Raw genomic sequence first — 115,343 nt, 5'->3', positions numbered from 1 at the left:
GGAATGACCTGTCCCAATGCTCCGTCAGAAGCGAAGGCTTTTGTAATTGTTCGTGAAACCATTTGCGGCTGCTGCTGGGTAAATGATGGGCCTAGTATACCCAATCCATCTGCAGTTCAAAATTGAAAAGGAGGCATGCAAGCCCCCTTGGTCTGATGACGTAATGAAGAGAAAGTCAGTATTTATTGAGATAACGGGTCAGCCACCCCGGAGCATTCGGTTCACTCTGTTGTTTTAACTGTTCCGCTGCCTGAGTGGGTGATACTTTGCTCTGCCAGAGTTCATCAAGTTCATGAAGGTCGATGACTGAATCTCCGACGAGCTCTGAAACTCGCTGTTCATAGAGTTTGCGCGCGAGTAGTTCTTTGTCCATAGCACTCTCCTGAAGCTGAATTGAAAAAGTCCAACAAAGCCAGAACAACCTTTGAGCGATCCAGACTGACTTCTTTTGTTGAAACCTAGCTCAGAATAGATTAATAATGTCGGATAGATTGCGTACAACCTCAATAAACGCACCAATTTAAATCCTCACATTCGTAAAATTAGACGCACATCAATATGTTGCACTATTACCTGATATTATCCCTGAATTCAGTATTACGAAGAGGTACAGTTTATATTTCACGGAAGCGGTAAATCATGGAAAAGAAAACCTTATTGACGCATTGTAATGATGCTCCTGGACTGATCTCTAAAATCACCAACATCTGTTACAAGCATCAGCTCAACATTATTCACAACAACGAATTTGTGGATAACACCAGCGGCCATTTCTTTATGCGTACCGAGCTGGAGGGTTATTTTAACGATGAAACTTTTCTGGCCGATCTGGATCAAGCCCTGCCAACAGGCGCCAAACGAAAACTCGTTGGTTCATCACGCAAACGCATCGTGATTCTGGTGACCAAAGAAGCGCATTGTCTGGGCGATATTCTGATGAAGAATTTTGACGGCAGTCTGGATGTAGACATTGCTGCGGTGATCGGTAACTACGATATCCTGCAGGGACTGACTGAGAAATTTGACATCCCTTACCACAGTGTGTCACATGATGGCCTGAGCCGTGAAGAACACGAAGCAAAAATGCTGGAAGCCATCGATCAGTACGATGCCGACTATCTGGTATTGGCAAAATATATGCGCGTACTGACGCCGACCTTTGTTGAGAAGTACCACCATAAGATCATCAACATTCACCACAGCTTCTTGCCAGCCTTTATCGGCGCGAAACCTTATCAGCAGGCTTATGACCGCGGGGTCAAAATCATTGGTGCAACGGCGCACTTTGTTACTAACGACCTGGATGAAGGACCTATCATTAAACAGGATGTAATTCCTGTAGACCACAACTTCAGTGCCGCCGACATGGCTCAAGCTGGACGAGATGTTGAGAAAAACGTGCTGTCCAAAGCCTTGAACAAAGTCATCAATGACCATGTCTTTGTCTACGGCAACAAGACCGTCATTCTCTAACGGTTATTCCCGGCGCTTCTCTCATAAGGGAAGCGCCTTTCAATTTAGTAACGATCGCCCTTCGAATAATCGACTTGGTAACCTAGGTCATCCAGCAACCCTAATGTCACCGGACCAATTTTGGCACCGTTTGCCATCAGCTCTTCTGTCATATCCGGTACTGGCTGACCGTTCTGGTTGTATCGCGGTTTGTCTTCAGCCCACTTTGAATCATACAAATGCCCTCCGTCGTCACTGATGGGTAACTCGCTATAATTAACAGAATACTGCTGATTGAACTGTTTAACCGCCTGACTGTCACGAACCAGAAAGACTTTTCCGAACTGTTTGTCGTGACGCGTGTAGTCCATCGAATACGCCCCGACACCAAATACATGCCCCATTTCATGCAGAATATTGGCTCTGAACTCGATGTTGTCGAACTCGGGTTCATAGGTGTGACTGCCGATAAAAACCGATCCTTGGGTTGGGATCAGTCGCCAGTTCACATCGATTTCAGACTCAGGCCCTGCCATTCCATTAGCGTCCGCTAGTGGAACCACATAGACGTTGATACCAAGCGAGTGATGTTCAACACCATCAACAGCGGTAAGCACTTGCAGCCAGCGTTCTGCTGCAACCTCGTATGGTGAGATGTAGTTTGACGTCCACACAACTTGTTCACCATTGTGAAGGGTCAGGCGATTACAAAAAGTTAAATTGAGATCAATGTGCCCGTTAGACACTTGTCGCTGTTGGCTGGGTTTGCAGCGTGGGTTTTCTGTATCAAACTCGGTGGCTGATACCGAGAGCGCGAAGCATATGAAAACAAGCCCTGATCCGATGTGGAGTGTTGATTTGATCATCACGTGTCAGTTCCTAAAAGACGATGTTGACTTATTGAGTCTAGTCTTAAACAACTGGGTTATCGGTAAGGGCTTGTCGCTATATTGTGATCACCGAGCCGATTCGGGTCATGCTCTTCCAGACGGTTAACTCAATGCCATGCAGAAGTTTATGCCGACTGTTCAGAGGCCACAATGCGCTTCAAACTGTGTGGGTGCAGCTTGATACAAATATTGTCATGCTTAAAGGCGACCGTCGGGTTGGCCAGCCGTTCCCCTTCCCCCTTTGGGCTGGAAAGCTTCATGCTGATGTTAAGGGTATCCAGTTGTTCGAGGCTTTCAGCCAGCGCAGGGAAGATATCTACCAAATGCAGCAAGAACGCTTCCGCTGTCGTTGCCGATGACGGAACAACAAACTCGACATGTTCCCAATCTTCCACTGGGTGAGACTTACCGATGGCAGGGTAAGGCAGCTCCAGACACTCAATCGACCACCCATGACTTTTTACTGGTTGATTGAACGCAAGCACAACAATAGGTCGACCGTTAATTTGCGCTTCAGAAATCACCTGACCGTAGGGTAACCATGCCTGATGCGCTGCTTTCGCCACCTCAGAATCATTGATTCTCAAGGCAATGTGGTCCGCTTGATAACTGGATAAATCCATAGATAACTTGCTGCATAAAGCCTGAATATTATCCAGAAAATCATCAATTTTATTCAGCATCAAAGAAGGCACTAATCCTTTTTCTATCAGGGTTTGTTGCATTTTTTCCGGCTCGTTTTGGTCATCAAACACCAAATAGTAGCAGGATTTAGTCAGAATCAGAAAAAATACAAACTTTCCCCCTAGGTCAGCGGCGCTAAAGTTGCTATTATGTGCGCCAATTTACTAGATTAAATCCAATTCCAAGAATTGAAGCCAAGTTTTGAAGGAAATGCGTGTGAATATCCAAGCACTGATCAACGACAAAGTATCTCAGGCTCTCGAAGCCGCTGGCGCACCTGCAGGCAGTCCTGCGGCTGTTCGCCAATCAGCAAAACCACAGTTTGGTGACTACCAAGCGAATGGTGTAATGGGCGTTGCTAAGAAGTTGGGCACTAATCCACGAGAATTCGCGCAAAAAGTTCTGGATGTTTTGGACCTAGATGGAATTGCAAGCAAAACTGAAATTGCTGGTCCCGGTTTTATCAACATCTTCCTAAGCGAAGAGTTTCTAGCACAGCAAGCCGACCAAGCTCTTGCTGATGCTCGCCTAGGTGTAGCGACACAAGCGCAACAAACGATCGTTGCAGACTACTCAGCACCAAACGTTGCAAAAGAGATGCACGTTGGTCACCTTCGTTCAACCATCATCGGTGATGCGGTTGTTCGTACTCTAGAGTTCCTTGGCCACAAGGTTGTTCGTGCTAACCACATCGGTGACTGGGGTACTCAGTTCGGTATGCTTATCGCAAACCTAGAGCGCGTTCAAAAAGAATCTGGCGAAGTGTCTATGGAGCTTTCTGACCTGGAAGCCTTCTACCGTGAATCTAAAAAACTGTACGATGAAGACGAAGAATTCGCAGTACGCGCTCGTAACTACGTAGTTAAACTACAGAGTGGTGATGAGTTCTGCGCTGAGATGTGGAAGAAACTAGTTGATATCACTATGATTCAAAACCAGCGTAACTACGACCGTCTAAACGTATCGCTTACTCGCGAAGATGTGATGGGCGAAAGTATGTATAACGACATGCTTCCAGCTATCGTAAAAGATCTTCAAGAAAAAGGCCTAGCAGTTGAGGATGACGGCGCGCAGGTGGTATTCCTTGATGAATACAAAAACAAAGATGGTGAGCCAATGGGCGTTATCATCCAAAAACGCGACGGTGGTTTCCTATACACCACCACTGATATCGCATGTGCTAAGTACCGTTATGAGCAACTAGGCGCGGATCGTGTACTTTACTTCATCGACTCACGTCAGCACCAGCACCTACAGCAGGCATGGACTATCGTTCGTAAAGCAGGCTACGTACCAGAGTCAACAACTCTTGAGCACCATGCGTTCGGCATGATGCTAGGTAAAGATGGCCGTCCATTTAAGACACGTGCAGGCGGTACGGTTCGTCTTGCTGATCTACTGGATGAAGCGGTAGAACGTGCTAACGCGCTTATCGAATCTAAGAATCCAGAGCTTGCGAGCGAAGAGAAAGCAAACATTGCTAACACTGTTGCGATGGCAGCGGTTAAGTATGCCGATCTTTCTAAGCACCGTACCACTGACTACGTGTTCGACTGGGACAATATGCTAGCGTTCGAAGGCAACACTGCGCCATACATGCAGTACGCATACACTCGCGTGGCATCAATATTTGCTAAAGCTGGCGTTTCTATGGATGAGCTTGCTGGCGACATCAAGATCACTGATGAAAAAGAGAAAGCACTAGTCGCTAAGCTTCTACAATTTGAAGAAGCGGTTGAGTCAGTGGCTCGTGAAGGTCAGCCTCACATCATGTGTAGCTACCTGTTTGAACTAGCAGGTCAATTCTCTAGCTTCTACGAAGCGTGCCCAATCCTAATCGCTGAAGACGAAGCTGTGAAGCAAAGCCGTCTACGTCTTGCTGCACTAACGGCTAAGACCATCAAACAAGGTCTGGATCTGCTAGGCATTGATACGCTAGAACGTATGTAATGCCCCACTAAAGGCATGACGGTAAAAAGGTTGGCGTGAAAACGTCAACCTTTTATTTTATCTGCAGTCCGACTACAAATCCCGCATGTTAAGATATACTGAATCCACTTTATCGACCACGGAATGAGAACATGAGTTTCGAATTACATCCACAGTTGGCAAAAGACACAACGGTACTGGGTCACTTCCCGCTTTGCATTGCGCTATTGAGCAAAGACAGCGCCGTTCCCTGGGTCATTCTGGTACCCAAACGCGAAAATCTTAAAGAACTGCACCATTTGCCAATGCAGGAGCAACAGCAGTTTTTACTTGAATCTCAGGCGGTCAGCCAGGCGCTTGAAGCCACTTTCCAGCCGGATAAACTCAACTTGGGTGCCTTAGGCAATATGGTGCCGCAACTTCATATCCATCATATCGCCCGTTTTAAGGACGACATTGCCTGGCCTGGGCCTGTGTGGGGAAACACCAAAGGCGAGCAACGCAGCGATGAGGAACAAGCTGAGCTCATGACCCGTATCGGCAATGTACTCTCCCTGAGTAGCCTGTTTCAGCGCAGTTAATCTCCCCGCCCGCTGATGTTAAGTGCTGGCGATAAGTTGTTTAGGTTAAGTCAACATCAATAAAAATAGCCGCTTCATTGAAGCGGCTATTGTAGTCTGTCTTCCAGTTATTACATTCTGACCGTCACTGACAAAGCATCGGTTCGGTTAAGCGAATATCGCACCCGAGTCACCTGCTGGGATTGGTTCGTATCCAACATTCGGGAGATCGTGCCTTTGCGAATCCATACCGCCAGCATTGCATCAACACCATCTTCACTTAGGGCAAACTTTTTCGCCAGGTCGTGCCGACTCGCACCAGGGTTATGTTCAATATAGTGTTTTAGCTCTGACAATATCATGCCACCTGGACCTCTGGTTCAATTTGCTTTCTCCCCTGACGCTGCAGTAGTTTGAACATCAGAATGCCAGCACCCAGTATCACCGCAATCCAAAGTGCACTTGATGCCGGATGAGCTGCAAAGTGTGTGATCTGGTAGTACAGAGTCGCGCCACCATAAGCCAGGCCCATGGTCCAGAGTGCGATAAAGCGTGCGTACTTTTGACCAAACTCTTTTACGTATGCCCCCATCGCTGCGACACAAGGTGTATAAAGCAGAATAAAGATAAGGTAGGCAAATGCCGCATTGCCACTCACAAAATAGCCTTTCAGATTACCAAAAATAGAGCTATCCACTTCCTGTTCTTCCGCTACCGCATTGCTGTCAGACAAGTCACCAACATCCACTCCCAAAGGATCAGAGTAGCTGAGTGCCGCCAAATTAGCAGGAATAGACGCCACAGCTTCTTGCAAGCTGCCGATCAAGTCGTATTCAGTCTCTTCCCCCTCCTCTGAGGTATAAAGACTGTTCAGTGTGCCAACAACCGCTTCTTTGGCAAAAATACCGGTAATAATACCCACAGTCGCAGGCCAGTTGTCTTGCTGCACTCCCATAGGCGCAAACACGGGCGTCACTACTTGTGCCGCTTTAGACAGTACCGAATTTTCGCTGTCTTCATTGCCAAATGAACCATCAGTACCCACAGAGTTAAGGAAGCTCAGAATAGTCACCACTACCACTATGGTTTTACCCGCCCCCAAAACAAAACGTTTCAGCTTCTGCCAGGTTTTGATCATCACATTCTGGAATGTAGGCAGTTCATAGTCCGGCATTTCCATTACCAGGCTGTCGCTCGATCCCGGATAGACAGTGTGCTTCAACACAAGGCCTGTAAACACCGCAGCGATGATGCCCAATACATAAAGAGCAAACACCACATTCTGTCCACTTTGCGGGAAAAAAGCCGCCGCGAACAACGCGTATACAGGCAGGCGCGCACCACACGACATAAATGGTGCCATTGAGGCTGCAAGTTTACGCTCTCGCTCCTGATCCAGAGTACGCGTGGCCATAATAGAAGGTACGTTACAGCCGAAACCCAATACTAGTGGCACAAACGCCTTACCTGGAAGACCAATTTTCTGCATTACTTTATCTAAAACGAAGGCTGCTCGGGACATATAGCCAGAGCTTTCCAAAACGGCCAAAAACAGATAAAGCGCCGCAATTACAGGAATAAAGGTAGCAACCGTTTGAATACCACCTCCAACACCGTCTGCAATCAATGTCACCAACCAGACGGGCAAATGATCGTCAAGAAGATAATGTCCCCCATCAACCAGGAGTGCCCCTACACCGATATCAAAAAAGTCGATGAATGCGCTACCAATGTTAATCGAGAACATGAACATCAGGTACATCACCACAAAGAAGAACGGTACGCCGACCCACTTGTTAAGAATCAAGGCATCTACTTTCTCAGTGAAGCTACGGCTTAACTTTCCTTCACTACGACGCAGTTTCTTGCACTGTTCATGTAAAAAAGTGTACTTGGTATCAGCTACTTGTAGGTCGATATCAAGCTCAGTTTGCTGACCTGCCAGCGCGATGGTATCTCGTTGTTCCGATGTCAGAGCATTCAGCACCATGACGTCATTTTCCAATGCCCTGATCGACAGAGCTCTTGGATTCACTGACTCTCCGGCAAAGACGGTTTCAACTTTAGCGATGGCCTGTTCCATCTCAACACCATAATCAATGTTCAGAGCATCCAGAGTAAGCCCCTGGACAACAGTCTTATGCAGACGCTCTTTCAGGTTACGAACCTGGTCTTTATCGGTCGCCGAAAGGGTCATGACCGGACACCCTAGTGCCTTTTCCAACCCTGCTATATCCAACTTCACGCGCTCTCGTTTCAGCGCATCCATTTTATTTAGGACCACAACCATCGGGCGACCAAGCTCACGCAACTGAAGCGTCATGTATAGGCTGCGCTCCAGACTTGTCGCATCGACAACGTTAATGATCAGATCGGCCGGATGGGTCAAAACCGCTCGCGAAGCAATGGACTCATCAATACTGTTGCCGTCATTGCCACTATCCAGAGCGTAAATGCCCGGTAAGTCCGTTAGTTGGAATTCATCACCCGCGTGCTGATATTGCCCGGTTTTCTTTTCAACCGTGACGCCCGCCCAGTTTCCCACTTGCTGTTTAGCCCCCGTCAGGCCATTAAATAATGTGGTTTTACCGCTGTTGGGGTTACCAACGGTAAGGATTGTGTAGTTCATTACAACGACTCCACTTCAATGGATTGGGCAATGGTGTTGCGTACCGCTAAACTCACTCCACGAACTTCAATTTGCAGTGGGTCACCCATTGGTGCGCGGCGGATCACTTTAACTTCGGTATTTGGTAATAGTCCCATTACCATCAGCTTTTTTCGTACGTCGTTTGATAGCCCAGTGAGCGCAGTGATTTTGCCACAGCCCCCAATATTCAAATCAGCAAGTTTCATTAGATTCACCCAAACTATGATTGGTAATGAGAAATATTAACATTAACACTAATTTTAAAGGTGAAAACTAAGATCCCGCTTTGCGCCAAATCAATTTTGCTCAATATGCAACTGTAATATTTGTCAAAATGTGTCCGTCAATTACGTCAATTTGTCGGCAACAAACCGCTTTCTGTAACACACCAATCACGTACCAAAAAACTAAAATAAGATAAAATCAATATAATTCAATTAGTTAAACATCAAGGTAAATAATGTCGCAAAAGTCATGATAACTTGCCGTTTTTTTTATACGTGAACTAAGTGGAAATACTTATAGTGAACACCAACAGAGCAAACCTGCTCCTGTTAATCGAAATTCCAGAGGTGATGTGGAAAACCACATCACTCCGGCAGCAAGCGAAGGTGTCATTGGCACCCGCGGTATGGTCCCCCGGCTATGCCGCGAATTTTTTTTCTCTCCTCTCTCTCAAAGTCGTTCCAACCTGCTACTTTTCTGATTTGTAAACCATTATTCTAATCACCATAATCATTACTATGTGTTTGAATGGAAGTGAATACTATGGTTAAACTGAATGGTGATGTTGGAGAAAGCTTTGGACCTTGGCAAATGGGACAAGACGAACTGCTCATTCCAGTATTGGACATGGCCAATATCGCTTGCGGTTTTCATGCTTCGGATCCAGATGTGATGGTCAGAACTATCGATCTTTGCCTGCAATACGAGGTGACAATTGGTGCTCATCCTGGATACGCCGATAAAGAGGGATTTGGGCGACGCTCGATTCCCATGGCCAGAGACGCCCTCATTCACTCGGTTCTGTACCAAATTGGTGCACTGCAATCACTAGCTGGGTATCGCGGCGGTACTGTGAGTTACTTCAAACCACATGGTGCGCTTTATAACGACATGCTGGTATCACAAGAGGTATTGAGTGCGATGTTCACAGTGTCTGCAGTGTCGGGACTGCCTGTAATGATGCTAGCAACTGCTGACGCTGAGCAGCATCTTGAACACGCCAATAAAATGGGAGCTTCTCTTCTATTTGAAGCCTTCGCCGATAGACGCTACCTCAGTTCTGGCCTACTGGCTCCACGTAGCCTGTCTGGCTCTGTCCTCCACGAAGAACACACGATCCTGTCACAGGCAAAGACCATTATAAAAAGCCAGCCTCTGAAGACACTGGATGAAGGAGAGGTGCAACTGACTGCCGACACTCTCTGTGTTCATGGCGATAATCTGGCATCAATCAGTGTAGCAAAAGCGATCAAAGCACTGCTACAAAATGAGGAGTGATACATGACCAAACCACGTTCAATTACTCCGGTCTCAGAATCGGCATTGATGGTCTATTTCGCCGATACCGTGGACATTTCACTTCCGATCTCGATTGGTCAATATGCCACGCAATTAGAGCAGACATTTGGCGATGCGCTGTTAAACTGTACGCCGTCCTATACCTCTTTGTTGATTGAGTATCACCCTTTAAAGGTGTCAGAACTGCAGATCGTCCAATGGTTTCGCACCACAGACATCACTGAGGTTGTGGACAGAGATACCTCCTCTTTAGTCACGTTGCCCGCTTATTATTCCCATGAAGTGGGGCCAGAGTTGGTGTCCATGTCACAAACTTTGTCTATCCCAATTGAGCGCATCATCGAACTCCATTCCCAAACCACTTACACGGTCTGTGCCATCGGATTCGCCCCCGGATTTGCTTTTTTGGCTGAGGTCCCTGCAGAGATTCAAGTCCCACGACTGGTAACTCCGAGAGCTAAGGTACCTAAAGGCAGTGTAGGCATTGCCAATCATCAGACTGCAGTGTATCCCAGCGCTACACCTGGAGGATGGCAGATTATCGCAAACTGCCCCATTTCCTTTTATGACCCATTGGCCCCGCAAAATTCACTCCTCAAAGTGGGCGATAAGGTGAAGTTTGAACCCATCGATAAAAAAGAATACTTTGAGCTAGGGGGACAGATATGCCAGAACTGGTCATAGTAAATCAGAACCATCATGTCACTTTTCAGGACATAGGCCGCTATCATTGTGCGCGCTACGGCTTGAGCCAGGGAGGAGCCGCCGACCTTTTGGCGCATTGCTGGGGACAAAAACTACTTGGCAATTCGGTTCATGCTACCAGCCTGGAAATTCTGTTAGGAAGAGTGAAATTGCGCGCCAATGGCGATTTGATGCTGGTGTTGACAGGAGCAGATTGCAACGCTTTCAACGCCACAACTGGCAGCCACATCGCCCCCTGGCAACCGTTCTCGCTAACCAATGGCGAGGAGATCCACTTAAGAATCCCTAAATCTGGCCTGCGTAGTTACCTTAGCGTGGCTGGAGGGTTCGACGTAGTACCGTTTATGGGAAGTACCTCTACCGTAGAGCGAAATCACATTGGCGGGCCACATCAGGGGCTGGCATTGCAACTTGGTGACCGTCTCGCTATCAGCCCAGAGCCAAACAACTCTTTGGCCGTCATGCCCACTTCCGCGATTCCCATTTATGCCCATCATCAAGAGCTTCGTCTGATCCCTGCTTTTCAATACTCAAAGTTACCGCAGCACCTCATTGACAAAGTCTTAGCCACCACTTACCGAGTCACCCCCAATAGCAACAGAATGGGAGTAAGGTTAGAATCGCTGGAACACGATGAACGCCCGGACGAAGCACAGCCTTTGGGATCATTGATCTCGGAAGGGATAGTTTGTGGCGCAGTGCAGCTCCCCCCAGATGGCGATCCCATCATCATGCTACAGGATCGACAGACTTTGGGCGGCTACAACAAGTTGGGCACAATAGCATTTCGCGATCTACCTACTCTCGGGCAAATGCGTCCAGGAGACACTTTACGATTTGTGCTTACCGACCTGGAAATCGAACGTGTGAAACAGCGGGCGTTTTACCACTATTTCGGTCTCTGATCGCCGAACCATTACCTCAGGCCCGGCAGGAACTCAGGCCTGAGAGAATCGATGGTTATGCGTCAGCGCCATCCATTATGGCAAACTTTGATGGAGGTAAGCCAAAATAGAGCTTGAAACGCTGAGAGAAGTACGAGGGATCATTAAACCCGCACGCAAACGCTACCTCTGCCACTTTCTCTCCCTGAAGCAACATCTCACAGGCCTTTTCCATTCTGACGTCGGTGAGATAATCAGTAAAGGTGATACTAAACAAAGATTTAAAACGACGCTGAAAGCTACGTTCAGAGATAAACAGTGATCGGGACACTACCGCAGTGCTGAAGTCTGGGTCACTGTATTGTTCGGCTACCAATTGGGTGACTTGATGTTTCCAGCTTTCATATTTTTCCCTTCTGGTTTCGGTCACCGCAGGAACCGTTAACGTTTCGTTCTTGCGGTTGTCTGATGAAGGTAATACTGTTGTCGGTTCGTCGATCGCACCGGACAAGATCCAGCGAATCACAATTCGATTTTGGCCCGAACGCTCAACCGGCCTTAACTCACCACCTGAATTATGAATATGATAGGGCAGGCTGCTGGGACTAAAATCCAACTGATTGACCGCAGTTTCACCCGTCAGGTCATTGTGACTGTCACTCATGTTTGGTAACGGTAAACCGCTGTCTTCAAATGTAACGGATAATTTGGTGCCGTCATCATCAAGGGTAATACTCAGAGATTGTCCCCGAACCAGACGCCTCATTGCATTGGCTAAAATCGTGTTAAAGATAATATCCAGATTACAAGCATCAACAATAACGTGGTCATGCTGAGCCTGCATGTTAAGCTCAACATGAATCCCATAACTATCCAGCTCTTTTTTCCACGCTGACAAAGTAAACTTCAAAACGTTGGCAACCGGACAGATACTCGATCTCTGCCCTGACTCATCAAAGATAGCTCGGACCTTATTCAGACTGTCAGTCTTCTCGGCTGATCTAACCATAACACTGGCGTTTTCAAGGCGAAATTGGTGTGAATGACTAAGAGCTTGCTCGGTCAGTTCCCGCAATACCGATTGACGTATTTTGAACGCCTTTCTCAACTGCTGGTTATTCCCCACCAATACGCGACTTTGATGCTGTAACTGTTCCGTTTTGAGTGCTACTTGAGTTTTCAATACCGCGTTCATGGCTTGAATTCTTCGTGACCGCCAATAAATGAAGCTCGCCGTTGAGACAACAAACACCATCAGCAGCAATGCATAAAACCAACGGGTCATATACCATGGTGTCAGAACCTTAAACTCAAAGACTCGATAAACACCATTGCTCTGCTGACCAGAGACGGCTATTTCAAGGCGATGCTCACCCGGATTAGGCTTATCAATATTGAGCTGCCGCCCGGTCAATCCTTTCCACTCAGAACCATTACTTCGATAAATGAGCGTGCTGCCCTGAATTGCGGGCCACAAGCTGAGCTGTAGTGAAATGGAGTCACCATATTCTATTTTTGGCATACGCTCAGTTAGATCAGCCAGTCGAACGGCAGAATTATTCACAGCCACCTTAGAAACGAGTACCGATGCCTGTGGTAATTGCAGGTTCTGCAAATAACGAGCATCGAATTCGACAATGCCATAGCGAGAACCTAAAATCACATCCCCGCTCACCGGGCTGTAGCTGCAACTTCCATTAATAAACTCATTGTTAATAACACCATAGGGAGCACTGATATGCTGAACAATATTCCCTTGTTGCTGGTAGGCGGTGATGCCAACCGAAGTCACTAACCAGGTCGCATCCTCACTGCGAGTAATGCATATCGGCCGAATGTTATCCTGATACAAGGGCAGAGCTTGAAAAGACAGATCATTGAGCGATAGTGAAAATGCTCCGTAACCACTGGCCACCCAAACCCCGTTGTTGGACGATGAAATCTCTATAACACTTCCGAAGGGCTCACTCTGACGAACAAATCGACTTTGACCTTGTTCAATGAGATAAAGACCGTGATCGGTACCGACCACCGTCAATCGTTCGCTCACCACATCAATTTCGGTTATTTTTGCAGGTAAGTGTTCACTTATGGCCCAGTCTACCCCAAAGTCTTTTACTGTCTGAGTCTCAATATTCATGGTCATGAGACGAGAACCGTTGCTTAACCAGAGGGTTGCATCTGTACCGACCGCTATGTGGTCAACGTGAGTAGGAAGGCGGTCTACCTCCTGACGAAGTGTCGTGACCCGATAGCGAGCTAAATCCAGTTGCAATAATCCTCTGTCCGTTGCAAGCCAAAGTAACTTTTCGTGCTGAGCAAGCGACGATACTTTCCCCCAAAAAACCAAAGTCGACACACCTGCCCCATCAACCGAGTACAAGGCGGTTGGAGTAATAACCCAGTAGCCACCAAGAGGGTTAGCGACTACCTCAAGTTTCGCCTCCAGACGGTTAATGTCGTCTTCCACCGACACAGACGAACGGCGGAACAATTCGTTATACTCAGAGAAGTAACGCACCCCATTGTCTGTGGCTATCCACATACCGGACATCTCATCTGCAACAAGAGAGTAGATTTTCTCTCCCGCTAACCCAAAATCATCATTCTCGTTAAAGGCCGCTTTATCAATATGCTGTGTTGCTTTATCTACTAGAAACAAACCGTGCTCAGTGCCAACCCAATAGTGTTTACTCGATTGCTCTAACGTGAGTACGTGGGAGTGTTCGGCTTGATAGTACCGGCCTTGTTCAGAAACAAAAGAATAGGTTTCAACGCCGTCGGTATAACCAATTAACAGGGTTTGGTCATCGGTGGAGTAAAACAGTCGGGTTACTTGTCCTGTGTGCTGGGTGACGACTTGAGCCAGTCTGACACCATCCCATTTAAACAAACCAATGCTTGTCCCCAACCACCACTCTCCGTCAACTTCAATTGCCGCTCGTATGTTTATTGCCGCACCACTATAAAAACGTTCGAACTCCGATTGTTCGAGTTTAAGTACCTGTCCCAGTTGTTCGTCAAAGGCATAGAAATAGTCCTGGTCAGTAAACCAGATTTTATTCTCATGACTATCTATTTTCTGGATATCTCGTGTAATTTCAGCCTGATACACTAGCTTTGATTTACCTAATGCTTGCCTGGAATACACTTTATTGGCTTTGGCGTACCAGAATTTCCCCTGAGTAAATGTAACCAACTGACTGTCAAATGGGGCGTCATTCAGTTCGGTAAAGTTGTGGCCATCGAAGAAGCGGACTCGGTTATGAACATCAATCGACCACAAACCTCCCTCCTCTCCTGAGAAAAGTTGCTTTGCTGCCAGAAACTGTCCTTCGGACTGCAGTTTTAAAGGATAAAAGATGGGGGGTAACTCAGAAGCCAAACCGGGGAGTGAGAAGATGGCCAAAGCAGACAACAGGCATACCTTATAAATTAAGGCAACTATGCCCCTCAAGAAAGTGTAAGTCAGGCGGCACTCTCTTCGATAATGAAGCGTCAGTTTTGTAATAGGATCCTGATGGCAGTGACTCAATGTAAAACCAGTTAATTTGCATCGATAATTATGTACAATTTAATGGATTTACCCGGGCATAGAAAGGAAATTGTGTGACTCAACGCATGTAAATGGCGAGTTGATCACACGCTTTCCGATGGATTTATCAAAAAGCGCACAATTTCCCTAAGCTGACAACGATGCCATCAGATTTATCTGGCATAGCTCACTTACTGAGCAAGACACGCGGTGAAACTGCCAGATATGGACTGCAGGAATGTAAAATAACTGCCGGGCTGAATGTCGATATCCGTACCTAGTGGGTCAAGTGTCCCAATCGAAGTACCCGTGCCTCTTGTTACCGATTCAATCACCGCTGGAGTGTATTGAGGTTCTGCAAACACACATTTGACCTGCTGCTCTCGAAGAGTGGTTTTGATAGAAATCAGTGTTTTTGCACCGGGCTTACGCTCTGGGCTGACGGTAAAGTGCCCCAAATTACTCAGGCCAAAATGGCGTTCAAAATAACCATAGGCATCATGAAAAACATAATACCCCTCTGACGTTATTGGCTTCAGTTCAGCCTTAATCGTAGCTAACGTGCTATCCAGCTTCGACTCAAACTCAGTTAATTTATCGGCATATGCCGCTTTATTGGCTGGATCCAACTCACTCAATTTGTATGAGATCGCTCTGGCGACCTGACGAGTCTGCTCTGGACCAAGCCAGATGTGAGGATCATAACTGCCGTGATTGTGACCTTCATGGCCATGATCATGACCGTCTTCTTCACCATACTCACGCAGATCCAGACCTTCAATCTGTTGAACGGTCAGGACGTTAGGATTACCTTCTAACGGCTTTTCCAGAAAACTCTCCAAATCATGCCCAAACCAGATGATCAACTCACTGCTGCGCAATTTCTTTATGTCGGATGGCTTCAGCGCGTAGTCGTGAGGCGAAGCGTTTGCATTCAACAATGATGAGGTACTTTGTCCTTCAAGGATCAGTTCATTAGAGATCATTTCAAACGGTTTTATACTGTTTAATACTTCAAAGGCTTGCGATTTCATTGGAAGCAGTGTACTAAGTGCCAGAATTGGAATGTAACGACGCATATGACCTCAAATTGTTTACTAGCGAGTGATGGCCTGAGATGTTACATTATAACAATAAGCAATTGCAAATGAGTTCTATTCATGACCGAATTGATCAAACTTGACAGTGTCTCTGTCGAGTTCAGCAAACGCCGTGTGCTCGATAACATCAGCCTGACGATAAATAAAGGGCAGATCCTTACCCTTATCGGCCCGAACGGTGCCGGAAAATCGACGTTAGTCAAAGTGTTACTTGGACTGCAAAAGCGCTTTCAGGGACAAATCAAGCGTTCAAAAAGCCTGAAGATAGGTTATGTCCCGCAAAAATTAAAACTGAACGATACATTACCGTTAAATGTGGAACGCTTTCTGGCACTTGCTGGTAAATACAGTGCTCAGGAACGGCAGGATGCACTTAAGTTAGTCGGCGCTGAACATCTGATGAAAAGTAACATGCATCAGCTTTCCGGGGGTGAGAATCAGCGAGTTCTGTTAGCCCGGGCATTGCTACAGCGACCCGATTTATTGGTTCTTGATGAGCCGGCACAAGGGGTTGATGTTCAGGGTCAAATCGATCTGTATGAACTGATTGATACCTTGCGTCATCGCTTCGGTTGTGCCGTGTTTATGGTATCTCACGATCTTCACTTAGTGATGGCAAAATCAGATGATGTTATTTGTCTTCATCATCATATTTGCTGTCAGGGCAGTCCGCAGACCATTACTCAACATCCGTCTTATATCGCCCTGTTTGGCAGTGCTACCAAAGAGACTCTTGCATTTTACCAACACCAGCACAGCCATCATCATCATGATTTGTCTGGTGAACCGGTTAACGGAGACGCCGCGCAATGCGCTCACCACGACCATGGACATGCCCATCATGATTGAATTTTTGCTTCCTTCTTTTGTCGCTGGTATCGGAATCGCGCTGATTGCCGGACCACTTGGTTCATTCGTCGTCTGGCGCCGCATGGCCTACTTTGGTGATACGCTCGCCCACGCTTCGTTGATGGGACTGGCTCTGGGCTTTCTGTTTGATATCAACCTCTATCTGGCACTGGTGATTTGCTGTATGGCACTGGCGGTTGTGCTCGTTACCTTGCAGAAACAGAAATTGGTAGCGACCGATACATTGCTGGGCATCCTTGCCCACAGTGCTTTATCTCTTGGTTTGGTGGCAGTGAGTTTTCTCGATAATATCCGTGTTGACTTAATGAGCTACCTGTTTGGTGATTTATTGGCGGTCTCTCCGACTGACCTGATCTATATCTATGCCGGGGTGGCTTTGATAGGCGCATTACTGTTCATATTCTGGCGCCCCCTGCTATCGACCACAGTAAATGAAGATCTCGCAGCGGTAGAAGGGGTAAATGTCGACTTAATGCGCCTCATCATAATGCTCATGGTTGGCCTGGTCATTGCTATCGGTATGAAGTTTGTCGGAGCTCTGATCATGACTTCACTGTTGATCATTCCTGCCGCCACAGCACGTAAATTTACTGTCACACCAGAGCAAATGGCACTGACGGCGTCAGGAATCGGCATAGTCGCCGTCTTCTGTGGGCTGAGTTTATCCTGGTTTTACGATACGCCAGCGGGACCTTCTGTGGTCATCAGCGCCGCTGCATTCTTCCTGCTCGCACAATTAGTCCCATCTCGAGATTAACAATACGCAAAAAAAAGCTCCAGCCTAAGGCTGGAGCTTTTTTCATTAGTAAGTAATTACCAACCAGTAATTTCTCGTAGACCTTTACCGATGTCAGCAAGGCTTTTCACTGTTTTCACCCCAGCGGCTTCAAGCGCTGCAAACTTGTCTTCAGCCGTACCTTTACCACCAGAGATAATCGCGCCAGCGTGACCCATACGCTTACCTGGAGGCGCGGTTACACCTGCAATGTAAGAAACGACCGGCTTAGTGACGTTGTCTTTAATAAACGCCGCAGCTTCTTCTTCCGCTGTACCGCCGATCTCACCGATCATTACAATCGCTTCTGTCTCAGGATCCTGCTCGAACAGCTTCAGAATATCAATAAAGTTAGAGCCCGGGATTGGGTCACCACCAATACCAACACACGTAGACTGACCAAAGCCTTCGTCTGTCGTTTGCTTAACCGCTTCGTATGTCAGAGTCCCTGAACGAGATACGATACCCACTTTACCTTTCTTGTGGATATGACCTGGCATGATACCGATCTTACACTCATCAGGAGTGATAACACCTGGACAGTTTGGACCGATCATCACCACACCTGCTTCATCCAGACGCACTTTAACGTCCAGAAGATCCAGCGTGGGAATACCTTCTGTAATAGTAACGATTAGCTTGATACCTGCATCAATCGCTTCAAGAATCGCATCTTTACAGAACGGTGCTGGTACATAGATAACCGATGCTGTAGCACCCGTTACTTCGACCGCTTCGCGTACCGTATTAAATACCGGTAAACCTAGGTGCGTTTGACCGCCTTTACCTGGAGAAACACCGCCGACCATCTGTGTGCCGTAAGCGATAGCTTGCTCGGAGTGGAACGTACCTTGACCACCAGTGAAGCCTTGGCAGATAACTTTTGTATCTTTATTAATTAGTACAGACATTATTTGCCCTCCGCTGCAGCAACTACTTTTTCCGCTGCTTCTGTTAGCGAGCTTGCAGCAATGATATTCAGACCGCTTTCCGCGAGTTTTTGCGAGCCTAGAGGTGCATTGTTACCTTCTAGACGAACCACAACTGGCACTTCTACACCAACTTCTTCAACCGCACCAATGATGCCATCAGCAATAAGATCACAACGCACGATACCACCGAAGATATTAACCAGTACGGCTTTCACGTTGCTATCCGATAGAATGATCTTAAACGCTTCTGTTACACGCTCTTTGGTTGCGCCGCCACCTACATCAAGGAAGTTTGCTGGCTGGCCGCCGTGAAGGTTGACGATATCCATCGTCCCCATCGCCAGACCGGCACCATTAACCATACAGCCGATGTTGCCATCAAGTGCTACGTAGTTCAGCTCCCACTGTGCAGCATGCGCTTCACGCTCATCTTCTTGCGACGGATCATGCATTTCACGAAGTTTAGGCTGGCGGTAGAGTGCGTTTGAATCGATGTTAATTTTACCATCAAGACATAAAAGATTGCCTTCGCCTGTAATCACTAGCGGGTTGATCTCTAGTAGAGCAAGGTCATACTGAGCAAACATGTTGCCTAGACCCATGAAGATTTTTACAAACTGCTTAATTTGATCGCCTTCAAGACCTAGCTTGAACGCCAGCTCACGGCCTTGGTATGCCTGTGGGCCAACTAGCGGGTCGATTGCTGCTTTATGAATCAGTTCAGGCGTTTCTTCCGCTACTTTTTCAATCTCAACACCACCTTCTGTTGATGCCATAAACACGATGCGACGTGTTGCGCGGTCAACAACTGCACCAAGGTACAGCTCATTGGCGATGTTAGATGCTTCCTCAACCAGGATCTTTGTAACGGGTTGACCATTCGCGTCAGTTTGGTAAGTCACCAGGTTTTTACCTAGCCACTTCTGAGCAAATTCTTTTACACCATCTTTGGTGTCGTGAAGTTCCACGCCGCCCGCTTTACCGCGGCCACCAGCGTGAACCTGACATTTAACTACTTTCTTTTCAGTACTGATACGACCAGCGGCTTCGAACGCTTCTTGTGGGGTGTCACATGCGTAGCCTTCTGGTACAGGCAATCCGAATTCTGCAAACAGCTGTTTGGCTTGATATTCATGCAAATTCATTGTGCGATTCCATTTGTTATATCCCTGAGGGATTTTTTATTTCCATATACCGAATGTCGGTAATACGTCTGTAGGAGTACTCGTTAGAGTCGCCTCTTAGGGCTTACTAAGGAGCTAGACGTTGAGCTAGTCTAGCTCCATTTATTTTGGACGTCTATGCATCCAAAATAAAAAATAACGCTTGATTACACATCCAGTAGCAAGCGTGCAGGATCTTCCAGTAGTTCCTTGATAGTCACCAAGAAGCCAACAGACTCACGGCCATCAATCAGACGGTGGTCATAAGAAAGAGCCAGATACATCATTGGCAAGATTTCCACTTTGCCATCTACCGCCATTGGACGTTCCTGGATCTTGTGCATACCCAAGATAGCCGCTTGCGGTGGGTTGATGATAGGTGTAGACATTAGTGAGCCGAACACGCCACCATTAGTGATAGTGAAGTTGCCCCCCGTCAATTCTTCAACGGTGAGTTTGCCATCACGACCTTTGATCGCTAATTCCTTAATGCCTTTTTCGATATCTGCAAAGCCTAACGTATCGCAATCTTTAAGGACTGGTGTCACCAGACCGCGAGGCGTAGACACCGCCATGCTGATGTCGAAATAGTTGTGATAAACGATATCATCGCCATCGATTGACGCGTTCACTTCTGGATAACGCTTCAGTGCTTCTGTCACCGCTTTCACATAGAACGACATGAAGCCCAAACGTGTACCGTGACGCTCTTCGAACTGGTCTTTGTATTGCTTACGAAGGTCCATGATAGGTTTCATGTTCACTTCATTGAACGTTGTCAGCATCGCTGTACTGTTCTTCGCTTCCAGCAGACGTTCAGCTACACGCTTACGTAAGCGAGTCATAGGTACACGTTTTTGGCTACGAGCCAGGACAGGCGCTACCGGAGCTTCAACCTCTGTCTTAGGTGCTTCTTTCGCAGCTGCAAGGTGCGCTTCAATATCTTCACGAGTGATGCGACCACCTACGCCAGTGCCTTTGACATCAGCGGCTGTCAGATCGTTTTCAGCCAGCAAGCGACGAACCGCCGGACTCAACGCATCGTTAGACTCTTCGGTTAGAGAAGCCTTGTGACGCTTGTCAGGAGAGGCTTGTGTAGAATCTGTGGTATCCGTTGTAGGTTCGCCCGCTACCGCACCAGGTTTCAGCTTGGCAATCAACTGCTTAGAGAGTACTGTTGTTCCCTCTTCCTCGATGATTTCTTCAAGTACACCTTCTTCTGGAGCCGGTACTTCTAACACAACTTTGTCTGTTTCTATGTCCACGATAACTTCATCACGCGCTACCGCTTCGCCTGGTTTCTTGTGCCAAGTTGCAACTGTCGCATCTGCAACTGATTCAGGTAAGTCTGGAACCAGAATTTCAATTGTCATATCTGTTTCTTCCTTTTACTTCTAGTTCTTAATCTAGGGTCAACGCGTCAGAAATTAACGCTTTCTGTTGTTTCAAGTGTACCGACATGTAGCCGACCGCAGGTGAAGCTGAGGCAGGACGACCTGCGTATTTCAAATCTGTTCCGGCAGGGATAGCTGCGCGGAAGTTGTGCTGACTTGAATACCATGCACCTTGGTTTTGAGGCTCTTCCTGGCACCACACAAAGTCTTGTACATTGATATACGGAGCAATCTTCGCCTTCACATCCTCTAGCGGGAATGGATAGAGTTGCTCAATACGTACAATCGCTACGTCATCCTGGTCGTTGTTACGACGCTGTTCCAACAGGTCGAAATAGACCTTGCCGGAACAGAACACAACACGTTTGACGTTTTCAGGCTTCATCTCGTCAATCTCACCGATTGCAGGCTCAAATGTGCCTTCGGTCAGATCTTCGATGCTAGACACACACAGAGGGTGCCTTAGAAGCGACTTTGGTGACATCACGATAAGTGGGCGACGCATTGGGCGAACGACCTGCCTACGAATCATGTGATAAACCTGAGCTGGCGTTGAAGGAATAACAACCTGCATATTCTGCTCAGCGCAAAGTTGTAGGTAACGCTCCAGACGGGCAGAAGAGTGCTCTGGACCCTGACCTTCGTAGCCATGTGGTAGCAACATAGTCAGGCCGCATAGACGCCCCCACTTTTGCTCACCTGAAGAAATAAACTGATCGATAACGACTTGTGCGCCGTTGGCAAAGTCACCGAACTGGGCTTCCCAAATTGTCAGCCCACTAGGCTCTGCAGTTGCGTAGCCATACTCAAATGCCAGTACCGCTTCTTCGGACAATACAGAGTCAAATACCTGGAATGGTCCCTGTTTGTCATGAATGTTGCACAACGGAATGTACGTACTCGCGTCTTCCTGATTGTGCAGTACCGAATGGCGGTGGAAGAAGGTACCACGGCCAGAATCCTGACCTGATATACGAATGCGCTTGCCGTCATCAAGCAAGGTGGCATAAGCCAGCGTTTCAGCCATACCCCAGTCGATCATCTTCTCACCACTCATCATGGCTGCACGATCGTTGTATAGCTTGTTAACTCGACTTTGAAGCTTGTGACTGTCCGGATATTGGCCCAGTCTTTGACCCAGACCTACCAAACGCTCATGTTCGACCTGACTCGCCCACTCTTCGTCCCAGTCACGACCTAGATAAGGTGACCAGTCAACAGAGTGCAGGGCCATTGGTCGCCACTCTTTACACACAACCTCACCGCGATCCAATGCATCACGGTATTCGTTGATCATTTGGGTAGCCGTTTCAATGTCGCTTTCTTCACGTTCAATCAGAACATCAGCATACAGTTTACGCGGTGTCGGATGCTTCTTGATTTTCTGGTACATCAAAGGCTGAGTTGCGTTAGGCTCGTCCGCCTCGTTGTGACCATGACGACGATAGCACACCAAGTCGATCACTACGTCTTTGCCGAACTCGTTACGGAAGTCCAGGGCAATTTGAGTGACAAACGCGACCGCTTCTGGGTCATCCGAATTCACATGGAAAATCGGTGCCTGAACCATCTTCGCGATGTCGGTACAGTACATGGTTGAACGCGTATCGCGTGGGTTCGATGTTGTGAAACCGACCTGGTTATTCACCACGATACGAACCGTACCTCCGACTTTGAAGCCACGCGCCTGAGACATGTTGAAGGTCTCAGCTACTACCCCTTGACCCGCAATCGCCGAGTCACCGTGGATGGTAATAGGCAACACCATACTTCCGTCTTTATCGCCCAAACGATCCTGACGAGCACGTACTGACCCGATAACCACAGGGTTGACGATTTCCAGGTGAGACGGGTTGAATGCCAATGCTAAATGCACGTCTCCACCCGGCGTTGCGAAATCTGCAGAGAAGCCCTGATGATATTTTACATCGCCCGTTCCCCATGTTTCGTCGTGTTTACCCGCAAACTCGTCAAACAAATCCTGTGGCTTCTTACCCAGAACGTTAACCAGCATGTTTAAACGACCACGGTGCGCCATACCGATAACCACTTCACGCATGCCTTTACTACCAGCATGACGAATCAGTTCTTTGGTCATCGGAATCAGAGCGTCACCACCTTCTAGCGAGAAGCGCTTAGCGCCAGGGAATTTAGCGCCCAAATAACGCTCTAGCCCTTCTGCAGCTGTCAGTTCTTCTAAAAAAGTGTGTTTGTGTTCGATATCAAAGGAGGGTTGACCTACCACCGACTCAAGACGTTGCTGAATCCAACGCTTCTGAGCTGTGTTGGTCATGTGCATGTATTCTGCACCAACGGAGCCACAATAGGTTTTTTGCAGCGCCTTATGAAGATCACGAAGTGTCATGCTTTCTTGCCCAATGGCAAAAGAACCGACATTGAACGTCTCATCCAAATCGTCTTCGGTTAGTGAATGGAATTCAGGCTCCAATTCATCAACGGTCGGACGTTTCCAAAGACCCAGAGGGTCCAGGTTTGCAGCCTGATGTCCGCGGAAGCGGTAAGCATTGATAAGCTGCAACACTTTTACTTGTTTAGCATCGACCTCGGGGTCACTTACTTGAACACTTGAATGCTTTGTTTCTTGAGCGAGTCGTCGGAAGTAATCACGGACACGTGAGTGCGGCTGTTCTGCCACATCAGGCTGCGTTGGCAACCCATCAAATACACGTCTCCACTCCTCACTTACCTGATCGGGATCACTTAGATACAGTTCGTAGAGATCCTCTACGTACGTTGCATTGGCGCCTGCCAAGTGTGAAGACTCGAGCCATGCCTTCATCACACCATTGTGCATATTTTCCCTTAACCAGTAGTTTTCACGTATGCATCGGTCTACGCCGAGCTATTAGTAGCCGGCTCGCCCTGCTGGTTGAGCCGGCAATTTTTTATCTATTACACCGAACGATTCACAAGCATTGACTTAATGTGGCCAATCGCTTTCGTCGGGTTGAGTCCTTTAGGACATACACTGACACAGTTCATGATGCCGTGACAACGGAAAACGCTAAATGCATCATCAAGATTTGATAAGCGTTCATCCGTTGCGGTATCACGACTGTCAATCAGCCAGCGATACGCGGCAAGAAGACCTGCTGGTCCGATGAATTTATCCGGATTCCACCAGAAAGACGGACATGATGTGGTACAACAAGCGCACATAATGCACTCGTATAGGCCATCCAGATGCGCGCGTTCTTCCGGCATTTGCAGATTTTCACGCGAAGGTGGCAAATTGCCATCCGAAATAAGAAACGGCTTAACTTTCGCGTAGTTATCATAAAACTGAGTCATGTCGACAATCAAGTCTCGAACCACCGGAAGGCCCGGTAGCGGACGAATAATTATCTTATCACCTTCAAGAGCAGATAATGGTGTAATACAGGCCAGACCATTCTTACCATTCATGTTCAATCCATCAGAGCCGCAAACCCCCTCGCGGCATGATCGACGGAAAGCGATCGTCGGATCTTGCTCTTTCAGCAGGATAAGCGCATCCAGCACCATCATGTCTGAGCCTTCTTCCACCTCCAGGATGTAATCCTTCATGTAAGGTTTGTTATCAACATCTGGGTTGTAGCGATAAAGAGAGAAATTAAGTTTCATAGTCGTGTCCTCCCTTTAGTACGTACGTGCTTTTGGTGGGAAAGCTTCACGGTGAACCGGTGTCATGTTGACATCACGTTTCGCCATTTGTTCAGTTTCCGGGTTATAGATTGAGTGGCATAGCCAGTTATCATCGTCACGCTCAGGGAAATCAAATCGAGCATGAGCTCCGCGACTTTCAGTACGGTAATTCGCGGCTACTGCTGTTGAGAACGCCGTTTCCATCAGATTGTCTAGTTCCAGACACTCAACACGCTGGGTATTGAACTCTGTCGACTTATCTGCCAAATGGGCTTCTTTAAGGCGTTCACGAATGACTTTAAGCTCTTCCAGACCGGTTGCCATCGCATCACCTTCACGGAATACAGAGAAGCTGTTCTGCATACAGGTTTGCAGGTCCTTGCGGATTTGCACCGGATCTTCACCTGATGTGCTGTTTTCCCAGCGCATAGTACGTGCCAGTGACGCTTCAATATCCGACTCAGTTGCTGGACGAGCTTCTGTTTGCGCGGCCAAGGTTTCACCAAGGTGAAGACCTGTTGCTCGGCCAAATACCACCAGGTCAAGCAGTGAATTACCACCAAGACGGTTCGCACCGTGAACTGATACAGAAGCGATTTCACCACATGCAAATAGGCCTTGAACTTCTAGATCGTTCCCAGAAGCATCCTGTTTAATCGCCTGACCAGACACCTGAGTTGGAACACCACCCATCATGTAGTGGCAGGTAGGGATAACTGGGATTGGCTCTTTAACCGGATCAACGTGTGCAAACGTGCGAGAAAGTTCGCAAATACCCGGTAGGCGTGATTCAAGCACGTCTTTACCCAGGTGATCCAGCTTCAGCTTGATATGTGGACCCCACGGACCGTCACAGCCACGACCTTCACGAATTTCAATCATCATAGAACGCGCAACAACGTCACGACCAGCAAGGTCTTTCGCGTTAGGCGCATAACGTTCCATGAAACGTTCACCGTCTTTATTCAGTAGGTAACCACCCTCACCACGACAACCTTCTGTAACCAGAACACCCGCGCCTGCTATGCCTGTCGGGTGGAACTGCCACATTTCCATGTCTTGCATTGGAACGCCAGCACGCAGTGCCATACCTACACCATCACCAGTATTGATGTGTGCATTGGTGGTCGATGCGTAGATACGACCTGCACCGCCTGTCGCCAGGATGGTTGCTTTCGATTTGAAGTAACAAATCTCACCAGTTTCCATACAAAGCGCAGTACAACCTAAGATCGCGCCATCCTGGTTTTTAACCAGATCAAGTGCATACCACTCGGAGAAGATGGTGGTCTTATGTTTAATGTTTTGTTGATACAGAGTATGAAGCAGAGCGTGACCGGTACGGTCAGCGGCCGCTGCTGTACGCGCAGCCTGCTCACCACCAAACTCTTTAGACTGGCCACCGAAAGGACGTTGATAAATTGTACCGTTGTCAAAACGAGAAAAAGGTAGACCCATTTTCTCTAGTTCAATGACAGACTTAGGACCATTCTTACACATGTATTCGATCGCATTCTGGTCACCGATGTAATCAGAACCCTTTACAGTGTCATACATATGCCACTGCCAATCATCTTTATGCGAGTTACCCAACGCTACTGTGATACCACCCTGAGCAGAAACAGTATGTGAACGAGTAGGAAAAACCTTAGACAACAAAGCACATGACAGGCCTTGTTCCGAAATTTGTAGTGCAGCACGCATACCTGCACCACCAGCGCCGATTACTACGGCATCAAACTCACGAACTGGAATAGACACTTACGCACCCCACAGAATAAAGAAACCAGAGAAGAAATAGCCAAGAAGCACTGCGATAAATGTCAACTGCAGCGCACCACGAAGCTTGGCAAATTTGATGTAGTCTGTAAGAACTTGCCATAGACCGATCCAGGCATGGATAAGCACTGAAGCTAATGCCAGCATGGTGAAGACTTTAGTGAATGTGCCACCAAAGAAGTTGGTCCATGATACGTAGGAAATATCCCCTGCGAAGGCGCAGAAGCTCACGAGATAAATCGTGTATAGCGTCATAATGATGGCAGTTGCACGAATCAGTAGAAAATCGTGAACACCATTACGACCAAATGTTGAAACGTTGTTTACCATACCAATACTCCAGCCAGCAGAGACAGGATACCTGTCACAATGAAGGCAACCTTGGCACTCTTCGCGCCCGATTCGAGCTCTTCAAAGTAACCTAGGTCCATAATTAAATGACGTACACCACCGACGATGTGGTACGCCAACGCTGTCAAAATGCCCCATAAAATGAACTTCACAAAAAAACCGTCGACGATGTCGACAGCCTCTGCGAACCCAATTGGGGACGAGAGTGACTTGGCTAGTAACCAAAGGAGAATACCGATCGATACAAACGTAATCACACCTGACACACGGTGCAGGATGGATGCGATTGCAGTGATCGGAAAGCGAATTGTCTGCAAATCTAAATTAACAGGTCTGGACTTTCTTTCTTTCACGGGCTTGCTCACTCAGCTCCATTGAGCATTTATTGTTATGAATAATTTTTGGTCTGTAAGCCTCAAAAGTTAACATAAAGTTAACAATATTTTCGTGTTACAAGGGAGAAGATTGTAACAATAATGTTAACAAACAAGGGCCCAAATCGACCTCACTTCGGTTTGTACCCTTGAATTTATAAGGTTTTGACCAACAATTTCACCGCAACTATACGGTTGGCAACATTCTAATACAATTGATGTAACAAAATATGCTACACAGAACAGATTTTTAACCATTTTTCTATAAAAAATCATAACAAGTGCACACAAAACCGTATAAAAATTGACTTTGAGCACGAAGCAAAGTAAAAAATTGGCACACAAACATCCTGGACGGATTAAATAATAAACAAAGGAGATTGTTATGGCAGATAAGAAAGCGACCCTTCATATTGAAGGTCAAGCGCCAATCGAGCTGCCGATTATGGAAGGGTCTATGGGACCTGAAGTAGTCGACGTTCGTAAACTCGGAGCCAATGGTTACTTCACATTTGACCCGGGGTTTCTTGCCACTGCATCCTGTGAATCTCAAATCACTTACATCGACGGCGGAAAAGGTGTGCTGTTACACCGCGGTTTCCCAATCGATCAATTAGCGAATAACGCAGACTACCTTGAAGTGTGCTACATTCTTCTCGTTGGTGAAACCCCGACACGCGAAGAATACGAAAACTTCAAACAAATCGTCACACGCCATACTATGGTGCACGAGCAAATTGCGAGCTTCTTCCACGGTTTCCGTCGCGACGCTCACCCAATGGCCGTTATGTGTGGTGTTGTCGGCGCTCTGGCCGCCTTCTACCACGATTCTCTGGATATCAACAACGACACACACCGTGAAATTGCGGCGTATCGTCTGATTTCGAAAATGCCGACTCTAGCGGCAATGTGTTACAAGTATTCTGTTGGTCAACCTTTCATTTACCCTCGTAATGATCTGACCTACGCAGAAAACTTCTTACACATGATGTTTGCAAACCCATGTGAAGAATACGAAGTCAACCCAATCGTTGCACGTGCAATGGATAAGATCTTCACACTACACGCAGACCACGAACAGAATGCATCGACCTCTACGGTTCGACTTGCTGGTTCATCGGGCGCTAACCCATTTGCCTGTATCGCAGCGGGCATCGCTTCTCTATGGGGCCCTGCACACGGCGGCGCAAACGAAGCCTGTTTGCATATGTTAGAAGAGATTGGCTCTGTCGATAAGATCCCAGAGTACATCGAGCGTGCGAAAGACAAAGATGACCCGTTCCGCCTAATGGGCTTTGGTCACCGTGTTTACAAAAACTATGACCCGCGAGCCACGGTTATGCGCGAAGCGTGTCACGACGTACTTAAAGAGCTTAACATTGAAGATCCGCTGTTGGATGTGGCGATGGAGCTTGAGCGTATTGCTCTTTCTGATGAGTACTTCGTTGAGAAGAAGCTGTATCCAAACGTAGACTTCTACTCAGGTATCATCCTTAAAGCGATCGGTATCCCTGTGTCTATGTTTACCGTTATCTTCGCTATGTCTCGTACCGTGGGCTGGATTGCACACTGGAACGAAATGCACAGCGATCCAGATAACCGTATCGGTCGTCCGCGTCAGCTATACACTGGTAAAGAGATGCGTGACTTCAAACCGCTACACGAACGCGAATAACGATAAACACAACATCACAAAGCAAAAGAGCAGCCTGGGCTGCTCTTTTTTTCATCACGACACTCGTATTTAAATGGACTAAACCGGATTATCAATATCCTTAAATTCCACATCTAGACCGTGGGCCTCAGCCAGCCATTCGCCCAGTGCTTTAATGCCATAACGCTCCGTAGCATGATGTCCGGCTGCAAAGTAGTGAATACCCATTTCACGAGCGGTATAGGTAGTGCGCTCAGACACCTCGCCCGAAATAAACGCATCTAGCCCTTTTGAAGCGGCTAATTCAATATAATCCTGACCACCACCAGTACACCAACCCACTGTTTCAATCAGCTTATCGGCATTTTCTGGTGCAATATGTAAAGGTTCGCGATCTAGAGCCTTGGCGATCTTATGCGCAAATTCTGTCCCTGTCACAGGCTTTAACAATTTGCCGAACATCGCAACAGATTGTGGATGCCCCTCCAGGCCGTCAATCACTTCAATGTCCAGAAGCTCGGCCAGTTTCGCGTTGTTGCCCAGCTCTGGATGAATATCAAGGGGAAGATGATAACCAAACAGGTTTAAATCGTTTTTAATCAGGGTACGAATACGCTTACCTTTCATCCCTCGAATCGGCTCAGGCTCACCTTTCCAGAAGTAACCATGATGGACTAATACGGCATCCGCTCTGACACTCACAGCGTAATCAATAAGCGCTTGTGATGCGGTGACACCGGTAATCACTTTTTTGATGTCACTCGCACCTTCGACTTGAAGTCCATTTGGACTGTAATCTTTAATCAGTTGCGGTGAGAGTTTTTCATTGAGGATAGCTTCAAGCTTTAGGTTATTCATGGCACTTCCTGAGCAAATTCTTGATTTCCGTGGTTATAGCAATTTACTCTAGCAATGTCGAAAGGAAAACGTAAAGAATACACTATGCAAACCATCAAGGATTTTATTACTTGGATAAGCGAAAGCCAGAGCCTCGTCACGGGGCATACGAGCGTCGCTAAAGGTTTCCCCAAGGCATCCAGTCGCTCAAGCTCACAGGACTATTCTGAGTACCTAGGCAACCCTAGGCTTGGCTTTCTTTATCAGGAGCTGTGTCGACGTTTGTTCGAGCAAAGCGATAGCCATAGCGTCTTTGCTGAAGAGATACAACTGCAACATGATGGACGCACCTTGGGTGCTATCGACTTCCTTATCGAAAAGCCAGACCAGCAACAGCTCGAACACTGGGAGGTAGCGATTAAGTTCTATTTGCTGAAAGATGGGCTTTGGTATGGGCCGAATGCAAAAGATAGGCTAGATAAGAAAGTGAACCGCATGCTTGAGCATCAGCTAAAGATGTCTGATACCCCCGCGTTCAAGGCTCAGTTCCCTGATATCGTCAGCCCTTCCCAACATCTGTTGATGCAAGGCCGACTGTATATCAACCCGTTTGACCAAGAAAAAACGCCCACCCACTGCTTAGGCCTAGATATCAATCCACAGCGCATTACTGGTTATTGGTGCTATCAGTCCCAGTTTCATCGCATCACAGAGCCCCTCTATCCACTCACCAAGCCCCTATGGGCGATTGGCCATATCGGGGACACGCGTGGCGCCTACAGCCCCGTGACGGCGCTACCATCTCATTTTATCCATTGCCAGTCTCAAAGTGGACAGTTTTGGTTTGTCGTTCCTGACGACTGGCCACAAAGCAGCATGTAGCAGGCAATAAAAAAGGTGTCCATTGGACACCTTTATAGTCAGAATAATCCGTTAAGGGCGATACACCTTCACATTGCTGTAACCCTGTTCCTGCAGATACAGTGCCTGCAAACGGCTCATCACACCTCGGTCACAGTACAAAAGGTAAGTCTTTGACTGATCCAAGTCGCCAAACTTAGTACCCAGCTTAAAGAAAGGCAGGTGCTTCACTTCAACACCGTCAATTTCTAGCGGGCTCTCTTCCTCTTCCTCGGCACTGCGGATATCCAAGACAATCGCATGCTCTTCAACAGCTTCAACCTGCTCTACGTCTGGTGCCTGCTCCTGACTCTCTTTCTCGATGTCACGAATGTCCATCATGCGAGAATCACGAACGACCTGCTCCAGAATGGAGAAATCAAACTTTTCTTCTTCCGCTTCTAGCTTGGCCTTGACAGCCTTAACCGTTGGCTTGCGAGAAATCACACCGCAATACTCTGGCATGGTTTTGGCGAAATCTTCAGTACCGATTTCGCGGGCAAGATCAATAATGTCTTCTTTGTCCCAGTTGATAAGAGGACGTAGGATCAGTGTATCCGTTACACCGTCGATATGGCGAAGGTTGGTTAATGTCTGACTGGACACCTGGCCTAGCGCTTCACCTGTCACTAGCGCTTCAATGCCGAACTTTTCAGCAAGCATACCACCAGCGCGCATAAACATGCGCTTAAGGATAACGCCCATTTGGCCGTCTTCAACTTTCTCAAGGATCTCAGCAACAACCGGTTCAAAGTCTACCGAGATAAACTTCACCTTGGCCGAAGAGCCGTACTTGTTCCAAAGATAGTGAGCAACCTGCTTGACCCCAATCTCATGAGCCGGGCCACCAAGATTAAAGAAACAGTAATGCGTTTTTGAACCGCGTTTAATGTGAAGGTAGCTCGACACACCAGAGTCGAAACCGCCAGAGATGAGGCTCAGTACATCTTCTTGCGTCCCCAGAGGGAAACCACCCAAACCTTTGTGACGCGCAATGACTTGATTAAGCTTGTCATTGGCCACTTCAATGTTCACGGTAACGTCTGGGTTAGACAGCTTCACGCGTGCGCTTTCTACCGCCTGATTCAGACCACCACCCACATAACGTTCCAGCTCAATCGAGGTAAAATCATGCTTACCGCGACGTTTGGCACGCACAACAAAGGTCTTGTTTTCGATGCGGCTACGGTTAAGATCCAGAACTTGCTCGTATATATCATGCATGTCTTCAAAGTCAGACTGCTGAACTTCAAGCACATGATGAATGCCCGGAGTGTGACTCAGAATCTCCAACACTTCGCTGTAAAACTCATCGGAGTTAGCATTCACTTCAATGTGATCACGACGGTTATACACCGCTACCGATTCTGTGCGGCGCTGGATAATGATTCGCAGGTTGCACTCTAGGATTTTTGTAAAGCGCTTACGCACTGATTCACTTTTAACAAAAATCTCTGGATGGGGCTTTACGATAAATCTCATAGTCTTTTCACATCTCGTTGCAATGCTGTCTGAGCGCGACAGTATAGGGAAACTAATATCAACTGTAGTACAAAATCGCTCGAATCCGAGTGGCCATTGGTCGACTCGACTGAGCGATGTTTCATCAGGGGCGCAAGTATATACTCAACCTAAAGAAGATGCGAGTGCTGACCCGGGGTAAGCGATTGACGTCTGCGGTTGGGAGTTAAAAAAACGCCACAGCAATGCTATGGCGCTTAATTTGTTATTTGCTGAAGAAGGGTTACACCTATTGCCCGTCTGCGGACACTTCATCGGTATAGACGGGTTCACCCTGCATAATACTGATTTCAACCCGGCGATTACGCGCGCGCTGACGGTCGGTGTCATTCGGTCCCAACGGTTCTGTATCTGCAACCCCCAGAACCCTCAGTCGCTGATGAGAAAAGCCTTTAACTTTTTCCATCTCCTGAGCCACAGACACCGCTCTTTGGGACGACAGGTCCCAGTTAGAACGATACAATTCCGAGTCCAGAGGCAAATTATCGGTATGCCCTGATACCCGTACTTGTCCTGGAATATCTTTCACCAGATCAGCAACCTGGCGTACCAAAGGTCGGAACTTAGGCTGTAGGAAAGCAGAGCCTTCCGGGAATGCCCCTTTTTCCTGAATTCGAATGACCAATTGCTGACCAAGATTTTCAACTTCAACGGCCCCTTGCTGAATTTCCTGTTGCAGTGCTTTCTTGATGATTTCTTCCAGCTTTTCCAGATTTTCGTTGACTTGTTCACTGTCTGACGACGCAGTGCCTATCTGGTTCTTTTGCGAACGGTCTGCCGTTTGACCGCCAGTGATCTTGCCATCATCACGCTGATTGCCTCCAGCACGGTCTGAGTCACCTTCATGAAACTCCAGCGTTTGCTGAGTGATATCAATGGTCTGTTGCATAATGACATCGATGGGCGTGGGCTCAGGGCGTCCAGGGCGGAACTCCTGCGCAATGATACTGGTTCCCTTAGGAATATCCTTTACTTCAAGTCGGTTCTGAACACCAAATGCAAACTTCATCGAACCGGCTATCTGCTTGAACTTAAGTACGTCCATCTCGGAAAACGACAACAGCAATACGAAAAAGCACATTAGCAGCGACATCAAGTCTGCGAAGGTTCCCATCCACTGAGGAAGACCCGGAGGTGGACAGTCACATTTTTGTTCTTCTTCCACAGCGCCTCCTAAACCCAGCGATACACAATGCTAGCCATACTACTCACCATCGAGATCGAAAGCACGTTTACTCTCATTGAGATAGTTCTTCAGGTAACCATCAATGACACGCGGGTTCTGACCATCCTGAATCGCTAATACACCATCCATGATCAAACGACGGTTCAGTTTCTCCTGCTCACGTCGCAGAGTCAGCTTATCGGCAATCGGGAAGAACAGCATATTGGATAAGATTGCACCGTACAGCGTGGTTAAAAGTGCGACTGCCATGGCCGGACCAATGGATTTTGGGTCATCCATGTTGGAAAGCATGGCTACCAGGCCAATCAGGGTACCGATCATCCCCATCGCTGGCGATACGTCTCCGAACGCTTTAAATACACCAGCCCCTTTAACATGACGCTCATCAGTTAGAGCAATGTCTTTTTGCATCGCATTGCGAACCACCTCAGCATCATGGCCATCCACCAGCAAATCAATGCCTTTCTGCATGAAGCTGTTTTGAATGTCCATTTCTTCTAAAGCAAGAAAACCACCTTTACGCGCCGCATCTGCCATTTCAACGATTTTTGCAATCAAATCTTCAGGTTCATCAGCTTTGAACATGAACGCCTTTCCGGCAATTTTGGTTGCACTGAAAAACTGTCCGAGTGTGAACTTCATTAACACTACAAACGTCGAGCCACCGATAACGATGAACACCGAAGTTGTATCGTAGTACGTCATGATACTGCCACCCAGTATCATTGCCATTATGATTGAAGCAGCCCCACCTATGAGGCCTATCAGCGTTGCTAAATCCACTCAACACTCCGTATTTGAATTGACGTCTTAACTACTGCTCGACGAATCGTCAGATCCGCACGAGTCTATCGCGTTATATTCAGGTTATCGACCACCTGACCATATCTTTAAGTAATTTATGACCATAAAATCACAAAATTGGTATTAAGCACCGCAATGTGGCGAAGACGCTCTCTGAACACATTTAAAAACAAGGCGTTCCTAAGATGAGATACCAATCAGGTTGACTACTTTTTTATCAGAGTCGCTTCGCCAGAAGCATCTTGGTTACATTTTTGGTACCATTAGTTTGACCATCGGTTAAGGCTCATGTAACGTTCGATCATTTCTGACAAAACAAGCAAATTATGGCGACCAAAAAACCAGAGAACATGTCGTTTGAAGCGACAGTGGATGAGCTTGATACGCTTGTCGAACAATTGGAAAACGGCGACCTTGCACTGGACGAGGCGTTGAAAAAATTTGAACGTGGCATTGCACTCGCTCGTGCAGGCCAACAGAAGCTGACAGAAGCAGAACAAAAAGTCAGTATCCTTCTTGCTAAGGACGACAACGCAGAACTACAAGACTTCTCGCAGCAGCCTGAATAATATCAAAAGTGAGTAACCCAATGATTGAGGCTTTAAAGTCTTATCAAAAGCGCAACAACGAGCAACTGGACGCTTGGCTAGACCTTTATCCATTCCAACAACAGCGGCTAACGGAAGCCATGCGCTACGCTCTACTGCTTGGTGGCAAGCGTGCTCGCCCATTCTTAGTCTACGCAACCGGACATATTTTCGATTGCACACTAGAACAGCTCGACACCCCTGCCGCCGCTATTGAATGCATCCATGCCTATTCGCTGATCCACGACGATTTGCCAGCCATGGATGACGACGAGTTACGCCGTGGTAAAGCCACCTGCCACATTGAGTTTGATGAAGCCACCGCCATTCTGACAGGCGATGCGCTACAAACGCTGGCATTCACCATCTTATCGGAAGGCAAATTAGCACCTTTTGCTGAATGTCAACGTATTAAAATGGTGCAGAAGCTGGCACATGCCTCCGGAGCCGCTGGCATGTGTATTGGCCAGGCCCTCGACCTCGAAGCGGAAAACCGCAATGTCGGCTTGCAGGAATTGGAGCAAATCCACCGCCATAAAACCGGTGCACTGATACGTTGTGCGGTACAACTCGGCGCGCTGGCTGCTGGTGACAAAGGGGTAGCTCAACTGCCTCATCTGGAAAAGTATGCCGATGCCATTGGCCTTGCGTTCCAGGTTCAGGATGACATTCTAGATATCATCAGTGATACCGAAACGTTAGGAAAGCCTCAGGGTTCTGATGTTGAACTTAACAAGAGTACCTATCCGGCTCTGCTCGGATTGGAAGGCGCTCAACAAAAAGCAAAACAGCTTTTTGAAGAAGCCCTTTGTGCTTTGGATGCGATCCCCTACAATACTCAATTACTCGAAGATTTCGCCCGATATGTCATCGAGCGCAACAACTAAACAATATAAAAGCGCTGTAGAACTATGACACTTGATATTTCAAAGTATCCAACACTGACCTTAGCAAATACGCCGGAAGAGCTTCGACTCATGCCGAAAGAATCGCTTCCAAAGCTGTGTGAAGAGCTAAGGACGTATTTGTTAAATTCAGTGAGCCAGTCGAGTGGACACCTGGCTTCTGGACTTGGCACCGTAGAACTGACGGTAGCCCTGCACTATGTGTATAACACGCCGTTCGACCAACTGATCTGGGATGTTGGCCATCAGGCTTATCCTCACAAAATTCTGACTGGTCGTCGCGAACAGATGCCCAGCATTCGTCAGAAGGATGGTCTCCATCCCTTCCCGTGGCGCGAGGAGAGCGAGTACGACGTATTATCAGTCGGTCACTCTTCCACTTCCATCAGTGCCGGACTCGGCCTTGCCATCTCTGCAGCCAAAGAGGGCAGAGATCGCAAGGTGGTCAGTGTGATCGGCGATGGTGCTATCACCGCCGGTATGGCCTTTGAGGCACTCAACCACGCCGGAGATGTTCACCCGGACATGCTGGTTATTCTGAACGATAATGAAATGTCGATTTCAGAAAACGTGGGAGCTCTGAACAACCACCTGGCACAAGTGCTTTCTGGCAGCCTATACACGTCAATTCGTGAAGGAGGCAAAAAAGCGCTGTCTGGTCTTCCTCCGATCAAGGAACTGGTTAAACGTACCGAGGAGCACCTCAAGGGTATGATTGTACCGGGAACTTTGTTTGAGGAGCTGGGCTTTAACTACATCGGTCCTGTCGATGGACACGATGTCAACGAACTGGTGAAAACGCTTAAGAACATGCGTGAGCTGAAAGGGCCGCAGTTCCTGCATATCATGACCAAAAAAGGCAAAGGTTATGAGCCAGCAGAGAAAGACCCTATCGGTTACCATGGCGTGCCGAAATTTGATCCTTCACATTCAAGTCTGCCAAAAAGTAGCTCCAGCCAACCGACCTACTCGAAGATTTTTGGTGACTTCCTGTGTGATATGGCGGCAAAAGACCCTTCGCTTATGGCCATTACCCCGGCGATGCGTGAAGGCTCAGGAATGGTTCGCTTCTCGAAAGAGTTTCCTGACCAGTATTTTGACGTTGCCATCGCCGAGCAGCATGCCGTCACTCTGGCTACAGGTATGGCCATTGCAGGCAATCGTCCCATCGTAGCGATTTATTCCACGTTCCTGCAACGTGGTTACGACCAACTGATTCACGATGTTGCCATCATGGATCTACCCGTCATGTTCGCCATTGACCGTGCTGGTCTTGTCGGTGCTGACGGACAGACGCACCAGGGGGCATTTGACCTCAGCTTCATGCGCTGCATTCCAAATATGGTGATCATGGCACCGAGTGATGAGAATGAATGTCGTCAAATGCTGTACACCGGTCACATGCACAATGGACCTAGTGCGGTTCGCTACCCTCGTGGCAGCGGCAATGGTACGGTAGCAGAATCTGAGTTCACCGCTCTGGAGTTGGGTAAGGGTCGAATAGTGCGCCAGGGCGAACGCGTAGCTATTTTGTCTTTTGGCACCTTCCTTGACAATGCTTTGATTGCGGCCGAAAGCCTGAATGCAACGGTGGCGGATATGCGCTTTGTTAAACCTTTGGATAAAGCGTTAATCAAAGAGCTATGCGACAACCATGAAGTCATTGTCACTGTCGAAGAAAATGCCATTGCAGGGGGCGCAGGTGCTGGCGTTATCGAATATATGATGAGTGAGAAGCTCATGAAGCCAGTGCTCAACTTGGGGCTTCCTGATCACTTTATTGCTCAAGGCACACAAGATGAACTGCACGTCGAGCTCGGCTTAGACGCAGCCGGCATTGAGCAATCCATTCGCGAATACCTTGCGAAGTAACGGTTTTAAAACCCAAAAGGCGACCTATGGTCGCCTTTTTTATTGCCGCAATGAGATAAAAAAACCGCCAAATAATGTGGCGGTTTGATGGTTAGTTTCAGTGGTTAGGCGTTCGCTTCGCGCTCTTCAATAAACGCAATCGCCATCTTAATTCGGGCAATCACACGCTCTTTGCCCACCAACTCCATTACCGCGTCGACAGAAGGTGACTGACCACCGCCAGTAACCGCTACGCGCAGTGGCATACCGATTTTACCCATGCCAATCTCAAGCTCTTCACAAACGGCTGCGATAACTTGCTCTTTAATGTTAACCGTCGTCCACTCTTCCAGTGCTTCAACCTTGGCCAAGGCCGCCTCTAAAGGTCCTTTAGCAACGCCACGAAGATGTTTCTTAGCAGCGCCTGCTTCAAACTCAGAGAAGTCTTCGTAGAAATAGCGGATTTGCTGAGCAAGTTCAACCAGAGTATTACAACGCTCGCCTACCAGCTTAATGACTTCCGTGATGGCCGGGCCATTCGCCGTGCTCAGCTTCTGCTCATTCAGGTGCCATTGCAGATGCTCTGCTACATACTCTGGCTCTGACGTCTTAATGTAATGGTTATTCAGCCACAACAACTTGTCAGTATTAAACGCAGAGGCTGATTTAGAGATGGCATTTAGCGAAAACAGGTCAATCATTTCCTGCTTAGAGAAAATCTCCTGATCGCCGTGAGACCAACCAAGGCGAACAAGGTAGTTGTTCAATGCATTTGGCAGGTAACCTTCATCTCGGTACTGCATCACTGAGACGGCACCATGGCGCTTCGACAGTTTTGCACCGTCGTCACCAAGAATCATTGCACAGTGGGCGAATGTTGGCACTGGCGCACCCAAAGCTTCATAGATGTTGATCTGACGAGGCGTGTTGTTGATATGGTCTTCACCACGAACAACATGTGTGATACCCATATCCCAGTCGTCAACGACTACTACGAAGTTGTAAGTTGGTGCACCATCGGTACGACGAATGATCAGATCGTCCATCTGGCTGTTGGCGATTTCGATACGACCACGAATTTGGTCATCGAATACCACACTGCCTTCTTTTGGATTACGGAAACGAATAACGCATGGGTCACCGTCTTTCGCTGCAGCGTTTGCGGCAACAATTTTCGGGTGGTTCGCATCATAGCGTGGAATTTCTTTGTTTGCTTCCTGCTCGGCACGAATCTCTTCTAACAGCTCTTTTGGTGCAAAACATTTATAGGCTTTGTCTTCTGCAAGTAGCTTGTCAACCATCTCATTGTAACGGTCAAAACGCTTAGACTGAAAGTAAGGGCCTTCATCCCACTCAAGTCCCATCCATTGCATACCTTCAAGAATCGCATCCACTGCTTCTTGCGAGTTACGCTCAAGATCGGTGTCTTCAATTCGAAGAACAAACTCGCCGCCTTGGTTTTTAGCAAATAACCAAGAATACAGTGCAGTGCGTGCACCACCGACGTGAAGATAGCCTGTAGGGCTTGGAGCAAAACGTGTTTTAACCGTCATCGAATGTACCTTGTTGTCAACTGCGCACGATGCTTTTCATCGTACGTTGCAAATTTTGGGCGCTATTTTATCACCTTAAGCTAAATCTACAATCAATAGCTTGACCTTCCCCTTGTGGTAAGGTTTATCGTAAGAGATAACAACGAATATCTGAGGTGGTTTATGGACCAATATACCCTTAATTTATCTGGTTTATCCTGCATGGGCTGTGTGAATAAACTGAAAAAAGCGCTAGAGGCTAGCCCACAGAATATCGAGATTGTTCACCTAACCAAAGAGCAACTGGTCGTCTCCAGCGAGGCACCGGTAAACGATGTCATCTCAGTGGTTGAATCTTTAGGCTATCGCGCATCACTTAATTTAGATTTTCAGCTTACAGGACTAAATTGTGGAAAGTGTGTCGCAAAACTTCGTGAACACCTGAGCTCTTTAGCTGATACTGACATTCTGGAACTCTCAAAAAATCATCTCTCAGTCCAGTCTTCATGTGATTCAGACATCATCATTGAACACATCAGACAAATTGGTTTTGATGCTAAGCTCATTGCGCCATCTGCCTCGACAGAACCTAAAGCGGACGAACCAGACCGAGAGCCAGTTGCCCCCTCTTCTATTGAACCTACTCAGCCTAAACAAACGCCAGAAGGTCAGCAGCACTTGCATTACCTTATTCAAGGCATGACCTGCGCGAGCTGCGTTTCTTCTGTAGAAAAAGCGCTGACTTCTGTAGACGGCGTAACCAGCGCTCGTGTCAATCTGGCCGAACAAAGCGCCATGGTCAGCACCGATGAGCTCATTGAAAAAATAAGTCCGCGATTGCTTACTGCTATTTCCCAAGCCGGTTATCAAGGGGAGCTGGTTCAGGATCTCGCCTCCAGTCAAGCGCAGCAGCAAAAAGCGTTACTGGATCATCAGGCCGTACAAAAAAAGAACACCATCGTCGCTTTGGCGGTAGGTGCTCCTCTCATGCTTTGGGGATTACTTGGCGGCAACATGATGATTCGCAATCCTATGGACCAGATGACCTGGGGACTCATTGGTATTCTTTGCTTGTGGCTGCTGGCTACCTCCGGGCGTGATTTCTATGTCAACGCCTATAAAGCACTGCAGCACAAACGGGCCACAATGGATACATTGGTCGCTCTGGGAACAGGCGCTGCCTGGTTCTACTCTATGTTAGTCGTAGTTAAACCCGGATGGTTCCCTCATCAGTCACGCCACGTTTATTTTGAAGCCAGTGCAATGATCGTTGGACTGATCTCGCTTGGTCATTACATTGAAGCGAAAGCCAAATCAAAAACCAACCAATCGCTGCAGGCCTTAATGAACCTTCAGCCTCAGCACGCTACTGCCATCATCGATGGAAAAGACACACGGCTTGCGGTGGCCGATATTGCTCTAGGTATGCGACTGCGTATCAAACCCGGAGAAAAAGTGCCTGTGGACGGCCTTGTCACTGACGGACACAGTTACGTTGACGAATCGATGTTAACCGGAGAGCCGGTGGCTGTCCTCAAAGGGGAACAGGATCGCGTATCTGCAGGTACGATGAATACCGACGGCAGTCTGGTCATCGAAGCGACTGGAGTAGGCTCCAACACCATGTTGTCACGTATAATTAACCTGGTTCGTGAAGCCCAGAGCAGCAAACCCGCTATTGCGAAACTGGCTGACTCTATCTCTGCAATATTTGTTCCCGTTGTTGTTGTAATTGCCATTCTGGCCGCAGCAGTGTGGTTCTTTGTTGGCCCAGAACCAAAAGCCAGTTACATGCTGGTTGTCACTACGACCGTTCTGATCATCGCTTGTCCGTGTGCGTTGGGGTTGGCAACACCACTATCGATTACGGTCGGGATTGGCAAAGCAGCGCAAGCAGGGGTTCTCATTAAAGATGCCGATGCGTTACAAAAACTCAGCAAAGTAAATGCAGTTGTGTTTGACAAAACAGGCACACTAACACTTGGAGAACCAAAGGTTCAGAGGGTGTTTACCACTGGCCTCTCTGAATCCGAATTGGCTCATATGGTACTTCCTTTAGAAAAACGCTCGGAACATCCTCTGGCTAAAGCCGTCACACAGTATTGGACACATCACGACAATGGCACAGAGCCTGAGAAGTTTGTAAACCTTCGAGGCAAGGGGGTTGAGGGTGTTGTTGCAGGCCAGAATATTCTGATATCTTCATTAAATTACGTTCAATCTCTCGGTATTGACACCACCCCTATTAATGGTGCACTTAAACAAGCAGTACAGTTAGCCGCGACACCTGTGATTGTCATTATAGAGAAGGTGGCCGTCGCCGTTATCGCCGTGGCGGATGAGATAAAGCCTGAAGCCTTTGCCGCTGTGAGTGCACTAAAAAAACAAGGCATTCATACTGTAATGCTGACTGGTGATCACTACCATGTTGCCAATAACATCGGTCAAAAAGTCGGCATTGATGAAGTCATCTCACAGGTTCTTCCTGATGAAAAAGCTTCCCATATACTATCCTTAAAGGATAAATATACACATGTTGCTATGGTTGGGGACGGCATCAATGACGCGCCTGCACTTGCAACAGCAGACGTAGGTATCGCGATGGGCTCGGGCAGCGATGTCGCCATAGAAAGTGCACCTATGACTCTGCTAAATAGTAATCCCGCCACTGTGTCTTATGCGATCTCTCTTTCGAAAGCGACCGTAAAGAACATTAAACAGAATCTGTTTGGCGCTTTTATTTATAATTCTCTCGGGATACCCATCGCTGCTGGTGTGCTCTATCCTATATTCGGTTTTCTGCTCAGCCCTGTATTTGCAGGTGCAGCAATGGCCTTGTCATCTATTACCGTTGTCAGCAACGCAAATAGACTCAGAAACTTTCAATACAAAGGGTGATTCCAGCTATGATTTAGCTGGATAACGTTCAAAGAGGAACTACTATGTCAAACTCAAAACGTACCTTAAGGCTAACAGCATTGTCTTTTGCTATGGTCACAGGCTCGGCATTTGCCACTGATATTTTGACCTATAAATCACCCTATTGTGGTTGCTGCAAAGACTGGGTAAAACATATGGAAGAGGCCGGTTTTAATGTCACTGTGGAAGAGCACACCAACATGAATCCCATCAAGCAGAAGCTGGGAGTCTCTCCTGAGCTCGCTTCATGTCATACCGCTGTCGTTGGAGAGTATGTGTTCGAAGGTCATATCCCGGCGGAAGATATCAAAGCCTTCCTGGAAAATCCCCCTAAGAATGCCAAAGGCTTAGCCGTACCAGGAATGCCTGTTGGCTCCCCGGGCATGGAATATGGAGACAAAAAAGACCCTTACCATGTTTACGTGTATAACGAGAAAGGTCAGGTGTATAGCTTCCGCTCATACAATATGTAGGCCCCATTTTCGACTCTTAGCATACAGCGCCATCGTTCTTAACGATGGCGCTTTAATTTTTAAAAGTTGTAAATACCGCCAATCAGGAACGCACTGTTTTCAACTCCACGACGATAATAGGGTGCTCTGAAGCTGCCCTGACTCTTGTATTCAAAGTAAGGTTGAAACGCGTACTTTGTCAGGGTCAGTCTGAATTCATGATCCATCGAGTTATCCGTATATGGGTAGTATGGGTAATATGCCCCACCCATGTGATAGACGTTATTGTAGTGAAGCTTCACTGGATGTGTTTTAAATTGATAGGCAATTTTATTATCGAAGCGATAGTCAATATCCGGCTTGTAGCCCCAACGGTCATGCTGCGCATAAACTTCAACTCGGGTGCGGTGACTGAGTGATATGCCTTCATCAAAGTCATAACCAATCTTGAATAACGGGCGATACTGCATGGTCTCTCCAACCTGCATCAAGTGCTCGTAACCTGCACCTAACCAGAAATTTCTGGATAGCTGAAACTTCTGTTCTACACCTAACGTCACCAGTGGCGCTCTGGCACTATGCCCATAATAAATGTCATTGTGATGATGGTGATGATCGCTGTGTGGTGTGCTGCCAATCGCGATATCTTCAATTTTGAACCTTAACGTCGTATCCGTGTCGAAGGTGTGTCCCGCTTCCATTTTAGCGGTCGTTTTCGAGTCATACAGATAACTGCTATTAAACTGAACGTTACCTTCTATGTATGAAGAAGCGCATAGGGCTGATTGACTGGCAATTATAAGAGTGAAAGCAATAAGGTGGCGCACTGGTGTTCCCTAAATAGTGAATTTGAGGGACAGTGTGTCGCTGAAGAGATAGAAGCGCAAAAACCAACATTGTTAAGGTTATGTCATTCCAAAAAATTGCTGAATTCAATTAAATCAACATGTTAAAAACGTTGCTTCATGGTATGTCATGTTACTGTATGCGCTTTACGTCCGCTAAAACTTCACCTTAACGAAATGGAATAAAAAACAACCATCCTTAGATTAAATCTTCAACATCTAATAATTTGCAAGGTTTCGCAAAGTTTTATCAAAAGTTCTCTTGCTTTGCGTGATAGCTAAAAACGTCCAGAACTGTGGTAAGCGCGCGCCGTTGTACCCCAACCGAAGCAAGGCCCCTTACGGAGCCTTGGATTATGGAAATATGAACATAAGAAATCTTAGAAGCCGTATGACGCGCCGAACACAACAGCATTGTTGACGGCGCTGCTACCGTCAGCATTTTTCAGACCATGGGCCTGACTACGGAACTCAAAATATGGCTGAACACCATCGCGTGTCCATGTGGCACGCAACTCATGGTCCATCGTGTTTACTTTATCATCGCCCTTGGCGTCTTTGTCGCCTGCAACTACGTAAACGTTGTTATAGGAAAGAGCAACGGGTTGATCGGCAAACTGATACGCAATTTTGTTATCCAGGCGAACATCAGTGTCTGACTTGCGCTGCTGGCCATCAAGTTGATTGTTGATGTGCATACGAGTACGGTTACTTAAAGAGAGACCGTTGTCAAAGTTGTAGCCAATTTTGATAAGTGGACGATATTGAATTGTCTCGCCCCCTTGAATTAGATGGTGATAACCAGCGGCTAGCCAAAGGTTGTCCGTCGCTTTGAAAACTTGCTCCACACCTAAGGTTGTTGCGGGCAGAGGACGGGCATCATCCTGAACTTTACCAAGAGGAATGGCGTCAAACTCAACCAAAAGCGTCGTATTAGAGTCAAACGTATGGCCCGCTTCCAGAGTGGAGGTCGCTTTAGAGCCTTGAAGGTATGTATCGTGAAACTGAACATTACCTGTTACGTAAGATGAACCTGCAAATGCGCTGGTAGAGGCAACTGCAAGAGCAGTTAGAGCGAGAATTTTTTTCATTGTAAACACCTATTTAGTTTGAACTGGCTGGCTTATGTTGCCGCCTTGTTTCGATGCCATTTGGCTTGAGGTCAATATAGCCCCAATTAATTCGCGCCAACAATTAAATCACCCTCTTTAGTGACCTAGATCACCACCAGAAAAACAAAACAAATATAAAACCCTAAAAAACAACAAGTTAAACACAAGTAAAAATATAAATCTAATTTCATAAAACACAAAAAGCAAACTAAGATCACAATAAGGCAGGCCAAAATGACGCAAAAACACGGAATATGACGTCAATTATGCAGTTTCAGTCAGCAGGACTATATCCATTTTGTGACCTTACGCATCCAATTTAGAAAAATCACCTGGCTTAGTTCGGTTTTATGCACCCATATTGCACAAAGAAAATTAACTTTCAGCCAACCAAACAGGCATCGCAATGCTTGCTAACTTCAGTCCTCATTGGGGAATTCACCGAATATTTCTCTTTGTTTACCTTACTGCTACTCTATGACTATGCCCGAAATTGGATAACAGCATGACAAAACTACCAATCATCAGTTCTAACCTACGCCTTCTGCGGCTTTTTAACTTAGTATCATTAGTTTTGGGGTGTACTCTGAGTGCAGGCGCACTCGCAGAGCCTGTGATGTGGAAAGCTAAAAAAGGCCAAACCACATTATTCATTTATGGAACCATTCACGTAGGATCACAGCAGGTCACTCCGTTGGTCCCAAAGGTAGTCGATGCACTTGCTCAAAGCGATAGCCTTATCGTGGAAGCGCTTCTTAATGAGAACATCACTCTGAAACAACAGAAACAAGTTACCGTGAAGCAAGCATTGGACCCCGTTCAATCTAGTGAATTAAAAACCATTGCCACGCAATCGAAACTAAACTACAACGCTTTACTGGCTCTCGCCCCGTGGCAAGCAGCCTTAACCTTACAGCAGGTTTCGTTTCGCCAGCTCAATTATCTATCCGACTATGGTGTTGATCGACAGCTAATGGATTGGGCAGACTCAAATCATCTGCCACAAAATGGCCTGGAGACACTTCAGTTTCAAATCGACCTTATAGCAGGTCAGCCCGACCACGGCGTAGATATGTTGCTTCAGACGATCGCAGAATGGCCCTACAACGCCAACAACATTCAATGTCTGATGACTGCCTGGCAAGCAGGTGATATCAATAAACTGGAATCGATGATGATTTCCGGCTCCTACAACGAAGATTTTTATCAAAATTTTCTAGTCAAAAGAAACCGAAATTGGGTGGAACAGCTTTCTACCGGGGAGGCGTATAAAACAGGCACCTTCTTTGTTGCTGTTGGTGCATTGCATTTAGCGGGAAACGAGAGTGTACCTCACCTGCTAGAACAACGTGGTTTTAGAGTTGAACAGGTAACTGAATCAGAGATTGCTGAGTGCTCGTTGAAAACGAACGATTGACGTCTCAAATTTGAGACAGATTAAGGCCACTTTTTCTGTAGTCCACACGACTTGGGTACCTTTCACCTACATTTACATTCTTTTCAATGCGGATGAAAGAAATAAGTCGAATTATTCCTTTCTTTTTAACCACCTAGAGATGGAATCATATAGATTATGTTAGAAACAAAGTAAGCAAAATTACCTTTTATTACCTATTGTTCATTCAAACCAGCTCTACAAATTTGAATAAAATAATAATTATAATCAATGTGTTATTAATTTGCGCATGCAAATAAGTTCGACTTTTTTGGAATTAAAAATTTTTTAGTTTTACCGTTTATTTTTGATCTTTATTCAATTACGACCATAGTATTCAATATCTCGCGTCGAGATATTAAATAGATAGAGGACTAAAAATGAAAACGCTGGCCCTAATTGGAATTTTAACGACCATTCTGGTATCTCCTATGACTTACGCCTCCAACGGTAATGGAAGTGGTGGAGGTAAAGTGTTCGGAAACGCAGTGCAATGTCAATTGCGCTCAGGAAAGGTCGAGTATATTCCCCGCACCATGTGTGAGGTTTATAGAGGAACCGTGATTCAATCTTGAGATTCACTTCTAGATTTAAACTCTTCGACGATTGGGCAGTACGTCGAATTATCCCCAGGGCAATTGTCTACTAATTGTTGAAGGTGGGCTTTGACTACAGACAGTCTATCTATTTGTTCTTGGATTTCACAAACCTTTCTATGGGCTTTTTCCTTGATTTCACTCGCCGTCATGGTTGGTTTATAGGCCAACTCAACCAGTTCTTTGCATTCTTCGATTGAAAACCCGACTTTACGTGCATTTGAAACCAGAGTGAGCTGTTCAAGCACCTCTTTAGAGTAGATGCGATACCCATTAATGTCTCGGGCAGGACTCAAAATCACGCCTTTATCTTCGTAGTAACGTATCGCTTTCGTTGTCAGTTTTGTTTGTGCCGCAGCTTCTCGTATATTAATCATCGCCATCTAAATGTATCCATGCTGATAAAAGAGTGCCAGCCACGCTCCCACTCAGCACGAATGCGAATTGAGTTTGGAGAGTCCTCACACTGACCTTTGTATTTTGTACCTTCAATTCCTTTTTTAAAAGCACTTTCTGGAGAACAGTATACTTCCCTCCCAGACGCATAACCGGCCATAAAGGCACTCTCATCATAGTTCTCACGCTGACTTTGGGAGAGCACTTTCTCGCTATTGCTCTCATAGCCTAACTCCCCAAGACGATACCCTTTTGCGCGCCAATAGTCTTGACTGTTCATTGGAGTATTCGAACACGCACTGATCATGAGGGTGATATAAAACAGCTTCAGCTTCACTTAAACCTCCACGCATTAAGATCAAAAAAGGCCGAACGAGTTCGGCCTTATAATTGATTAATCGACTTTATTTGACCGCGAAAGGCAGTGCTAACACCAATTTAAAGTCTTTCTCATCTTGGAACGCATTTGAGTATGGGCCCCAGTTTGGAGCGTCACTATCATTGTAGTATTGAGTGAAATAAAAGCTCACAGAGCCACCTTCTAGAGGGCCTGCTTGAATGCCATAATTAGCAAACGCGCTGTATGCATACTCTTTCAGCTCTTTGTATCCCTCAGCTTTTGCTCCCATACCCGCAGCACCACTAATACCTACAGATAGACCACTTGCACCAATATCGGCCATATCACGTGAAGCCGATAGGAAACCTGCAAACTCGCCATCATGGTTGAAATCTGAGCGGTTATTCCACCAGATTTCATACGCACCATTTGAGCCGCCATATTGTTCAGTCAGGCGATAGGATATATTACCAACCTGTCCACGCTTCTCCGTGCTATCTGCTTTAGTGTATGTCGCTTCAGCTCTAAATGAATATGGACCACTTCCAAAACTTGACAAAAATGCCGCTTGAAGTGCTGTGCTATCAAATTGATTTTTATCATCTACAACATAAAGTTGCGGAGACCAATAAATACCACCATCAGTCGTTCCTTTCACTTTCGCGTGGTAGTTTTTACGATCGCCATCGGTCAATCCACCGTAGGCTAAATCTAGAGAAATTCCGTTTGCGAAGTTATACACGCCACCAACGGAATAAATAGCACCAACATCTTTACCTTTTGCCGTGCCATCACTACCAGTGCCAGCCCATGCAGCACCATCTCTGAATTCGTATAGATTTTGGAACCAAGGCGCTTTATATCGATCGGCATACACAGCACCTAGCTTAAAGTCACCAATGTTAAAACCAACTTCACCGCCTCTATATGTACCCGGAGCAAAAGACCAGTTAACCCCCAAAGAGCTTGGTACGCTTGGTTGGAAATAACCTACTCTCGCGTTAGTGCTCTCACCAAATTTAAACTTTAAATTTGCCGTGGAGTAAGATACGCCGTTTTTTGTCTCAAAATTAGTACACGAATTACCAGCGTCGTAAGGCTTGCTACAATCTACAAAGTTCATTTCATGATCGAAAGCTGCGTTTTGCCACATATCAAACGTCGAGAAAATGACAATATCAGTACCCACAATGTCATTGTAGTAGCCCGAGTTAAAGCCTAAGTTCACAAAGATAGAACCGTGGTCTAGGTTAGGGGCATACCCCGTTTCCTCACCATTAACGATATCTTTTCTGTCGCGAGCACGCATAAAGAAGTTTACGTTTCCGCTGATGGTAGAGTCATCGAAAAATGTTGAAACTTCTTCAACATATTCCTGTGTTACGGTTTCACTTTCAGCCCAAACCGTCGGCGCACTGAGTACACCTACTAAAGCGGTCGCCACTGCTGATACTTTAAACATTTTTTCCATGGAAGTAACTCCTAAAAATGGATATAGCTGTTGTCGATATTTCACCCTTAAGTTGGCCGCCGAAGAGTGGAATATTTCCTTTTTTATTTTTAACCAAAACTTTTGGTTAATTTTCCTGTCTACACCGTGTGTATCCATATCCATAAGACTAACTTCGCGAAGAAAATTATCAATTTCATTCTTTATTTTGCGAAAAAAAATAGGAGGCACCACAAATTTACGGTGCAGTTATTGATGAAGATCTTACTTTTAGATACAACGTTAAGAAATTTCTTTACAGCGTTTAATATCAACAAGTTATAACGACAAAACATACAGCAAATGTGAGGTGACTCGCATTAATTTTTATTTAAAATAATTAAATAATTCACCTGGCGAGGTGCTATTGATTTTATTTTTATTTTTATACCTGCCAATTATTTTTGAAGTAACTCGCAAAAAAAAAGAGCTCCAACTATGGAGCTCTTTTAGAATATAAATAAATCATCAGGACATTAATGCTATTAGATCATCTTCTGTCTTAATTTCAATACCCAGTTCTTGCGCTTTCGCCAATTTCGAGCCCGCATTTTCACCGGCAAATAATATGTCGGTCTTTTTAGATACGCTTCCTGTCACTTTCGCTCCCAATGCCTGCAGAGCTGCTTTTGCATCATTGCGATTTAACTGTGACAAAGAACCGGTAAGCACGACCGTTTTGCCAGCCAAAGGCTGTGGCATATCGTCATCCAACTCTTCAATGGCAGCCCAATGCACACCCGCCACAAGCAATGCGCTTATCACTTGCTGGTTGGACTCTTCTGCGAAAAAGAAGCGGATGTGTTTTGCAACAATTTCACCAACATCCTGAACGTCAATCAGCTGCTCATGCGTCGCACTCATGATGGCATCCAGAGTCTTAAAATGTGAGGCCAGATTCGCTGCCGTCGCCTCACCTACTTCTCTGATACCTAATGAATACAGAAAACGCGCCAGGGTCGTTTCTTTCGAGGCATTGAGCGCATTGACCACATTTTGCGCCGATTTGGGTCCCATCCGCTCAAGAATAGTCAGCTGACCGGCTGACAACTTAAACAGGTCGGCTGGCGTTTCTACCATTTCCTTATCCACCAGCTGCTCTATAACCTTCTCACCCAGCCCATCAACATCCAGTGCTTTACGAGAGACAAAGTGTTTAAGCGCCTCTTTACGTTGCGCCTGACACACTAAGCCGCCGGTACAACGAGCTACAGCTTCCCCTTCGATACGTTCAATCAGTGACGAACACACTGGACATTCGGTTGGGAAAACAATCTCACTCGCCTCATCTGGGCGACGCTCCGGCACATAGGAAACAATCTGCGGAATCACGTCACCCGCTCGGCGAATGATCACACTGTCGCCAATCTTGACACCCAAGCGAGCAATCTCGTCTGCATTATGCAGCGTTGCATTACTGACAGTAACTCCACCAACGAAAACGGGCTCCAGTTTTGCCACTGGTGTAATTGCACCAGTTCGACCCACCTGGAAATCAACCGCATTCAGGACCGTAATTTCTTCTTGAGCCGGGAACTTATACGCAATGGCCCACCTAGGCGCTCTGGCGACAAAACCGAGTTGTTCCTGCAGTGCAATGTCATCGACTTTAATAACCACGCCATCAATCTCATATTCGAGAGCGTCGCGCTTTTCCTGTATCTGTTTATGGTAAGCCTTGACCTCAGCAATACTATCAACACGGCGTGTTTCCGGCCCCATAGGGAAACCCAGTGATTTGAGTTTCAGAAAGCGCTCATAGTGACTGGCTGGTAACTCCGCTCCCTCAACCACGCCCAGACTGTAAGCATAAAAACTCAAGGGTCTGGTCGCTGTAATGCGAGAGTCCAGTTGACGTAAGCTTCCTGCCGCCGCGTTTCTTGGGTTCACGAACACCTTTTCGCCCTTTTTCGCAGCCAGCTCATTGAGTCTCTCGAATCCGGCTTTCGGCATGAACACTTCGCCACGCACCTCCATTCGGGCAGGGATATCAGGGCCTTGCAACCTGAGCGGAATCGCACTGATGGTTCTTACGTTTTCGGTAATGTTTTCCCCTGTGGTGCCATCTCCGCGAGTAGCTGCCTGGACAAGAACGCCATTTTCATACAATAGGCTGACCGCCAGACCGTCAAGTTTCACTTCACAGCAATAGGCGCCAACATCAAGACGATTGAGCCGGTCTGAGATTCGCTTGTTAAAACCGTCAAGATCTTCGTCAGAGAAAGCATTATCGAGCGACAGCATAGGGATCTCATGTCTTACCTGAGTAAAGCTATCTAGGGGCAATCCCCCTACGCGCTGACTTGGTGAATCCACCGTTACCCACTCCGGATGCTCTGCTTCAATTGCGAGCAGTTCCTGCATCATTCGATCATACTCAGCATCAGGGATTTCTGGGCTGTCTTCTACGTAATATTTTACCCCATGATAATGGAGCTGTTCTTTGAGTTCATTTAATCGTTGTTGAGACATGGTGTACCTTAGTCATACAGATAAAAAAGGCTCCAATGGAGCCTTTTCTCTAGGTCTGGGCGTCAATTACGCACTGGCTTTAGCTGCGTTAAAGTCTTGAATTTGTTTGCGATAGGCATCCAGCCTGTTCGGTGTCATCAGGTTGCGTTTGTCATCAAGAACATTGCCCCCCAAGTCATCCGCTATTTGCTGTGCGGTACGAAGCATCAACTTAAAGTTTTGCTCTGCTTCACCAAAACACGGCAACGTCATAAAGAAGGAAATCCCTTTGGTGGTGAAAGTGGCAGGATCATCATGTTGTAAGGTTCCAGGTTGCATCATGTTGGCAACACTGAACAGCACTTTTCCGGTTCCGGACAAGTCAGCATGTCGGTGGAAAATATCCATCTCACCGTAAATCAAACCATTTTGGCGCATGCTATCAAAAAGCTGAGTCCCCACGAAGTCCTCCGCCCCTGCACTGTGCACATTTAATACGATGACCTGCATTTCCGGCTCTGCTGGTTCACTACTTTGTACTGCTTGTACTTTTTCTTCAGTCGCTGTGTTTAATTTTGAATCTGCCACGGTCTGTAGCGGCTCATCCTCAGCGTCATCTTCTAGCACATTAAGGTCGATTTTCGGTTCCAGCTTTTCAAATTCGTCATTGTCAGAAGTTGCCGTGAAAGATGGGATGTCATCTTCGACATCCTTCTGCTGAGCTTGCTCCGTAGTCTCGGGGGCTGCTTCGTCTTCAGAGCGTTGAAATTCTGCTGCAGGGACGGACTCCGGCTCGCTGTCCGTACTGTCTGTTTTCGTTAATACATCATCCAGAGGATCGTAAGCAGGCTGTTGATTCAAACCAAAGTCGGGCTCACTGCGTGTTTTACGGATAATCTCGAAGTCATCCTCAGGCGCAACGTATTCCTCGTCCTGATGCGCTTTTTCGTCTAGCTTTCCTAACGGCCTGTCACCGAATTTTTTCTGTCCTTCTTTTTTGCTAGACCATAAGCCATGAAACAGCAGCGCCGCGATAGCTAAGGCACCGACAATAATGAGTACGAATCGCAATTCCTGCATTGTTTGCTCTCAATGTTAAAAAATAGTCCTTAAAGAGATGCATTCACATCTCAACTCACCCTACTTTACCAAAACTCCATAGACTATTAGAACACCTTAGTATAAGAAGTTTGTGATTTCCTTAAGTCTTTTTTGATATAGTCGAGCTAAAACCTATATAGCAAACTGTGAAAAGGACGCCTATTTTGAACAAAGCTAAGACAGGACTGGGGTATTTTCACCAGGGTTTCCAAATTGCGTTTACCCCTGGCATTCGCCGCTATGTGCTGCTCCCTTTGCTGGCCAATATTCTGTTGGTCGGCTCTGCAATGTACTATCTGTTTTCCAACCTAAACGCCTGGATAGAGGGTTGGCTTGGCTACCTTCCAGAATTTCTATCCTGGTTGAGCTATATACTATGGCCTCTGTTGGCGATCACCATCATGGCCACCTTTTCGTATTTTTTTAGTACCTTAGCTAACTTTATTGCCGCCCCATTTAATGGTCTTTTGGCCGAAAAAGTGGAAGAGATGCTCACTGGGAAAAAAGTCAGTGATGAAGGGCTAATGAGCGTGATAAAAGATGTCCCAAGAATTATGGCGCGGGAATGGCGCAAACTGCTTTATACCTTACCCAAAGCTATCGGCCTATTCCTACTGCTGCTTATTCCGGCACTTGGACAAACCGTAGGGCCGTTCCTGTGGTTTATCTTTACTGCCTGGATGTTAGCGATCCAATACTGTGATTATCCGTTTGATAACCACAAAGTACCATTCAATGACATGCGTTTGGCGTTAAAGCAGAAACAAGGTAAAGCCTATGGCTTTGGCATGTTAGTCTCTCTGTTTACCGCCGTGCCTATTTTAAACCTGTTCATTGTTCCAGTATCGGTGTGCGGCGCCACTGCCATGTGGGTACAGGAGTTTCGCGAACAACACGGGTAAGTTACCGACAAAATCTGGCATGAGTATCCGAGCCTCTGACAAGCTTACTGTTTTTTCCCCGTTATCGAACCCTTCCCCCTTATAATTCATAAAGGGGGAACCAAGAGGGTGGCACTAACTTACGGTTTAAGCGCCTGTCTGTTAAACGTATTGTGCCCACACTTAGGGCAATCAGAAATCGTTGTTGGATGATTATACTCGGTCTTGTGGCCACACTCTTCACAGACCAGCACACCCAAACCAATCATCTCACCCGAGGTGTATACTCCTTGATGCTCAAGATCCTGAAACAGCTCCACCCACTCAACTTTCGTTCTGTCAGTGATCTCCAACAGCCCTTGCCAAACAGAGTTAGCGATCATCAGGTAAAACGGACCGCTTTTGCTCTCCTCGTAATTGTCTGCAAACTCCTTCAAGTCTGACTTCACATACGCCGAAATGAGAGCCATTTCGTCTTTTGTCATATCGTTCGCAGCTTCTACCACCTGCCCCGACTTTTCGAGAATATGTTGTAACTCCTCAGGGCTGTGTTTTAGGTTATCCACCACATCTTCGATCATTTCTTCATAACTGGTTTTACGCTTAGGCATACATCCCCCTGTTTATCCAAAGTAGATGCGTCAACTTCATCTACGAAGGGTATATTGACTATTGTTGACCGAGCTTCCTTTAGGTATTCTATGACGATCTATTAGTCTCTGTTAGAACAGAACTCACAAATTCCAAGATAACCGGAAATCATCGATGCAAGAACAATACAACCCGCAAGATATTGAACGTAAAGTTCAACAGCACTGGGACAACAATGAAACCTTTGTTGTAAGTGAAGACCCAAATAAAGAAAAATTCTACTGTCTGTCTATGTTCCCTTACCCAAGTGGACGACTGCATATGGGTCACGTGCGCAACTACACTATCGGTGATGTGGTATCACGCTTCCAACGCCTACAGGGAAAAAACGTAATGCAACCAATTGGTTGGGACGCTTTTGGCCTGCCTGCAGAAAACGCGGCGGTAAAAAACAATACGGCACCGGCACCATGGACGTACGAAAACATTGAGTACATGAAGAACCAGCTAAAGCTGTTGGGCTTTGGTTACGACTGGAACCGCGAATTCGCAACATGTACACCCGAGTACTACCGTTGGGAGCAAGAGTTCTTCACTAAGCTTTATCAAAAAGGTCTTGTGTACAAGAAAACGTCTTCGGTTAACTGGTGTCCAAACGACATGACGGTTCTTGCAAACGAACAGGTTGAAGATGGCTGCTGCTGGCGTTGTGATACGCCTGTAGAGCAAAAAGAGATCCCACAATGGTTTATCAAGATCACAGAATACGCACAAGAGCTTCTTGATGATCTGGACAACCTTGAAGGTTGGCCTGACATGGTTAAGACCATGCAGCGCAACTGGATTGGCCGTTCTGAAGGTGTCGAGCTCAAGTTTGAAGTTCAAGGTCAACAAGACCTAGAAGTATATACAACTCGTCCAGATACGCTAATGGGCGTGACTTACGTAGGCATCGCAGCGGGTCACCCTCTTGCAGCAGTAGCGGCAGAGAACAACCCTGAGCTTGCCGCATTCATCGAAGAGTGCAAAAACAACAAGGTTGCTGAAGCAGAGCTTGCGACAATGGAAAAGAAAGGCATGGCAACAGGCCTAACTGCCATTCACCCATTGAACGGTCGTGAAGTACCAGTTTATGCCGCTAACTTTGTACTAATGGATTACGGCACGGGCGCTGTTATGGCAGTTCCTGGTCACGACCAACGCGACTTTGAGTTTGCGACTAAATACGGTCTAGACATTCTGCCTGTGATTAAGCCAACGGATGGTAGCGAGCTAGACATCTCTGAAGCAGCTTACACAGAGAAAGGCGTACTATTTAACTCAGGTGAGTTCGATGGACTTGAGTTCCAAGCAGCATTCGATGCAATTGCCGCAAAACTGGAAGCTGAAGGTAAAGGTCACAAGACAGTAAACTTCCGTCTACGCGACTGGGGTGTATCTCGTCAACGCTACTGGGGTGCGCCAATCCCAATGGTCACCACTGAAGATGGTGAAGTTCATCCAGTACCCGCTGACCAACTACCGGTTATTCTTCCAGAAGACGTAGTCATGGACGGCGTGACTAGCCCAATCAAAGCAGACAAAGAGTGGGCGAAGACCACATTCAACGGCGAACCAGCGCTTCGTGAGACAGACACGTTCGATACGTTTATGGAGTCTTCTTGGTATTATGCGCGTTACTGCTCACCACAAGCGGATGACATCCTAGACCCAGAAAAAGCAAATTACTGGCTACCCGTAGATCAGTACATCGGTGGTATCGAGCACGCTTGTATGCACCTTCTGTACTCGCGCTTCTTCCACAAACTACTTCGTGACGCAGGTTACGTAACCTCTGACGAGCCGTTCAAGCAATTGCTATGTCAAGGCATGGTGCTGGCTGATGCATTCTACTTTGAGAATGATAAAGGCGGTAAAGAGTGGGTTGCACCGACTGACGTTGCTGTAGAGCGTGACGGTAAAGGTCGTATCACTTCTGCAAAAGACAACCAAGGTCGCGACGTTGAGCACTCAGGCATGATCAAAATGTCTAAGTCAAAGAACAACGGTATCGACCCGCAAGAGATGGTAGATAAGTACGGTGCAGATACCGTTCGTCTATTTATGATGTTTGCTTCACCTGCTGACATGACTCTTGAGTGGCAGGAGTCTGGCGTTGAAGGTGCTAATCGCTTCCTTAAGCGTGTCTGGAAACTAGTAAACGAGCACGCTTCGAAAGGTACAGCAGAAGCTGTTGACACAGCAGCACTTTCTGGTGATCAAAAAGCGCTACGTCGCGACGTTCACAAGACTATCGCGAAAGTGACTGACGATATCGACCGTCGTCAAACGTTCAACACAGCAATCGCAGCTATCATGGAACTTATGAACAAGCTAGCGAAAGCACCTCAAGAGTCGGCACAAGACCGTGCTATCCTTGATGAAGCACTGAAAGCTGTGGTTGCTATGCTCTACCCAATCACTCCACATATCTCATTCGAAATGTGGGCTGCTCTGGGCGAGTCAGATATCGACAACGCAGTGTGGCCAACATTCGACGAAAAAGCGCTGGTTGAAGATGAGAAACTGATCGTGGTTCAGGTTAACGGCAAGCTACGTGCTAAGCTGACTGTGGCAGCTGACGCAACCAAAGAGCAGGTCGAAGAGCTAGGCCTTAACGATGAAAACGTCACCAAATTCACTGATGGTAAGACCATCCGTAAAGTGATCTACGTACCAGGTAAGCTGCTGAATATTGTAGCGAACTAAACGTAATCTCTTTATGATATTCAGAGTCGCAGGCGTTGTCCTGCGACTCTTTATTCACTCAGCAAAGTCTTATTTAAGGGTCACTCGTGGCGTTTAGATAAGCCTTTTTAACAGACCTGCGGTAACCATGCGCCTAATAAAACACAAACTGTCACAAGCCAGCTTCGTCATCCTGCTTTCAACCCTGCTTACCGCCTGTGGTTTTCATTTGCGTGGTGAATATACCATCCCAGACGGAATCGATAAGATATCAGTTACTAGTTATGATCCGTACGGTAAAATAACAAAACTGGTCAAAGAGCAATTAAGACTCAGCAAAATAGAACTCGTAGCACCAAGGCCTGATATCACAAACTTACATATTTCAAGTGAATCGATTAGTGACCGCACTTTGTCACTCTACCAGAATACACGAGCAGCTGAAAAAGAAGTCAATTACCGTGTTAACTACCGAGTTACCATCCCACAGATAGGTTCAAAAAACTTCTCTGCCCAGATTAGCCGCAGCTACCTTGATAACCCGCTTTCTGCTTTGGCAAAGTCGGAAGAGAGATCTCTTATCGAAGATGAAATGCGCGAGTTTTCCGCACAACAGATGATGCGTCAAATGGCTCGTTTAAAGACAGAAATTGAGGAGTTTGAATCGAATCAGCAACCTTCGACTCCGGCAACCTCAGACTCCAGTAGCAATACTCAGTCGTAACCTCGATAGGAAAGTCACGTGAGAGTTTTTGCAGATCGCTTGGGAGAAACCCTTAGCCGTCAATGGCACCGCTGTTATCTCCTGTTTGGCAACGAGCCGCTATTCATTCAGGAGAGTCGCGATCACATCATCCAGAAAGCCAAGCAGCTGGGGTTTGAAGAACACCACCGCTTTGCTGTCGACAGTTCATTAGACTGGAATGACGTTTACGACTGTACTCAGGCGCTCAGCCTGTTTAGTTCCAGACAGATTATTGAACTGACCCTTCCTGAGTCGGGCGTCAATGCTACTATCGCCAAGCAACTTCTGGAGATTGCGGAGCAGTTGCATGAAGACATTGTACTCATTGTTACCGGGACAAAACTCACCCGTGCACAAGAATCAGCTAAGTGGTTCAAGGCGTTAAACGGTTGTTTGGTCACCTGCGCAACTCCAGATATTAAACACTTGCCCCAGTGGGTAATGAGACGTTGCAGCCAAGTTGGACTGCATGCCGACCACGAGGCAATTCAGTTGCTGTGCCAGTGGCATGAAGGCAACCTGTTCGCTCTTTCGCAAAGCCTGCAAAAGTTGGCTCTGCTGTTTCCGGATGGGCAATTGACCATGATTCGAGTGCAAGAATCGCTGAGTCGCCACAATCATTTCACTGTGTTCCACTGGATTGATGCGATTCTTGAAGGTAAGCCCAAACGCGCAGATCGCGTACTGGGACAGCTGGAAGCAGAAGGTATCGAAGCCATTATCTTGCTGCGTACAATCCAGAAAGAATTGATGCAGTTAATCAAAATGCAGCAGATGTTGTCACAATCAACACTCAGCCAGGTATTTGAGCGTTTTAGAGTCTGGCAAAATAAAAAACCGCTCTACAGCGCAGCGCTTCAACGTTTGCCACTATCCAGACTGAAGCAGGCTATCCAATTGCTGGCTTGCATTGAAGTACAGGCAAAAACCCAATATGAGCAAAGTCCCTGGCCCTTTATTCACCAATTGACCCTGAATCTGAGTTCGACTGACAGCCGCCTGTCTTTACAGCCTTAAAATCATGTTATAATTGCTGGTCAGTCGAGTTCTCATGCTCAACCCCATTTCAAAACCATTGAGGAATTCCTTTTGCAACGCGAAGATTTGAAACTTTTCCTAGCCGATAAAGCCGACGATATGAAGGCCCAAGACATTGTAACTATTGATGTTGAGGGAAAATCAAGCGTGACCGACTTTATGATTGTCTGCACGGGAACATCTAAAAGGCATGTCATCTCCATCGCCGATCACGTTGCTTCTGAAGTCAAGAAAGCCGGAATGGAACCTCTTGGCATTGATGGTGACCAAGAAGGAGAATGGGTCGTACTCGATATGGGCTCTACCATGCTTCACGTGATGCAAGAACAACATCGTGAACTGTACCAACTAGAAAAGCTTTGGAGCTAATGGTTTGAAACTTCAACTCATCGCTGTCGGCACAAAAATGCCAAAGTGGGTCGAAGAAGGCTTTCAGGAATACAAACGCCGCTTCCCACATGATATGCCGCTGGAACTGGTCGAGATTGCTGCGGGGAAACGGGGTAAAAACGCCGATATCGCACGTATTCTTCAAAAAGAAGGGGAAGCGATGCTGGCTGCTGTACCAAAAGGCAACCGAATCGTGACACTGGATATCCCCGGCAGGAAGTGGGACACCCCACAACTGGCAGAACAATTGGAAAGCTGGAAACTGGATGGCCGAGATGTGTCCATACTCATCGGTGGCCCTGAAGGTCTGGCTCCTGCGTGCAAGGCGGCGGCAGATCAGAGTTGGTCTCTGTCGGCATTAACACTCCCCCACCCTCTGGTAAGAATCGTCATGGCCGAGAGTCTATATCGCGCCTGGTCGATCACCGCTAATCACCCTTACCATAGAGAGTAATTCAACCATCTATGAAACGTAAACGCAGCCAGATACGGGATCATCAGGCAGAAGCACGGCTATTCACGAGCCGTGCTATCGTGGCATTCGTGTTTATCATCGCGATGATGTTAGTGCTGATCGCTAACCTCTACAACATCCAGGTTAACCAGTACCAAGACTATAAAACCCGTTCCAACGACAATCGAATCAAAGTGGTACCTATCGCCCCTAACCGCGGGCTGATTTACGACCGAAGCGGCATCTTACTAGCCGAAAATCGTCCGGTTTTTAACCTTGAGATCACCCCTGAAAAGGTGAAAAACATGGATAAAACCATTGCCGGACTTCGAGCGTTTCTGGACATTCCGGAAGAAAGAGTGGAAGCCTTCGAACGCGATAGAAAAAGAACGCGTCGATTCAAGTCGATTCCTCTTCTCACTCAATTGACCGAAGAGCAGGTGGCCGTCTTTTCTGTTCATCAGCACAAATTCCCCGGAGTTGAGATTGCTGCGAACCTGAAGCGTTACTACCCATTTGGCGATGTACTAACTCATGTTATCGGCTACGTGTCGCGCATCAACGATCGAGACATGAGACGCCTGATTCGCGAGGAAAAAGACTCGAATTATCAAGCGACCAGGGACATTGGTAAGCTGGGTATTGAGCGATACTACGAAGACATTTTGCACGGAACCGCTGGCTATCAGGAAGTAGAGGTCAACAGCCGTGGACGCATACTTCGCACCCTTAAGTTTGTTCCTCCGATTCCAGGCAAAGACATCGTTCTTAACCTCGACATTAAACTGCAGCTCAAAGTACATAAACTGCTGGCCGGGCGACGAGGCTCGGCGATCATTCTTGACCCGAATGACAACGGTGTACTGGCAATGGTCTCCAGCCCGAGCTATGACCCGAACGCGTTTGTAAATGGTATCTCAGGCAAAGCGTATCGAGCTTTGTTGGATGATAAAAATCGTCCGCTGGTTAACCGCGCCACATTAGGCATTTACCCCCCCGCCTCTACGGTCAAGCCGTTTATTGCCGTAGGTGCTCTGGAAGAAGGGGTCATTACCACCAAAACCACGCGCAACGACCCGGGCTACTGGCGTATTCCAAATTCTAAGACTCGTCCTTTCCGTGACTGGTTGCGCTGGGGACACGGAAAAGTCGATATCCTCAAAGCAATTGAAGAGTCAGTGGATACCTTCTACTACCAGATTGCCTATGATATGGGGATAGACAGACTATCCAAATGGATGATGATGTTCGGTTTCGGGGACTACACCGGTATCGATATCTACGAAGAAAGCAAAGCCAACATGCCCACCCGTGAATGGAAAATGGCACGGCACAGAACCCCATGGTATCAGGGAGACACAATCCCTGTAGGTATCGGCCAGGGTTACTGGACTGCCACGCCGATGCAAATTGCCAAAGCGACCTCCGTATTGGTGAACCGCGGCGAAGTTTTGTCTCCTCACCTATTACGGGCAACCATCAACAACGGGGACAGTTTCGATCACCAGGTATTGGCAGAGGTTGACTCTCGTCCGCCGATTACTGGTGTTCAGGAAAACTATTGGGATATCGCCTTAGAGGGTATGCGCCTGGTAAACCACGGTGTCAAAGGCACTGCACGTCGTGCATTTAAAAACATGCCTTATCACTCAGGTGGTAAGTCAGGGACAGCCCAGGTGTTCAGTCTGGCAGAGGATCAGGAATACAACGCTGAAGAGCTGGAAGAACACTTAAAGGATCACGCTTTGTTTACCGGTTTTGCGCCGTTCAAAGATCCTAAGATCGTTGTCACCGTCGTGCTAGAGAATGCCGGAGGCGGCTCCTCTAATGGTGCGCCAGTGGCTCGCCAACTGTTCGATTTAGCCTTGCTTGATGAAAAGAGTGAAGAAGAATGAGATTTGACCCATCAACAGGACAAAACAGAGTGCTGTTTGAGCGCTTTCATATCGACTTGCCTCTGCTACTAGGCATTTTGGCTCTCATGGCTTTTGGCCTTATCGTCATGTATAGCGCCAGTGGCCAAAGTCTGGCAATGATGGACCGCCAGGCGATGCGCATGGTCTTGTCCCTGACTGTGATGATCATTCTGGCGCAGATTTCCCCCAGAACCTACGAAACGCTTGCACCAGCCATGTTTTTTGCCGGTGTATTGCTGTTACTTGGAGTGCTGTTCTTTGGTGAAGCCTCAAAGGGCGCGCAGCGCTGGCTCAATCTCGGCTTCGTGCGCTTTCAGCCATCTGAATTACTCAAGCTTGCGGTGCCCCTCATGGTCGCACGCTACATAGGCAAACGTTCTTTACCCATCACCTTCCAAACTTTGGTGATTTCACTGGTCATGGTCTTTGTCCCCACCATACTGATCGCCAAACAGCCTGATCTGGGCACCTCTATCCTGATTGCCGCATCCGGTATTTTTGTTATCTTTCTGGCAGGCATTAGCTGGAAAATTATCTTCGGCGCTGTGGTTGCTCTGGGCGCATTTATCCCAGTGCTTTGGTTCTTCTTAATGCGCGAGTACCAGAAGGTTCGTGTGAGAACATTATTTGACCCGGAGTCGGATCCGCTAGGTGCTGGGTATCATATCATTCAGAGTAAGATTGCTATTGGCTCTGGCGGCATTGCCGGTAAAGGCTGGATGCAAGGAACACAATCGCAGCTGGAATTCATTCCAGAACGACATACTGACTTTATTTTTGCAGTTATTGCCGAAGAATGGGGCATGATAGGCATCTTAATGTTGCTGGCACTGTACCTATTTATCATCGGTCGTGGTCTATATCTGGCCAGTTCAGCGCAAACCGCATTTGGACGAATGATGGCGGGCAGTATCGTACTCAGCTTTTTTGTTTACGTTTTCGTAAATATTGGTATGGTAAGCGGTATATTACCGGTAGTGGGTGTTCCGTTGCCGCTCGTCAGTTATGGCGGGACCTCAATGGTAACGCTGATGGCTGGCTTTGGCATTCTCATGTCAATTCACACTCACAGAAAAGCATTTTCGAAGGCAACGTAATGAAAGCGATTTTTCACAGCAGCAAACAGCAAGCTTTGGCGACCTTAGTTGCCGGACTTTTCTTACTTGCGGGCTGCTCCTCTTCCAGCAGCCGTTACGACCTCGCTGATGACGTGGCGCCTAAAACTCCAATTTCTGTTGATCATATTGAAGGCGCTCAGCCCAAATATGAGCCCTACAGCTTAGGCGGCAATAAGAACTACAAGCTACGCGGTAATAGCTACCAAATCATCAAAGATCCTGCAGGCTTTAAAGAACGCGGTCAGGCATCCTGGTATGGTAAGAAGTTTCATGGCCATTTGACTTCAAATGGTGAAGTGTATGACATGTACTCGATGTCGGCGGCGCACAAAACATTGCCTCTACCGAGCTATGTCAAAGTCACTAATCTGGACAACGGTAAAGAGACCATCGTGCGTGTCAACGACCGCGGTCCCTTTCATGAAGGACGAATCATCGACTTAAGCTATGCCGCTGCGAGTAAACTTGATGTGATCAAAACCGGTACGGCTAACGTCGAAATTGAAGTGATCATCGTTGAGCGTCCTAATGGAGAACACACAAAAAATAGGCATCCTGAATATGCAATCCAGGTTGCAGCCTCTCCTCATAAAGATCGTATTGAAACTTTATCGAGTGAGCTTGGTCAAAAACTGTCGGTGGACACCTTTCTGTCACCAGTGAAAAGTAACTATCGTCTGATGTTAGGACCATTCCAGGACTATAAGCACACTCAAGACATCCTTGAACAAGTGCAAAAAATTGGTTACTCCTCAGCTTTCGTCAAAAAAATGTAAACATCATTGACATAAATAGCAGATGTTACTTAGTGTAGGCTATCTAGTTTGCCACGCCCAATCTGTTAATATACGGACAATTAACGAATTAATGTATTCAAATGAATAAGAACCAATCTTCTATGAAATTACTAACTTCTATTGCTCTTACCGCATCTTTGGCAGCCACTTCTGCCTCTGCGGCCCCTGTTGTTATGCCAGATGCACCACAAATCGCAGCTAAAGGCTTTGTGTTGATGGATTACAACTCGGGTAAAGTACTTGCTGAAAAAGAGATGAACACTCAACTTCATCCGGCAAGCCTGACAAAAATGATGACAAGCTACGTCATCGGTCAAGAGCTTAAACGCGGTAATATCAGCCCACAAGATGAAGTCACCATCAGTAAAAACGCTTGGGCTAAGAATTTCCCTGATTCTTCAAAAATGTTCATTGAAGTGGGCACAAAAGTCAGTGTTGAAGAGCTGAATAAAGGCATCATCATTCAGTCAGGTAATGATGCGTGTGTTGCAATGGCCGAGCATATTGCCGGCTCCGAAGACGCCTTCGTTGATTTGATGAACGCGTGGGCGAAATCTATCGGCATGACCAACTCTCACTTTGCAAACGTGCATGGTCTGGATAACGCAGATCTTTATTCCACACCTTATGATATGGCTCTTTTGGGCCGCGCATTGATTCGCGATGTACCGGATGAGTACCGCATCTACTCGGAAAAGAAATTCACCTACAACGGCATCACGCAATACAACCGCAACGGTTTGTTGTGGGATAAGAGCATGAACGTTGATGGCATTAAAACCGGTCATACGAGCAAAGCAGGATACAGCCTGGTAAGTTCAGCGACTGAAGGCAAGATGCGTTTAGTTGCGGTTGTTATGGGCACGAAAAACGCCAATGCCCGCAAGTCAGAAAGCAAAAAGCTACTTAGCTATGGCTTCCGTTTCTTTGAAACCGTCAACCCACACAAAGCTAACGAGACTTTCGTAGAAGAAAAAGTGTGGATGGGTGACAAAGACGCCGTGGCCCTGGGTGTAGACCAAGACACTTATGTTACTTTGCCACGCGGTCAGGCAAAAAATCTAAAAGCCAGCTTCGTACTTGAAAAGCAGCTAGAAGCACCAATATCTAAGGGTGATGTCGTTGGTAAGCTATACTATCAACTAGAAGGCGAAGATGTTGCTGAATACCCATTACTGGCGCTTGAAGATGTTCAGGAAGGTAGCCTATTCAGCCGCTTATGGGATTATATCGTATTACTTTTCAAGAGCTTGTTCTAAGCACGCCATAAAGTAACCAAGTCTCTGTAAAGCCGCTTTATGCGGCTTTATTTTATGTTGGCTTGAGATCATCCACATAAGGCATTACTATTCGCCACGTTATAACGAATTGGTATTTTTGGAGTCCCTATTATGTTGACCATCAACTCTGATGCAAAACTCAAAGACCTGCTAGAGTTCCCTTGCTCTTTTACATTCAAAGTGATGGGTTACGCGAAACCAGAGCTTCCAGAGAAAGTACTGGAAGTGATTCAGCGTCATGCCCCAGGGGACTACAGCCCAACGATTAAACCAAGTGCTAAAGGCAACTACCACGCAGTATCCATCAACATCACTGCGACCTCTATTGAGCAGGTAGAGACCCTTTATAAAGAGCTTGGTGAAATCGACATTGTTCGCATGGTTCTATAAAAAATTTAATTTATCAAATTTTTTTGAAAGCAGCTTAGGCTGCTTTCTTTTTATTTATCAAATGGATAGCTTATAAACGCTAATCAAGCGTTAAGAATTCGTTATTTATTGGTAGTTCAAATCCATCAACATGTTTATAATGCGAATACTTTATTAAGTAACGACGAGGTGACTGGTGGAAAATCAGCTAGTTGTAAGAAAGCTTGGACGAAAAGACTATGAACCAGTCTGGAAAGCCATGCATGATTTCACTGACAATCGTACTGAAGCTACTCGCGACGAAGTCTGGTTAGTGGAGCACAACCCTGTGTTCACTCAAGGACAAGCCGGTAAGGCTGAGCACCTGCTCAACACGGGTGATATTCCCGTCGTTCAAAGCGATCGTGGCGGTCAGGTCACTTACCACGGCCCAGGCCAGTTAGTCGCTTACTTTCTCATTAATCTACGACGCAAAAAACTGGGTGTGCGCGAACTGGTCACACACATCGAGAATCTCGTTATTCAAACGTTAAATGCGTATAATATCGAATCCGCAGCGAGACCCGATGCACCTGGCGTTTACGTTGATGATAAAAAAGTGTGTTCTTTGGGGCTTCGCATTCGAAAAGGGTGCTCTTTCCACGGACTGGCGCTTAACATCAACATGGATCTGTCACCATTCCTGAGAATCAACCCCTGCGGCTATGCGGGTATGGAGATGGTTCAGGTTAGCCAGCTCGGCGGTCCACAACAGGTGGGCGTCGTAGAAGACGAATTAATCAAAGCACTTATAACAATACTTGATTATGAACAAGTAGAATTCAGCGAAGAAGCATAAGACGATGAGCAAACCTATCCAAATGGAAAAAGGCGTTAAGTACCGTGACGCTGATAAAATGGCACTGATTCCTGTTAAGAACATGCCAACCGAGCAAAAAGAGATCCTTCGTAAACCTGAATGGATGAAGATCAAACTGCCAGCCGATAGCCAGCGCATCCAAGATATCAAGTCTGCGATGCGTAAAAACGACCTGCACTCGGTTTGTGAAGAAGCGTCCTGCCCTAACCTGGCTGAATGCTTCAATCACGGTACGGCCACTTTTATGATTCTCGGTGCGATCTGTACTCGTCGCTGTCCATTCTGCGACGTTGCTCATGGTCGTCCAAATGCGCCTGAAGCAGGCGAGCCGCAAAAGCTTGCGCAAACCATCAAAGATATGAAGCTTAAATACGTGGTTGTTACCTCGGTTGACCGAGATGATCTGCGTGATGGCGGTGCACAACACTTTGCTGACTGCAACCGAGAAATCCGGACACTTAATCCAGAAATCCGCATTGAAACTCTGGTGCCGGACTTCCGTGGTCGTATGGACGTGGCACTTGAAGCGCTAAAAGATAACCCGCCAGACGTGTTTAACCACAACCTAGAGACCGCGCCTCGCCTGTATCGTAAAGCGCGCCCTGGTGCAAACTACAAATGGTCATTGCAGCTGCTTAAGAAGTTTAAAGAGATGCACCCGGATGTTCCGACGAAGTCGGGGTTGATGATGGGTCTGGGAGAAACCAAAGAAGAGATCGTTGAAGTCCTCAAAGATCTGCGTGAGCACGGCGTGACAATGCTAACTCTTGGCCAGTATCTGGCTCCTAGCCGCCATCACCTGCCAGTAGAACGTTATGTGCCACCATCAGAGTTCGATGAGCTTAAAGAGATCGCTTTGGATTTGGGCTTTACCCATGCTGCATGTGGCCCATTTGTGCGCTCTTCGTACCACGCAGACTTGCAAGCGAAAGGGGTTGAAGTGAAGTAGACCTCTACGCCTTCCCCTGTCTGAACACGGATTCGCCCTTGAAGCAATCCGTGTTTTTTTTGAGAAAATGGTGCAACATGACAATCTCATACTCGCTATTTTATTATTTTTAGGTAGGCTTAAAGAAAAGTATTAATCAATCAAGGATGTAGCATGAAGTTACTTAAAATTGGTTTGCCTATTCTCGCTGCAACGATCATCGCAGGTTGTGCGCAAAACACTCAGCAAGACAATTATCTGGAAGCGTCATTCGAGCTTTGCAATACAGAGGTAAACCTCTACTCCGTCAGCGACGATGGCCGAGTTCGTATCGTTTGTAAGGACGGCTCTAAGTTCGCACTTAACAGCGAAAAAACACTGGATATCATGCGTGATATCAACATCGATTACTGTAATGGCGAAGGCTTAGGCCAGTTTAGCGAGAGTCGCAAGTATTACTCATTCAGATGTAAATCGGGCACCTTGCTTAACATTAATAAGTAGTTATACCCAAGTAACCTCAAGATTCAGCCACTAAAAAAGCGAGCCTCTGGCTCGCTTTTTTTATTCGCTTTAAAGCATCAAAGAATTAAGCGTAAACCGGTAGACGCTTACAGATCTCTAGTACTTTCGCTTTTGTCGCTTCAATCACTGACTCATCGTTAATGTTGTCTAGAACATCACACATCCAGTTAGCAAGCTCAGTCGCGTCTGCTTCGGTGAAGCCACGACGAGTAATAGCTGGAGAACCAACACGAATACCAGACGTTACGAATGGGCTGCGCGGGTCATTTGGTACAGAGTTCTTGTTTACCGTGATGTTTGCTGCACCTAGTGCTGCGTCGGCTTCTTTACCAGTGATGTCTTTGTCGATTAGGTCAACAAGGAACAGGTGGTTTTCAGTACCGTTAGAAACAATCTTATAACCGCGCTCTTGGAACTGAGCCACCATCGCTTTTGCATTCTTAACAACGCGTGCCTGGTACTCTTTAAATTCAGGCTCCATCGCTTCTTTGAACGCTACCGCTTTACCTGCGATAACGTGCATTAGAGGACCACCCTGACCACCTGGGAATACCGCAGAGTTCAGTTTCTTGTACATGTCTTCGCCTGCATTAGACAGGATAAGACCACCGCGAGGACCCGCTAGTGTTTTGTGTGTCGTCGTGGTTACCACATGAGCGTGTGGAACTGGTGTTGGGTAAACACCAGCAGCGATAAGACCCGCTACGTGCGCCATATCAACGAATAGGTAAGCGCCAACCTTGTCTGCGATTTCACGCATGCGAGCCCAATCGACGATTTGGCTGTATGCAGAGAAACCACCGATGATCATCTTAGGCTTGTGCTCTACAGCAAGCTGTTCCATTTCGTCGTAGTTGATTTGACCCGCTTCATCGATGCCGTAAGGAATGACATTGTAGTGCTTACCAGAGAAGTTTACTGGCGAGCCGTGAGTCAGGTGACCACCGTGTGCCAGGCTCATACCTAGAACTGTGTCGCCTGGGTTCAGCAACGCCATATATACTGCGCTGTTCGCTTGAGAGCCAGAGTGAGGCTGAACGTTCGCGTATTCACAACCAAAAAGCTCACAAGCGCGGTCAATCGCTAACGCTTCCGCTTTATCAACATACTCACAGCCACCGTAGTAGCGCTTACCAGGGTAACCTTCAGCGTACTTGTTAGTTAGCTGAGAGCCTTGCGCTTCCATTACGCGAGGGCTAGTGTAGTTTTCCGAAGCGATAAGCTCGATGTGCTCTTCTTGACGAAGTGTCTCTTCTTGAATAGCTGCAAATAGCTCCGCATCGTAATCAGCGATGTTCATATCACGCTTAAGCATCTGTATCTCCTGACTCAGATTGTTCTGAAAGTTTCAAAAAAACCACACAATGACCAAAAGCAAACGTTTTCGTCACCACATTTGATGACTTGCATCATACATAATTTGATCTGGGTCATAAAGGAAAAATTGGAAATTTCTCATGCAGTTTTTTCATAGTGAACCTTAGGTAACATCATGTACGCCTGTGGCGGTACTACGACAAGTACCCTAAGTGTCAATAATTCCATTTACACTGTGTAAAAATTGAATTACATAGGTTTACCGTAAATTTACCCTTCAAGCTACCGAAAAGATCATCTTTTCAATACTATTGCCGCGAATATTGATTAGAAGAATTTAAAATTGATGCCAAAACACTCACTTAAAGAAGACTGGATTGCAATTCTCACGGGCACCTTTATCGTCGCTCAGGGGATATTTTTCCTGCAATCAGCTCAACTGTTGACGGGTGGTACTACAGGACTAGCGCTGTTGTTCAGCCAATTTGTCCCGATTTCGTTTGGTACCCTCTACTTTGCGCTTAATAGCCCATTTTATCTGCTCGCGTGGAAACGTTTTGGTAAGCGTTTCGCTGCCAGTAGCGCGATTTCGGGTGCTCTGGTATCTATCATTACCGACAACATGCACCGAGTCGTGACTCTGGAACACGTCAACGCCATCTATTGCGCCATTGCCGGCGGCTTGCTCATGGGGTTGGGTATGTTGATTTTGTTCAGACACCGATCCAGTCTGGGCGGGTTCAACGTGCTGTGCCTGTTTATACAGGATAAGTTTGGTATTTCAGTGGGTAAAACGCAAATGGCGATTGATTGTGCCATTTTGGTGGCATCGTTTTTCTTTGTGTCGCCGTCAATTATTGCGATTTCGATATTGGGTGCGGTGATGTTGAACTTAGTGCTAGCAATGAATCACAAACCTACTCGATATGTAGTGACTTATGGTTGATGAATAAGGCCCCTTGTCAGGGGCCTTATCTTCATTTTTGAATCAATACCGCCAGGGTTTCATAACCGTCCAGTTTTATGTCGTTATTCAGACTAATCTGCCGCTCTCGATTGAGATTGTTGAGCACCACACTGCCTGCCAAACCATTGAACTGCCCAGGCAGCTCAACACATGTCTCTTCACCGTAGTAGTTGTTCAAGCAAAGCAGCATAGTATCGTCGCTTTCACGCAAGTAACCATGCACCTGAGGATGCTCAGGGAATAGGTCCACGTAACCGCCTTCGGTAATCACCGGTAGCTGTTTACGCAGTGCGATCAATTGCTTGTAGAAGTAGAACACCGACTGCTTATCTTCGACCGCCGCTTGTGCGTTAATTTCTGGGTAGTTATCCGCGACACCAATCCACGGCGTGCCTTGAGTAAAACCTGCGTGTTTGCTGTCATCCCACTGCATAGGCGTGCGAGAGTTATCGCGAGATTTCTGTCGCAAGATCGCCATCATATCGTCATGACAGGTATCGCCCTGTTCGACCATTAACTGGTACATGTTGAGGCTTTCGACATCACGATACTGACTCATATCAGAAAAGCCTGGGTTAGTCATACCGATTTCTTCACCTTGATAGATATAAGGTGTGCCTTGCATCAGATGTACCGATGCCGCGAGCATTTTCGCCGACTCAGTTCGATACTGTTGGTCGTTACCTAAACGGCTAACCACGCGAGGCTGGTCGTGGTTACACCAGAATAGTGCACCCCACCCTTTACCATTCAAGCCCGTCTGCCAGTGATTGAAGATCTGCTTGAGCTGCAGAAAATCAAAGTCGGCTTTGGTCCACTTCTCTCCATTTGGATAATCGACTTTTAGATGGTGAAAATTAAACACCATTGACAATTCTTTACCGTCAACGGCACTGTATTGCTGACAGTGTTCAAGCGTTGTTGAGGACATTTCACCTACGGTCACCGAACCGTATTTCTGGAACACCGCTTCACTGATCTCCTGTAAATACTCGTGAACACGAGGGCCATCGGTGTAAAAACGACGGCCATCACCGGTAAGGTCATCGGCAAAATCCTGCTCTTTTGAGATAAGGTTAATCACATCGAGCCTAAAACCGTCTACACCTTTCTTGGCCCAGAATTCAATAACCTGCTTCACTTCTTCACGGACTTGCGGGTTTTCCCAGTTAAGGTCCGCCTGCTCTTTAGCAAACAAATGCAGATAGTATTCATTGGTCGCTTCATCTAGTGCCCAAGCTGAACCACCAAACTTAGACTGCCAGTTGTTCGGCAGTTTGCCGTCGTGGTTTGGTTTCCAGATATAGTAGTCGCGATAAGGGCTTTGTTTATTGCCCAATGCCGACTGAAACCAGTGGTGCTCCGTCGAGGTATGATTGACAACGATATCCATAATGATGCGAATACCTTTGTGATGCGCCGCAGCCAGCAGTTCATCAAAGTCTTGCATGGTGCCAAAGTCAGGGTTAATGGCGTAGTAATCGGAGATATCGTAACCGTTATCGATCATCGGTGAGGCGTACACTGGCGTTAACCAGATAGCATCTACACCTAAACTTGATAGATAGTCGAGTTTTGAGGTGATGCCCTTAATATCCCCCATCCCTTTATCACCGCTATCACAAAAACTCTTCGGATAGATTTGATAAATCGTGGCCGTTTTCCACCAGTCTTTTTGAGCTGTTTGACTCATAGATTTCAATCTCACTTACCAATTAAACACAAAAGAAAAAGAAGTGGCTCAAACTGAGCCACTAAGGGGGGGTTACGCGCTAGCAAGCTCTAGCTCGCCTTTCGATTGAGCGCGTTTATACAGGAACAGGGTCAGAATGATAGGCACTGCCATTGCTACTAACATTGCCATCAGATACACCATCCAGAACTGCGGTTGGATAGACAGGATGCCAGGAAGACCACCCACACCGATACCGTTGGCCATCACACCTGCGCTGCCACAGATAGCCGCAGCCAATGCACTACCAATCATTGCACTGAGCATTGGGAATTTGTATTTCAGGTTGATACCGTACATAGCAGGCTCAGTGACACCCAGGTAAGCGGAGATGGCTGCTGGTACTGAGATGTCACGCTCACCGTCACGCTTACTGATAATGATGATGCCGACAACCGCTGATGCTTGTGCGATGTTAGACAGCGCAATCAAAGGCCAGATCGGTGTGCCGCCAAGGTCTTGCATCAACTGCAGGTCTACCGCGTTGGTGGTGTGGTGAATACCGGTAATAACAAGCGGTGCATACAAGAAACCAAACACCATAGAACCCAGCACAGCAAAATCCCCCGTCATCGCCGCTTTAGCTGCAAACGCAACGCCATCACCTAACACGCGGCCAAATGGACCGATAAAGGCATGAGCAAGAATCACTGACAGGATGATAGACACGAATGGCACTACCACCAGATACAGGTAGCTCGGCACGATTCGTTTCAGGTTGGTTTCAATAAAGGCTAATGCAATACCCGCCAGCATGGCAGGGATCACCTGAGCCTGATATCCCACCTTTTCGATGACAAACAGACCAAAATCCCACACTTCCGGTGCCTGCTTACCTATGAGGTAGGCATTCATCAATTGCGGCGAGACCAGAGTAACACCCAATGTAATACCGAGAATCGGCGTACCACCGAGTTTTTTCACCGTAGACCAACATACCCCGACAGGCAGGAAGAAGAAGATCGCCTCACCAATAAGCCATAGGAAAGAGTGTACAGTGGCCCAGAACTGGCTGATTTCTACCAGCGTTTTGCCATCAAACATCCGAATGTCACCGATGACATTTCGGAAACCCAGAATCAAACCACCAGTGATAATCGCAGGTAAAAGAGGAACAAAAATTTCGGCCAGATGCGATATACCACGTTCCAGAAAGTTCATGTTTTGACGGGCAGCAAGCTTAGCGTCATCTTTAGAGGCGGATTTTTTTCCCGCCATATCAATCAACTGCTTGTAGACTTCGTCCACTTCAGTCCCAATGACCACCTGAAACTGGCCGGCATTGGTGAAGCAACCTTTAACCATCTTCATGCTTTCCAGAACCGACTTATCCGCTTTGTCGGTATCGTTCAGGACAAACCTCAAGCGAGTCAGGCAGTGACTGACACTGGCAATGTTGTCGGCTCCGCCGACGCCTTCGATGATGGCAGCAATATCTTGCTTGGCTATTTTGCTCATCGTATGTACACCTTTTACTGATATGGAGACGCAGGGTTTGTGACGTCTAAGTCCTTTTGTCTCGTTCTATTAATAATATCGCAATGCGCTTATGGGAACATTCCCAAATTCTGAATATAGTGTGCCACGGCACCGGAAAATTAAAAATGGGAACATTCCCATTAGTTGAGTGTGATCACAATAATTGCTGACAAATGCAGCAGACAATCAGAGAAAAAAAGGAATCTGAAGCAGGGTTACACGGCTTCCTGAGTCAAATGTGAGATAGATTTCTCACCTTTTAACTGGCTAATTAGTAGGTTAGCGGCCTTTTCTCCTGCTTGTTGGTAGCCAGGATCAATACTGTAGATGTTCGGGAACAAGAAAGAGAGCAACTCATTACCGCCAACACCAGTCACCACGACATCTTCGCGTCCCAGTTCTTGCAAACGTTTTATCGTTCCCAACGCCAGAGTATCACTAGCGCACACAATGGCTTGCAATGAGTCAGTCAGAACCTCATCCACCAGTTTATAGGCACTCTCATGGTGCAGTGCGCCAGTACGATGAACCGCTGGCAAATTATGTTGTACGCACCAGGTCTGATATGCCGTCAAACGAGCCAGCCCCGTCGTTTTATCCTCAGGATCCACCCCGATGTAAGCCAGATCATCAACGCCCTGCTGTTTCAGCTTATCGAGTACCGCACGTATCAGACCCTGGTTGTCATAATTGATCGAGGACACTTGATCCGTATCCATGGCAATGACCACGACCTTCTCGTTCCACAGCGAGACCGCCTCAATATCAAGCTCAGTGAAGCCAAAGACGATCACCCCTTCAACATTACGTTTGCGCAGCACAGACAGGTGTTCATTAGTCTTGACGGGATCGAACTGGCTCTCCATGATCACCACATCGTAACCTGCTCCATAAAGCACATTCAGCATGCTGCTTACCGCTTTATTTTCAGATGGGGAGTCCAGGCGGGAAATAATCACCCCGATGACCTTCTGAACACCGCCACCACGCATCGATTGCGCAGACTTAGAAGGTACATAACCGTGTTCTGCGATGACACGTTCAACTTTTTCACGGGTTTCAGGTTTGACTTTAGGATCATTCGTTAGCACTCGGGAAACGGTCGATTTACCGACACCCGAGAGCTTTGCGATATCCAGTATGGTGAGTTTCTTGCTCATTGATTATTTGGAATACTTCTTGTCGTCATCAGGCAGGTATCGTCAGTGTCTCCCGCGATGGTCAGCAAACTTTCACGCCCTTTGCTAAACAACTCCACTTCGGACTCTGCTTGAGATTGCCCGTCTAACGTATATTTGATACCTGATGCTGAGGGTACACGATGCAAATGGTACTCGGTACCATCGATGAGTAACAAAATCTGTTCCCCGGATAACTGCGTAACCTGAAAACTTTGCTGATCACAGGTGTATTGCAATACTGGATAGTTACTCTTTACTGCTGGTTGCTGCGGGCTGCTGCACGCCGTTAATCCCCCAAGCACTACTGCAGCAATTGCCCCGTTTCTTATCGATGAAAACACATGCACCTCCCGATGAGTCAAATGACTAATTGGCTAAATATTGCGGTACATCTCGGATACTATCAAGTACCACAGTTGCGACAGACTCACCGCGTTCAGTAACCGGTTTTCCAGTACGAACCAAGATCTTAGTGCCAACGCCTGCGGCTTCTGCTGCCATCATATCTTCCGCTTTGTCCCCCACCATCACAGAGTTGGCCATATCAATTTTGAGGAAATCACGCGCAGAAATGAACATGCCTGGTTTTGGCTTACGGCAATTGCAGTCCTGCTTATAATCGCCAATACCGTGCTCAGGATGATGCGGGCAGTAATAAATCCCATCGAATTCCACGCCATGATCGGAGAAGTTCCAGTCCATCCATTGCGTAAGTGAAAGAAAACGGTCTTCAGAGAACATACCGCGTGCGATACCTGACTGATTGGTCACCAACACCAGCATATAGCCCATTTGTTGCAGCTTTTTCGTTGCTTCGAACACACCTTCTACATACTCAAAGTCATGTTCATCACTTACATACCCATGATCGACATTAATTACGCCATCACGGTCCAAAAACACAGCGGGTTTTGCCACGAGTCACTCTCTTATCTGTAGATAGGTGCTAATGACATGAATTATTACATGCTTTTATATCGACATCACTATGAAAATGCCGTTTAGACGTCTAGACGTAAAAATATCTATTGACACAATTCTGTGAAACCCATAGCATCTTCTATCAATTGAGACGTAGTTCAAATTTTTATGCTAGTCGTTGGGTTCAGGTTGCTTAGATGATCGAAATAAATCAGGTAAACAAAGTATTTTATCAAGGGACAAAGGAAATTCATGCTTTGTCCGACATCAACCTTCATATCGCTGAAGGCACTATCTTTGGTGTGATTGGCTCGTCCGGTGCGGGTAAAAGTACGCTCATCCGTTGCGTTAACATGCTGGAAGCACCTACGACAGGTTCAGTCATCGTGGACGGTGTCGATCTGACCAAACTGTCCAAGTCAGAGCTTTCCGAGACTCGTCGTAATATAGGCATGATCTTTCAGCACTTTAACTTACTATCATCCCGTACAGTGTTTGAGAACGTTGCTCTCCCTTTAGAGCTGGCAGGCAAAGATAACGCGCACATCGAATCCAAGGTCACAGAACTGTTGAAGCTGGTTGGTCTTGCAGACAAGCGTGACACCTACCCGGCAAACCTGAGTGGTGGCCAGAAACAGCGTGTCGCCATTGCACGTGCGCTCTCTTCTGATCCGAAAGTGCTGCTTTGTGATGAAGCGACCAGCGCTCTGGATCCAGCGACAACTCAGTCTATTCTTGAGCTGCTAAAAGAGATCAACCGCAAACTCAAAATTACCATGCTACTGATCACTCACGAAATGGACGTGGTTAAGAGCATCTGTCACGAAGTAGCCATTATTGGCGGAGGCCGCCTGGTAGAAAACGGCACCGTTGGCGAGATATTTGCTCACCCGAAGACCGAGCTCGCACATGACTTCATTCGCTCAACGCTGGATCTATCTATTCCTGAAGACTATCAAGTGCGTTTGAAACAAGAGCGCGTTGATGGAAGCTACCCATTAGTTCGTCTGGAATTCACCGGCGCCACAGTTGATGCACCATTGATGACGCAAATTGCGCGCAAATACAATATTGATGTCAGTATCCTGAGTTCTGATCTGGATTATGCCGGTGGTGTTAAATTCGGCATGATGGTCGCTGAGCTTTTTGGCAGCGAAGAAGACGACAATGCAGCAATTCAATACCTGCGTGACCACAATGTAAAAGTAGAGGTGCTTGGCTATGTCCTTTAATACTGTAACTGACTGGTTATCTCTCAATAGTAACCTACTATTAGGGGCAACATGGGAAACACTCTACATGGTTGCTGTGGCGGGCATAGTGGGCTTTGCCGTAGGGATTCCGCTCGGTGTTATTCTGCACACCACCAAGAAAGGTGGACTGCTGGAAAACCCTCGTCTGAACAGCATCTTGGGTGCCGTAGTAAACGTGGGTCGTTCTGTACCGTTTCTGGTATTGATGGTCGCCATCATTCCGGTGACAAAAATGCTGATTGGCACCTTTATTGGTACGACAGCAGCCATTGTCCCGCTGACAGTAGGCGCAATCCCGTTTGTCGCCCGTCTGATTGAAGGCGCGCTATTGGAAGTTCCAACAGGCTTAGTCGAAGCCGCGCAGTCTATGGGGGCTACACCGTATCAAATCATTACTAAAGTACTCCTGCCAGAAGCATTACCCACCATTGTCAATTCAGTGACAATCACTCTGGTGACATTAGTAAGCTACTCAGCAATGGCAGGTACCGTAGGCGGTGGAGGCTTAGGAGACGTTGCCATTCGTTACGGCTTCCATCGATATGACGTAACCATTATGGCCGTGACCGTCGTCATGCTTATCGTACTGGTACAGATCATTCAGTCTATCGGCGATGCCATTGTCCGCCGTGTAGATCACAGATAATTGAAGCTTAAACAATTTATAACAAGGAGAGAGCCATGAAATTCAACGTTAAGAGTTTACTCGCAATCGCGGCAGCAGCGTCTGCACTCGTACTATCGGGCTGTGGTGAAAAAGAAGCAGACCTCAGCAAAATCAAAGTCGGCGTGATGGCCGGTGCAGAAGCTCAGGTTGCCGAAGTTGCTGCAAAAGTAGCAAAAGAGAAGTACAACCTGGATGTTGAACTGGTCACTTTCACTGATTACGTGACACCCAATGCGGCTTTGGATGATGGTTCAATTGATATCAACGCGTTCCAGCACAAACCATATTTGGATCAGCAAGTCGCTGACCGCAATTACAAGCTGACGATTGCAGGCAACACATTTGTTTACCCAATTGCTGGTTACTCAAAGCAAGTGACGGCAGTCGACGAAATCCAGGAAGGTGCACGTATCGCCGTACCGAATGACCCGACTAACCTAGGCCGTTCCCTGCTGCTACTTGAGCAACAGGGCCTGCTGAAACTGCGCGATGGTGTTGGTCTTTTGGCTACCGTTCGTGACATCGTTGAAAATCCAAAAAACATCACCATTGTTGAACTGGATGCCGCTCAACTGCCTCGCTCGCTGGATGATGTCGCTCTATCAGTGATCAACACCACTTACGCAAGCTCTATCAATCTGACACCACAAAAAGACGGTGTGTTCGTGGAAGACAAAGAGTCTCCATACGTGAATCTAATCGTTGCTCGTGAAGACAATGTGAATGCAGAAAACGTTCAAAACTTTGTTAAAGCTTACCAGACTGATGAAGTGTACAACGCAGCTTCTGATATTTTCCAGGGCGGTGTGGTTAAAGGTTGGTAATTTACCAAGGTTCTAGGTTCTAGGTTCTAGGTTCTAGGTTCTAGGTTCTAGGCAATAAATAAAAAAGGTTGAGGCGATTGCGCTTCAACCTTTTTTAATTTTGGCCATCGGGATAGTGCCCTTCTCGATGCGAATTTATTGTTACTTTAAGTGGTCCCAAGAGATGTTTGACACGATTCGGCACGAGTCGCATTTGAAGTAGAAAATGTCATGTAGCGGTTCATCGAGTAACCACTCACCGCCACACTTCGGACACTTGCGCGCTTTCTCTTCCGCCAAATCTTTTCCTCCTACCTTATACAGGTAGTAATAGGTTGGGATCTGAGTGATGTATTCAATCCGTCCACGCAAGTCCCAGCCACGACGAAACAAATCACTGCTTACCTCGGAAAGCTCGCGCAGGGCTGCGTGTTCCGCTTTGCAACCACCGGCCATCTGGATTTCATCGCAAGCCTGCCATTCGGTTTGCCACTTGATGACCGATTTATGATCACCATTAAGCGTCGGTGGATTTCGATACAAAGGAATAGGCAATAACGTTTCACCACTGCGCAATGGCGAGCATGTATGGACATAGGTAGTATAAAGAACCTGCCAACTTGGTTGTTCCTCTTCGGCGGCCTGCTCAGAATTAATGTCCCGTCCCAACAAACGCACTTTTGGTGACAACAGACATGCATCAGACAAACGTTTCAGACACACTTTAACAAAATCAGAGTGATGTCTGGGGTGAAGACTTTCCTGCTCTGGGCACACCGCCCGAACAAAAAACTCGCCGTCCCCCATGACGACAGGGAACTCTCGTCCTAATACCTGTCCATTGTATCGCAATGCATCCATCAGGCCGTTGATGCCCTTCTCTACAGCCGAGATCGTCGTGTTATCAAAACACTCAAAATTTAGTTCTACAACATACATAACTATACGTCAGGCTCCAGACCATTTAGGAAGGTCACCATATCTTGCGCGACGACATCTCTGCGGTCAGTGCCCAGACGCTCAAGGATGACGTTGCCAGTAATGTTACAGATGGACAACACATCCATATCCGCATCTGTCGCCGCGATGAAGACCGTCGGTTTTAACTTGAGTCGTCGCTGCGTAACGAGATGGCCCAGAATGTTTTCTTGTAGACGGGTGAAGTCTTCGTCACTCCACACCTGTAATAAGGTCAGTGCATTGCCCTGCCAGGTTGCCTCCATATCCGCGCTATATTGATGGCCATAGAAAGCTTTAATATCATCGTGTAAGGTGAGCTCTATCCCTTGCTCGACGTTCTCAAGAAATTCGGGAGTGTCCCGTACACAGGCCTTCCAAAATACCTGTTGTTCGTTTTTGCTATCAATGCACGGTGACACTAACCCATGCAACTCTTCACTTGCAGGAAGAGTTTGATGTTTTTCTTGCCACGCTTGTTGATAACGCTTTGAAAACGCCTCAAGAGCTTGTTGTACACTTTGATTCATATGTTCTCCACTCATCCTCTTGCTTATGTAGTGTTTTCCAGCCACAAAGGATGACAGCTATTCCGGGATCTCGTAAAATTCGCTTTATTCTAATCGAAATGTCACACAATTATGAGCAAATATTCCAACGCTAAAGAGCTTTCGGGCCTGACTCTGGGTCAAAAGACTGAATACGCAAACCAATACGACGCCAGTCTGCTGCAACCCGTACCAAGAAGCCTGAATCGCGATGACCTTGAACTGGGTGATACCCTGCCTTTTCAGGGGTGTGATATTTGGACTCTCTATGAGATCTCATGGCTGAATGCTAAAGGTCTGCCACAAGTAGCTGTGGGTGAGGCGTACATTCCGGCAACCAGTGCAAATCTGATCGAATCTAAATCATTCAAGCTATACCTCAACAGCTATAACCAGACTCGCTTCGAGTCCTGGGACATCGTAGAAGCCACTATCGCCAAAGACCTGTCGGCATGTGCCGGTGAACCTGTGGTGGTCAAACTGCTGGCCGTCGATAAGTTCGAACACAGTCATATCGCTGCAATGGCCGGTGAGTGTATTGACCATCAGGATATAAGCATCGATAGCTATGAATTTGATGCCGAACTGCTGGCAAATGCCACCAGCGATGAAGTAGTGGAAGAAGCGCTGCACAGCCATCTGCTGAAGTCCAACTGTTTGATCACTAATCAACCTGACTGGGGCAGTGTTGAAATTCAATATCAAGGTCCGAAAATTAACCGTGAGGCTCTGCTACGTTACCTGGTTTCATTCCGTGAACACAATGAATTCCACGAACAGTGTGTGGAACGTATCTTCACTGATATCATGACCTACTGCAAACCGAGCAAGCTGACTGTGTATGCGCGCTATACTCGTCGTGGTGGTCTCGATATCAACCCATACCGTTCTAATCAGTCTGGCGCACCTGCACACAATACACGCATGGCGAGACAATAGTCGATAAATCACCTTGGAAATGGATACATTCATGAGCTCTAAATTTTGGGTTGTATTAGGGATATTGGCTTCACTGTGTTCTGGCCTGGCCAGCGCCAGCACCTCTTTCACATCACCTTTATTGCTAGAAGCAGATAAACTGGTCGAGATAGAGCCGGCGAAAGCACTGAGTATTACCAATGACTATTTGCAAAACCGCAAGTTGGCTGAGCCCAATGATGACCGTCTTCCAAATCTGTCCCGCGACGACACCGACCAACGCGTTCGTACACCATTAAGTACTGTTAACGCGCTGGTCATCGCTGCTCAGGCACAGTTTAATCTCGGTAATACCCGAACCGCACTGCAAAGCCTTGAGCAAGCCGAAACCATGACAAAACAGTATCACCTACTGTTTCTGGAACTGGATGTCCGAATACTCAAAACCCGTTTAATGTGGCTCACCGATGGCGAGGGAGCAAGAGCACTGGACAGGCTTGCCACTATCGAAAGCGAGCTACAGGAAATCCGCAAAGGGCAAGCCATTGCCAACCGTACCAGTTATCGAATCAAACTACTTCAGGCGGAAATCGCCTCAGCAGAAAACGAGTTCGAGCTGGCCAACCATATGTATCAAAAAGCGGCGGAATTTGTCCCTCAGGGGGAAATGTCGAAGTGGGAGGTGGAATACCACACCACTTATGGTAATCACTTTCTGAGATACCGTCGATACAATGAAGCGCTGTCTGAATTGCTACTCGCCTACTGGACCGCCATTGAACTCAACAGCAGTGATCAACTGGCGCACATAAACCAACTGCTCGCGCAATTGTTTATGCAACGACAGGTGCTGGACAAGGCCTTAGATCACCTTTCTCAGGCCGCCGATTTTTACGGGAGTTACCCGGATTCGCCAGTCCTTGCGGATGTACTCAAACTGATGGGCGACATCTACTTTCTGCAAGGAAAATACAATCTGGCGTTGGTGCATTACTTCAATGTAATTGACCATCCATCTACCGATAAGAACATTGAGAAAGTCATCGATATCCGTATCAGTCTGGCGTCTACCTATCTTCAGCTCTACAACTACCCTTTAGCAGAGCAATATCTCAGCCGAGCAGAAAAACTACTGGATTATGCAGATTTTCCAGCGCTCAAAGCGCGAGCAGCATTGTTATATTCGGGGCTGGCTTATCACCAACAAGAAGCCGACAAAGTTATTGAGCAAGCACAAAAGGCACTGGAACTAGGCCAGTCTTTGCAGCAAACCTCGCTTGAGCAGCAAGCTTATCAGTTGTTGTCATTGGGTTATGAACAACAAGGTAACTTCAAACTGGCTTTAGAAAACATCAAAAAAGCCAACTCGCTGCGAATATACCAGCAAGACCAACTGAATCAGATAAGCGAAGATGCCTTCAGGCAGCAAAAGCAATTCGTAGAACAAGGTCTGCATTACGAAACTCAAAAACTTGAGCTCAAAGACGCCCAACTACAGCAGAAGAAATTCCAGAAAGTGGCCTTTGTTATGTTTTGTCTGGTTTCAGTACTGACGATGATCGGCATGCGCTTTATATACGTCTACCGTCGCAATAAAGCAGAGTTACTGCAACTGAATGACAGTTTGTTTACTCACGCACGTTCTGGTCTGCCTAACCTTCGTCTGCTTAATGCAAACCTGCCAAACTCGTTACAGCGAACCCAGAGCTACTTCGAACAGTGGCAAGTCGGAGAGCTGATCAACGAACCACTCAGTGACCGTCTGCGCTTTGTAATGATCGATGTGCCCTTCTTAAGAAACATGTACTTGCAGAATGGCTACAAGGCTGGCTTGGAACTGGAGCGTGCATTTGGTGAATTCATACGCAATAAGATTGAAAGCCCGGCTCGTATCTACCATTTTTCGGATGCGAACCTGTTGTATATCGAGCCGAGTATCAAGCCGAGAACCGCCGAAAGCTTGTTTGAAGAAATCCAGGGCTGGGTCAATGAGTTCGAGCCAAACCGAAACATCAATCGCATCGTTCGAATCGGCATGGCGAACTACCCATTCTTGCCCCGAGCCTACACAGCAATTAATGACAAGGAGTTGCTGGACATTCTCCTTATCGCCACTCACATGGCGCGCGATGTCAGTATGCGTGAAAGTAAGAGCCACTGGGTGTATTTAAAAGCAATCGATAATGCACCAGCGGCCAGTCTGGCTACTGATGATATGCGACAGGCATGCAGAACAGCCATTAAACAGGGACTGATAAAAGTTCATTCTTCGTCTCAGAATGAGGACGGGTTCAAAAAAATACTCAACAATGAGTAAAAATGCCGCAGTTAAACCTAAGATTACGTGACGTTGTGATGTTTTTTGATATTATCAATCAATACATCAATAGGATTGACAACTAGTTTGTTTTTATAGGATTTATGAGCTCACAGGATAGCGAGACATTAGAGCACCTCCATCAGCTTAAAGTGCAGTTGGAGCAATTACGCGTTGCTCAACGTGATGCATCGCTGAAGTCTCGACGTGAGCAAACCATTCTAAAACGCTTTATTGCCACATTAAGTCAAGCTCATATTGGTTCTCACTCGCGAATTGACGACAAATTGATTGAACTGCGCAGGGAGTTAGAGCATAACAAAGACATCAGTAGTTTGGTGCCTAAGTTTGCAATACTGGAGCGCCTGATTGGGCAAAAGGCGGTTGCCATGGAAAAACAACAAACTTCATTGGAAGAGCAAACCCGTCGTAGCGGTGAAACCCTTCAACGTGTCTCAGGCCTACCAGCACAGATCAAGCGCGATTTGCGCAGCATTCTATCCTACAACGATAAAAACACCCTTAAAATGACGGACAATGCCGTCCGACTGCTAGCCATCTACGAACGTGCCGTCAAAATCATAACCTCCAATTCAGCACTAACACCCGCCGAGCCGGAGGCCAACTACTCACCTTTGTTGCTGAGCCTGGGTGAAGAGCTGCAAAACCTGATCACAGAACTGGATTTTGATGGCGAGCCCGGAGAGCAGTTATTCGAAATCCGTTCAAAGCTTCTCACAGACGCTTCAAACAGTAATCTTCTTGAGTTGACCCTTCAGGTTCTGAAACTCGTAATTGAAGCGACCAAGTATGAGCGAAGGACTTCAGAGCAATTTCTGGAGCAGCTCAATGGTTCTCTTTCATCATCAATGAAAAGCCACGCCCAAAATCTGGACCAGAATCAAATATATTTCGAGCAGCGGCAGATCATGAGTCAGGAGCTCAATAGTCTGGTGACCACAGGGCAAAGTAATATCAATCGCCTTCAGGATATTGAAGAAGCCAAACGTGCGATGACGCCCCTGTTTGCTCAACTTGCTTCGTTAACAGAACGACTGCAACATGCCGAAGCTCGTGAACAGGCACTGCTTGAGCGCATGGCACACAATAACAATCAGTTGGAAGCCTTGTATGACGTTACTCAGGATTATCGTCGCCGTCTCGATGACCAGTCGAAACGAATGCTGCAGGATCCGCTGACCAAGGTGTATAACCGCACCGCTCTGCTCGATAAGCTGGAAATTGAATATCGTCGTTGGCTCAAAAATCAGCACCCATTATGGGTAGTCGTGTTAGACATCGACAAATTCAAAAGTATCAACCATAACTTTGGCTACAGTGCGGGTGATAAAGCACTGAAAATAATCGCTAAAGCGATCTCCAGTACTGTGGCACAAACGGACACGGTCGCGCGTTTTTCCGGGGAAGAATTCATGTTGATCATGCCTGAACAAAATGAAGCGAGCTGCCAGGCCAAAGTTAAAGAAATTCAGAGTAAGATCAGCAACCTACCATTCAAATTCCGCGATCAGTACATTACCATCACTCTATCCGCCGCTTGTACCGCCTTCAGTCATAACGACACGCCTGATGAAATTTTAGATCGCCTGCATAAAACCATCGCCCATACCCAAAAGCTAGGTCCGAATCAGTTGGCCTGGAAGCCGTAATCGCCTTTTAACTTTCAAATAGTTATAGCAACCTTTGCCACATTTGCTAATCTAATAGTTATCCATGTACAGAAAATCACAGCAGGACACGCTGCAACGGCATGGCGACTCACTATAACAACGATAACAATTAAACTAAGGTCATACGCTCCGACATCAGACTGCTCCAGTCACACTTAACCGCCTGTTTCTCCTTGAATATGGTCCTCTTTTGGCGGTGGCGTATCGCTTTCGGTTCTAGATAAGGAAATGCTTATGATTACGCACATTAGCCCGGCAGGCAGCATGAACCTGCTGTCCCAGCTAGAAGTAGAGCGTTTAAAAAAAACGGCATCTAGTGACCTGTATCAACTCTACCGTAACTGCACACTCGCTGTACTTAACTCCGGTAGTCATACCGACAACTCGAAGGAGTTGCTCGACAAACACATGTCGTTTGACGTCAATGTGGTGCGCCGAGAGCGCGGCATCAAACTGGAGCTGGCCAATCCTCCAGAGCACGCGTTTGTCGACGGTCAGATTATTAAGGGTATTCAGGAGCACTTGTTTTCAGTGCTGCGCGACATTGTTTACGTCAACATGCATTTGGCAGACAATCAAAGACTGAATCTAACTAACTCCACACACATCACGAACCTGGTGTTTGGTATTCTAAGAAACGCCGGAACCCTGATTCCAGGCATCGACCCCAATCTTATCGTCTGCTGGGGCGGACATTCCATCAATCCCACCGAGTACCAGTACACTCGTGAAGTGGGCAGCCAACTGGGTCTGCGAGAGCTGAATATTTGTACTGGTTGTGGTCCCGGTGCCATGGAAGGGCCGATGAAAGGCGCCGCCATCGGACACGCCAAGCAACGATATACCGAGCAACGTTATCTCGGTCTGACAGAACCTTCCATCATTGCGGCCGAACCACCGAATCCTATCGTCAATGAACTGGTGATCATGCCGGATATTGAGAAACGTCTGGAAGCGTTTGTCAGGATCGCCCACGGTATCATTATTTTCCCCGGAGGTCCGGGGACCGCCGAGGAACTACTCTACCTCCTTGGTATCATGATGCACCCTGACAATGCCGACCAACCGATGCCAATTGTATTAACCGGTCCCAAAGAAAGTGAGGCCTACTTCCGTTCCATCGATGAGTTCGTGCGTACGACGCTAGGCGAAGCAGCGACACGCTATTACCAAATCATCATCGATGATCCGGCCAAAGTGGCTCAAATAATGAAGCAAGCGATGTACGACGTGAAAGAGCACCGTCGAGACAGTGGAGACGCATACAGCTACAACTGGTCACTGCGAATTGAACCTGAGTTCCAGCTGCCCTTCGATCCTACTCATGAGAACATGGCGAGTCTGAATCTTAATCTGAGTCAGCGACCAGAAAACCTTGCCGCCGCATTACGACAAGCATTCTCGGGTATCGTTGCCGGAAATGTGAAGGCGGAAGGGATCAGAGAGATCGAGCGACGCGGTCCGTTCATCATCGATGGTGACAAAGCCTTGATGAAGAAAATGGACAAGCTACTGGGTGATTTCGTAAAACAACAACGGATGAAACTGCCTGGCTCTGAGTACATTCCGTGTTATCGCATCGCTAACGGTGAATAAATAACTGAAACTCACCACAAGATTCTCTACAATAAGGCCACGTTCTTCAGTGGCCTTAATTCTATGTCAATTCATCTTGTTATCATCGATGCTCTTAATCTTATCCGCCGGGTACACGCCGTTCAGCCCGATCCCAGTGATATTGACAGAACCATTCAGACTACAACCAGAACGCTACATCGTATTCTGGACGAAGCGAAACCTACTCACATCATTGCGGTTTTCGATCATCACGAGCAAGATCGCGGCTGGCGAGGTGAGATCCTGCCCGAATACAAGCAAAATCGTAAGCCGATGCCGCAGCCATTAATGCAAGGGCTTGAGAAAATTCAGGATGCCTGGTGGCAACTGGGGATAGACTCTTTGCTTTCAGAAGGTGATGAGGCGGACGATCTGGTGGCGACACTGGCCGTCAAAGTGGCCAGTCACAATGAAAAGGTCACCATCATTTCTACCGATAAAGGCTACTGTCAGTTGCTGTCTCCAACGCTGCAAATCCGCGACTATTTTCAACATCGTTGGCTGGATGCCCCCTTTGTGGAACAAGAATTTGGCGTCAAGCCCGAACAACTTGCGGATTACTGGGGATTAACGGGGATCAGCTCCTCACAGGTTCCTGGTGTGGCGGGTATTGGCCCTAAAGCCGCGAAAGAAATCCTGACCCAGTTCAACGATATTGAGACGGCCTACGCGTCACAGGAACTGGTCGCTAAATACCGCAAAAAACTGGACGCCCATATTGAGATGGCAAGAAAATGTAAGCAAGTGGCTGCGCTGAAAACAGATATTGAGTTGGGGTTCAATTTGCAGGATATCAGGTATGACACCGCAGAGCGAAACTCCTAGAGCCTTAGCTCTAGGAGCTTGATAATTAATGTGGAGAGATGTTCGACAATACCTGAATGTGCACCGTGATCTCTTCACGGTCATGGTATAGATGTTTTGCCTGAATCTTGAACTTCACTTTGTTCTCTATCAAGAAGTACTTGAGGTTCTCAATGTCTTCTAACACTTCATCATAGCGTCCTTTCATCGGTAGCTTCAGGTTGAAAATCGTTTCTTTCGCCCAGCCGCGAATCAGCCACTCTCCCATCAGTTGAGCCACACGAGATGGTTTTTCTACCATATCACAGACCAACCAGGTCACATTCTTGCGCGGAGGCTCAAACTTGAAGCCATCTTCCTGATGGTGCTTAACCTGACCGGTATCCATCAAACTGTCTGCCATCATGCCATTGTCTACCGCATGCACAAACATCGAGCGGCGCACAAGCTGATAAGTCCAGCCACCCGGGCAGGCTCCGAGATCGACGCCCCACATACCCGATGCCAAGCGAGTGTCCCACTCTTCTTTTGGAATGAAAACGTGGAATGCTTCTTCGAGTTTCAGTGTCGAACGACTCGGTGCGTCTGCCGGGAACTTGAGGCGAGGTATGCCCATAAAAAACGGCGAGTTATTATTGGCGTATGAGTACCCGACAAAACAGTGACCCGGTTTAACAAAACAGATGTGTAGGACAGGTTTCTTGCTGTGCTCTTTGTTGAACAGATAGCCCTTGCCACGCATCGCCTGTCGTACAGGAACGGTAAACTTACGGCAGAATTTCAATAACTCTTTCGCTTCATTGGTGTCAGGCGTTTCAATACGCAAGTCACCGCAACGAGGAAACGCCTCAAGCTCTTGTAAAGACTCCAGCAGTGGTGTGATGCGGTCATCTGCAGGTAAAGACTCCAATTCACTCGCAATGGCAAACATCTGACGGGCAAAAATAAGCGACTGAAAGTCGATCTCACGAATCAGCTTATCCGCATCGCCTGCCTGGTAACATTCAAATAATACGTAGCCAGAGTTGTTTTTGACTCTCGGGAAACCAAATACCTCAAGGGCATTGGCTCTATCTTGAATTTCACCTGCACACTCTTTCTCGAATCCAGAGCGGCAATAAAGCATTACCTGTTTCACTGATTGACTCCATCTTGGGTTGTATTGTCAGCCATCTGATATCCAGCATAAGCGAGGTATCCCCACCCTACCAAAAACATCACGCCCCCCATTGGAGTGACAGGTCCGAACCACTTCACCCCCGTTAGCGCCAGGGCGTATAGACTACCGCTAAAGAAAAGGATGCCGATGATAAAGCAAATTGCCGCGCGATGAAACGCCTTTTGCGCAATCTTCCCACTGCTGACTGTGGCAAGCAGGGCGCAAAGAAGTATCCCCAGGGTGTGAATGAACTGATACGTCACGCCCGTTTCAAATACACCAATGAGATAGGGCGAGAGCGTGTTTTTCAAACCATGAGCAGCAAAAGCCCCCAGACTGACACTGATCAGTCCCGACATCGAAGCAATCATTATCAGAGCGCGACTAGACATCACAGACACCTTTCACAAACAGCGCCAGTCGATCCACCGCCAACTGGCGATTCTGATCCTCAGTAAATCCTGATGACTTGCGAGGTTTAAAACTGTGGTCACCATCAGGGATAAACGTCACCGCAACCTGAGGAGAAAACTCAAAGTGCTCAAATTCTTCAAACTTACCAAAGGTGTCACGCTCACCCTGAATGATCAGGCAAGGTTTATCTACAGAGGCTAAGTGCGCCCCTTTGTAGTTTTCTGGTTTACCAGGTGGATGGAACGGAAAGCCTAAACAGGCTATGGACTTAACGTTAGGGTGCTCGGAAAGCAGCGATGCCATTCGTCCTCCCATCGACTTTCCGCCAATCACGATGGATTGGTTTTCCGCGAGCTGCTCAATCACAGCACTCATCGCATCCAGCAGTTTAGGCGCACGATCCGGTGGACGTTTTTTACCGTCGATAGCGCGCTTCTCCATATAAGGGAAGTTAAAGCGAGCTACGCGCACGCCTTTTAGGGCAAGGCGCGCCGCAACGTCTTGCATGAAGTCGTGATCCATTCCAGCACCCGCTCCATGGGCGAATAAGAACACTGGACCATCTTCTGGCCCATCAAACAGAATATCAGTCATCGAGGAGGTCCTCCTGCTCACTTTGTGCTTTCGCCAGCATCCAGTCTCTGAAGGTCGCGATTCGCCCCATATCTGCCTGTTTATCATGGCACACAACATAGAACGCATTTTTGCTGACTAACACTTCGTCAAATGGGGCAATCAATCGACCCGCATCCAACTCAGGCTGCGCCAATACGTTGTTACCTAGCGCAATACCCTGCCCGTGTGCGGCCGCCTGCAAGACCATGGTTGAGTGACTGAATATCGGGCCATGATTCACATTTACTCCATCCAATTCGTTTTGCTTTGCAAACTGCTTCCAATCTTTACGTGAGGTGTCATGTAGCAGAGTATGCTTTGACAGATCTTCCAATGCATTCAGTGGCTTAGAGCCTAGCAACAGGGCAGGAGAACATAGTGGTACCAGAAACTCCTGGTAGAGCTTGTCAGCACGGAGACCCGGCCAGTTCCCTCTGCCGTAATAAATGGCAACATCAACATCATCCGTGAGCGAACCCTCATCCATATCAACCGCTTTGATGCGTACGTCAATATCAGGCTCTTGCTCGTTGAAGTCGGCTAGGCGAGGTACCAGCCACTGAATGGCAAAACTGGGTGGCAGGCTTATAGTCAACGCCCCTTTTTCGCTGCGCTCCAGTACCTTATCGGTCGCTTCAGCCAGGGAAGTGAAAATATCCTTAATATCGAGAAAGTAACTTTGCCCTTCTTCAGTGAGCAATAGTGAGCGATTTCGGCGGCGAAACAGCTTCAGGCCAAGAAACTCTTCAAGAGCCTTGATCTGATGGCTGACTGCGGCCTGGGTAACAAACAGCTCTTCCGCTGCTCGGGTAAAGCTCAAATGACGCGCTGCAGCTTCAAAAACTTTTAGCGAGTTGAGGGGAGGCAAACGTCTAGACATAACGACTCTCTAAAGCATTAGTTTTTTTAATCTGAAACATTATAAATTGTCCATTGCCGAACAGCCAGAGAAATTCTATATTTCATCCCGCAAACGCGAGTCTGAACGGCTTGATTCTCTCTAGAATCAATTGACTCTGCGCTTGCGATGTTGTGTTTGCAATCTCGATTTTCGAGTTAGGTAGATTCTACCACCACACCTTGATTAGCTATCCCCTAATTAACGTGTGTACTTCCTGTATTTTTGACCTGTCTGTCAAATTTTCTTACACCGCCTATATGGCGGTGTTTTTTTATCTTTGCGTTATTATTCATTCCTTAAGCATAAAAAAACGGCCACGTTAATAGTGACCGTTTTTCACATTATTATTAATAACAGGACTAATCGTTAACCCCGTCAGATTCGGATTACAGACCCGCAGCGGCAAAGACCTGATTTACGATCTCCTGAGCTTCGGCTTCAATCAATTTAAGGTGTTCTTCCCCTTTGAAGCTTTCGCAATAGATCTTGTAAATGTCTTCAGTACCCGATGGACGGGCAGCAAACCAACCGTTTTCTGTGGTCACTTTGAGGCCACCAATCGCAGCGCCATTGCCAGGTGCATGCGTCAGACGCGCGGTAATAGCATCGCCTGCAAGGGTCTCTGCTGCCACCATCTCTGGTGATAGCTTCTTCAGTACATTTTTCTGTGCCGTGTTAGCTACCGCCTGAATACGGTTGTACTTAGACTCACCGTGTTTCGCAGCCAGTTCTTCATAATACTGCTGAGGGTTTTTACCCGTCACTGCAGTAATCTCGGCAGCCAGCAGACACAAAATGATGCCATCTTTGTCCGTCGACCAAGGCGTGCCATCTTTACGTAAGAAGGATGCACCGGCACTCTCTTCGCCACCGAAGCCAAACTCACCATTGTAAAGACCATCTACAAACCATTTAAAGCCAACCGGTACTTCACACAAAGTGCGTCCCAGATCCGCTACAACACGGTCAATCAGAGCGCTGGATACCAGCGTTTTACCCACTGCCACGTCTTCACGCCATTGAGCACGATGACGGTACAGGTAGTCAATACACACAGCAAGATAATGGTTCGGGTTCATCAACCCTTTTGGAGTCACTATGCCATGACGGTCATAATCAGGGTCATTACCAAATGCAAGATCATAGTCATCTTTCAATGCCAGCAGTCCGGCCATCGCATAAGGTGATGAACAGTCCATGCGGACTACGCCATCTTTGTCCAGAGACATGAACTGGAACGACGGATCCACTGCTTCGCTCACCAAAGTCAGATCCAAATCGTAAGCTTTGGCAATTTGACGCCAGTAATCAATACCTGAACCGCCTAGTGGATCCACACCGATTTTCAGGTTTGCTTTCTGAATGGCTTCCATATCAATGACGTTTACTAGGTCATCAATGTACGGCTTCACCAGATCACGCTCCTGGAACAACTCTGATGCTTTCGCTTCTGCAATCGCCAGGCGTTTCACCCCTTGCATACCAGCGGCGATGATCGCATTGGCACGATCCTCGATGGCCTGTGTCAGTTCTGCTTCTGCCGGACCGCCGTGAGTTGGGTTGTACTTGATCCCGCCATCTTGTGGTGGGTTATGGGAAGGTGTGATGACGATGCCGTCAGCCTGAGCCTCATTCGCAACATTGTGAGTCAGGATTGCGTGCGAAATACCTGGCGTAGGCGTGTAGCCATTGTCTGCCTGAGCAATCACTGTTACGCCATTTGCCACCAAGACTTCAACCACAGTAGAAAATGCAGGCTCAGAAAGAGCGTGCGTATCTTTACCAACAAACAGAGGGCCTGTCGTGCCTTTTTCTGCACGTACTTCCGCTACCGCTTGTGCAATAGCCAGGATATGGTTTTCATTAAATGTCGCTTTGTCTGCGCAACCTCGATGACCCGATGTACCAAACTGAACACTTTGTGCCTGGTTACCCGCTTCAGGTTGAACTAAAAAGTAGTTTGCGACGAGCGCTGGGATATTATGCAAATCTTCTTGCAAAGCCTTTTGGCCCGCACGTGGGTGTATAGCCATAACAGACGTCCTTTCAAAATTAAGCTTAAAAAATACAAAAAACCTCATAATACTCGTTTTAAAATGAACATTATGAGGTTTGAATCGAAATCTTAGATAGAAGCCGTCACTTTTTCGATGAGTTCGGCTGGGTATTCCATCTTAGTCATCACCTGTTCAACCATTTGCCTCTTGCGACTGGTGTTTGTGTTAGTGATAACCCAAAAAGGGGTATTGGGGATGGCTTTAGGCTTAGTCGTATTGCCACTTTCTAATAGTGCCGCTTCATTGTTCGCGAAATAAACGCGCTTACGACCTTTAACCTGAGATGCTTCAGCGAAACCCTCTGGATTTAAGCGATGCAGAGATGACAGTACCAGCATAAATCTATCGATTGCTTTCTTCAGTCCGGCAAACTCGTCTGAAATCAGTAGCGAGCGCATTGCTTTTACCGAATCTACCACCTCTAGCTGAGGTTTATCTTTGCTAACGACGATAGTTTTCGCGGCAGCAGGCTTCTGTTCCGTTTCCGCCCCGTCTACCTTTAATAAGCGTCGTAAGATATCTGAAGCACTTTCGCCAATATGGTGGGTCTGGCTTGCAATATAACGGTATAGATCCTCATCAACCTCAATTGTTTTCATTCGCTTTTCACAGTCTCTATGTTTAAACTCTGGATGATTATAACGAGTTCCGCGATGAACCTCCACGTTAAACACATCACGAATAACAGAAAATGTCAGCTTTATTGAACTATAAAAGAGAAGGCCAAGGCTCACCCATCGTCCTTATCCATGGTCTGTTTGGAGACCTGAACAATCTGGGTGTACTGGCTCGAGATTTAAAACAAGACTTCGATGTCATCAGTATCGACCTGCGTAACCACGGTCGTTCTTTCCATAGTCGTGAGCATGACTACCGTTTGATGGCTCAGGATGTAATTCAATTACTTGAATATTTGGATATTTCCTCTCCAACCGTCATTGGTCACTCTATGGGGGGCAAAGTAGCCATGAAAATGTGTGACTTTGACTATCCAATCAACAAACTGGTGGTAATGGACATGTCACCAGTGGCATACCAGACTCGTCGCCACGATAATGTGTTCGCTGGCCTGGAAGCAGTAACGGCAGGAAAGCCGACGACTCGTGCAGAAGCCATGACCCTTTTGAGTCGCCACATCGACCTCGAAGGCGTACGACAGTTTCTGGGAAAATCCCTCTACAACAACGGGCAATATCTGCAGTGGCGCTTCAATGTCGATAGTCTGAGTGATAACTACCTGGCTATTATCGATTGGCAACCTATCAATAAAACCAGCATTCCAGTCCTGTTTATCAAAGGGGGAGACTCAGATTACCTTACTGCCGAGCACCAGCCACTGATTCAGGCTCAGTTCTCTCGCGCTAAGGCACACGTCATTGCCAATACGGGTCATTGGCTTCATGCTGAAAAACCCACTGAAGTATTGAGAGCCATACGTAAATTTATTTAAATTTGACTTCAAACTGAGCCTCAATCTGAAGCACGGATTAACTTTATTGAACAACAGTGGTATAGTTCCGCGCAAGCATATTGGCATAAAGGAATACCATGCTTTACGACTACATAAACAAACTGGAATCCATCGGTTTAGATTTACTGTTTGCTGCGATTTTCTTTTTGATCGGCATGGCAATCAAAGATGTTCTTAAACAAGGTAATGTTCCTGTTTTTGGTCGACGTATTGTATGGCTTGTGCTGTTCTTAGGTTGTGCTGGTTTTGTTGCGAAAGGCATCATTCAGCTAAGCTGGGAAGGCTCAGGGCTCGGTTAATCAACGCGATTCCTTAACCCAAAACAGACAATGAAAAGGTACTGAATCTATGGCAAGTGTAGGTCTATTCTTTGGTAGCGATACGGGTAATACAGAAGCTATTGCAAAGATGATCCAAAAACAATTGGGTAAACAGCTCGTTCACGTTCAAGACATTGCTAAGAGCAGCAAAGAAGATATCGATAACTTCGATCTACTGCTTCTGGGTATCCCTACCTGGTATTACGGTGAGGCACAGGCTGACTGGGATGACTTTTTCCCAGAGCTTGAAGGCATCGACTTCTCGACCAAGCTGGTTGCAATCTTTGGCTGTGGTGATCAGGAAGACTACGCGGAATACTTCTGTGACGCTATGGGTACAGTACGTGACATCGTAGAAGGTAAAGGTGGCACTATCATCGGTTACACGTCTACGGAAGGTTACGAATTCGAAGCGTCAAAAGCCCTGGTTGAAGGCGATGATTCACTATTTGTTGGTCTGTGCATCGACGAAGACCGTCAGCCAGAACTGACTGACGAGCGTGTTTCTAACTGGACCAAACAGCTTTATGAAGAAATGTGCCTGGCGGAGTTGGAAGACTAAGAGCCTGGCAAGACATTTGAGAAGCCTCCGATAATCGGAGGCTTTTTTTATGGTCACAACTACACCTGAACCGAGGGAGCCTCATTTCCAATTTCCTCACGGTATTTGGGCTTCTTACGGATATAAAGCTTACGCTGAATAGTCGCCACCACATCTCCGTCTTTGTTATGAATATGGGTGATAAATTCAGGAAAACACTTCTCTCCGCTCGCCGTACTGCGCAAAATCTGTTCTAGCATACCCTGACTGATAACAAATTCAGCCCTCAGATCGGAAAAACCCGGCTTGATGAAATCGATGCTTGCCTCTTTATCCCAGACATAGTACTGCTCGCGCAAGATCCCCATGAGCATCAGCGAATAGATAGGATCAGTCATGGCAAATATGCTGCCTCCAAACTGTGAGCGATTGGCGTTCTTATTCCACCATTTGAGCTTCAGACGAACCTTTACTGAGCGGAAGTCATCACTGATCTCGGTAATCCGTATACCCGCCCCCCAAAACGGAGGCCATATGTTCAGCGCAAATTTTACGTATTTTGGTTTATATATCCTGGCTAATCGTTTATCCATAAATCACTACCCACATCAAATGTAAACAAATTGTAACTGGTCAGATGTGTTTGTAAAGTGACATAGTTCCACTTCTATGTTAATACTTAGTAACCCTTTGAAGTTCGTGGTTTATTGTTACGCTGTAGTACCCTATAATAAATGGATTACAGAAATCTGTTTATTGCTGCAGATCATCACAGGAAAGTTTATGTCAGACAATAACAAGGCACTTAAGGACGCGGGACTTAAAGTCACGTTGCCAAGACTGAAAATTTTAGAAGTACTGCAGAAGCCAGAGTACCAACACATTAGCGCAGAAGACCTGTATAAAAAGCTTATCGATCTAGGCGAAGAAATTGGTCTTGCCACCGTTTATCGTGTATTAAACCAATTCGATGATGCTGGTATTGTTACCCGACACCACTTTGAAGGCGGTAAGTCAGTATTTGAATTATCGACTCAACACCACCATGACCACCTGGTTTGTCTGGACTGTGGCGAGGTGATTGAGTTTTCTGATGAAGTCATTGAAGCTCGCCAGAAAGAAATTGCGTCACGATACAATATCGAACTGACCAACCACAGCCTGTACCTGTACGGCAAGTGTATTGGCGGTGCATGTAAAGATAACCCTAAGGCTCACAAACCTCGTTAAGGGATGATCCCAGAATTGAAAAAACCAGCCATATGGCTGGTTTTTTTGTTTCTCCTCCGAACTTCTCCGGTTAAAGAAAGCAGGGAGGAATATGAAGCGAATTATTTCGCTTCAATCTTAGCCCAGGTATCGCGAAGACCTACTGTACGGTTGAAAACCAGAGTCTCGGCACTGGAGTCTTTTGAGTCAGCACAGAAATAACCCATACGCTCAAACTGATAACCCTGTTCTACAACGGCAGAAGCCAAACTCGGCTCAACATAACCCTTGTTAACAACCAATGATTCTGGGTTAATCGTCTCAGCAAAGTTATCCGCCGCCGCTGGGTTAGCGACCGTAAACAAACGGTCGTACAAACGGATCTCAGCAGGTAGGCCTTTATCCGCCGATACCCAGTGAATAACGCCTTTCACTTTACGGCCATCCGCCGGGTTTTTACCCAGAGTCTCTGCATCATAGCTACAGAAGATAGTGGTAATGTTACCCGCTTCATCTTTTTCAATACGCTCAGCTTTAATCACATAAGCACCACGTAGGCGCACTTCTTTGCCTAGCACCAGACGCTTGTACTTCTTGTTGGCTTCTTCGCGGAAGTCTTCACGCTCAATCCAAAGTTCACGAGTAAATGGTACCTCACGAGTGCCCATTTCCTCCTTGTTTGGATGGTTAGCAACCGTAAGAGTTTCACCGTCACCCTGGTAGTTTTCGATAACGATCTTAACCGGGTCAAGAACGGCCATTGCACGAGGTGCGTTCTCGTTGAGGTCATCACGTACACAAGACTCCAGAGAGCTAAACTCAATCATGTTTTCTTGCTTAGTGACACCAATACGCTTACAGAACTCACGAATCGATGCAGGAGTGAAGCCACGACGACGCAGACCCGAAATTGTTGGCATACGTGGATCGTCCCAGCCGTTGACCAGTTTTTCAGTCACCAACTGATTAAGCTTACGCTTAGACATCACCGTGTATTCCAGGTTGAGGCGGCTGAACTCGTACTGGCGTGGCTGACAATCGATAGTAATGTTGTCCAACACCCAGTCGTAAAGACGACGGTTATCCTGGAACTCTAGCGTACACAGCGAGTGCGTAATGCCCTCTAGCGCATCAGAAATACAGTGTGTGAAGTCATACATCGGGTAGATGCACCATTTATCACCCGTTTGGTGATGTTCGGCAAAACGTACACGATAAATAACTGGATCACGCATAACCATGAACGAAGAGCTCATGTCAATCTTAGCGCGCAGACACGCCGTTCCCTCTTCGAAGCCACCATCACGCATTTTTTCAAATAGTGCCAGGTTCTCTTCAACCGGACGATCGCGGTATGGGCTTGGTTTTCCTGGTTGAGTCAGGGTTCCACGGTACTCACGAATCTGCTCTGGACTTAGCTCTTCAACATACGCTAAGCCTTTGTTAATTAATTCAACCGCATACTCGTAAAGCTTATCGAAATAGTTTGATGAGTAACAAACCTCACCCGACCATTCAAAGCCCAACCAGCTTACATCATTCTTAATCGACTCAACGTATTCTACGTCTTCTTTCTCAGGGTTAGTGTCATCAAAACGAAGATTACACTGTCCCTGGTAGTCCTGAGCAATACCGAAGTTCAAACAAATAGATTTCGCGTGACCGATGTGCAGGTAACCGTTTGGTTCCGGCGGAAAACGAGTATGCACGCTAGTATGCTTGCCATCCGCTAAATCTTTGTCGATGATTTGGCGAATAAAGTTCGATGGACGAGCCTCAGCTTCACTCATCTATAACACCTCTATGTTTTAAGTATTGTCAGATATATAAACGCTAATGATCCACAATTCTTTGCGAAACCTCAACAAGATCTCGCATTTTCCAGTGATTATTTTCACCCAAGGTCGTCTATGGGGACAAAAATACTTGCGTCACACAAAAAAAAGCCTCTCATGCGAGAGGCTTTAGTATTGGAACCAATTGAATTAATTAGCTTATGGTAGCTTTACTTCTGATAGATCTTCACCAGCGCCGATAGACTTCATTTCACCAGCGATGATTTCAGCCAGAGGACCCAGAATAACCTGTAGGTTGTTCTCGCCAAGTTTAACCACACCCTTAGCACCTAGTTTCTTAAGTACAGCTTCATCAGCAACAGAGCGGTCTTTCAGAGTCAGACGTAGACGAGTGATACATGCGTCGATTGAAGTTAGGTTATCGTGACCACCCAGAGCTTTCAGATATTGACGCGCTAGGTCACCATTTTTGCCTTCGCCAGCCACTTCTACTGCCTCATCGTCATCTTCACGACCAGGCGATTTCAGGTTGAATGCGCGGATTGCGAAAGTAAAGGTGAAGAAGTACAGAGCACCGAAGCCCAGACCAATAAGTAGTAGCATGAATGGTTTAGTTGCTAGACCCCAGTTCAGTACGAAGTCGATAAGACCTGCAGAGAAACCGAAACCGTGTAGCGTGCCGAACATGTTTGCAACCACTAGAGCCAGACCTGTGAACACTGCATGCAATGCGTATAGCGCAGGAGCAAGGAATACAAACATGAATTCTAGAGGCTCAGTAATACCAGTTAGGAATGAACAGAACGCTACTGAGAATAGAGCACCACCAACTTGGCTGCGTTTTTCAGCAGGCGCTGCCAGGTACATAGCCAGAGCTGCACCAGGTAGACCAAACATCATCACAGGGAAGAAGCCATTCATGAATCCACCAGCGCTCTTATCGCCGCCGAAGAAGCGGTGTAGGTCGCCTGTTTTCACAGTTTCAGTCACTTCTTTCACTGTTGCAGTGATTTCTGGGTTTACAGAGTTAGCAAATTCAAATGTATGAGCCTGACCAACAACTAGAGTATTAGCAAGAGCAGGGTCAACACATAGCTGTTGTAGTGCAGGTAGCGCCTGACCAGCAGCTTGAGCGCCAGTCACTAGTACTTCTTGACATGTACCCATGCCGAACCAGAAGTAAGAGTTAAGAACGTGGTGTAGACCTACAGGGATAAGCGCGCGGTTAAGCGTACCGTATACAAACTGGCCTACTGCGCCAGAAGTCGATACCGCGTGAGCAAGTGCATCCAGGCCGCCTTGGATTGAAGGCCAAACCACACCAGAGATCGCACCGGCAACAAGAGCAAACAGGCCCGCCATGATAGGTACAAGGCGTTTACCCGCGAAGAACGCTAGCCATTCTGGTAGGCGAGTCGCATGGAATGCGTTGTAAGAGTGACCTGCGATAATACCTGCGAAGATACCACCGAAGAATGACATGTTAACGTCAGCATTGATGGTTGTCGCGGTTGCAGTTAGAACGAAGTAAGCAACTGCACCAGCAAGACCTGCCGCGCCGTTACCGTCTTTAGATAGGCCAATCGCAATACCCAGACCAAAAAGAAGAGGTAGTTGACCGAAAATTGCTCCACCAGCTTGCGCCATAAATGGAATGTCTAAAAGGTCGCCTTGACCCAAACGTAGTAGAAGCGCCGCAATCGGAAGCGTTGCGATAGGTAGCATTAACGCCTTACCTAGCTTCTGTGCATATCCTAGCATATTCACCTTAAGTTCCCCCTATAGGATTGGAATTTTGTTGGGCGACTTATTTTAGCCGCTCAATTTAGTCATATTCAGTTTATGAAATTAATTTTGCTCCGCAAATTAAAACCTCATCATTTGTGATCCCAATCACCAGTTTTTGCCAAAATACAGGCTTTTTGCTAGCGAGATCATAAAACTTATTTTATCATACGAAAAAATAGCAAAACCTGAGTAGGATTTTGCCAAAGAGAGTTGCACAAAGAAGCGATTATTTTGCGATTGGAACCAAGATTTTCAATCAATAAATCACACAAAAAACGATAATAACTCTCTTTTAATCATTAAGTTACTTTGATTTTTCTATCTATTTATAGCTTGCTAATTATAAAATTCGTCTCATTGTTAAGCGCCAGAAACTAAGTCATCCTGGCCTCTTCTGAGCCAGAACAATGAGGTAAAGAGAATACAACACAAGGATTCGCTAACTATGTATGCATTAACCAACTGCAAGATCTTCACTGGTAGTGACGTTCTTAACAATCACGCGGTAGTGATTAACGGTGACCAGATTGAAGCGCTAGTTCCTATCTCTGAGCTTTCAGATACCATCGAACGCATTGATCTGGATGGTGCTAACCTAAGCCCTGGTTTTATAGATCTGCAGCTCAATGGCTGTGGTGGTGTGATGTTTAACGATGAAATCACCGCCGAAACCATTCACACAATGCACAGAGCGAACCTGAAGTCAGGTTGCACCAGTTTCCTACCAACCTTAATCACTTCATCCGATGAAAACATGCGCCAGGCGATCAGCGCAGCTCGTGACTACCACAATCAGCATCAAAACCACTCGTTAGGGTTGCATCTTGAGGGCCCGTATTTAAACGTCGCAAAAAAAGGCATTCACAGCCCGGACTTTATTCGTCAATCTGACGCGGCGATGATCGATCTTATCTGCGAAAACCGCGATCTCGTCGCAAAAGTGACTTTAGCTCCGGAACAAAATGCCCCAGAGCATATCGAAAAACTTCGTAAAGCGGGTATTGTAGTCTCTATAGGCCATACGAATGCCACCTATGAGGAGGCGCGCAAAGGGTTTGAATCTGGTATCACTTTCGCCACTCACCTTTTCAACGCAATGACACCCATGACGGGTCGAGAGCCTGGTGTTGTTGGCGCTATTTATGATACTCCAGATGTTTATGCCGGCATTATTGCTGACGGCTTCCACGTTGACTATGCGAATATTCGCATCGCTCATAAAGTGAAAGGTGAAAAACTGGTATTAGTGACGGACGCCACAGCTCCGGCGGGTGCTGACATGGAATACTTTATTTTTGTCGGCAAGAAAGTATATTACAAGGATGGTAAGTGTGTAGATGAGAACGGCACACTGGGCGGTAGCGCACTTACTATGATTGAGGCGGTTCAAAATACAGTTGAACACGCTGGTATTGCTTTGGACGAAGCTCTACGAATGGCGACTCTTTACCCAGCGAAAGCTATGGGTATCGAAGACAAGCTAGGACGCATCAAGAAAGGCATGATCGCTAACTTGACCGTATTCGATAGAGATTATAATGTCCAAGGCACAATTGTTAACGGACAATACGAGCAAAATTAAGCATGAATGGCGGACAAATAGGTAACGTAGATCTAGTAAAACAACTAAACAGTGCGGCGGTTTACCGCTTGATAGACCAACAAGGTCCTATTTCCCGCATTCAAGTTGCTGATGTCAGTCAGCTGGCGCCTGCGAGCGTTACCAAAATTACCCGCCAATTGCTTGAGCGCGGCCTCATCAAAGAGGTCGCACAACAAGCCTCGACAGGGGGACGCAGAGCCATCTCCCTGACTACTGCAGTCGAACCCTTCCACTCTGTCGCCGTCCGCCTGGGCCGAGATTATGTGCAGTTCTCGCTGTACGATCTTGGGGGGCGAGAAATGGCATTTGCTCATAAAGAGTTTTACTACACTGACCAAAACGAACTCAGTGAAGGGTTAGTGTTCTCTTTACGTGAATTCCTTAAAGAGCACAGCCCTAAAATCGACCAGCTGATTGCGATCGGTATTACGCTTCCTGGTTTGGTTAACCCAACAACCGGTGTCGTCGAATACATGCCGAACACGGATATTGATAAGTTAGAGCTGGCTGATCTCATTCGCTCTCAGTTTAAAGTCGAGTGTTTTGTCGGTAATGACATCCGTGGGCTGGCGCTGGCCGAGCACTACTTTGGTGCCAGTCGCGACTGTCAGGACTCGATTCTGGTCAGTGTTCACCGAGGAACGGGAGCAGGCATCATTGTTAATGGTCAGGTGTTCCTGGGTCACAATCGTAACGTAGGTGAGATTGGTCACATCCAGATTGATCCGTTAGGTGAACAATGCCAGTGCGGTAATTTTGGTTGCCTTGAAACAGTCGCGGCAAATCCTGCCATCGTGAAACGCGTTCGCAAGCTGATTGATCAGGGCTATGAATCCACACTTGCCCTAAAAGAGCACATCACTATCGAAGACGTCTGTTCGCATGCACTCAATGGCGACGAACTGGCAAAGCAGAGCCTTGTGCGCGTCGGTAATCAGTTGGGTAAAGCGATAGCCATCACCATCAACCTGTTTAACCCTCAGAAGGTGATCATCGCCGGTGACATAACCATGGCGAAAGACATTGTCTTCCCAGCTATTCGTCGCAACGTAGAAAATCAATCGCTGACCACATTCCATACCGAGTTACCGATCGTAGCCTCAGAAATTGACAAGCAGCCCACCATGGGTGCGTTCGCTATGATCAAGCGTGCCATGCTAAATGGGGTTTTGTTACAAAAACTGCTTGAAGATTGAGAAATTGTGTTGAAATAACAAGCACGCTGCTAACATAATTTAGTAGAATATGTGACCACACTTCGGTGTGGTCTTTTTGTCTTCAACATAATAAAAAAGCATTATGGAACTGATTCTTATAACCGTCGCCTTCATTGCGGGTTTCCTCGCACTCAAATGTCAACTCCCCCCGTTGGTCGGGTTTCTGCTGGCAGGCTTCCTGCTGCATCACTTTGGCTTTCAGTCGAGCGACACTATCACAACCCTCGCCGATTTAGGGGTGACACTCCTGCTGTTCACTATTGGCCTGAAGCTCGATGTTAAAACCCTGCTCTCCAAAGAAATCTGGGCAGGCGCGACCATACACAATCTTCTTTCTACTCTTGTGTTCGCGGTACTGCTACTTGGCCTTAAACTCCTCGGCGTCTCCAGCTTAGCGACTCTTGATATTAACCAGTTGGTGCTGTTGGGCTTTGCCTTATCCTTCTCCAGTACTGTTTTCGCTGTCAAAACACTGCAAGAAAAAGGTGAAATGAACGCAACCTACGGCACCTTAGCCATCGGTATTCTGGTTATGCAGGACATCTTTGCCGTGATTTTCCTGACCGCATCGACCGGGAAAGTGCCTGAATGGTATGCCATTGCCCTGTTTGCACTGCCTTTGCTGCGACCGATCTTCTTTAAATTGCTCAACAAAGCAGGACACGGAGAAATGCTGGTTCTCAGTGGTATCTTCTTCGCACTGGTCATGGGAGCAGGGTTATTTGAGCTGGTAGGGATGAAGCCTGATCTGGGTGCACTGATCTTAGGTATGCTACTCGCTTCGCACCCCAAAGCATCGGAACTGTCCAAATCACTTTTTAATCTGAAAGAACTCTTCCTGGTCTGTTTTTTCCTCAACATTGGCCTGGCCGCGGAGCCAACGCTTCAGGGTGCAATACTTGGTGTATTACTGTTGCTATTGCTACCGCTTAAAGGTGCTCTCTACTTCGTCGTCATCAACGGCTTCAAGTTCCGGGTACGGACTTGTCTATTGACCACCTTAACGCTGTTTAACTTCAGTGAATTTGGTCTCATCGTTGGTGGGTTGGCTTATAAACTAGGTTGGATTTCAGGCGATATTCTGGTGGCTTTGGCAATATCGGTTTCGTTGTCTTTCATAATTTCGGCGCCGCTCAATCGTGTTGGTCATAACATTTACCTGCGTTCCGGCAAATGGCTGAAGGAACAAGCTGCAGAGAAAATCAATACTCGCGATCAGTTCATTAACCCTGGTGAAGCCCAAGTCCTAATTCTGGGCATGGGACGCATCGGCACGGGTGCCTACGATGAACTTTATCAGCGCTATGGCAAAGTCAGTCTGGGTGTTGAAGTCCGCGAGGAAGCCGCCAAACAACACCGAGCCGAAGGACGAAACGTAATTGCTGGCGATGCAACCGACCCGGATTTCTGGGAACGAATTCTCGATACTGCGCATGTTAAATTAGTCCTTCTGGCTATGCCGCACCATCAGGGTAACCAAACTGCACTCGACCTGCTGCAAAAGAAACAGTTTCAGGGACAAATCGCTGCGATTGCCGCTTACTCCGATCAGGTCGAAGAACTGGAACAGCTGGGTGTCGATGCCGCCTTTAATATCTACAATGAGGCTGGCAGCGGTTTTGCTCGTCATGTTTGTGAGCAACTGACACCCAATCTCAAGTAAGTCTGGTTCATCTGGCCCCACAAAACAGCCGACAGAGTCGGCTGTTTCACTATTGAAATGGCCATTAACTCAGCACTATTTAGATTTCATTCACCAAAACATAGATAACATTAAATAATTTTTAATCAAACATCACTTTTATCATCTTTTTCATTCATCACGGTTGCTTTTTTTTGAGCAGATGGCAAATTGAACTCATCAGCGTTAAATTTCATCTAAAAGGAAGTTGTATGTGTTCAGTATTTGGCATTTTAGACATAAAAAGTGATGCAGCCACGCTACGTCCAGTAGCATTGGAAATGTCTAAAAAGCTTCGTCATCGTGGTCCAGACTGGTCTGGTATCTATGCTTCAGATAAAGCCATTCTTGCCCATGAGCGTTTGGCTATCGTTGGTCTAAACAGTGGTGCACAGCCTCTGTACAGTCAGGACAAAAAACACATCCTTGCGGTCAATGGTGAAATCTACAACCACAAAGAGATCCGCGCTCGCTACGAAGGCAAATACGAGTTCCAAACCGACTCAGACTGCGAAGTGATTCTGGCACTTTACCAGGACATGGGCGCAGACCTTCTGGAAGAGCTAAATGGTATCTTTGCATTTGTCCTTTATGATGAAGAGAAAGATGAGTACCTGATTGGTCGTGACCACATTGGTATCATCCCGCTTTATCAAGGTTATGATGAGCATGGCAACTACTACGTTGCATCAGAAATGAAAGCATTGGTACCCGTATGTAAGACCATCAGTGAGTTCCCTCCAGGCTGCTACTACGGTTCAGGTGATGCGGAGCCTCAACGTTACTACATTCGTGACTGGAACGAATACGCGGCGGTTCAGGGCAACTCCACCAGCAAGGAAGAGTTGACCGAAGCACTAGAAGCAGCAGTCAAACGTCAGCTTATGACCGACGTGCCATACGGTGTGTTGTTATCTGGCGGCCTGGATTCTTCGATCACTTCAGCAGTGGCAAAACGCTTTGCTGCAATGCGCATCGAAGATGACGAAAAGTCTGCAGCATGGTGGCCTCAGCTTCACTCATTTGCCGTTGGCCTTGAAGGCGCGCCAGATCTGAAGGCCGCTCGAGAGGTAGCAGAGCAAATTGGTACCGTACACCATGAAATGACCTACACCATTCAGGAAGGTCTGGATGCAATCCGTGACGTTATCTATCACATTGAAACCTACGATGTGACGACCATTCGCGCATCAACACCCATGTTCCTGATGGGTCGTAAGATCAAAGCGATGGGTATCAAGATGGTACTGTCGGGCGAAGGTGCGGATGAAATCTTTGGTGGTTACCTCTATTTCCACAAAGCACCAAACGCAAAAGAGTTCCACGAGGAAACCGTTCGCAAGTTGCTAGCGCTAAACATGTTTGACTGTGCTCGTGCCAACAAATCTTTGGCGGCGTGGGGTGTGGAAGGTCGTGTACCGTTTCTTGACAAAGAGTTTATCGACGTCGCAATGCGCCTGAACCCTGAAGACAAGATGTGTGGTAACGGTAAGATGGAAAAACACATTCTACGTGAGTGTTTTGAGCACTACTTGCCTGAATCCATTGCCTGGCGCCAGAAAGAGCAGTTCTCTGACGGTGTAGGCTACAGCTGGATTGATACACTTAAAGAAGTCGCTGAAGCGAAGATCACCGATCAGCAGATGGAAACGGCAGCATTCCGTTTCCCGTATAACACACCGACCACTAAAGAAGGTTATGCCTATCGCGAAATCTTCGAAGAGCTATTCCCTCTGGAGTCTGCAGCGAAATGTGTACCTGGTGGCCCTTCTGTTGCGTGTTCTTCGGCGAAAGCCATTGAATGGGACGAGTCATTCCAAAATTGTGTTGACCCGTCTGGTCGAGCAGTTCAGACCGTTCACAACGATTCATACTAATGGATCGCTGAGCAAAAAAACCAGCCTAATACGGCTGGTTTTTTTATGGTTGACGCAATACCGCTGACAATTAGCCGGGATGCCCGTCAACTCTTGGCGTGATCAACATCTTGCCGAAGTGATAGACGTACATGGTAAACGCAAACGCCCAAAGGCCTGCACTGATATCGATCATCAAAAACATATGCTGAGGCCACATAGCAACCCCTACGCTGCGGATAACCGCAGCAGAAACCACAGCGATAAACGCCAGGGTCATGTTAGGCCCCTGATAAATCGCTCTCCCCGTGTGCCCCATGGTGACTCGACTGATCATCGCAAGAATCACCCCACCTAAGGCGCCGACAGCAAACAAATGCAACATCGCGTGTGACGCAAACGCATCGGTCAGTAGTCCGCGATACAGCAGACTCAGAGGCAAACATAAGTAAGTCAGCATCAGTGACCAGACAAGCGGTTCAGACAAGGTCAGCCAAGGCTTCCATCGAATCCAGCGAATCAATTGGAAAGTGCCTGCAAGCAACATTAACGGCTTACCTAACGCCGCAAAAGAAAGCGGGAAGAAGCTCAACACAAACAGTGCCATCAATGGAACCGTGGCGAGCCACTCCAGCCAAACAACAGGCTGAGGCTTTTCGTACTGAAAACGGCGGGCGGAGAAAAAGGGGATCACCCGTCCTCCCATAATTGAAATCAACAAGGTGAACCACCAAATCATCGCCTGCCAGACGGCACTTGAGCTAAATGGTGGCATACCTTTAATGGCGGCATAACTGGCAAAGTTAGCAAAAATCGCCAGTAAGAACAGCGGGACAAAAAACAAGTTACGCCACCCTTTTGCCTGGTAAACCCTAAAGCCGACTTCGTAGGCGGCTAGCAAAATAAACAGCGACTCAATGCTGGACGTTAACCAAAGCGGTGCCGGGGTCCAGAACAAGACTCTGGGTAGCAGCCACAATACAACTAAAAGCAATAAGCGATAGTGCTTGGTACCATTGACACCTGTCCATGTCTGCACTGCAGTGAGTACAAAGCCGACAACAATGGCCATGGCAAAACCGAAAATCATTTCGTGAGCATGCCACCACAACGCAGGCACTTGCAAGATTTCCGGCTGACCTTTTTGGAACATCACAACCCATGCTACGACTGCAATGATGGCATAGACACTTCCAACTAAGAAAAAAGGCCGAAATCCTAGCCGGAGCCAGGCTGGGATCTTCTCTTCAACCTTTTTATCAGTAATATTTAGCATAACAACTCACTTATACGACAAGTTTTTTGGTACTTTGACTACTGAAAGCACAAATCATACCAAAAAAACAAATCCCTATATATCAACACATAAAGTCACAAAACAACAGCTTAAAGGTCATATTGACATAGTGAAAATAAGAGTCAATATGACATGGTTAGGTTGTTTTTCAGATCGATGTTTTTGATCTTGTTTATATACGTAAGCTCAACAAGTTAGTACTCTATCACACAAATAATTGTGGTTGATGAAATAGAGAAAAGACAATGAAAATTGTTGCGGTCACCGCTTGTCCTACTGGCATTGCTCACACCTATATGGCTGCTGAGGCAATACGTAAAGCTGCCCAAAAAGACAACATCGGCATAAAAGTGGAAACTCAGGGTGCGATGGGCATTGAAAATCAACTGAGTACTCAAGATATCGCGGGGGCGGATTTGGTGTTGATTGCCTCAGATATAGAGATAGAGCATCGTGCACGGTTTACCGGCAATAAAATCCACTGCGTGACGATAGAAGAAGTACTCACGGATGTGGAGTCCGTTATTGAACGCTGCACAACTCTGGTAAGGGGTTAATTCGTGATTGAACGCAGGATCACCTTCGTACTGCCTGAAGACGGCTTTTCTGGCTGGAAAATCAATCGGTTAAAAACACTCGGTGCCCTATTTCGCTCGGTTGTGATTCTCCGTAACCTCACCGGTTGGCAGAGTGCCAATATCGAACATCCATTAAAGGTGATGTCATTGGCCGGCAAACAAGATGATTTATGTCAGCTGCATATTGAAGGTTTCGATGCAGAACTCGCCTGTATGGTACTAATGGACTTTGTCGCTGAGCATTTTATGCTGGTCAATACTGCGCACCGCTCTAACAAGCGGGCCAACCTGTCACTGCTCAAAGGGCTAAGTACGTTTCAATTGCCTTTTGCTCTTCATTACCAGTTTGCCCAAATGCAAGCCCGCGATAAGGCTGATGTTCTGACCAAGATTGCCCAGCTCACCTGCCCTCAATACAGCATTGAGATTGAGCAAGGGCTATTGACGCGTGAAGCCTGTTCGTCCACCGCTACCGGTCAACTCATCGCCTTACCACACTTACTCTCTGACTCGGTAGAAACGGCATCTATGACCGTGATAAAACTGCCCGAACCCATTGACTGGCAGGCACCAAAGTTAGGGCCTGTCTCGCTAATCATCGCCTTGATCTTACCGTCTCCACCCGAGCGTTCACTTCTGCTTAGTTTTACTCACCTGACTAAATCATTACTTGATGAAGAGTTTTGCCGACTGCTCACCTCCAGTCGTGAACCTGAAGCCCTGAAAGCCATATTGATTCACCAGTTGGTTAAAGGTCAAAGAACACAACCTTCATAACGTCTGCCGGTATTCACTCGGGGTTTGTCCGGTTCGCGTCTTAAAAACCCGGAAAAAGTAATTTACATCCTGATAGCCACAGCGCGTTGCCACCTCCTGCAACTTGAAATCATACTTTTTCAACATAAATTTCGCTCGGTCCATACGTACCCAGGTGATGTAATCTGCCAGAGTCATATGACCTTGCTGACGAAACAATCGCGACAAGTGGTTGGGGCTGATGTGGAAGCGACGAGCAATACTGCTTCGGGTAATGGTTCGATGGAAATTTTCCTGAATATAAATACAAATCCCCTGATACAAATCCCCACTGCGAAGGTTTTCTGATGGCTCTGACACCATCGACTGACTGTAGGAGAGCAGCGCCAGCAACAAGTGTTCATCCATCGGCGACTTTTTCGGTTCTCTGGCAATTGCATTCAACGCTTCTAAGATATGGTCAATGGCATGGCCGGTTCTGGTCTGCACACTGTGTTTCTGGATATCATAAAAACCCTGCTCTCCCTCGCGCTTACTGACCAGGCTGAATCCCAGTTGACGCTTACCAAACAGCAAACTGAGCACAGAGCAATCTCCCTGCCAATTGGGTTTATTCCAGCAGTTTGGTGGGATATACAGCGCATCTCCGGATAGCACCTTGATCATTGAAATCCCCTGCTCAGGATCTTCCAGCTCATTTTCATATTCACCACTTATCACCAATTCTAACCGCGGGAAATTAACCTGATAGCTAAATGGTGGGGGTGTGAGTTGATCGGAAGCAAACCAGATCCGATTAAAATGCTCTCTTTCTGCAATAAGAGTTTCGATCAGGTTGTGAAACATCGCGGTATATTCTCCAGTGAAGACAGGAAGCTGAGCCAATTTTCGTGACTAAAGTCATGCTATTCACCACTTCAATCATGGTTACAAAGCTCTAGCTAATTCTATCATAATGATAATTTACCTAATATCACAACCAAAAAATAAATAGATAAATAATTGTTTTAATTGAAAATAAAGAAAAAACTTAACTCAACCACTATTTAAAGGGAAGCTTGAGCCAGCTCACACAAAAATACGATAGTTACAATAATCCAGTAAAAGCCTTTTTGGTGCACTAAAAATTCTTGCCAATCAAACTCATAATTACCCTATCGAATGACTACATCGCTTCTCTGTTCAACCAGCATAGTCTATGAGTTGGATCCGAACCGTCGATAATGAGAAACCCTGTAGTCACCCACACCCTTAAATGGTAATAGGACAATCATAATGATTACGGATCTCATTAATGAAAAACTGATCTGCCTGAATCTGAAGGCAACTAACAAGGACGATGTCTTCGCCGAACTGGCAGACCTGCTCCACAGACAAGGAAAGCTCAGTGATAAATCACAGTTCCTGGCCGATATATACGCCCGCGAAGAAATCGGTAATACCGGCTTTGAAGATGGCGTTGCCTTGCCACATGCCAAGAGTAAAGCGGTGGCTTCCCCTGCTGTAGCCATTGGTGTCAGTAAAACCGGCATTGACTATGGCGCTGAAGACGGACAACCATCCAAACTGTTCTTTATGATCGCGTCTCCGGATGGCGGCTCCGATCATCATATCGAAGTGCTCGCGGAACTCTCTTCAAAGCTGATCGAAGAAGGGTTTATTGAACGCTTTCTCAACGCAACAACCGAACCACAGGCTCTGGAGTTACTGCTAGCTAAACCGGAAACACCTGCGGACCTGCCAGAAGCCAATAAAGGCTTCCTCATTGGTGTAACAGGTTGTCCTGCCGGCGTCGCGCACACCTACTTAGCCGCAGAAGCACTGGAAAAAGGGGCCGCAGAACTGGGCTATCAGATCAAAGTGGAAACTAACGGCTCCATTGGTGTGAAAAATGCGCCAAGTGCAGACGAAATTGCCAAAGCAGACGCCATTATTGTGGCCTGTGATAAGCAAGTCGATATGTACCGTTTCGCGGGCAAAAAGGTAATTGAGACGGGTGTGAAAGCACCAATCAGTGACGCGAAAGGCCTAATCGAAAAAGCACTCCATGCGCCAGCATTTGTTGCCGACCCCAATGCCAAAAAAGCCGAGGACAAGTCCTCTACACGCTCTGATCTCTATCGCTACCTGATGAATGGTGTGTCGCACATGATTCCATTTGTGGTGACAGGCGGTCTGCTTATTGCGCTGGCACTGGCTATTGGCGGTCAACCCACCGAAGCAGGTATGGCGATTCCTGAAGGCAGTATGTGGCAAAAAGTCCTTGATGTCGGCGTCGTTGCTTTTACCCTGATGATTCCGATTCTGGCAGGTTACATTGCTTATGCCATTGCTGACCGTCCAGGTCTCGCTCCTGGTCTGATTGGTGGCTGGATTGCCAACAACGGCTCTTTCTACGGAGCAGAAGCTGGGACAGGTTTCATTGGTGCCATCGTTGCGGGCCTACTGGTTGGTTACTTTGTTAAGTGGGTAACCACTCGGAACTATCACAAATTTATTCAGCCCCTTGTGCCAATCATGATCGCACCTATCACGGGCTCCCTGTTTATTTCCGCTCTGTTTATTTTTGTTATCGGCGCACCAATCGCGAGTCTGATGGACAGCCTGAATGCCATGTTGATCAGTATGAGTACGGGCAGTGTGATTCTGCTGGGCATTGTTCTTGGTGGCATGGCAGGCTTCGATATGGGAGGGCCATTCAACAAGGTCGCGTTCCTGTTCTCTGTCGGTATGATCGCCAGCGGCCAAACTCAATTCATGGGTGCCATGGCATGTGCGATTCCTGTAGCACCGCTAGGTATGGGACTGGCAACCGTATTGGGTCGCAAGTTCAACCTATTTGAAGAATCAGAGCTGGAAGCAGGTAAAGCTGCAGGCGCCATGGGTCTGGTGGGCATCTCAGAAGGTGCCATTCCATTCGCAGCCCAAGACCCCATGTCCGTTATTCCTGCGAACGTTGTTGGTTCAATGGTAGCAGCGGTCATGGCCTTCTCATTCGGTATTACCAATAGCGTCGCTCACGGCGGTCCGGTCGTCGCGTTGCTGGGTGCAATGAACAAACCACTGCTTGCACTTGTTTGTATGGCAGCAGGTACGGTAGTCACTGCACTTGTCTGTATCAGCCTTAAGAAAATGCGTACAGCCAAAGTACAACTAGCAACCGCTTAAAAATGTACTCCTGAAGGTGCCCCCAGCCCCTCACCCTGAAGCCCCAAAATGGGGCTTTTTTTATTTGTGATGCTCGGTTCTTTCACGGAAAATGGAAAACGTTTACATAAGACCCAAAACCAGAACTAACATGGTGTTATACGTCACAGTTCACTCAATTTGGTGAAACTGCCATTGCCATATTTACACGATAGGAGTTTAATAAAACGATATCGAATGAGAGGTATCAAATGGCAACAATTAAAGACGTAGCAAAGGAAGCTGGCGTTTCTGTCGCAACGGTTTCTCGGGTGATCAATAAATCCCCAAAAGCAAGTGCGGCCTCGATAGAATCCGTCACCAGCGCAATGAAAAAACTGGGCTATCGCCCGAACGCCAATGCGCGCGCTTTGGTTAGCCAAAGCACCAACACCGTTGGCGTATTGGTCAGCGACGTCTCAGATCCTTTCTTTGGTACCATGGTGAAAGCGGTGGATAAGGTCGCCCATCAACATGGAAAACATATACTGGTTGGCAATGGCTACCACGACGCCGATGAAGAACGTAAAGCGATTGAGTTATTGATTAACAGTCGTTGTGACGCGCTAGTGATTCACTCCAAAGCCCTCTCCGACGAAGAACTGATTCAATACGCTGAAGAGGTTAAAGGACTGGTATACATCAACCGCGACATTCCTCAGTTGCCTGGCCGCTGTATCTCTCTGGACAACTATAAAGGGGCGTACATCGCCACAGAACACCTGATTCGCAACGGGCATACGAATATCGCTTGTGTTGCGTCATCTCACAACATTGAAGACGTTGATCAACGTCTTGAAGGGTATCGTGACGCGTTGAAGGCCAATGATATTAAACTATCGCCAAGTTACGTTGAGTACGGCACCCCTGACAGCGATGGTGGCGAGAAGGCCATGACCAACCTGTTAACCAAGTCCCTGCCAATTACGGCGGTGGTCGCCTATAACGACAATATGGCCGCAGGTTCTCTGTCAGTACTCGAGGAAAATCAGTACGCACTTCCGAGCCAAATGTCGATCATTGGTTTTGATGATGGCTTGATTGCAAAATATCTGCATCCAAAGCTGACCACCATCCGCTATCCAATCCAGATGATGGCTGAGAAAGCGGCTCAAATCGCCTTGTCACTCTCGAAAGATGAAGCCGTCGAAACCGAACCTATGGTCTATTCGCCCACATTGGTCCAACGCGCCTCGGTGGCACGTCAGCAGTAGCGACACTGCCCCCCTTATCTCAGGACCAATAAAAGAAACCCCAACTCAAACCAGAGCTGGGGTTATTCTTATCCAGAGCACCCTGTGACCATTATGCGGCACCAATACGATACAGTTATTAGCTGCCCGATGTTTCCCCCGAAATATCAAAGCAATAACGTGTCATCGATTGGTATACCTGATCTGGCTGGAGAACACAGCTAGGCTGCGGCCACTCAGGATGATTGGGTGAATCCGGCAAGAATTGAGTTTCTAGTGCAAAACCAGAATAGTCTGAATATTCCCCACCGAAACGGTTAGGCGTACCTGCCAGGTAATTGCCGGTATATAGCTGCATCGCCGGCTTGTCGGTATAGACATTGAGTTTGACAGAACCGTCTGGTGCGATAGCCTGCGCTGCTATCGCACCTTGAAGACAGTTGGTATTAAGCAGAAACGAATGGTCATAGCCTTTCGCAGCTTGTTGATGTTCATCAGCCAACCATCTGGCATCAATACGCTGACTCTGACGAAAATCAAAGCTGGTATTGGCAACCTCCATCAGGCTCGCCACTGGAATGCCGACAGCATCGGTGGGCAGAAAGTGGTCGGCATTAATGCTCAGCGAGTGCGAAAGGCAATCTTTGCCGTCATCCGCGCCCATCAAATTGAAGTAAGCATGGTTGGTTAAGTTGACGAGTGTTGGTTTGTCTGTCTTGGCGGTATAGCCTATCGCCACTTCATTAGAATCGGTCAACTCATATCGTACTTCTACTGTCAGCTCACCCGGAAAACCTTGATCACCGTCGTAAGAGACCAGTCTGTAAGTGGCAACCTGAGGCGTATGTTCAATTAAACTCCAGCGCCTTTTGTCAAAGCCTTCCACCCCGCCATGCAAAGCGTTGCCTGCCTGATTGGTGGTGACCTGAAAAACGTCATCACCAATAGTGAAACGCCCTTGATAAATGCGATTGGCATAGCGGCCGACCGTTGCTCCCAGATAACTGGGCTGCGCACCATAATCGATACACCCAAGCAGCACTTCACGTCCATCTGACAACTCACCTTCTATAGGAAGCACACAGCTCACCCATGTCGCGCCGATGTCTATTAACGTCATCGTCATACCATTCGAGTTGCGAAGCACTACCGTATTATAAGGCTGCCCGTCTGGGGCAACCTGCTTCTCGAGTTCACGCGTTAGTTTCAAAGACATTACTTTTCCTCTGACGAAGCGTTACACCACTTGGCCCGCACCATCTTTGGCCTGGCACACATAGATAGACTCTTTCAGCCCTGTTGCTGCCTCATACTGCTCAGCTAGCGCTGATTTAACAGCATCAACCAACGCTGGCGGAACCAGTGATACCACGCAGCCACCAAAACCACCGCCCGTCATACGTACGCCGCCCTGTTCGCCAATCACCGCTTTAACGATGTCCACAATGGTGTCGATCTCTTTCACGGTAATTTCAAAGTCATCACGCATCGATGCATGTGACTGCGCCATAAGTTCACCCATGCGTTTCATGTCGCCGTTGCTTAAGGCTTTCGCCGCTTCAACGGTACGGTCGTTTTCAGTGATGACGTGGCGGGCACGCTTGGCGACCATCTCATCAAGTTCATTTGCACGCGCGTTGAACTGATCAATAGTCACATCACGCAGCGCTTTCACACCAAAAATTCGCGCCGCCTCTTCGCACTGTTCGCGACGCGTGTTGTACTCACTGTCGACAAGACCGCGCTTTTTATTGGAATTGATGATCACAACAGCCATATCTTCGGGCATTGAGACTGGCTGAGTTTCCAGACTGCGACAATCAATAAGCAGCGCATGATTTTCTTGGCCTTCGGCAGAAATAAGCTGGTCCATGATGCCACAGTTACAACCAACAAATTCATTTTCTGCCTGCTGACCGTTGAGTGCAATTTCCGCCTGACTGATGTTCAGATCGTAGAGAGCTTTAAACGTTTGTCCGATGACCACTTCTAATGCAGCAGAGGAACTTAAACCCGCGCCCTGGGGAACATTACCCGATACCGAAATGTCGGCGCCACCAATCTGGTAACCGCGTGCCATCAAGAATTTCACTACACCTCGGATGTAGTTAGCCCACATTTTGTTGTCCTGAAAAGCAATCTCTTCTGCCAGGTCAAACTCGTCGGTCGCGTCCTGATAATCCACGGACACAACGCGCACAATATTGTCATCGCGTTTAGCCGCCGCCACGACAGTTTGGTAGTTAATGGCACATGGTAGGACAAAACCATCGTTATAGTCCGTATGTTCACCGATAAGATTCACGCGTCCCGGTGCCTGAATAAAGTGTGTTGGCGTATAGCCCAGTACTTTTTCAAAAGAGTTTGCTACGTTTTGGATTAGGTCTTTCATATTTATTTCTCTCAATACCTGGTGTCACCACAAGCCCTGTGACAACACCAAACTTTTAATATTATTTCTGCTTGTAATGCACGTCGCTTAAAGCACGTAATCTTTCTGCGGCTTGCTCGGCCGTGAGATCACGTTGTGATTCCGCCAACATTTCATACCCCACCATAAATTTGCGAACGGTTGCTGAACGCAACAACGGTGGATAGAACAGTGCGTGAAGCTGCCAATGGTCAGTATCACTGCCATCGGTAAAGAAAGGCGCATAATGCCAACCCATTGAATACGGGAACGAACATTCGAACAAATTATCGTAACGCGACGTTAACTTCTTAATAGCTATCGTCAAATCGTCTTTCTGCTCTTCGCTCAATTCACTCATACGGCGCACATGGGTTTTGGGTAATAGCATGGTTTCAAATGGCCATGCAGCCCAGTACGGAACAACGGCCAGCCAGTGCTCGGTTTCAACGACGGTGCGCGCACCATCTGCCATTTCAGCCTGAACATAGTCCACCAGCAGATTTGAGCCTTGCTGCTTAAAGTACTCGCGCATCAAACGGTCTTTACGCTCTATTTCATTGGGCAGAAAACTATTGGCCCAAATTTGGCCATGAGGGTGTGGCTGTGAACAGCCCATTGCCTCGCCCTTGTTCTCAAAGGCCTGAACCCATAGGTACTCTTTGCCCAGTTCTTCTATCTGTTCGTTCCATGTATCCACCACGCAGCGAAGCTCTTGAGGCGACAGCTCTGGCAAAGTCTTGCTGTGGTCTGGCGAAAAACAGATCACACGACTCAAACCACGCACCCCTTGAGTTTTAAATAACGGGTTGTCAGATTCGGGTGCATCAGGAGAATCTGGCATCAACGCGGCAAAATCGTTGCCAAACACATATGTGCCCTGATAGTCAGGATTCTTGTCACCTGAGATACGTTCGTTCGTTGGACAAAGGAAACACGTCTTATCGTATTTCGGCAACTCGACATGTGAGACCGCTTCATTCTGACCACTCCACGGGCGTTTAGCGCGGTGCGGGGAGACCAGAATCCACTGGCCTGTTAGGGGGTTATAGCGGCGGTGCGGGTGGTCCACCGGATTAAATTCAATGCTCGACATTCTTCTTACTCAATCGTTAAATTCACAAAAATCAAAAGGGTGTTAACCCGCCTCACTCACTGTCATAGCCATTAGGGTTGTTCGACTGCCAGCGCCATGAGTCTGTCGTCATGTCCTGCAACGTGCGGGTTGCTTTCCAGTTCAAATCCGCTTCCGCTTTCGCCGTACTCGCCCAGCACTCTGCGATGTCACCCGGACGTCGTGGCTGCAGATCATAAGGAATCGGCTTGCCACAGGCTTGAGCAAAGGCATCGACCATCTCTAGTACGCTGCTGCCTTTACCTGTTCCCAAATTGTAAA

General features: G+C 47.1%; 105 protein-coding genes (2 of these 105 only partly in view). 52 read left to right on the top strand and 53 right to left on the bottom strand.

The window, feature by feature from the left end; translation table 11 throughout:
• Positions 1-62: the start of a DNA repair helicase YoaA gene (yoaA, locus tag C4S60_RS05170; RefSeq protein WP_103879265.1), read on the bottom strand. 1,897 nt of this gene lie to the left of the window's left edge; the window shows 62 of its 1,959 coding nt (coding positions 1-62); its start codon is at positions 60-62; the stop codon falls past the left edge of the window.
• Between the two features lie 113 nt (positions 63-175).
• Positions 176-373 (bottom strand): hypothetical protein, encoded by a 198-nt coding sequence (locus C4S60_RS05165; protein WP_103879264.1) that lies wholly within the window; start codon positions 371-373, stop codon positions 176-178.
• 266 nt (positions 374-639) lie between these two features.
• Here C4S60_RS05165 and purU point away from each other — a divergent pair, with 266 nt between their 5' ends.
• Positions 640-1,473: a formyltetrahydrofolate deformylase gene (gene purU / locus C4S60_RS05160; RefSeq protein ID WP_103879263.1), complete on the top strand. Its 834-nt coding sequence runs from the start codon at positions 640-642 to the stop codon at positions 1,471-1,473.
• Positions 1,474-1,517: 44 nt separating this feature from the next.
• Here purU and C4S60_RS05155 read toward each other — a convergent pair whose 3' ends face one another.
• Positions 1,518-2,126: a M8 family metallopeptidase gene (locus tag C4S60_RS05155; RefSeq protein WP_146060847.1), complete on the bottom strand. Its 609-nt coding sequence runs from the start codon at positions 2,124-2,126 to the stop codon at positions 1,518-1,520.
• A 148-nt stretch (positions 2,127-2,274) separates the two neighbouring features.
• Here C4S60_RS05155 and C4S60_RS23495 point away from each other — a divergent pair, with 148 nt between their 5' ends.
• Complete coding sequence (locus tag C4S60_RS23495) at positions 2,275-2,448, top strand: hypothetical protein (protein WP_160111330.1); 174 nt, start codon at positions 2,275-2,277, stop codon at positions 2,446-2,448.
• Positions 2,449-2,467: 19 nt separating this feature from the next.
• On the opposite strand, the gene C4S60_RS05150 is transcribed toward C4S60_RS23495, so the two are convergent.
• A complete protein-coding gene (locus C4S60_RS05150; RefSeq protein ID WP_103879261.1) occupies positions 2,468-3,067 on the bottom strand; it encodes a VOC family protein in 600 nt (199 codons plus the stop codon).
• A 175-nt stretch (positions 3,068-3,242) separates the two neighbouring features.
• On the opposite strand from C4S60_RS05150, the gene argS reads away from it, so the two are divergent.
• Entirely contained in the window at positions 3,243-4,976 is a 1,734-nt protein-coding gene (argS, locus tag C4S60_RS05145; protein WP_103879260.1) for an arginine--tRNA ligase, read from the top strand.
• 131 nt (positions 4,977-5,107) lie between these two features.
• Positions 5,108-5,536 (top strand): HIT family protein, encoded by a 429-nt coding sequence (locus C4S60_RS05140; protein WP_103879259.1) that lies wholly within the window; start codon positions 5,108-5,110, stop codon positions 5,534-5,536.
• Between the two features lie 110 nt (positions 5,537-5,646).
• Here C4S60_RS05140 and C4S60_RS05135 read toward each other — a convergent pair whose 3' ends face one another.
• The 3 genes from C4S60_RS05135 to C4S60_RS05125 are packed head-to-tail and all read right to left on the bottom strand — an operon-like array spanning position 5,647 to position 8,371.
• Positions 5,647-5,877 (bottom strand): FeoC-like transcriptional regulator, encoded by a 231-nt coding sequence (locus C4S60_RS05135; RefSeq protein WP_103879258.1) that lies wholly within the window; start codon positions 5,875-5,877, stop codon positions 5,647-5,649.
• Positions 5,874-8,144: a Fe(2+) transporter permease subunit FeoB gene (gene feoB, locus C4S60_RS05130; RefSeq protein ID WP_103879257.1), complete on the bottom strand. Its 2,271-nt coding sequence runs from the start codon at positions 8,142-8,144 to the stop codon at positions 5,874-5,876. The genes C4S60_RS05135 and feoB overlap by 4 nt, the downstream gene beginning before the upstream one ends.
• The gene (locus C4S60_RS05125; RefSeq protein ID WP_103879256.1) at positions 8,144-8,371 is read right to left on the bottom strand and encodes a FeoA family protein; all 228 of its coding nucleotides are present in this window, start codon (positions 8,369-8,371) and stop codon (positions 8,144-8,146) included. The genes feoB and C4S60_RS05125 overlap by 1 nt, the downstream gene beginning before the upstream one ends.
• Before the next feature lie 562 nt (positions 8,372-8,933).
• Between C4S60_RS05125 and C4S60_RS05120 the strand changes: the two genes are divergently transcribed.
• Genes C4S60_RS05120 through C4S60_RS05110 form a run of 3 tightly spaced genes read left to right on the top strand, consistent with a single transcriptional unit; the run spans position 8,934 to position 11,299 of the window.
• Complete coding sequence (locus C4S60_RS05120; protein WP_103879255.1) at positions 8,934-9,668, top strand: 5-oxoprolinase subunit PxpA; 735 nt, start codon at positions 8,934-8,936, stop codon at positions 9,666-9,668.
• Positions 9,669-9,671: 3 nt separating this feature from the next.
• Positions 9,672-10,373 (top strand): 5-oxoprolinase subunit PxpB, encoded by a 702-nt coding sequence (pxpB, locus tag C4S60_RS05115; protein WP_103879254.1) that lies wholly within the window; start codon positions 9,672-9,674, stop codon positions 10,371-10,373.
• Complete coding sequence (locus C4S60_RS05110; RefSeq protein WP_103879253.1) at positions 10,355-11,299, top strand: 5-oxoprolinase subunit C family protein; 945 nt, start codon at positions 10,355-10,357, stop codon at positions 11,297-11,299. The genes pxpB and C4S60_RS05110 overlap by 19 nt, the downstream gene beginning before the upstream one ends.
• Positions 11,300-11,354: 55 nt before the next feature.
• Here the strand turns inward: C4S60_RS05110 and C4S60_RS05105 are convergent, their stop codons facing one another.
• Complete coding sequence (locus C4S60_RS05105) at positions 11,355-14,696, bottom strand: AraC family transcriptional regulator (protein WP_103879252.1); 3,342 nt, start codon at positions 14,694-14,696, stop codon at positions 11,355-11,357.
• Positions 14,697-15,004: 308 nt separating this feature from the next.
• A complete protein-coding gene (gene znuA, locus C4S60_RS05100; protein ID WP_103879251.1) occupies positions 15,005-15,892 on the bottom strand; it encodes a zinc ABC transporter substrate-binding protein ZnuA in 888 nt (295 codons plus the stop codon).
• Positions 15,893-15,973: 81 nt separating this feature from the next.
• On the opposite strand from znuA, the gene znuC reads away from it, so the two are divergent.
• Together znuC and znuB are read left to right on the top strand one after the other, a co-directional pair.
• A complete protein-coding gene (gene znuC, locus C4S60_RS05095; RefSeq protein ID WP_103879250.1) occupies positions 15,974-16,762 on the top strand; it encodes a zinc ABC transporter ATP-binding protein ZnuC in 789 nt (262 codons plus the stop codon).
• A complete protein-coding gene (znuB, locus tag C4S60_RS05090; protein ID WP_103879281.1) occupies positions 16,755-17,540 on the top strand; it encodes a zinc ABC transporter permease subunit ZnuB in 786 nt (261 codons plus the stop codon). Before znuC ends, znuB begins: the two co-directional genes overlap by 8 nt.
• Positions 17,541-17,596: 56 nt before the next feature.
• On the opposite strand, the gene sucD is transcribed toward znuB, so the two are convergent.
• The 8 genes from sucD to sdhC all read right to left on the bottom strand — a co-directional run bounded on the left by sucD (position 17,597) and on the right by sdhC (position 27,187).
• Complete coding sequence (sucD, locus tag C4S60_RS05085) at positions 17,597-18,469, bottom strand: succinate--CoA ligase subunit alpha (RefSeq protein WP_103879249.1); 873 nt, start codon at positions 18,467-18,469, stop codon at positions 17,597-17,599.
• Complete coding sequence (sucC, locus tag C4S60_RS05080; RefSeq protein ID WP_042476405.1) at positions 18,469-19,635, bottom strand: ADP-forming succinate--CoA ligase subunit beta; 1,167 nt, start codon at positions 19,633-19,635, stop codon at positions 18,469-18,471. Before sucC ends, sucD begins: the two co-directional genes overlap by 1 nt.
• Before the next feature lie 185 nt (positions 19,636-19,820).
• A complete protein-coding gene (gene odhB, locus C4S60_RS05075) occupies positions 19,821-21,026 on the bottom strand; it encodes a 2-oxoglutarate dehydrogenase complex dihydrolipoyllysine-residue succinyltransferase (protein WP_103879248.1) in 1,206 nt (401 codons plus the stop codon).
• Between the two features lie 28 nt (positions 21,027-21,054).
• On the bottom strand, positions 21,055-23,862 hold the full coding sequence (sucA, locus tag C4S60_RS05070) for a 2-oxoglutarate dehydrogenase E1 component (protein ID WP_103879247.1): 2,808 nt from the start codon (positions 23,860-23,862) through the stop codon (positions 21,055-21,057).
• A 98-nt stretch (positions 23,863-23,960) separates the two neighbouring features.
• Complete coding sequence (locus C4S60_RS05065) at positions 23,961-24,671, bottom strand: succinate dehydrogenase iron-sulfur subunit (protein ID WP_103879246.1); 711 nt, start codon at positions 24,669-24,671, stop codon at positions 23,961-23,963.
• A gap of 15 nt (positions 24,672-24,686) precedes the next feature.
• A complete protein-coding gene (sdhA, locus tag C4S60_RS05060) occupies positions 24,687-26,453 on the bottom strand; it encodes a succinate dehydrogenase flavoprotein subunit (RefSeq protein WP_103879245.1) in 1,767 nt (588 codons plus the stop codon).
• The gene (gene sdhD / locus C4S60_RS05055) at positions 26,454-26,801 is read right to left on the bottom strand and encodes a succinate dehydrogenase, hydrophobic membrane anchor protein (RefSeq protein ID WP_103879244.1); all 348 of its coding nucleotides are present in this window, start codon (positions 26,799-26,801) and stop codon (positions 26,454-26,456) included.
• Positions 26,795-27,187 (bottom strand): succinate dehydrogenase cytochrome b556 subunit, encoded by a 393-nt coding sequence (sdhC, locus tag C4S60_RS05050; RefSeq protein ID WP_103879243.1) that lies wholly within the window; start codon positions 27,185-27,187, stop codon positions 26,795-26,797. The genes sdhD and sdhC overlap by 7 nt, the downstream gene beginning before the upstream one ends.
• Positions 27,188-27,581: 394 nt before the next feature.
• Here sdhC and C4S60_RS05045 point away from each other — a divergent pair, with 394 nt between their 5' ends.
• Complete coding sequence (locus tag C4S60_RS05045; RefSeq protein WP_103879242.1) at positions 27,582-28,871, top strand: citrate synthase; 1,290 nt, start codon at positions 27,582-27,584, stop codon at positions 28,869-28,871.
• A gap of 78 nt (positions 28,872-28,949) precedes the next feature.
• On the opposite strand, the gene C4S60_RS05040 is transcribed toward C4S60_RS05045, so the two are convergent.
• Positions 28,950-29,708: a Nif3-like dinuclear metal center hexameric protein gene (locus tag C4S60_RS05040; RefSeq protein WP_103879241.1), complete on the bottom strand. Its 759-nt coding sequence runs from the start codon at positions 29,706-29,708 to the stop codon at positions 28,950-28,952.
• An 84-nt stretch (positions 29,709-29,792) separates the two neighbouring features.
• On the opposite strand from C4S60_RS05040, the gene C4S60_RS05035 reads away from it, so the two are divergent.
• Entirely contained in the window at positions 29,793-30,569 is a 777-nt protein-coding gene (locus C4S60_RS05035; RefSeq protein WP_103879240.1) for a DUF1853 family protein, read from the top strand.
• Between the two features lie 51 nt (positions 30,570-30,620).
• Here the strand turns inward: C4S60_RS05035 and thiI are convergent, their stop codons facing one another.
• The 3 genes from thiI to pomA form a co-directional block, all read right to left on the bottom strand.
• Positions 30,621-32,069: a tRNA uracil 4-sulfurtransferase ThiI gene (gene thiI / locus C4S60_RS05030; protein WP_103879239.1), complete on the bottom strand. Its 1,449-nt coding sequence runs from the start codon at positions 32,067-32,069 to the stop codon at positions 30,621-30,623.
• 268 nt (positions 32,070-32,337) lie between these two features.
• Complete coding sequence (locus tag C4S60_RS05025; RefSeq protein ID WP_103879238.1) at positions 32,338-33,273, bottom strand: flagellar motor protein MotB; 936 nt, start codon at positions 33,271-33,273, stop codon at positions 32,338-32,340.
• Positions 33,274-33,312: 39 nt separating this feature from the next.
• On the bottom strand, positions 33,313-34,077 hold the full coding sequence (pomA, locus tag C4S60_RS05020; protein WP_103879237.1) for a flagellar motor protein PomA: 765 nt from the start codon (positions 34,075-34,077) through the stop codon (positions 33,313-33,315).
• A 347-nt stretch (positions 34,078-34,424) separates the two neighbouring features.
• On the opposite strand from pomA, the gene xseB reads away from it, so the two are divergent.
• From xseB to dxs, 3 genes are read left to right on the top strand one after another with little or no spacing between them, the layout of a single operon-like run.
• Positions 34,425-34,667 (top strand): exodeoxyribonuclease VII small subunit, encoded by a 243-nt coding sequence (gene xseB / locus C4S60_RS05015; protein ID WP_103879236.1) that lies wholly within the window; start codon positions 34,425-34,427, stop codon positions 34,665-34,667.
• 20 nt (positions 34,668-34,687) lie between these two features.
• Positions 34,688-35,572, top strand: a complete 885-nt coding sequence (ispA, locus tag C4S60_RS05010; RefSeq protein WP_103879235.1) for a (2E,6E)-farnesyl diphosphate synthase — start codon at positions 34,688-34,690, stop codon at positions 35,570-35,572.
• Positions 35,573-35,596: 24 nt separating this feature from the next.
• On the top strand, positions 35,597-37,462 hold the full coding sequence (dxs, locus tag C4S60_RS05005; protein ID WP_103879234.1) for a 1-deoxy-D-xylulose-5-phosphate synthase: 1,866 nt from the start codon (positions 35,597-35,599) through the stop codon (positions 37,460-37,462).
• Between the two features lie 104 nt (positions 37,463-37,566).
• Here dxs and gltX read toward each other — a convergent pair whose 3' ends face one another.
• Positions 37,567-38,994: a glutamate--tRNA ligase gene (gene gltX, locus C4S60_RS05000; RefSeq protein ID WP_103879233.1), complete on the bottom strand. Its 1,428-nt coding sequence runs from the start codon at positions 38,992-38,994 to the stop codon at positions 37,567-37,569.
• 162 nt (positions 38,995-39,156) lie between these two features.
• On the opposite strand from gltX, the gene C4S60_RS04995 reads away from it, so the two are divergent.
• Complete coding sequence (locus tag C4S60_RS04995) at positions 39,157-41,871, top strand: heavy metal translocating P-type ATPase (protein WP_103879232.1); 2,715 nt, start codon at positions 39,157-39,159, stop codon at positions 41,869-41,871.
• Between the two features lie 44 nt (positions 41,872-41,915).
• Positions 41,916-42,365: a DUF411 domain-containing protein gene (locus tag C4S60_RS04990; protein WP_103879231.1), complete on the top strand. Its 450-nt coding sequence runs from the start codon at positions 41,916-41,918 to the stop codon at positions 42,363-42,365.
• Positions 42,366-42,424: 59 nt separating this feature from the next.
• On the opposite strand, the gene C4S60_RS04985 is transcribed toward C4S60_RS04990, so the two are convergent.
• Positions 42,425-43,171, bottom strand: coding sequence for a porin (locus C4S60_RS04985; protein ID WP_103879230.1), 747 nt, complete (start codon positions 43,169-43,171; stop codon positions 42,425-42,427).
• Positions 43,172-43,569: 398 nt separating this feature from the next.
• Positions 43,570-44,280, bottom strand: a complete 711-nt coding sequence (locus tag C4S60_RS04980; RefSeq protein ID WP_103879229.1) for an oligogalacturonate-specific porin KdgM family protein — start codon at positions 44,278-44,280, stop codon at positions 43,570-43,572.
• 526 nt (positions 44,281-44,806) lie between these two features.
• Here C4S60_RS04980 and C4S60_RS04975 point away from each other — a divergent pair.
• On the top strand, positions 44,807-45,718 hold the full coding sequence (locus tag C4S60_RS04975) for a TraB/GumN family protein (protein WP_103879228.1): 912 nt from the start codon (positions 44,807-44,809) through the stop codon (positions 45,716-45,718).
• A gap of 583 nt (positions 45,719-46,301) precedes the next feature.
• On the opposite strand, the gene C4S60_RS04970 is transcribed toward C4S60_RS04975, so the two are convergent.
• The 5 genes from C4S60_RS04970 to zipA form a co-directional block, all read right to left on the bottom strand.
• Positions 46,302-46,715: a MerR family transcriptional regulator gene (locus C4S60_RS04970; protein ID WP_103879227.1), complete on the bottom strand. Its 414-nt coding sequence runs from the start codon at positions 46,713-46,715 to the stop codon at positions 46,302-46,304.
• Positions 46,706-47,065: a DUF2799 domain-containing protein gene (locus tag C4S60_RS04965; RefSeq protein ID WP_103879226.1), complete on the bottom strand. Its 360-nt coding sequence runs from the start codon at positions 47,063-47,065 to the stop codon at positions 46,706-46,708. Before C4S60_RS04965 ends, C4S60_RS04970 begins: the two co-directional genes overlap by 10 nt.
• Before the next feature lie 67 nt (positions 47,066-47,132).
• Positions 47,133-48,539 (bottom strand): OprD family porin, encoded by a 1,407-nt coding sequence (locus C4S60_RS04960; RefSeq protein ID WP_103879225.1) that lies wholly within the window; start codon positions 48,537-48,539, stop codon positions 47,133-47,135.
• Positions 48,540-49,025: 486 nt separating this feature from the next.
• The gene (gene ligA, locus C4S60_RS04955; RefSeq protein WP_103879224.1) at positions 49,026-51,029 is read right to left on the bottom strand and encodes an NAD-dependent DNA ligase LigA; all 2,004 of its coding nucleotides are present in this window, start codon (positions 51,027-51,029) and stop codon (positions 49,026-49,028) included.
• A 66-nt stretch (positions 51,030-51,095) separates the two neighbouring features.
• Positions 51,096-52,088, bottom strand: a complete 993-nt coding sequence (gene zipA / locus C4S60_RS04950) for a cell division protein ZipA (protein ID WP_103879223.1) — start codon at positions 52,086-52,088, stop codon at positions 51,096-51,098.
• Between the two features lie 185 nt (positions 52,089-52,273).
• Here zipA and cysZ point away from each other — a divergent pair, with 185 nt between their 5' ends.
• Positions 52,274-53,011: a sulfate transporter CysZ gene (gene cysZ / locus C4S60_RS04945; protein WP_167390956.1), complete on the top strand. Its 738-nt coding sequence runs from the start codon at positions 52,274-52,276 to the stop codon at positions 53,009-53,011.
• A 119-nt stretch (positions 53,012-53,130) separates the two neighbouring features.
• Here cysZ and C4S60_RS04940 read toward each other — a convergent pair whose 3' ends face one another.
• Positions 53,131-53,601, bottom strand: coding sequence for a zinc ribbon-containing protein (locus C4S60_RS04940; RefSeq protein WP_103879222.1), 471 nt, complete (start codon positions 53,599-53,601; stop codon positions 53,131-53,133).
• A gap of 154 nt (positions 53,602-53,755) precedes the next feature.
• Between C4S60_RS04940 and leuS the strand changes: the two genes are divergently transcribed.
• The 13 genes from leuS to C4S60_RS04875 all read left to right on the top strand — a co-directional run bounded on the left by leuS (position 53,756) and on the right by C4S60_RS04875 (position 66,706).
• Positions 53,756-56,329 carry a leucine--tRNA ligase gene (leuS, locus tag C4S60_RS04935; RefSeq protein WP_103879221.1) on the top strand — a complete coding sequence of 858 codons (2,574 nt, stop codon included), beginning with the start codon at positions 53,756-53,758 and terminating at the stop codon, positions 56,327-56,329.
• A gap of 127 nt (positions 56,330-56,456) precedes the next feature.
• Positions 56,457-57,032, top strand: a complete 576-nt coding sequence (locus tag C4S60_RS04930; protein WP_103879220.1) for an LPS-assembly lipoprotein LptE — start codon at positions 56,457-56,459, stop codon at positions 57,030-57,032.
• An 18-nt stretch (positions 57,033-57,050) separates the two neighbouring features.
• A complete protein-coding gene (gene holA, locus C4S60_RS04925; protein WP_103879219.1) occupies positions 57,051-58,070 on the top strand; it encodes a DNA polymerase III subunit delta in 1,020 nt (339 codons plus the stop codon).
• 72 nt (positions 58,071-58,142) lie between these two features.
• Complete coding sequence (gene rsfS, locus C4S60_RS04920; protein ID WP_103879218.1) at positions 58,143-58,460, top strand: ribosome silencing factor; 318 nt, start codon at positions 58,143-58,145, stop codon at positions 58,458-58,460.
• Between the two features lie 4 nt (positions 58,461-58,464).
• Positions 58,465-58,935, top strand: a complete 471-nt coding sequence (rlmH, locus tag C4S60_RS04915; RefSeq protein WP_103879217.1) for a 23S rRNA (pseudouridine(1915)-N(3))-methyltransferase RlmH — start codon at positions 58,465-58,467, stop codon at positions 58,933-58,935.
• Between the two features lie 11 nt (positions 58,936-58,946).
• Entirely contained in the window at positions 58,947-60,830 is a 1,884-nt protein-coding gene (gene mrdA, locus C4S60_RS04910) for a penicillin-binding protein 2 (protein WP_103879216.1), read from the top strand.
• Complete coding sequence (gene rodA / locus C4S60_RS04905; RefSeq protein WP_103879215.1) at positions 60,827-61,948, top strand: rod shape-determining protein RodA; 1,122 nt, start codon at positions 60,827-60,829, stop codon at positions 61,946-61,948. Before mrdA ends, rodA begins: the two co-directional genes overlap by 4 nt.
• Entirely contained in the window at positions 61,948-62,745 is a 798-nt protein-coding gene (locus C4S60_RS04900; protein ID WP_103879214.1) for a septal ring lytic transglycosylase RlpA family protein, read from the top strand. Before rodA ends, C4S60_RS04900 begins: the two co-directional genes overlap by 1 nt.
• Before the next feature lie 122 nt (positions 62,746-62,867).
• Positions 62,868-64,025, top strand: coding sequence for a serine hydrolase (locus C4S60_RS04895; protein WP_425275108.1), 1,158 nt, complete (start codon positions 62,868-62,870; stop codon positions 64,023-64,025).
• Between the two features lie 132 nt (positions 64,026-64,157).
• Complete coding sequence (gene ybeD, locus C4S60_RS04890; protein WP_042473702.1) at positions 64,158-64,436, top strand: DUF493 family protein YbeD; 279 nt, start codon at positions 64,158-64,160, stop codon at positions 64,434-64,436.
• Between the two features lie 175 nt (positions 64,437-64,611).
• On the top strand, positions 64,612-65,253 hold the full coding sequence (gene lipB / locus C4S60_RS04885; protein ID WP_103879212.1) for a lipoyl(octanoyl) transferase LipB: 642 nt from the start codon (positions 64,612-64,614) through the stop codon (positions 65,251-65,253).
• Between the two features lie 4 nt (positions 65,254-65,257).
• Positions 65,258-66,223 carry a lipoyl synthase gene (lipA, locus tag C4S60_RS04880; RefSeq protein WP_103879211.1) on the top strand — a complete coding sequence of 322 codons (966 nt, stop codon included), beginning with the start codon at positions 65,258-65,260 and terminating at the stop codon, positions 66,221-66,223.
• Positions 66,224-66,376: 153 nt separating this feature from the next.
• Entirely contained in the window at positions 66,377-66,706 is a 330-nt protein-coding gene (locus tag C4S60_RS04875; RefSeq protein ID WP_103879210.1) for a hypothetical protein, read from the top strand.
• An 85-nt stretch (positions 66,707-66,791) separates the two neighbouring features.
• Here the strand turns inward: C4S60_RS04875 and glyA are convergent, their stop codons facing one another.
• Complete coding sequence (gene glyA / locus C4S60_RS04870) at positions 66,792-68,042, bottom strand: serine hydroxymethyltransferase (RefSeq protein WP_103879209.1); 1,251 nt, start codon at positions 68,040-68,042, stop codon at positions 66,792-66,794.
• 348 nt (positions 68,043-68,390) lie between these two features.
• On the opposite strand from glyA, the gene C4S60_RS04865 reads away from it, so the two are divergent.
• The gene (locus C4S60_RS04865; protein WP_103879208.1) at positions 68,391-68,990 is read left to right on the top strand and encodes a YitT family protein; all 600 of its coding nucleotides are present in this window, start codon (positions 68,391-68,393) and stop codon (positions 68,988-68,990) included.
• 31 nt (positions 68,991-69,021) lie between these two features.
• On the opposite strand, the gene treC is transcribed toward C4S60_RS04865, so the two are convergent.
• The 5 genes from treC to gmhB form a co-directional block, all read right to left on the bottom strand.
• Positions 69,022-70,704: an alpha,alpha-phosphotrehalase gene (gene treC / locus C4S60_RS04860; RefSeq protein ID WP_103879207.1), complete on the bottom strand. Its 1,683-nt coding sequence runs from the start codon at positions 70,702-70,704 to the stop codon at positions 69,022-69,024.
• Positions 70,705-70,776: 72 nt separating this feature from the next.
• Positions 70,777-72,201 (bottom strand): PTS trehalose transporter subunit IIBC, encoded by a 1,425-nt coding sequence (gene treB, locus C4S60_RS04855; RefSeq protein WP_103879206.1) that lies wholly within the window; start codon positions 72,199-72,201, stop codon positions 70,777-70,779.
• Positions 72,202-72,437: 236 nt separating this feature from the next.
• On the bottom strand, positions 72,438-73,382 hold the full coding sequence (gene treR / locus C4S60_RS04850; protein ID WP_103879205.1) for a trehalose operon repressor TreR: 945 nt from the start codon (positions 73,380-73,382) through the stop codon (positions 72,438-72,440).
• Complete coding sequence (locus tag C4S60_RS04845) at positions 73,379-73,744, bottom strand: MliC family protein (protein ID WP_160111329.1); 366 nt, start codon at positions 73,742-73,744, stop codon at positions 73,379-73,381. Before C4S60_RS04845 ends, treR begins: the two co-directional genes overlap by 4 nt.
• A 25-nt stretch (positions 73,745-73,769) precedes the next feature.
• Entirely contained in the window at positions 73,770-74,321 is a 552-nt protein-coding gene (gene gmhB, locus C4S60_RS04840) for a D-glycero-beta-D-manno-heptose 1,7-bisphosphate 7-phosphatase (protein ID WP_103879203.1), read from the bottom strand.
• A 200-nt stretch (positions 74,322-74,521) separates the two neighbouring features.
• Here gmhB and metN point away from each other — a divergent pair, with 200 nt between their 5' ends.
• From metN to metQ, 3 genes are read left to right on the top strand one after another with little or no spacing between them, the layout of a single operon-like run.
• Positions 74,522-75,556, top strand: coding sequence for a methionine ABC transporter ATP-binding protein MetN (gene metN / locus C4S60_RS04835; RefSeq protein WP_103879202.1), 1,035 nt, complete (start codon positions 74,522-74,524; stop codon positions 75,554-75,556).
• A complete protein-coding gene (locus tag C4S60_RS04830; RefSeq protein ID WP_103879201.1) occupies positions 75,546-76,223 on the top strand; it encodes a methionine ABC transporter permease in 678 nt (225 codons plus the stop codon). Before metN ends, C4S60_RS04830 begins: the two co-directional genes overlap by 11 nt.
• A 35-nt stretch (positions 76,224-76,258) precedes the next feature.
• The gene (gene metQ, locus C4S60_RS04825) at positions 76,259-77,068 is read left to right on the top strand and encodes a methionine ABC transporter substrate-binding lipoprotein MetQ (protein WP_103879200.1); all 810 of its coding nucleotides are present in this window, start codon (positions 76,259-76,261) and stop codon (positions 77,066-77,068) included.
• 141 nt (positions 77,069-77,209) lie between these two features.
• On the opposite strand, the gene C4S60_RS04820 is transcribed toward metQ, so the two are convergent.
• Both C4S60_RS04820 and syd read right to left on the bottom strand, forming a co-directional pair.
• Positions 77,210-77,986, bottom strand: a complete 777-nt coding sequence (locus C4S60_RS04820) for a Zn-ribbon-containing protein (protein WP_103879199.1) — start codon at positions 77,984-77,986, stop codon at positions 77,210-77,212.
• 2 nt (positions 77,987-77,988) lie between these two features.
• Entirely contained in the window at positions 77,989-78,534 is a 546-nt protein-coding gene (gene syd, locus C4S60_RS04815) for a SecY-interacting protein (RefSeq protein WP_103879198.1), read from the bottom strand.
• 111 nt (positions 78,535-78,645) lie between these two features.
• Here syd and queF point away from each other — a divergent pair, with 111 nt between their 5' ends.
• The 5 genes from queF (at position 78,646) to xni (ending at position 85,920) form a co-directional block, all read left to right on the top strand.
• Positions 78,646-79,491 carry an NADPH-dependent 7-cyano-7-deazaguanine reductase QueF gene (gene queF / locus C4S60_RS04810; RefSeq protein ID WP_103879197.1) on the top strand — a complete coding sequence of 282 codons (846 nt, stop codon included), beginning with the start codon at positions 78,646-78,648 and terminating at the stop codon, positions 79,489-79,491.
• A gap of 31 nt (positions 79,492-79,522) precedes the next feature.
• On the top strand, positions 79,523-81,787 hold the full coding sequence (locus C4S60_RS04805; protein WP_103879196.1) for a tetratricopeptide repeat protein: 2,265 nt from the start codon (positions 79,523-79,525) through the stop codon (positions 81,785-81,787).
• A 104-nt stretch (positions 81,788-81,891) separates the two neighbouring features.
• Positions 81,892-83,457, top strand: a complete 1,566-nt coding sequence (locus C4S60_RS04800) for a GGDEF domain-containing protein (protein ID WP_103879195.1) — start codon at positions 81,892-81,894, stop codon at positions 83,455-83,457.
• A gap of 255 nt (positions 83,458-83,712) precedes the next feature.
• On the top strand, positions 83,713-85,074 hold the full coding sequence (gene ppnN, locus C4S60_RS04795; RefSeq protein WP_103879194.1) for a nucleotide 5'-monophosphate nucleosidase PpnN: 1,362 nt from the start codon (positions 83,713-83,715) through the stop codon (positions 85,072-85,074).
• A gap of 63 nt (positions 85,075-85,137) precedes the next feature.
• Positions 85,138-85,920 (top strand): flap endonuclease Xni, encoded by a 783-nt coding sequence (gene xni, locus C4S60_RS04790; protein ID WP_103879193.1) that lies wholly within the window; start codon positions 85,138-85,140, stop codon positions 85,918-85,920.
• Between the two features lie 25 nt (positions 85,921-85,945).
• Here xni and rlmM read toward each other — a convergent pair whose 3' ends face one another.
• From rlmM to seqA, 6 genes are all read right to left on the bottom strand, one after another.
• Positions 85,946-87,037, bottom strand: coding sequence for a 23S rRNA (cytidine(2498)-2'-O)-methyltransferase RlmM (gene rlmM / locus C4S60_RS04785; protein WP_103879192.1), 1,092 nt, complete (start codon positions 87,035-87,037; stop codon positions 85,946-85,948).
• Entirely contained in the window at positions 87,034-87,450 is a 417-nt protein-coding gene (locus C4S60_RS04780; protein WP_103879191.1) for a DUF423 domain-containing protein, read from the bottom strand. The genes rlmM and C4S60_RS04780 overlap by 4 nt, the downstream gene beginning before the upstream one ends.
• Complete coding sequence (locus tag C4S60_RS04775; protein ID WP_103879190.1) at positions 87,443-88,066, bottom strand: alpha/beta family hydrolase; 624 nt, start codon at positions 88,064-88,066, stop codon at positions 87,443-87,445. Before C4S60_RS04775 ends, C4S60_RS04780 begins: the two co-directional genes overlap by 8 nt.
• The gene (locus C4S60_RS04770) at positions 88,059-88,967 is read right to left on the bottom strand and encodes a transcriptional regulator GcvA (RefSeq protein WP_103879189.1); all 909 of its coding nucleotides are present in this window, start codon (positions 88,965-88,967) and stop codon (positions 88,059-88,061) included. The genes C4S60_RS04775 and C4S60_RS04770 overlap by 8 nt, the downstream gene beginning before the upstream one ends.
• Before the next feature lie 407 nt (positions 88,968-89,374).
• Positions 89,375-91,021 carry a phosphoglucomutase (alpha-D-glucose-1,6-bisphosphate-dependent) gene (gene pgm / locus C4S60_RS04765; protein WP_103879188.1) on the bottom strand — a complete coding sequence of 549 codons (1,647 nt, stop codon included), beginning with the start codon at positions 91,019-91,021 and terminating at the stop codon, positions 89,375-89,377.
• A 92-nt stretch (positions 91,022-91,113) separates the two neighbouring features.
• Positions 91,114-91,644, bottom strand: coding sequence for a replication initiation negative regulator SeqA (seqA, locus tag C4S60_RS04760; protein WP_103879187.1), 531 nt, complete (start codon positions 91,642-91,644; stop codon positions 91,114-91,116).
• A 92-nt stretch (positions 91,645-91,736) separates the two neighbouring features.
• On the opposite strand from seqA, the gene C4S60_RS04755 reads away from it, so the two are divergent.
• The 3 genes from C4S60_RS04755 (at position 91,737) to fldA (ending at position 93,398) form a co-directional block, all read left to right on the top strand.
• A complete protein-coding gene (locus C4S60_RS04755; protein ID WP_103879186.1) occupies positions 91,737-92,495 on the top strand; it encodes an alpha/beta fold hydrolase in 759 nt (252 codons plus the stop codon).
• A gap of 98 nt (positions 92,496-92,593) precedes the next feature.
• Complete coding sequence (locus tag C4S60_RS04750; protein WP_103879185.1) at positions 92,594-92,815, top strand: DUF2788 domain-containing protein; 222 nt, start codon at positions 92,594-92,596, stop codon at positions 92,813-92,815.
• A 49-nt stretch (positions 92,816-92,864) separates the two neighbouring features.
• Positions 92,865-93,398 (top strand): flavodoxin FldA, encoded by a 534-nt coding sequence (fldA, locus tag C4S60_RS04745; protein WP_103879184.1) that lies wholly within the window; start codon positions 92,865-92,867, stop codon positions 93,396-93,398.
• 59 nt (positions 93,399-93,457) lie between these two features.
• Here the strand turns inward: fldA and C4S60_RS04740 are convergent, their stop codons facing one another.
• The gene (locus C4S60_RS04740; RefSeq protein ID WP_103879183.1) at positions 93,458-93,970 is read right to left on the bottom strand and encodes a DUF4442 domain-containing protein; all 513 of its coding nucleotides are present in this window, start codon (positions 93,968-93,970) and stop codon (positions 93,458-93,460) included.
• 190 nt (positions 93,971-94,160) lie between these two features.
• Here C4S60_RS04740 and fcrX point away from each other — a divergent pair, with 190 nt between their 5' ends.
• The gene (gene fcrX, locus C4S60_RS04735) at positions 94,161-94,607 is read left to right on the top strand and encodes a ferric iron uptake transcriptional regulator FcrX (RefSeq protein WP_103879182.1); all 447 of its coding nucleotides are present in this window, start codon (positions 94,161-94,163) and stop codon (positions 94,605-94,607) included.
• Between the two features lie 101 nt (positions 94,608-94,708).
• Here the strand turns inward: fcrX and glnS are convergent, their stop codons facing one another.
• Together glnS and nagE are read right to left on the bottom strand one after the other, a co-directional pair.
• Positions 94,709-96,376, bottom strand: coding sequence for a glutamine--tRNA ligase (glnS, locus tag C4S60_RS04730; RefSeq protein WP_103879181.1), 1,668 nt, complete (start codon positions 96,374-96,376; stop codon positions 94,709-94,711).
• A gap of 204 nt (positions 96,377-96,580) precedes the next feature.
• The gene (gene nagE / locus C4S60_RS04725) at positions 96,581-98,149 is read right to left on the bottom strand and encodes an N-acetylglucosamine-specific PTS transporter subunit IIBC (RefSeq protein WP_103879180.1); all 1,569 of its coding nucleotides are present in this window, start codon (positions 98,147-98,149) and stop codon (positions 96,581-96,583) included.
• 466 nt (positions 98,150-98,615) lie between these two features.
• On the opposite strand from nagE, the gene nagA reads away from it, so the two are divergent.
• The 4 genes from nagA to asnB all read left to right on the top strand — a co-directional run bounded on the left by nagA (position 98,616) and on the right by asnB (position 104,548).
• Positions 98,616-99,752 (top strand): N-acetylglucosamine-6-phosphate deacetylase, encoded by a 1,137-nt coding sequence (gene nagA / locus C4S60_RS04720; protein ID WP_103879179.1) that lies wholly within the window; start codon positions 98,616-98,618, stop codon positions 99,750-99,752.
• A 2-nt stretch (positions 99,753-99,754) separates the two neighbouring features.
• A complete protein-coding gene (gene nagC / locus C4S60_RS04715) occupies positions 99,755-100,969 on the top strand; it encodes a DNA-binding transcriptional regulator NagC (protein WP_103879178.1) in 1,215 nt (404 codons plus the stop codon).
• Between the two features lie 103 nt (positions 100,970-101,072).
• Positions 101,073-102,653: a cation:proton antiporter family protein gene (locus C4S60_RS04710; RefSeq protein WP_103879177.1), complete on the top strand. Its 1,581-nt coding sequence runs from the start codon at positions 101,073-101,075 to the stop codon at positions 102,651-102,653.
• Between the two features lie 230 nt (positions 102,654-102,883).
• Positions 102,884-104,548 (top strand): asparagine synthase B, encoded by a 1,665-nt coding sequence (asnB, locus tag C4S60_RS04705; RefSeq protein ID WP_103879176.1) that lies wholly within the window; start codon positions 102,884-102,886, stop codon positions 104,546-104,548.
• A gap of 70 nt (positions 104,549-104,618) precedes the next feature.
• Here asnB and C4S60_RS04700 read toward each other — a convergent pair whose 3' ends face one another.
• Positions 104,619-105,803 carry an NnrS family protein gene (locus C4S60_RS04700; RefSeq protein WP_103879175.1) on the bottom strand — a complete coding sequence of 395 codons (1,185 nt, stop codon included), beginning with the start codon at positions 105,801-105,803 and terminating at the stop codon, positions 104,619-104,621.
• 266 nt (positions 105,804-106,069) lie between these two features.
• On the opposite strand from C4S60_RS04700, the gene C4S60_RS04695 reads away from it, so the two are divergent.
• Positions 106,070-106,381 (top strand): PTS fructose transporter subunit IIB, encoded by a 312-nt coding sequence (locus C4S60_RS04695; RefSeq protein WP_103879174.1) that lies wholly within the window; start codon positions 106,070-106,072, stop codon positions 106,379-106,381.
• 3 nt (positions 106,382-106,384) lie between these two features.
• On the top strand, positions 106,385-107,179 hold the full coding sequence (locus C4S60_RS04690) for a PTS sugar transporter subunit IIA (RefSeq protein WP_103879173.1): 795 nt from the start codon (positions 106,385-106,387) through the stop codon (positions 107,177-107,179).
• Here C4S60_RS04690 and C4S60_RS04685 read toward each other — a convergent pair.
• On the bottom strand, positions 107,174-108,004 hold the full coding sequence (locus C4S60_RS04685) for a helix-turn-helix transcriptional regulator (protein ID WP_103879172.1): 831 nt from the start codon (positions 108,002-108,004) through the stop codon (positions 107,174-107,176). The two genes, C4S60_RS04690 and C4S60_RS04685, sit on opposite strands and share 6 nt — an antisense overlap.
• A gap of 429 nt (positions 108,005-108,433) precedes the next feature.
• On the opposite strand from C4S60_RS04685, the gene C4S60_RS04680 reads away from it, so the two are divergent.
• Together C4S60_RS04680 and C4S60_RS04675 are read left to right on the top strand one after the other, a co-directional pair.
• On the top strand, positions 108,434-110,326 hold the full coding sequence (locus tag C4S60_RS04680; RefSeq protein WP_103879171.1) for a PTS fructose transporter subunit IIABC: 1,893 nt from the start codon (positions 108,434-108,436) through the stop codon (positions 110,324-110,326).
• A gap of 230 nt (positions 110,327-110,556) precedes the next feature.
• Positions 110,557-111,558 carry a substrate-binding domain-containing protein gene (locus tag C4S60_RS04675; RefSeq protein WP_103879170.1) on the top strand — a complete coding sequence of 334 codons (1,002 nt, stop codon included), beginning with the start codon at positions 110,557-110,559 and terminating at the stop codon, positions 111,556-111,558.
• A 118-nt stretch (positions 111,559-111,676) separates the two neighbouring features.
• On the opposite strand, the gene galM is transcribed toward C4S60_RS04675, so the two are convergent.
• From galM to galE, 4 genes are all read right to left on the bottom strand, one after another.
• The gene (galM, locus tag C4S60_RS04670) at positions 111,677-112,753 is read right to left on the bottom strand and encodes a galactose-1-epimerase (RefSeq protein WP_103879169.1); all 1,077 of its coding nucleotides are present in this window, start codon (positions 112,751-112,753) and stop codon (positions 111,677-111,679) included.
• 21 nt (positions 112,754-112,774) lie between these two features.
• The gene (gene galK / locus C4S60_RS04665; RefSeq protein WP_103879168.1) at positions 112,775-113,929 is read right to left on the bottom strand and encodes a galactokinase; all 1,155 of its coding nucleotides are present in this window, start codon (positions 113,927-113,929) and stop codon (positions 112,775-112,777) included.
• Positions 113,930-113,990: 61 nt separating this feature from the next.
• Complete coding sequence (gene galT, locus C4S60_RS04660) at positions 113,991-115,043, bottom strand: galactose-1-phosphate uridylyltransferase (protein ID WP_103879167.1); 1,053 nt, start codon at positions 115,041-115,043, stop codon at positions 113,991-113,993.
• Between the two features lie 52 nt (positions 115,044-115,095).
• Positions 115,096-115,343, bottom strand: partial view of a UDP-glucose 4-epimerase GalE gene (gene galE / locus C4S60_RS04655; protein WP_103879166.1) — the 3' portion only. It continues 772 nt past the right edge of the window; the window shows 248 of its 1,020 coding nt (coding positions 773-1,020); the start codon falls outside the window, past its right edge — the gene reads right to left on this strand; it ends in the stop codon at positions 115,096-115,098.

The organism is Vibrio hangzhouensis (assembly GCF_900107935.1).
Taxonomy (GTDB): Bacteria; Pseudomonadota; Gammaproteobacteria; order Enterobacterales; family Vibrionaceae; genus Vibrio; species Vibrio hangzhouensis.
Note: the sequence above shows the minus strand (reverse complement) of the source record. Positions and strands in the feature narration are given on the sequence as shown.

Excerpts from the sequence above, each read along its gene's own strand:
- galT (WP_103879167.1), bottom strand. The coding sequence starts at position 115,043 with ATGTCGAGCATTGAATTTAATCCGGTGGACCACCCGCACCGCCGCTAT.
- C4S60_RS04830 (WP_103879201.1), top strand. The coding sequence starts at position 75,546 with ATGTCCTTTAATACTGTAACTGACTGGTTATCTCTCAATAGTAACCTA.
- asnB (WP_103879176.1), top strand. The coding sequence starts at position 102,884 with ATGTGTTCAGTATTTGGCATTTTAGACATAAAAAGTGATGCAGCCACG.
- C4S60_RS04800 (WP_103879195.1), top strand. The coding sequence starts at position 81,892 with ATGAGCTCACAGGATAGCGAGACATTAGAGCACCTCCATCAGCTTAAA.
- C4S60_RS05150 (WP_103879261.1), bottom strand. The coding sequence starts at position 3,067 with ATGCAACAAACCCTGATAGAAAAAGGATTAGTGCCTTCTTTGATGCTG.
- C4S60_RS04980 (WP_103879229.1), bottom strand. The coding sequence starts at position 44,280 with ATGAAAAAAATTCTCGCTCTAACTGCTCTTGCAGTTGCCTCTACCAGC.
- C4S60_RS05135 (WP_103879258.1), bottom strand. The coding sequence starts at position 5,877 with ATGATATTGTCAGAGCTAAAACACTATATTGAACATAACCCTGGTGCG.
- C4S60_RS05110 (WP_103879253.1), top strand. The coding sequence starts at position 10,355 with ATGCCAGAACTGGTCATAGTAAATCAGAACCATCATGTCACTTTTCAG.
- fldA (WP_103879184.1), top strand. The coding sequence starts at position 92,865 with ATGGCAAGTGTAGGTCTATTCTTTGGTAGCGATACGGGTAATACAGAA.
- C4S60_RS04820 (WP_103879199.1), bottom strand. The coding sequence starts at position 77,986 with ATGTATGTTGTAGAACTAAATTTTGAGTGTTTTGATAACACGACGATC.
- purU (WP_103879263.1), top strand. The coding sequence starts at position 640 with ATGGAAAAGAAAACCTTATTGACGCATTGTAATGATGCTCCTGGACTG.
- C4S60_RS04865 (WP_103879208.1), top strand. The coding sequence starts at position 68,391 with ATGCCAAAACACTCACTTAAAGAAGACTGGATTGCAATTCTCACGGGC.
- ligA (WP_103879224.1), bottom strand. The coding sequence starts at position 51,029 with ATGTCTCAACAACGATTAAATGAACTCAAAGAACAGCTCCATTATCAT.
- lipA (WP_103879211.1), top strand. The coding sequence starts at position 65,258 with ATGAGCAAACCTATCCAAATGGAAAAAGGCGTTAAGTACCGTGACGCT.
- C4S60_RS05120 (WP_103879255.1), top strand. The coding sequence starts at position 8,934 with ATGGTTAAACTGAATGGTGATGTTGGAGAAAGCTTTGGACCTTGGCAA.
- C4S60_RS04755 (WP_103879186.1), top strand. The coding sequence starts at position 91,737 with ATGTCAGCTTTATTGAACTATAAAAGAGAAGGCCAAGGCTCACCCATC.
- C4S60_RS05040 (WP_103879241.1), bottom strand. The coding sequence starts at position 29,708 with ATGAATAACCTAAAGCTTGAAGCTATCCTCAATGAAAAACTCTCACCG.
- C4S60_RS05035 (WP_103879240.1), top strand. The coding sequence starts at position 29,793 with ATGCAAACCATCAAGGATTTTATTACTTGGATAAGCGAAAGCCAGAGC.
- C4S60_RS04895 (WP_425275108.1), top strand. The coding sequence starts at position 62,868 with ATGAAATTACTAACTTCTATTGCTCTTACCGCATCTTTGGCAGCCACT.
- sdhD (WP_103879244.1), bottom strand. The coding sequence starts at position 26,801 with ATGGTAAACAACGTTTCAACATTTGGTCGTAATGGTGTTCACGATTTT.
- C4S60_RS04700 (WP_103879175.1), bottom strand. The coding sequence starts at position 105,803 with ATGCTAAATATTACTGATAAAAAGGTTGAAGAGAAGATCCCAGCCTGG.
- zipA (WP_103879223.1), bottom strand. The coding sequence starts at position 52,088 with ATGCAGGAATTGCGATTCGTACTCATTATTGTCGGTGCCTTAGCTATC.
- syd (WP_103879198.1), bottom strand. The coding sequence starts at position 78,534 with ATGAATCAAAGTGTACAACAAGCTCTTGAGGCGTTTTCAAAGCGTTAT.
- galM (WP_103879169.1), bottom strand. The coding sequence starts at position 112,753 with ATGTCTTTGAAACTAACGCGTGAACTCGAGAAGCAGGTTGCCCCAGAC.
- treB (WP_103879206.1), bottom strand. The coding sequence starts at position 72,201 with ATGAGCAAAATAGCCAAGCAAGATATTGCTGCCATCATCGAAGGCGTC.
- treR (WP_103879205.1), bottom strand. The coding sequence starts at position 73,382 with ATGAGCAAGAAACTCACCATACTGGATATCGCAAAGCTCTCGGGTGTC.
- C4S60_RS05165 (WP_103879264.1), bottom strand. The coding sequence starts at position 373 with ATGGACAAAGAACTACTCGCGCGCAAACTCTATGAACAGCGAGTTTCA.
- ybeD (WP_042473702.1), top strand. The coding sequence starts at position 64,158 with ATGTTGACCATCAACTCTGATGCAAAACTCAAAGACCTGCTAGAGTTC.
- C4S60_RS05140 (WP_103879259.1), top strand. The coding sequence starts at position 5,108 with ATGAGTTTCGAATTACATCCACAGTTGGCAAAAGACACAACGGTACTG.
- C4S60_RS23495 (WP_160111330.1), top strand. The coding sequence starts at position 2,275 with ATGAAAACAAGCCCTGATCCGATGTGGAGTGTTGATTTGATCATCACG.
- sucC (WP_042476405.1), bottom strand. The coding sequence starts at position 19,635 with ATGAATTTGCATGAATATCAAGCCAAACAGCTGTTTGCAGAATTCGGA.
- C4S60_RS04710 (WP_103879177.1), top strand. The coding sequence starts at position 101,073 with ATGGAACTGATTCTTATAACCGTCGCCTTCATTGCGGGTTTCCTCGCA.
- C4S60_RS04930 (WP_103879220.1), top strand. The coding sequence starts at position 56,457 with ATGCGCCTAATAAAACACAAACTGTCACAAGCCAGCTTCGTCATCCTG.
- queF (WP_103879197.1), top strand. The coding sequence starts at position 78,646 with ATGAGCAAATATTCCAACGCTAAAGAGCTTTCGGGCCTGACTCTGGGT.
- C4S60_RS04750 (WP_103879185.1), top strand. The coding sequence starts at position 92,594 with ATGCTTTACGACTACATAAACAAACTGGAATCCATCGGTTTAGATTTA.
- znuA (WP_103879251.1), bottom strand. The coding sequence starts at position 15,892 with ATGCGTCGTTACATTCCAATTCTGGCACTTAGTACACTGCTTCCAATG.
- C4S60_RS04940 (WP_103879222.1), bottom strand. The coding sequence starts at position 53,601 with ATGCCTAAGCGTAAAACCAGTTATGAAGAAATGATCGAAGATGTGGTG.
- treC (WP_103879207.1), bottom strand. The coding sequence starts at position 70,704 with ATGAGTCAAACAGCTCAAAAAGACTGGTGGAAAACGGCCACGATTTAT.
- galK (WP_103879168.1), bottom strand. The coding sequence starts at position 113,929 with ATGAAAGACCTAATCCAAAACGTAGCAAACTCTTTTGAAAAAGTACTG.
- sucA (WP_103879247.1), bottom strand. The coding sequence starts at position 23,862 with ATGCACAATGGTGTGATGAAGGCATGGCTCGAGTCTTCACACTTGGCA.
- C4S60_RS04960 (WP_103879225.1), bottom strand. The coding sequence starts at position 48,539 with ATGGAAAAAATGTTTAAAGTATCAGCAGTGGCGACCGCTTTAGTAGGT.
- C4S60_RS05045 (WP_103879242.1), top strand. The coding sequence starts at position 27,582 with ATGGCAGATAAGAAAGCGACCCTTCATATTGAAGGTCAAGCGCCAATC.
- C4S60_RS04900 (WP_103879214.1), top strand. The coding sequence starts at position 61,948 with ATGAAAGCGATTTTTCACAGCAGCAAACAGCAAGCTTTGGCGACCTTA.
- feoB (WP_103879257.1), bottom strand. The coding sequence starts at position 8,144 with ATGAACTACACAATCCTTACCGTTGGTAACCCCAACAGCGGTAAAACC.
- C4S60_RS05065 (WP_103879246.1), bottom strand. The coding sequence starts at position 24,671 with ATGAAACTTAATTTCTCTCTTTATCGCTACAACCCAGATGTTGATAAC.
- ppnN (WP_103879194.1), top strand. The coding sequence starts at position 83,713 with ATGATTACGCACATTAGCCCGGCAGGCAGCATGAACCTGCTGTCCCAG.
- C4S60_RS04685 (WP_103879172.1), bottom strand. The coding sequence starts at position 108,004 with ATGTTTCACAACCTGATCGAAACTCTTATTGCAGAAAGAGAGCATTTT.
- sucD (WP_103879249.1), bottom strand. The coding sequence starts at position 18,469 with ATGTCTGTACTAATTAATAAAGATACAAAAGTTATCTGCCAAGGCTTC.
- gltX (WP_103879233.1), bottom strand. The coding sequence starts at position 38,994 with ATGACGGTTAAAACACGTTTTGCTCCAAGCCCTACAGGCTATCTTCAC.
- pgm (WP_103879188.1), bottom strand. The coding sequence starts at position 91,021 with ATGGCTATACACCCACGTGCGGGCCAAAAGGCTTTGCAAGAAGATTTG.
- C4S60_RS04975 (WP_103879228.1), top strand. The coding sequence starts at position 44,807 with ATGACAAAACTACCAATCATCAGTTCTAACCTACGCCTTCTGCGGCTT.
- odhB (WP_103879248.1), bottom strand. The coding sequence starts at position 21,026 with ATGACAATTGAAATTCTGGTTCCAGACTTACCTGAATCAGTTGCAGAT.
- ispA (WP_103879235.1), top strand. The coding sequence starts at position 34,688 with ATGATTGAGGCTTTAAAGTCTTATCAAAAGCGCAACAACGAGCAACTG.
- mrdA (WP_103879216.1), top strand. The coding sequence starts at position 58,947 with ATGAAACGTAAACGCAGCCAGATACGGGATCATCAGGCAGAAGCACGG.
- glyA (WP_103879209.1), bottom strand. The coding sequence starts at position 68,042 with ATGCTTAAGCGTGATATGAACATCGCTGATTACGATGCGGAGCTATTT.
- znuC (WP_103879250.1), top strand. The coding sequence starts at position 15,974 with ATGACCGAATTGATCAAACTTGACAGTGTCTCTGTCGAGTTCAGCAAA.
- C4S60_RS04675 (WP_103879170.1), top strand. The coding sequence starts at position 110,557 with ATGGCAACAATTAAAGACGTAGCAAAGGAAGCTGGCGTTTCTGTCGCA.
- C4S60_RS04995 (WP_103879232.1), top strand. The coding sequence starts at position 39,157 with ATGGACCAATATACCCTTAATTTATCTGGTTTATCCTGCATGGGCTGT.
- C4S60_RS04680 (WP_103879171.1), top strand. The coding sequence starts at position 108,434 with ATGATTACGGATCTCATTAATGAAAAACTGATCTGCCTGAATCTGAAG.
- rodA (WP_103879215.1), top strand. The coding sequence starts at position 60,827 with ATGAGATTTGACCCATCAACAGGACAAAACAGAGTGCTGTTTGAGCGC.
- C4S60_RS04990 (WP_103879231.1), top strand. The coding sequence starts at position 41,916 with ATGTCAAACTCAAAACGTACCTTAAGGCTAACAGCATTGTCTTTTGCT.
- C4S60_RS04805 (WP_103879196.1), top strand. The coding sequence starts at position 79,523 with ATGAGCTCTAAATTTTGGGTTGTATTAGGGATATTGGCTTCACTGTGT.
- metN (WP_103879202.1), top strand. The coding sequence starts at position 74,522 with ATGATCGAAATAAATCAGGTAAACAAAGTATTTTATCAAGGGACAAAG.
- dxs (WP_103879234.1), top strand. The coding sequence starts at position 35,597 with ATGACACTTGATATTTCAAAGTATCCAACACTGACCTTAGCAAATACG.
- xseB (WP_103879236.1), top strand. The coding sequence starts at position 34,425 with ATGGCGACCAAAAAACCAGAGAACATGTCGTTTGAAGCGACAGTGGAT.
- C4S60_RS04875 (WP_103879210.1), top strand. The coding sequence starts at position 66,377 with ATGAAGTTACTTAAAATTGGTTTGCCTATTCTCGCTGCAACGATCATC.
- metQ (WP_103879200.1), top strand. The coding sequence starts at position 76,259 with ATGAAATTCAACGTTAAGAGTTTACTCGCAATCGCGGCAGCAGCGTCT.
- C4S60_RS04740 (WP_103879183.1), bottom strand. The coding sequence starts at position 93,970 with ATGGATAAACGATTAGCCAGGATATATAAACCAAAATACGTAAAATTT.
- nagC (WP_103879178.1), top strand. The coding sequence starts at position 99,755 with ATGAATGGCGGACAAATAGGTAACGTAGATCTAGTAAAACAACTAAAC.
- fcrX (WP_103879182.1), top strand. The coding sequence starts at position 94,161 with ATGTCAGACAATAACAAGGCACTTAAGGACGCGGGACTTAAAGTCACG.
- xni (WP_103879193.1), top strand. The coding sequence starts at position 85,138 with ATGTCAATTCATCTTGTTATCATCGATGCTCTTAATCTTATCCGCCGG.
- C4S60_RS04770 (WP_103879189.1), bottom strand. The coding sequence starts at position 88,967 with ATGTCTAGACGTTTGCCTCCCCTCAACTCGCTAAAAGTTTTTGAAGCT.
- C4S60_RS04695 (WP_103879174.1), top strand. The coding sequence starts at position 106,070 with ATGAAAATTGTTGCGGTCACCGCTTGTCCTACTGGCATTGCTCACACC.
- C4S60_RS04775 (WP_103879190.1), bottom strand. The coding sequence starts at position 88,066 with ATGACTGATATTCTGTTTGATGGGCCAGAAGATGGTCCAGTGTTCTTA.
- C4S60_RS05125 (WP_103879256.1), bottom strand. The coding sequence starts at position 8,371 with ATGAAACTTGCTGATTTGAATATTGGGGGCTGTGGCAAAATCACTGCG.
- seqA (WP_103879187.1), bottom strand. The coding sequence starts at position 91,644 with ATGAAAACAATTGAGGTTGATGAGGATCTATACCGTTATATTGCAAGC.
- nagA (WP_103879179.1), top strand. The coding sequence starts at position 98,616 with ATGTATGCATTAACCAACTGCAAGATCTTCACTGGTAGTGACGTTCTT.
- C4S60_RS04970 (WP_103879227.1), bottom strand. The coding sequence starts at position 46,715 with ATGGCGATGATTAATATACGAGAAGCTGCGGCACAAACAAAACTGACA.
- znuB (WP_103879281.1), top strand. The coding sequence starts at position 16,755 with ATGATTGAATTTTTGCTTCCTTCTTTTGTCGCTGGTATCGGAATCGCG.
- leuS (WP_103879221.1), top strand. The coding sequence starts at position 53,756 with ATGCAAGAACAATACAACCCGCAAGATATTGAACGTAAAGTTCAACAG.
- pxpB (WP_103879254.1), top strand. The coding sequence starts at position 9,672 with ATGACCAAACCACGTTCAATTACTCCGGTCTCAGAATCGGCATTGATG.
- C4S60_RS04780 (WP_103879191.1), bottom strand. The coding sequence starts at position 87,450 with ATGTCTAGTCGCGCTCTGATAATGATTGCTTCGATGTCGGGACTGATC.
- thiI (WP_103879239.1), bottom strand. The coding sequence starts at position 32,069 with ATGAGATTTATCGTAAAGCCCCATCCAGAGATTTTTGTTAAAAGTGAA.
- glnS (WP_103879181.1), bottom strand. The coding sequence starts at position 96,376 with ATGAGTGAAGCTGAGGCTCGTCCATCGAACTTTATTCGCCAAATCATC.